At 41.2% G+C, this 115,343-nt stretch carries 89 protein-coding genes and 2 tRNA genes (2 of these 91 cut by a window edge); 43 read left to right on the top strand and 48 right to left on the bottom strand.

Annotated features, from left to right (window positions below):
- The 6 genes in view from H9Y05_RS10495 to H9Y05_RS10470 are tightly spaced (at most 40 nt apart) and all read left to right on the top strand, a layout consistent with a single transcriptional unit that may run on beyond the window.
- On the top strand, positions 1–879 hold the 3' portion of the coding sequence (locus tag H9Y05_RS10495; protein WP_216714255.1) for a hypothetical protein. It extends 198 nt beyond the left edge of the window; the window shows 879 of its 1,077 coding nt (coding positions 199–1,077); the start codon falls outside the window, past its left edge; the stop codon is at positions 877–879.
- Positions 876–1,376, top strand: coding sequence for a restriction endonuclease subunit S (locus H9Y05_RS10490; RefSeq protein ID WP_216714254.1), 501 nt, complete (start codon positions 876–878; stop codon positions 1,374–1,376). Before H9Y05_RS10495 ends, H9Y05_RS10490 begins: the two co-directional genes overlap by 4 nt.
- A 35-nt stretch (positions 1,377–1,411) precedes the next feature.
- Entirely contained in the window at positions 1,412–2,077 is a 666-nt protein-coding gene (locus H9Y05_RS10485) for a restriction endonuclease subunit S (protein ID WP_216714253.1), read from the top strand.
- 11 nt (positions 2,078–2,088) lie between these two features.
- Positions 2,089–2,832 (top strand): abortive infection family protein, encoded by a 744-nt coding sequence (locus H9Y05_RS10480; RefSeq protein WP_216714252.1) that lies wholly within the window; start codon positions 2,089–2,091, stop codon positions 2,830–2,832.
- 13 nt (positions 2,833–2,845) lie between these two features.
- Positions 2,846–3,475: a hypothetical protein gene (locus H9Y05_RS10475; protein WP_216714251.1), complete on the top strand. Its 630-nt coding sequence runs from the start codon at positions 2,846–2,848 to the stop codon at positions 3,473–3,475.
- A gap of 40 nt (positions 3,476–3,515) precedes the next feature.
- Complete coding sequence (locus tag H9Y05_RS10470; RefSeq protein WP_216714250.1) at positions 3,516–6,713, top strand: type I restriction endonuclease subunit R; 3,198 nt, start codon at positions 3,516–3,518, stop codon at positions 6,711–6,713.
- 37 nt (positions 6,714–6,750) lie between these two features.
- Here the strand turns inward: H9Y05_RS10470 and mnmE are convergent, their stop codons facing one another.
- From mnmE to H9Y05_RS10455, 3 genes are all read right to left on the bottom strand, one after another.
- Positions 6,751–8,112, bottom strand: coding sequence for a tRNA uridine-5-carboxymethylaminomethyl(34) synthesis GTPase MnmE (mnmE, locus tag H9Y05_RS10465; protein WP_216714249.1), 1,362 nt, complete (start codon positions 8,110–8,112; stop codon positions 6,751–6,753).
- A gap of 14 nt (positions 8,113–8,126) precedes the next feature.
- Positions 8,127–8,861, bottom strand: a complete 735-nt coding sequence (locus H9Y05_RS10460; RefSeq protein ID WP_216714248.1) for a TlyA family RNA methyltransferase — start codon at positions 8,859–8,861, stop codon at positions 8,127–8,129.
- Positions 8,862–8,968: 107 nt separating this feature from the next.
- A complete protein-coding gene (locus H9Y05_RS10455; RefSeq protein WP_216714247.1) occupies positions 8,969–9,601 on the bottom strand; it encodes a MarC family NAAT transporter in 633 nt (210 codons plus the stop codon).
- A gap of 370 nt (positions 9,602–9,971) precedes the next feature.
- Between H9Y05_RS10455 and hisS the strand changes: the two genes are divergently transcribed.
- The 3 genes from hisS to H9Y05_RS10440 are packed head-to-tail and all read left to right on the top strand — an operon-like array spanning position 9,972 to position 13,346.
- Positions 9,972–11,345 (top strand): histidine--tRNA ligase, encoded by a 1,374-nt coding sequence (gene hisS / locus H9Y05_RS10450; RefSeq protein WP_216714246.1) that lies wholly within the window; start codon positions 9,972–9,974, stop codon positions 11,343–11,345.
- Positions 11,342–12,832 carry a histidine ammonia-lyase gene (hutH, locus tag H9Y05_RS10445; RefSeq protein ID WP_216714245.1) on the top strand — a complete coding sequence of 497 codons (1,491 nt, stop codon included), beginning with the start codon at positions 11,342–11,344 and terminating at the stop codon, positions 12,830–12,832. Before hisS ends, hutH begins: the two co-directional genes overlap by 4 nt.
- A gap of 1 nt (position 12,833) precedes the next feature.
- Positions 12,834–13,346, top strand: a complete 513-nt coding sequence (locus tag H9Y05_RS10440; protein WP_163492467.1) for a hypothetical protein — start codon at positions 12,834–12,836, stop codon at positions 13,344–13,346.
- A 161-nt stretch (positions 13,347–13,507) separates the two neighbouring features.
- On the opposite strand, the gene H9Y05_RS10435 is transcribed toward H9Y05_RS10440, so the two are convergent.
- Positions 13,508–14,266, bottom strand: a complete 759-nt coding sequence (locus H9Y05_RS10435) for an META domain-containing protein (protein WP_163491631.1) — start codon at positions 14,264–14,266, stop codon at positions 13,508–13,510.
- An 18-nt stretch (positions 14,267–14,284) separates the two neighbouring features.
- The gene (gene ygiD / locus H9Y05_RS10430) at positions 14,285–15,112 is read right to left on the bottom strand and encodes a 4,5-DOPA-extradiol-dioxygenase (protein WP_449649465.1); all 828 of its coding nucleotides are present in this window, start codon (positions 15,110–15,112) and stop codon (positions 14,285–14,287) included.
- A 247-nt stretch (positions 15,113–15,359) separates the two neighbouring features.
- On the opposite strand from ygiD, the gene H9Y05_RS10425 reads away from it, so the two are divergent.
- The 9 genes from H9Y05_RS10425 to kynU all read left to right on the top strand — a co-directional run bounded on the left by H9Y05_RS10425 (position 15,360) and on the right by kynU (position 31,208).
- Complete coding sequence (locus H9Y05_RS10425) at positions 15,360–16,073, top strand: hypothetical protein (protein WP_163491633.1); 714 nt, start codon at positions 15,360–15,362, stop codon at positions 16,071–16,073.
- Positions 16,074–16,170: 97 nt separating this feature from the next.
- Positions 16,171–19,062, top strand: a complete 2,892-nt coding sequence (locus H9Y05_RS10420; protein WP_216714243.1) for a glycoside hydrolase family 3 N-terminal domain-containing protein — start codon at positions 16,171–16,173, stop codon at positions 19,060–19,062.
- 146 nt (positions 19,063–19,208) lie between these two features.
- Complete coding sequence (locus H9Y05_RS10415) at positions 19,209–20,873, top strand: PKD domain-containing protein (RefSeq protein ID WP_216714242.1); 1,665 nt, start codon at positions 19,209–19,211, stop codon at positions 20,871–20,873.
- Positions 20,815–22,929 (top strand): PKD domain-containing protein, encoded by a 2,115-nt coding sequence (locus H9Y05_RS10410; RefSeq protein ID WP_216714241.1) that lies wholly within the window; start codon positions 20,815–20,817, stop codon positions 22,927–22,929. Before H9Y05_RS10415 ends, H9Y05_RS10410 begins: the two co-directional genes overlap by 59 nt.
- Before the next feature lie 233 nt (positions 22,930–23,162).
- Positions 23,163–24,302, top strand: coding sequence for a cystathionine gamma-synthase (locus H9Y05_RS10405; RefSeq protein WP_216714240.1), 1,140 nt, complete (start codon positions 23,163–23,165; stop codon positions 24,300–24,302).
- Between the two features lie 85 nt (positions 24,303–24,387).
- On the top strand, positions 24,388–25,086 hold the full coding sequence (locus H9Y05_RS10400; RefSeq protein WP_163491637.1) for an SDR family NAD(P)-dependent oxidoreductase: 699 nt from the start codon (positions 24,388–24,390) through the stop codon (positions 25,084–25,086).
- 156 nt (positions 25,087–25,242) lie between these two features.
- Positions 25,243–27,393 (top strand): zinc-dependent metalloprotease, encoded by a 2,151-nt coding sequence (locus H9Y05_RS10395; protein WP_216714239.1) that lies wholly within the window; start codon positions 25,243–25,245, stop codon positions 27,391–27,393.
- Positions 27,394–27,690: 297 nt separating this feature from the next.
- Positions 27,691–29,838: a M43 family zinc metalloprotease gene (locus tag H9Y05_RS10390; RefSeq protein ID WP_163491639.1), complete on the top strand. Its 2,148-nt coding sequence runs from the start codon at positions 27,691–27,693 to the stop codon at positions 29,836–29,838.
- 98 nt (positions 29,839–29,936) lie between these two features.
- The gene (gene kynU / locus H9Y05_RS10385; RefSeq protein WP_216714238.1) at positions 29,937–31,208 is read left to right on the top strand and encodes a kynureninase; all 1,272 of its coding nucleotides are present in this window, start codon (positions 29,937–29,939) and stop codon (positions 31,206–31,208) included.
- Between the two features lie 4 nt (positions 31,209–31,212).
- Here the strand turns inward: kynU and H9Y05_RS10380 are convergent, their stop codons facing one another.
- The 3 genes from H9Y05_RS10380 to H9Y05_RS10370 are packed head-to-tail and all read right to left on the bottom strand — an operon-like array spanning position 31,213 to position 32,154.
- Complete coding sequence (locus tag H9Y05_RS10380) at positions 31,213–31,470, bottom strand: DUF6327 family protein (RefSeq protein ID WP_216714237.1); 258 nt, start codon at positions 31,468–31,470, stop codon at positions 31,213–31,215.
- A 2-nt stretch (positions 31,471–31,472) separates the two neighbouring features.
- Entirely contained in the window at positions 31,473–31,823 is a 351-nt protein-coding gene (locus tag H9Y05_RS10375) for a competence protein (protein WP_163491642.1), read from the bottom strand.
- A gap of 7 nt (positions 31,824–31,830) precedes the next feature.
- On the bottom strand, positions 31,831–32,154 hold the full coding sequence (locus tag H9Y05_RS10370) for a YtxH domain-containing protein (RefSeq protein WP_216714236.1): 324 nt from the start codon (positions 32,152–32,154) through the stop codon (positions 31,831–31,833).
- 184 nt (positions 32,155–32,338) lie between these two features.
- Between H9Y05_RS10370 and H9Y05_RS10365 the strand changes: the two genes are divergently transcribed.
- The 3 genes from H9Y05_RS10365 to H9Y05_RS10355 all read left to right on the top strand — a co-directional run bounded on the left by H9Y05_RS10365 (position 32,339) and on the right by H9Y05_RS10355 (position 37,086).
- Positions 32,339–33,523, top strand: coding sequence for an AI-2E family transporter (locus tag H9Y05_RS10365; protein ID WP_163491644.1), 1,185 nt, complete (start codon positions 32,339–32,341; stop codon positions 33,521–33,523).
- Positions 33,524–33,606: 83 nt separating this feature from the next.
- The gene (locus H9Y05_RS10360; RefSeq protein WP_163491645.1) at positions 33,607–36,117 is read left to right on the top strand and encodes an FtsK/SpoIIIE family DNA translocase; all 2,511 of its coding nucleotides are present in this window, start codon (positions 33,607–33,609) and stop codon (positions 36,115–36,117) included.
- A 9-nt stretch (positions 36,118–36,126) separates the two neighbouring features.
- Entirely contained in the window at positions 36,127–37,086 is a 960-nt protein-coding gene (locus H9Y05_RS10355) for a bile acid:sodium symporter family protein (protein WP_216714235.1), read from the top strand.
- Positions 37,087–37,203: 117 nt separating this feature from the next.
- Here H9Y05_RS10355 and H9Y05_RS10350 read toward each other — a convergent pair whose 3' ends face one another.
- The 10 genes from H9Y05_RS10350 to H9Y05_RS10305 form a co-directional block, all read right to left on the bottom strand.
- Complete coding sequence (locus tag H9Y05_RS10350) at positions 37,204–39,153, bottom strand: ABC-F family ATP-binding cassette domain-containing protein (RefSeq protein ID WP_216714234.1); 1,950 nt, start codon at positions 39,151–39,153, stop codon at positions 37,204–37,206.
- Positions 39,154–39,200: 47 nt separating this feature from the next.
- Entirely contained in the window at positions 39,201–39,869 is a 669-nt protein-coding gene (gene trmB, locus H9Y05_RS10345; RefSeq protein WP_163491648.1) for a tRNA (guanosine(46)-N7)-methyltransferase TrmB, read from the bottom strand.
- A gap of 226 nt (positions 39,870–40,095) precedes the next feature.
- Positions 40,096–40,413 carry a thioredoxin gene (trxA, locus tag H9Y05_RS10340; protein ID WP_163491649.1) on the bottom strand — a complete coding sequence of 106 codons (318 nt, stop codon included), beginning with the start codon at positions 40,411–40,413 and terminating at the stop codon, positions 40,096–40,098.
- Between the two features lie 116 nt (positions 40,414–40,529).
- A complete protein-coding gene (locus tag H9Y05_RS10335) occupies positions 40,530–40,922 on the bottom strand; it encodes a T9SS type A sorting domain-containing protein (RefSeq protein ID WP_163491650.1) in 393 nt (130 codons plus the stop codon).
- Complete coding sequence (locus H9Y05_RS10330; RefSeq protein ID WP_163491651.1) at positions 40,919–41,185, bottom strand: DUF493 family protein; 267 nt, start codon at positions 41,183–41,185, stop codon at positions 40,919–40,921. The genes H9Y05_RS10335 and H9Y05_RS10330 overlap by 4 nt, the downstream gene beginning before the upstream one ends.
- Positions 41,169–41,759 carry a hypothetical protein gene (locus tag H9Y05_RS10325; protein WP_216714233.1) on the bottom strand — a complete coding sequence of 197 codons (591 nt, stop codon included), beginning with the start codon at positions 41,757–41,759 and terminating at the stop codon, positions 41,169–41,171. Before H9Y05_RS10325 ends, H9Y05_RS10330 begins: the two co-directional genes overlap by 17 nt.
- A complete protein-coding gene (locus H9Y05_RS10320) occupies positions 41,756–42,520 on the bottom strand; it encodes a TerC family protein (RefSeq protein ID WP_163491653.1) in 765 nt (254 codons plus the stop codon). The genes H9Y05_RS10325 and H9Y05_RS10320 overlap by 4 nt, the downstream gene beginning before the upstream one ends.
- Positions 42,521–42,625: 105 nt before the next feature.
- A complete protein-coding gene (locus H9Y05_RS10315) occupies positions 42,626–44,914 on the bottom strand; it encodes a T9SS type B sorting domain-containing protein (RefSeq protein ID WP_216714232.1) in 2,289 nt (762 codons plus the stop codon).
- 138 nt (positions 44,915–45,052) lie between these two features.
- Positions 45,053–46,294, bottom strand: coding sequence for a tRNA lysidine(34) synthetase TilS (gene tilS / locus H9Y05_RS10310; protein ID WP_216714231.1), 1,242 nt, complete (start codon positions 46,292–46,294; stop codon positions 45,053–45,055).
- 3 nt (positions 46,295–46,297) lie between these two features.
- Positions 46,298–47,554, bottom strand: a complete 1,257-nt coding sequence (locus tag H9Y05_RS10305; protein WP_216714230.1) for an anthranilate synthase component I family protein — start codon at positions 47,552–47,554, stop codon at positions 46,298–46,300.
- A gap of 214 nt (positions 47,555–47,768) precedes the next feature.
- On the opposite strand from H9Y05_RS10305, the gene H9Y05_RS10300 reads away from it, so the two are divergent.
- Both H9Y05_RS10300 and H9Y05_RS10295 read left to right on the top strand, forming a co-directional pair.
- The gene (locus H9Y05_RS10300; RefSeq protein WP_216714229.1) at positions 47,769–48,233 is read left to right on the top strand and encodes a T9SS type A sorting domain-containing protein; all 465 of its coding nucleotides are present in this window, start codon (positions 47,769–47,771) and stop codon (positions 48,231–48,233) included.
- 15 nt (positions 48,234–48,248) lie between these two features.
- A complete protein-coding gene (locus tag H9Y05_RS10295) occupies positions 48,249–49,190 on the top strand; it encodes a collagen-like triple helix repeat-containing protein (RefSeq protein ID WP_216714228.1) in 942 nt (313 codons plus the stop codon).
- Positions 49,191–49,217: 27 nt separating this feature from the next.
- On the opposite strand, the gene H9Y05_RS10290 is transcribed toward H9Y05_RS10295, so the two are convergent.
- From H9Y05_RS10290 to H9Y05_RS10275, 4 genes are read right to left on the bottom strand one after another with little or no spacing between them, the layout of a single operon-like run.
- On the bottom strand, positions 49,218–49,985 hold the full coding sequence (locus tag H9Y05_RS10290; RefSeq protein WP_216714227.1) for a toxin-antitoxin system YwqK family antitoxin: 768 nt from the start codon (positions 49,983–49,985) through the stop codon (positions 49,218–49,220).
- Positions 49,982–50,533: a D-glycero-alpha-D-manno-heptose-1,7-bisphosphate 7-phosphatase gene (locus H9Y05_RS10285; protein WP_216714226.1), complete on the bottom strand. Its 552-nt coding sequence runs from the start codon at positions 50,531–50,533 to the stop codon at positions 49,982–49,984. Before H9Y05_RS10285 ends, H9Y05_RS10290 begins: the two co-directional genes overlap by 4 nt.
- A gap of 3 nt (positions 50,534–50,536) precedes the next feature.
- Entirely contained in the window at positions 50,537–51,487 is a 951-nt protein-coding gene (locus tag H9Y05_RS10280; RefSeq protein WP_163491661.1) for a glycosyltransferase family 2 protein, read from the bottom strand.
- Positions 51,488–51,538: 51 nt separating this feature from the next.
- Positions 51,539–53,869, bottom strand: a complete 2,331-nt coding sequence (locus H9Y05_RS10275; protein ID WP_216714225.1) for a choice-of-anchor B family protein — start codon at positions 53,867–53,869, stop codon at positions 51,539–51,541.
- Positions 53,870–54,027: 158 nt separating this feature from the next.
- Here H9Y05_RS10275 and H9Y05_RS10270 point away from each other — a divergent pair, with 158 nt between their 5' ends.
- From H9Y05_RS10270 to H9Y05_RS10255, 4 genes are all read left to right on the top strand, one after another.
- On the top strand, positions 54,028–58,029 hold the full coding sequence (locus H9Y05_RS10270) for a PKD domain-containing protein (protein ID WP_216714224.1): 4,002 nt from the start codon (positions 54,028–54,030) through the stop codon (positions 58,027–58,029).
- Between the two features lie 174 nt (positions 58,030–58,203).
- Positions 58,204–61,707: a cytochrome c biogenesis protein gene (gene ccsA / locus H9Y05_RS10265; protein WP_216714223.1), complete on the top strand. Its 3,504-nt coding sequence runs from the start codon at positions 58,204–58,206 to the stop codon at positions 61,705–61,707.
- 76 nt (positions 61,708–61,783) lie between these two features.
- The gene (gene rimK, locus H9Y05_RS10260) at positions 61,784–62,665 is read left to right on the top strand and encodes a 30S ribosomal protein S6--L-glutamate ligase (protein ID WP_163491665.1); all 882 of its coding nucleotides are present in this window, start codon (positions 61,784–61,786) and stop codon (positions 62,663–62,665) included.
- A complete protein-coding gene (locus tag H9Y05_RS10255; RefSeq protein WP_216714222.1) occupies positions 62,649–63,629 on the top strand; it encodes a succinylglutamate desuccinylase/aspartoacylase family protein in 981 nt (326 codons plus the stop codon). The genes rimK and H9Y05_RS10255 overlap by 17 nt, the downstream gene beginning before the upstream one ends.
- A 9-nt stretch (positions 63,630–63,638) precedes the next feature.
- On the opposite strand, the gene H9Y05_RS10250 is transcribed toward H9Y05_RS10255, so the two are convergent.
- The 5 genes from H9Y05_RS10250 to H9Y05_RS10230 all read right to left on the bottom strand — a co-directional run bounded on the left by H9Y05_RS10250 (position 63,639) and on the right by H9Y05_RS10230 (position 67,538).
- The gene (locus H9Y05_RS10250) at positions 63,639–64,220 is read right to left on the bottom strand and encodes a riboflavin synthase (RefSeq protein WP_216714221.1); all 582 of its coding nucleotides are present in this window, start codon (positions 64,218–64,220) and stop codon (positions 63,639–63,641) included.
- Between the two features lie 60 nt (positions 64,221–64,280).
- Positions 64,281–64,997, bottom strand: coding sequence for an energy transducer TonB (locus H9Y05_RS10245; RefSeq protein WP_216714220.1), 717 nt, complete (start codon positions 64,995–64,997; stop codon positions 64,281–64,283).
- A gap of 10 nt (positions 64,998–65,007) precedes the next feature.
- Entirely contained in the window at positions 65,008–65,817 is an 810-nt protein-coding gene (murQ, locus tag H9Y05_RS10240; protein WP_163491669.1) for an N-acetylmuramic acid 6-phosphate etherase, read from the bottom strand.
- A 100-nt stretch (positions 65,818–65,917) separates the two neighbouring features.
- Positions 65,918–66,415 (bottom strand): phosphoribosyltransferase family protein, encoded by a 498-nt coding sequence (locus H9Y05_RS10235; RefSeq protein WP_163491670.1) that lies wholly within the window; start codon positions 66,413–66,415, stop codon positions 65,918–65,920.
- Positions 66,416–66,539: 124 nt separating this feature from the next.
- Positions 66,540–67,538 carry a glycosyltransferase family 9 protein gene (locus H9Y05_RS10230; RefSeq protein ID WP_216714219.1) on the bottom strand — a complete coding sequence of 333 codons (999 nt, stop codon included), beginning with the start codon at positions 67,536–67,538 and terminating at the stop codon, positions 66,540–66,542.
- Between the two features lie 141 nt (positions 67,539–67,679).
- Here H9Y05_RS10230 and rimP point away from each other — a divergent pair, with 141 nt between their 5' ends.
- From rimP to infB, 3 genes are all read left to right on the top strand, one after another.
- Entirely contained in the window at positions 67,680–68,156 is a 477-nt protein-coding gene (gene rimP, locus H9Y05_RS10225) for a ribosome assembly cofactor RimP (protein WP_163491672.1), read from the top strand.
- Between the two features lie 6 nt (positions 68,157–68,162).
- Positions 68,163–69,398 (top strand): transcription termination factor NusA, encoded by a 1,236-nt coding sequence (gene nusA, locus H9Y05_RS10220; protein ID WP_163491673.1) that lies wholly within the window; start codon positions 68,163–68,165, stop codon positions 69,396–69,398.
- 63 nt (positions 69,399–69,461) lie between these two features.
- Positions 69,462–72,203: a translation initiation factor IF-2 gene (gene infB, locus H9Y05_RS10215; protein WP_163491674.1), complete on the top strand. Its 2,742-nt coding sequence runs from the start codon at positions 69,462–69,464 to the stop codon at positions 72,201–72,203.
- 266 nt (positions 72,204–72,469) lie between these two features.
- Here the strand turns inward: infB and H9Y05_RS10210 are convergent, their stop codons facing one another.
- The 9 genes from H9Y05_RS10210 to H9Y05_RS10170 form a co-directional block, all read right to left on the bottom strand.
- On the bottom strand, positions 72,470–76,099 hold the full coding sequence (locus tag H9Y05_RS10210) for a sensor histidine kinase (RefSeq protein ID WP_216714218.1): 3,630 nt from the start codon (positions 76,097–76,099) through the stop codon (positions 72,470–72,472).
- A 29-nt stretch (positions 76,100–76,128) separates the two neighbouring features.
- The gene (locus H9Y05_RS10205; RefSeq protein ID WP_216714217.1) at positions 76,129–77,025 is read right to left on the bottom strand and encodes a S66 peptidase family protein; all 897 of its coding nucleotides are present in this window, start codon (positions 77,023–77,025) and stop codon (positions 76,129–76,131) included.
- Between the two features lie 37 nt (positions 77,026–77,062).
- A complete protein-coding gene (locus H9Y05_RS10200; protein WP_163491677.1) occupies positions 77,063–77,422 on the bottom strand; it encodes a YraN family protein in 360 nt (119 codons plus the stop codon).
- Positions 77,423–77,514: 92 nt separating this feature from the next.
- On the bottom strand, positions 77,515–78,561 hold the full coding sequence (gene recA, locus H9Y05_RS10195; protein WP_163491678.1) for a recombinase RecA: 1,047 nt from the start codon (positions 78,559–78,561) through the stop codon (positions 77,515–77,517).
- Between the two features lie 66 nt (positions 78,562–78,627).
- Complete coding sequence (gene bcp, locus H9Y05_RS10190; protein ID WP_163491679.1) at positions 78,628–79,104, bottom strand: thioredoxin-dependent thiol peroxidase; 477 nt, start codon at positions 79,102–79,104, stop codon at positions 78,628–78,630.
- A 227-nt stretch (positions 79,105–79,331) separates the two neighbouring features.
- The gene (locus H9Y05_RS10185) at positions 79,332–80,879 is read right to left on the bottom strand and encodes a hypothetical protein (protein WP_216714216.1); all 1,548 of its coding nucleotides are present in this window, start codon (positions 80,877–80,879) and stop codon (positions 79,332–79,334) included.
- A gap of 180 nt (positions 80,880–81,059) precedes the next feature.
- Complete coding sequence (locus H9Y05_RS10180) at positions 81,060–81,323, bottom strand: hypothetical protein (RefSeq protein ID WP_216714215.1); 264 nt, start codon at positions 81,321–81,323, stop codon at positions 81,060–81,062.
- A 42-nt stretch (positions 81,324–81,365) separates the two neighbouring features.
- Positions 81,366–84,293: a sensor histidine kinase gene (locus H9Y05_RS10175; RefSeq protein ID WP_216714214.1), complete on the bottom strand. Its 2,928-nt coding sequence runs from the start codon at positions 84,291–84,293 to the stop codon at positions 81,366–81,368.
- Positions 84,293–85,066 (bottom strand): LytR/AlgR family response regulator transcription factor, encoded by a 774-nt coding sequence (locus tag H9Y05_RS10170; RefSeq protein ID WP_163491683.1) that lies wholly within the window; start codon positions 85,064–85,066, stop codon positions 84,293–84,295. The genes H9Y05_RS10175 and H9Y05_RS10170 overlap by 1 nt, the downstream gene beginning before the upstream one ends.
- A gap of 385 nt (positions 85,067–85,451) precedes the next feature.
- Between H9Y05_RS10170 and H9Y05_RS10165 the strand changes: the two genes are divergently transcribed.
- Positions 85,452–85,536, top strand: a tRNA-Ser gene (locus H9Y05_RS10165).
- A 385-nt stretch (positions 85,537–85,921) separates the two neighbouring features.
- Here H9Y05_RS10165 and H9Y05_RS10160 read toward each other — a convergent pair.
- Positions 85,922–85,995 (bottom strand) — tRNA-Asn (locus H9Y05_RS10160).
- Between the two features lie 93 nt (positions 85,996–86,088).
- Entirely contained in the window at positions 86,089–86,544 is a 456-nt protein-coding gene (locus H9Y05_RS10155; RefSeq protein ID WP_163491684.1) for a single-stranded DNA-binding protein, read from the bottom strand.
- A gap of 159 nt (positions 86,545–86,703) precedes the next feature.
- On the opposite strand from H9Y05_RS10155, the gene H9Y05_RS10150 reads away from it, so the two are divergent.
- A complete protein-coding gene (locus H9Y05_RS10150) occupies positions 86,704–87,609 on the top strand; it encodes a hypothetical protein (RefSeq protein ID WP_163491685.1) in 906 nt (301 codons plus the stop codon).
- Between the two features lie 134 nt (positions 87,610–87,743).
- Positions 87,744–88,892, top strand: a complete 1,149-nt coding sequence (locus H9Y05_RS10145; protein WP_216714213.1) for a beta-ketoacyl-ACP synthase III — start codon at positions 87,744–87,746, stop codon at positions 88,890–88,892.
- A gap of 39 nt (positions 88,893–88,931) precedes the next feature.
- On the opposite strand, the gene H9Y05_RS10140 is transcribed toward H9Y05_RS10145, so the two are convergent.
- The 4 genes from H9Y05_RS10140 to H9Y05_RS10125 form a co-directional block, all read right to left on the bottom strand.
- Positions 88,932–89,351 (bottom strand): ArsR/SmtB family transcription factor, encoded by a 420-nt coding sequence (locus tag H9Y05_RS10140; RefSeq protein WP_163491687.1) that lies wholly within the window; start codon positions 89,349–89,351, stop codon positions 88,932–88,934.
- Positions 89,352–89,566: 215 nt separating this feature from the next.
- Positions 89,567–90,691 carry an efflux RND transporter periplasmic adaptor subunit gene (locus tag H9Y05_RS10135; RefSeq protein ID WP_163491688.1) on the bottom strand — a complete coding sequence of 375 codons (1,125 nt, stop codon included), beginning with the start codon at positions 90,689–90,691 and terminating at the stop codon, positions 89,567–89,569.
- A 10-nt stretch (positions 90,692–90,701) separates the two neighbouring features.
- A complete protein-coding gene (locus H9Y05_RS10130) occupies positions 90,702–95,048 on the bottom strand; it encodes a CusA/CzcA family heavy metal efflux RND transporter (RefSeq protein ID WP_216714212.1) in 4,347 nt (1,448 codons plus the stop codon).
- A gap of 91 nt (positions 95,049–95,139) precedes the next feature.
- Positions 95,140–95,457: a hypothetical protein gene (locus H9Y05_RS10125; protein WP_216714211.1), complete on the bottom strand. Its 318-nt coding sequence runs from the start codon at positions 95,455–95,457 to the stop codon at positions 95,140–95,142.
- Positions 95,458–95,671: 214 nt separating this feature from the next.
- On the opposite strand from H9Y05_RS10125, the gene H9Y05_RS10120 reads away from it, so the two are divergent.
- From H9Y05_RS10120 to H9Y05_RS10105, 4 genes are all read left to right on the top strand, one after another.
- Positions 95,672–96,247: a YqgE/AlgH family protein gene (locus H9Y05_RS10120; RefSeq protein ID WP_163491691.1), complete on the top strand. Its 576-nt coding sequence runs from the start codon at positions 95,672–95,674 to the stop codon at positions 96,245–96,247.
- Between the two features lie 134 nt (positions 96,248–96,381).
- Positions 96,382–96,918, top strand: a complete 537-nt coding sequence (locus tag H9Y05_RS10115; RefSeq protein WP_163491692.1) for an SRPBCC family protein — start codon at positions 96,382–96,384, stop codon at positions 96,916–96,918.
- Positions 96,919–96,952: 34 nt separating this feature from the next.
- Entirely contained in the window at positions 96,953–98,566 is a 1,614-nt protein-coding gene (gene lnt / locus H9Y05_RS10110; RefSeq protein WP_216714210.1) for an apolipoprotein N-acyltransferase, read from the top strand.
- Between the two features lie 32 nt (positions 98,567–98,598).
- Positions 98,599–99,741 (top strand): imelysin family protein, encoded by a 1,143-nt coding sequence (locus H9Y05_RS10105; protein WP_216714209.1) that lies wholly within the window; start codon positions 98,599–98,601, stop codon positions 99,739–99,741.
- Between the two features lie 9 nt (positions 99,742–99,750).
- Here the strand turns inward: H9Y05_RS10105 and H9Y05_RS10100 are convergent, their stop codons facing one another.
- Both H9Y05_RS10100 and H9Y05_RS10095 read right to left on the bottom strand, forming a co-directional pair.
- Complete coding sequence (locus H9Y05_RS10100) at positions 99,751–100,569, bottom strand: hypothetical protein (RefSeq protein WP_163491695.1); 819 nt, start codon at positions 100,567–100,569, stop codon at positions 99,751–99,753.
- Complete coding sequence (locus tag H9Y05_RS10095) at positions 100,566–102,527, bottom strand: hypothetical protein (RefSeq protein ID WP_216714208.1); 1,962 nt, start codon at positions 102,525–102,527, stop codon at positions 100,566–100,568. The genes H9Y05_RS10100 and H9Y05_RS10095 overlap by 4 nt, the downstream gene beginning before the upstream one ends.
- Positions 102,528–102,684: 157 nt before the next feature.
- Between H9Y05_RS10095 and H9Y05_RS10090 the strand changes: the two genes are divergently transcribed.
- Positions 102,685–103,467 carry a DUF3108 domain-containing protein gene (locus H9Y05_RS10090; protein WP_163491697.1) on the top strand — a complete coding sequence of 261 codons (783 nt, stop codon included), beginning with the start codon at positions 102,685–102,687 and terminating at the stop codon, positions 103,465–103,467.
- 187 nt (positions 103,468–103,654) lie between these two features.
- Here the strand turns inward: H9Y05_RS10090 and H9Y05_RS10085 are convergent, their stop codons facing one another.
- Complete coding sequence (locus tag H9Y05_RS10085; RefSeq protein ID WP_216714207.1) at positions 103,655–104,752, bottom strand: OmpA family protein; 1,098 nt, start codon at positions 104,750–104,752, stop codon at positions 103,655–103,657.
- 201 nt (positions 104,753–104,953) lie between these two features.
- Positions 104,954–106,834 (bottom strand): RecQ family ATP-dependent DNA helicase, encoded by a 1,881-nt coding sequence (locus H9Y05_RS10080; RefSeq protein ID WP_216714206.1) that lies wholly within the window; start codon positions 106,832–106,834, stop codon positions 104,954–104,956.
- Positions 106,835–106,938: 104 nt separating this feature from the next.
- On the opposite strand from H9Y05_RS10080, the gene H9Y05_RS10075 reads away from it, so the two are divergent.
- The gene (locus tag H9Y05_RS10075) at positions 106,939–108,009 is read left to right on the top strand and encodes a branched-chain amino acid aminotransferase (protein WP_163491700.1); all 1,071 of its coding nucleotides are present in this window, start codon (positions 106,939–106,941) and stop codon (positions 108,007–108,009) included.
- Between the two features lie 94 nt (positions 108,010–108,103).
- Here H9Y05_RS10075 and H9Y05_RS10070 read toward each other — a convergent pair whose 3' ends face one another.
- Entirely contained in the window at positions 108,104–109,381 is a 1,278-nt protein-coding gene (locus H9Y05_RS10070) for a hemolysin family protein (protein ID WP_163491701.1), read from the bottom strand.
- A gap of 157 nt (positions 109,382–109,538) precedes the next feature.
- On the bottom strand, positions 109,539–110,363 hold the full coding sequence (locus H9Y05_RS10065; protein ID WP_216714205.1) for a T9SS type A sorting domain-containing protein: 825 nt from the start codon (positions 110,361–110,363) through the stop codon (positions 109,539–109,541).
- Positions 110,364–110,526: 163 nt separating this feature from the next.
- On the opposite strand from H9Y05_RS10065, the gene H9Y05_RS10060 reads away from it, so the two are divergent.
- The 4 genes from H9Y05_RS10060 to H9Y05_RS10045 form a co-directional block, all read left to right on the top strand.
- On the top strand, positions 110,527–111,288 hold the full coding sequence (locus tag H9Y05_RS10060; RefSeq protein WP_163491703.1) for an ABC transporter ATP-binding protein: 762 nt from the start codon (positions 110,527–110,529) through the stop codon (positions 111,286–111,288).
- Between the two features lie 23 nt (positions 111,289–111,311).
- Positions 111,312–112,508, top strand: a complete 1,197-nt coding sequence (locus H9Y05_RS10055) for an ABC transporter permease subunit (RefSeq protein WP_216714204.1) — start codon at positions 111,312–111,314, stop codon at positions 112,506–112,508.
- Between the two features lie 109 nt (positions 112,509–112,617).
- Positions 112,618–113,583, top strand: a complete 966-nt coding sequence (locus H9Y05_RS10050; RefSeq protein WP_216714203.1) for a D-alanine--D-alanine ligase family protein — start codon at positions 112,618–112,620, stop codon at positions 113,581–113,583.
- Between the two features lie 140 nt (positions 113,584–113,723).
- On the top strand, positions 113,724–115,343 hold the 5' portion of the coding sequence (locus tag H9Y05_RS10045; protein ID WP_216714202.1) for a M23 family metallopeptidase. Its footprint extends 60 nt past the window's final position; only the first 1,620 of its 1,680 coding nucleotides appear in the window; its start codon is at positions 113,724–113,726; its stop codon lies beyond the right edge, outside the window.

Below are 115,343 nucleotides of genomic sequence, written 5' to 3'. Positions count from 1 at the left end.
TTACGTTTAGACTGTGAATACAATAAAAATCATGGAGGAAAAAAAGTAACATTTAATTTCCCTAATGGAATCAAACCTGATATAATTCTTCATAAAAGAGATTGCAATGAAAAAAACAAATTGGTTGTAGAGTTTAAAGGATGGTGGAATAAAGACATTACAAAGGATATTCAAAAATTAAAAGATTTAACTAAACCAAATGGAGGATATGAATATCTAATTGGTGTTTGGGTAAAAGTAACTGCAAATAAAAACAGGATAGAATACAAGTACTTTATTAATGGGAAGGAGGTTGATATAAATGGAGAAAATACTCTAATAGATTCAATCGAAATAGGGATTAAAAACACCCTAGAATTTTCAGGAGCAATGTTGCTTCCGAGTTTTTCAATATACGTTTATGAAATCATTACTGAGGAGAAAGTCTATTTCTATATTGGCATGACGGGTGATCCTTTTTACCCTTCTGCTCGTTCGGCAATTCATCGTTTATCCGGACACTTTGAAAAACTGGATCGATCTACTCAAAATCAAGTGCACAAAGCGCTGACAGAATTAAACATTGATTTGAATAACACGACAATAAAATTGCACCATTTCCCAATAACCGGATACGAGGAATGGCAAGGAAGCAAACAACATCAATTTATAAATGATATTAGAAAAAGTAAAGAATATCAAGATTCTGATGAAAGAAAAAAATACGAAGCTTATAAGAGAAAACAGCAAGAGATAGCAGCTTTTGAAAGTTACCTGATTAAAAATAAACGAAATTTAGGAAATAGATTACTCAATAAGACTTCAGATTCTTCTAAAAACTTTGAGACTCCTGAATATTTAAAAGAAATCGAGAAAGCCATAAATGAAATTGTGATATGAGTGAATGGAAGGAGTATAGATTTTCAGATGTGATAGAATTAATTGGCGGAGGAACTCCAAAGACTTCTGTAAATGGTTATTGGAATGGTAATATCCCATGGTTATCCGTCGCTGATTTTAACACAGGTAAAAAATATGTAAGTAATACTGAAAAAACAATAACAGAAAAAGGGTTATCAGAAAGCAGTACAAAATTGCTTAACAAGAATGATATTATTATATCTGCCAGAGGTACTGTAGGTGCTTTAGCAGTTTTAAGTAGACCAATGACTTTCAATCAATCTTGCTATGGTATTAGAGCCAAAGAAGAATTTTCACTTAATGATTTTATCTATTATTTACTGAAAGATACTGTTTCTGGTTTTCAACAAATAGCTCATGGAGGTGTATTTGATACAATTACAAAGGGTACTTTTAACGAAATTGAAATTTCTCTCCCCCTCTCCCCGAACAAAAAGCCATTGCTTCTGTTCTCAGCAGTTTGGACGATAAAATAGATTTGCTCCACCGCCAAAATGAAACATTGGAAAAAATGGCAGAAACGCTGTTCCGACAATGGTTTGTAGAAGAAGCGAAGGAGGATTGGGAGGAAGTTGTTTTAGGTGAATATATTTCTGTAAAACATGGTTTTGCATTTAAAGGTGATTATATTTCAACAGGAGAAACACATTTAAAGTTAGTTACTCCAGGGAATTTCAAAATTGGAGGTGGTTTCAAATCTGACAAATTCAAATATTACACACGAGAAGATTTTCCGAAAGAATATATTTTTAAGGTTCATGACTTGGTTGTTACAATGACAGATTTAAGTGTAGATGGCGATACTTTAGGGTATTCCGCTTTGATTCCTGATAACTATAAGGATGAAATGTTTTTGCATAATCAACGAGTAGGGAAAGTTGAAATCAAAAAAGAAATTAGTAAGTTTTTTCTTTATTACCTTCTGAAAACAGAAGATTATCAATGGTTTATTTTAAGTGGGGCTTCTGGAACATCAATAAGGCATACTTCTCCAACATCAATTTGTTCATACAGTTTCAAATTACCGTCGAAAGATAAATTAGATGAATTTGAAAAAAAATGCTCAATCATACAAGATAAAATCAGAATCAATCAAAATCAAATCCAGACTCTGAATGCCTTGCGAAATACCTTGTTACCAAAACTCATGAGTGGTGAAGTGAAAGTAGAAAAATAAAGACAAATACTATGAATTTTGAAGTATCACCTAAATATCAGATGGCTTTAGCAGATTCGGTTATTTTAAAAATAATTGAGGAATACCCAACTGAACCAGAAAGAAAATTTTATCTAATTAATTGGAGGAAAATATATAGAAATAGTATAAATGCTTTTGATATTGAATATGAAAGTATTATTAAAAATGTAAATCTTAAAAATACTATTTACGCCTTAAATACTGAAGTTTTATTGAAAATTGCCATCGATTTAGGTTTACAAACTCCTTACTTCATACCTTCCGTTCCTGTTTTTAAGAATGAGCTAAAAATAAGTCACGTAAATGCGTTGGCAACATTTGAAAAAGCATCGAAGCAGATAGAAGAACACCCGGATATTGCGATTGGATTGGCAAATTCGGCATTGGAAAGCATCATCAAGGAAATCCTAAAAGATGAACGTATCAATGGCAAAATAAAAGGAAGTGAAACATTGTATGGATTAACTCAGGAAGTGCTGAAAGCCATTCAACTACTCCCAAATTCAGATATGCCACAGGAAATCAAAACCATTGGAAGTTCCTTGTTATCAGCTAGTCAGGGAATCGAAAAATTACGCAGTGAAAAAACAAATGCACACGGAAAAACAGATGATGATGAAGTTGTTGAGAGCAGCATTTATGCCTATTTTATTTTGAATAGTGTAACAACAATCGGTTTGTTTTTAAACTCCTATTACAAAAATAAATTTCCGAAAACGGAACCAACTCACTAACAACTAAAACGAGATGAACTTAACCGAAATTGACGATCAATTTACGAAACAATACAAAGAGTTATTAGACATTCAGTACAACATAAAAGCACAGCTGAATACCTACTCTTTTGACTTGAATAAAAACGAAATAACAGAAGCCGTTTTAAATCGAATGGGCGCTTTCTGGCACTTCAATGTAAACAACAACAAAGATATTTTAGATCGGAAGACGAATACAACCGCAGCAGATTTCTTTACCGAAACTTGTTTGCTGTTCATCAAATCGTATTTTGAAAATAAACACGGTTTACAGGTTACATCTGAAAAAAGTCTTGTTCGTAGCCGTAATTCCATTCGTCCGGATATTTCCATTTGGAGAGGAGAAGAAGTAGTTGCTGTCATCGAATTGAAAGTAAATGACGGTTGGAAGCGAAAGAACATGATGGAACATTTGGCAAATCGTGAACAACAGATAAAAAACTGCGCCCCCAATGCCTATTTTGGAGTTGTTTCATTCTGGAATTTCTTTGAAAAGAAAGCACCTGAATGGAATAAGAAATATGTAGGTCTTTTAGAATGGGATGAAAAATCTGAAAAAAAACATCCACCAACAGGAGGTTTAGTAGAAAACATACTGAAAGAAATAGAAAACATACTATAAATGACTATTTTAGTCAAATCATCAGCGAATAACTATAGAAATGAACGAAAGCACAATCGAACAATTTGCTATTGAACTACTAAAAAACCAAGGGTACGAATACTGTTATGCACCTGCCATTGCTCCAGATAGTGAAACACCTGAACGGGAAAGTTTTGAACAGGTATTGTTACTCGAAAGAATAACTCGTACCGTTCGAAAAATAAATCCAAGAATACCTGAAGAGGCAATAACAGAAGCAATCAGAGAGATACAGCGCATTGTTTCACCCGATTTACTCAGCAATAATGAATTGTTTCATCGTTTATTAACGGAGGGAATCCCTGTAACAGTCCGAATCGACAACGAAGATCGCGGAGAAAGAGTCTGGTTAATTGATTTCAATGATCCTGAAAACAATGAATTCCTTGTGGCCAATCAGTTTACCATTGTAGAAAATGGAAACAACAAACGACCTGATTTGATTGTGTTTGTAAATGGTATTCCATTAGTTGTTATTGAATTGAAGAATGCAATTGATGAAAACACGACCATCAATTCTGCCTTTAAGCAAGTCGAAACGTATAAATCTGTTATTCCCAATCTATTTACATACAATGGATTGGTGATTATTTCAGATGGATTGGAAGCCAAGGCGGGAACAATTTCAGCAGGATTCAGTCGTTTTATGGCTTGGAAAACCATTGACGGAAAAATGGAAGCTTCGCATCTGATCAGTCAGCTGGAAACATTGATGCTGGGAATGTTAAATAAAACGACCTTAATTGATCTGATCAGACATTTTATCGTTTTTGAAAAAACTAAAAAGGAAGACAATAACGGAGTCATTACCATTTCTACGGTCAAAAAAGTAGCAGCCTACCACCAATATTATGCTGTTAATCGCGCCGTAGAATCAACTTTAAGAGCGACAGGATTTACAAGCTCACCAATTATGGAAGAAGACCCGGAAGAATATGGTTTGCCGGATGTGAAAAGCCAACCTTTCGGCGATAGAAAAGGAGGTGTAGTCTGGCATACACAAGGAAGCGGAAAATCGCTTTCAATGGTGTTTTATGCCGGAAAAGTGGTGTTGGCTTTAAATAACCCTACAATTTTAGTTATTACAGACAGGAATGATCTGGATGATCAGTTGTTTGATACGTTTGCCGCTTCCAAACAGCTACTGCGACAAGATCCTGTACAAGCCGAAAGCAGTAACCAATTAAAGGATTTGCTAAAAGTGTCGTCCGGAGGAGTTATTTTCACTACCATACAAAAATTCCAACCTGAAGAAGGTAATGTTTACGAACAACTTTCTGACAGAAACAACATCATTGTCATAGCCGATGAAGCGCACCGGACACAATACGGATTCAAAGCAAAAACAGTTGATGACAAAGATGAAGAGGGAACTGTTATTGGTAAAAAGATTGTATACGGCTTTGCCAAATACATGCGGGATGCTTTACCAAACGCGACCTATCTTGGTTTTACAGGGACGCCAATTGAAAGTGCGGATGTCAATACACCTGCTGTTTTTGGAAATTATGTTGATATTTATGACATTGCACAAGCAGTAGAAGATGGTGCAACCGTACGTATATTTTATGAAAGCCGTTTGGCAAAAGTGAATCTGAGTGACGAAGGCAAGCAACTGATTGAAGATCTGGATGAAGAGCTTGAAGAAGAAGAGTTAACGAATACTCAGAAAGCAAAAGTCAAATGGACACAGCTGGAGGCGCTTATCGGAAGTGAAAACCGGATTAAAAACATTGCAAAGGACATTGTTGAACATTTTTCTCAGAGACAAGAAGTTTTTGAAGGAAAAGGGATGATTGTAACAATGAGTCGTCGCATTGCTGCGGCCTTATACGAAGCAATTATTGCAGAAAAACCGGAATGGCATTCAAATGATTTGAATAAAGGAAAAATAAAAGTTGTCATGACTTCCGCCTCATCAGATGGCCCTCAAATAGCTAAACATCATACGACAAAACAGCAAAGACGTCTATTGGCAGATCGGATGAAAAATACCGATGACGAATTACAGTTGGTCATTGTCAGAGATATGTGGCTCACAGGTTTTGATGCTCCAAGCATGCACACGTTGTATATTGACAAACCAATGAAAGGTCATAACCTGATGCAGGCTATAGCGCGTGTCAATCGGGTGTATAAGGACAAGCCCGGAGGGTTGGTTGTTGATTATCTTGGAATTGCTTCTGACCTGAAAAAAGCATTGGCATTTTATTCCGATGCAGGCGGAAAAGGAGATCCCACTAAAGCACAGGAGCAAGCTGTTCAATTGATGTTAGAGAAATTAGAGGTTGTATCACAACTCTATCACGGTTTTCCGTATGAAGAATACTTTGATGCCGATACATCAAAAAAACTTTCACTGATTTTAGCAGCTGAAGAGCATATATTGGGCTTGGAAGATGGAAAAAAGCGATACATCAATGAAGTAACGTCTCTTTCTAAAGCTTTTGCCATTGCAATACCGCACGAACAGGCAATGGATGTAAAAGATGAAATTTCATTTTTTCAAGCAGTAAAAGCCCGTTTAGCAAAATTTGATAATACAGGTTCAGGTAGAACAGATGACGAAATTGAAACGACTATCCGTCAGGTCATTGATAAGGCATTGGTTTCCGAACAGGTTATTGATGTATTTGATGCTGCAGGAATCAAAAAACCGGACATTTCCATTCTTTCTGAGGAATTTTTACTTGAATTAAAAGGAATGGAACACAAAAACATCGCCTTAGAAGTATTAAAAAAGTTACTGAACGACGAAATAAAATCCAGAGCAAAAAAGAACCTGATTCGAAGTAAAAGTTTAATGGAAATGTTGGAAGCATCCATTAAAAAATACCATAATAAGATATTAACTGCCGCTGAAGTTATTGATGAGTTAATAAAACTTAGTAAAGACATTGTTAAGATGGATAGTGAGGCGAGTTTACTGGGGTTGTCAGAATATGAGTATGCTTTCTATACAGCGGTTGCAAATAATGATAGCGCCAGAGAATTGATGGCACAGGATGCTTTACGTGAGCTGGCAGTTGTGCTAACAGACACCATCAGAAAAAATGCCTCCATTGACTGGACAATTAAAGAAAGTGTCAAAGCAAAATTGAAAGTGCTTGTTAAACGATTACTGAGAAAATATGGGTATCCACCAGATATGCAGTTGTTGGCTACAGAAACAGTACTGAAACAAGCGGAAATAATTGCAAATGACTTGATGAATTAATTGTTTGTATATTAGGTTCTTGTAAAAAAAATAGACCCTACTTCCCGATACAAAACTTACTAAAAATATTCGCCAGCAAATCATCCTCGGAAATATTCCCGGTAATTGTTCCTAAATGATACATTGCCTGGCGGATGTCCATTGCCACAAAATCTCCGGTGATGTTCGTTTCCAGACCGGTCTTTGCTTGTTGGAGAGCTTCACGGGTGCGGGAGAGCGCATCGCGGTGACGGATATTACTGATAATCGTTTCGTTTTGCAGGTCTGCCCCCTGAGTGATCTGGTTGACCATCCAGTTTTTTAATGCAGCGATGTTGAATCCTTCTTTGGCACTGATGCCGATTTCCGAATCGGAGAGTTCCTGTGTTTGCACATCCGATTTATTGGCAATCACAACCAGACGCTTGTTCGGGTAGGTTTGTTGTAGTTCATTTTTCCACGCGCGCACTTCATCTAGGCTATTTGAAATACTTGCATCTGCCATACAGAGAACGAGTTTCGCCTGTTCAATCTTTTGCCGGGAACGTTCAATTCCCAATGCTTCAATTTCCTCGGCATTTTCGCGAATTCCCGCAGTATCAATCAAACGGAATAAAATCCCGTCAATGTTGAGTGTTTCTTCAATCACATCACGGGTCGTTCCGGCGATGCTGCTCACAATGGCACGATCTTCTTGCAAAAGCTGGTTGAGCAAAGTTGATTTTCCAGTGTTGGGAGCACCAACAATGGCAACAGGGACCCCATTTTTGATGGCATTCCCCAGCTCAAACGATTCTTCGAGACGGGTAACAACAGCCAGAACAGTTGTAACGAGTTCCAACAATTCAGTACGGTCGGCAAATTCGACGTCCTCCTCAGAAAAATCGAGTTCCAGTTCCACAAGGCTTGCAAAGTGAATCAGACGTTCGCGCAATTCCTTCAGTTCCGAAGAGAAATTTCCGCGCAATTGATTCAGTGCGATTTCATGTGCTTTTTTTGATTCCGAAGCAATCAGATCGGCAACAGCTTCTGCTTGCGAAAGGTCCATTTTTCCGTTGAGAAACGAACGCATGGTAAATTCTCCCGGAGCTGCCATTCGACATCCCTGCGCCAATAGAACGTCCATTACCCGCTGCAAAATGTAAGCAGAGCCGTGGCAGGAAATTTCAGCACTTTCTTCTCCGGTGAAACTTTTTCCGTCGTGAAATACGGAAATCAACACTTCGTCAATCAGTTCACCTTCTTTGGAGCGAATAGTACCGAAATGCAGTGTATGTGATTGCTTTTCTTTCAGATTTTTACCAAAAACGGGAGAAATCAAATCCAAGCAGTTTTTCCCGGAAACACGGATCACTCCGATGGCACCGATTCCGTTAGGAGTAGCCAGTGCACAAATCACATCATTTTGCAGTGTTGTCATGGTGCAAAGTTAACTCAATTCTCCTTTTTCAGAAGCATCAAAAACTCTTTATTCCCGTCACCTCCGAGAATAGGAGATTCGATGTGTGCAACGTACTTTAAATGATTCGTTGTGCCGGTGAGTTTGATTCGTTCCAACACATCTTTATACAAGGTCTGATTTTTAACAATTCCACCTTTCCCGATGTTTTCCTTTCCTACCTCAAACTGAGGTTTTACCAAGGCGATTACAAATGCTCCGTCTGATAAAAAAGGATGGATGAACGGAAATATTTTTTCCAGGGAAATAAATGAAACATCAATCGCGCATCCGTCACAGGATTCCGGAATCAGTTTGTGTGTCAATTCCCGGACATGTGTGCGCTCGAGGTTGATCACCCGTGCATCTGATTTGATTGAAGCATGTAATTGATCTTTTCCGACATCCACACAGAATACTTTTTGTGCACCATTTTTCAGGAGTACTTCTGTAAATCCACCGGTTGAAGCACCTATGTCCATAATGGTTTTTCCGGAAATAAGAGGCTGCCACTGTTCAATTGCTTCTACCAACTTCAATGCTCCTCTGGAAACCCATGGAATTTCTTCTGCCATTAATTCGATGTGTGCATCAACAGGTACTTTTTTTCCTGTTTTAGTGATCAGTTTCCCGTTGACTTTTACACCGTACACACGAATGATTTCTTCCGCACGGACACGTGAACTAACTAGCTCCCGCTGCAACAGCAATTTGTCGAGTCTTTCCTCCATGATGCAAAGGTAGCACATTTGCGGACTTGTGGTGGTCAAAACGGCATATCGTAATATTGCAGTATTGAAATATGTACATATCGCAATATTACGATATAGCGATATGACTATCCGATGAGTTTTCCAAACAAATCCAACACCGCCGAAGAAATGTACTCAATCCCGATTGCGATGACAATAAAACCAATGATGCGTGAAATGGCATTGATTCCCGAAGCTCCCAATCCTTTCACGATAAAATGAGAAGAGCGTAAAATCAGGAAAACGGAAATTCCGACACACAAAATAGCACCCACGATAATTAAAATTTGATTCGTTTCCCGATGCAGTTGATTGAGTGTAATCAGTAGTGAAATTGATCCGGGACCTGCAAGCATCGGAATAGCAAGAGGAGTGAGGGAAATGTCGGATCGTTTTTCCAGATCCGCTTTGACACTGGAACGTTTCATCCCCTTGTGTTTTGTGAAGGATCCGGTCAATAGGGCAAATCCGGAAGATGCGATGATCAACCCGCCTGCAATGCGCAATGAATTGATGGAAATTCCGAAAAAGTTAAGAACATAACTTCCGGCGAAAAAAGAAATTATGAGAATCACACACACATTGATGGCCGTCAGAATACACGTTCGTTGTCTGTTAATCTTAGATTCATTGGTAGTTAATCCGACAAAAATGGGAACAGTTCCCAATGGATTAATAATAGAGAAAAGGCCGGCGAAGATCGTTATAAAAAGTTCCATTGTTTTTTGCCGCAAAATTCCTGTATTCCTACCGTTTCCGGGTTATGAAAATATAAAATGTACGTTAAGACTTTTTAATTGTGAATGATTAATGTCTCAATTATCAAGTGTTGGTTGTGAAATTTCTTGTTGCGAAGCCACGATCATTGACTTTATGACCTTTTGACATTATGATTGGTTGACTTTATGACGGATTGAGTTAAAACTACCTCATTCAAAATTCAGTATTCTATATTTTACGAAGCTTTGATAATTGAACATTGATAATTCTCTCCCAACTCTCCACTCATTCATCATTCAAAATTCAGTATTCACTTTCAACTAACCCACTTTCCACTACTTTTTGTAGTTTTGTCAAAATTTTCATTCAATGGCACAAAAACCATCCATACCAAAAGGAACACGCGATTTTTTACCGTTTGAAGTTGCGCAGCGTACTTACATTTTCGATACGATCAAAGAAGTATACAAAAAATTCGGATTTGCACCAATTGAAACACCCTCCTTTGAACTTTCCTCAACATTACTTGGGAAATACGGAGAAGAAGGCGACCGTTTGATCTTCCGCATTCTGAATTCCGGTGAAAAAATGAAAAAAGCAGATGTGCAGGCGTTGGAAGCAGACAACCTGGCGCGTTTTGCCAATTCACTTGCCGAAAAAGCATTGCGTTACGATTTGACAGTTCCCTTTGCCCGGTTTGTTGTGCAACACCAGAATGAACTTTCCTTCCCGTTCAAACGTTACCAGATTCAACCCGTTTGGCGTGCCGATCGCCCACAACATGGACGTTATCAGGAATTTTTTCAATGCGATGCCGATGTAGTTGGAAGCGATTCGCTGATCTATGAAGTCGATTTTGTACTGATGTTTGATGAAGTACTGACCAATCTCGGACTGCCGGATTTCTCCATCAAGATCAACAACCGGAAAATTCTTTCAGGAATTGCTGAAGTGTGTGGTGAAACAGAAAAAATCGTTGCGATCACAGTTGCAATTGATAAACTGGATAAAATAGGAACGGATGGAGTCGTGAAAGAATTGGAAGAGAAAAATATTTCTGCAGAAGCCATCGAAAAAATCAAACCTTTGTTTGCAATGCAAGGCTCCAATGAAGAAATCCTGCAGCAAATGAAAACCTATCTTGCTTCGAGTACAATCGGGCAGGAGGGGATCGCGGAACTGGAATTTGTGTTGGATCAGGTTGCTAAATTAGCGTTAAAACGTGCAAAAATAGAGTTTGATGTAACATTGGCACGTGGTCTGAATTATTACACAGGAGCTATTTTTGAAGTGAAAGCGAATGGTGTGCAAATGGGAAGCATTTGTGGTGGCGGACGCTACGACGACTTGACCGGGTTGTTTGGAATGAAAGGAATGTCCGGAGTAGGAATTTCATTTGGAGCAGATCGTATTTACGATGTAATGAACGAATTGAACTTATTCCCGGAATCACTAACGAAAGGAGTGAAGTTGCTCTTCATCAATTTCGGAGAAAAAGAACAGGCATTTTGCATGTATGTAGCTCGTCAGTTGAGAAATGAAGGCATTGCATGCGATATTTATCCTTCGGCGGCGAAATTGCAAAAACAAATGAAGTATGCCAATGATATCCGTGCGACATATACAGCGCTTGTCGGGGAAACCGAAATAGCAGAGAATAAAATCACCCTCAAAGACATGGACAGTGGAGAACAAACCCGATGTACCATTGAGGAATTAATTTTAAAGTTAAAAGAAGAATGAAACTAGTTACTATTGATCGAAAATGGTTGCGTCTTGAAGAAATTGAAGCAATTCTGGCTACCCCTTCCCAGCTTCAGTTGAATGACGAAACAAAATCAGAAATTCAAAAATGCCGTGATTTTCTGGATAAAAAAGTAGGAGACTCATCCGATCTGATTTATGGTGTCAACACCGGTTTCGGATCCTTGTGTAATACAGCAATCTCACCGGAAGACCTTTCAACCTTGCAATCAAACCTGGTGCGTTCACATGCATGTGGGATGGGAGAATTGGTGCCGTTGGAAATCGTGCGAAGAATGCTGTTGCTGAAAGTATTGGGACTTTCTCATGGGAAATCAGGAGTGCAGGTACAAACAGTGGAACGATTGATTTATTTCTTCAACAACAATATTTTCCCGGTAGTGTACCAGCAAGGTAGTTTGGGAGCTTCGGGAGATTTGGCTCCGTTGGCGCATCTTTGCCTTCCGTTATTGGGAGAAGGAGAGGTGTTTTACAACGATGCAATCCGACCAACGAGTGAAGTGTATGCTGAATTAAAACTGGAACCGATCGTATTGCAATCCAAAGAGGGATTGGCATTGCTGAACGGGACACAATTTATGAGTGCCTATGCCTCATATGCCGTTGCGAACAGTTTTAAGTTGTGGAATCAATTCAATTTGATCGGTGCGATGTCACTGGAGGCATATGATGGAAGAATCAACCCGTTTCAGGCAAATGTGAATGAAATTCGCAATCAGAAAGGACAGATGGAGACAGCGGAACAATTCCGAAAATTGTTGAAGGGAAGCGAGATTGTCAAAAAGCACAAAGAACATGTGCAGGACCCGTATTCATTCCGTTGTATTCCACAGGTACATGGTGCTTCGCTGGATACATTTAAGCATTGCTCAAAAATGGTAGAACGTGAAATCAATGCCGTAACAGACAATCCGACGATATTCCCGGAAGACGATGATGTGGTTTCTGCGGGTAATTTTCACGGACAGCCGTTGGCATTGGTCATGGATTTTATGGCAATTGCACTGGCAGAACTGGGAAGCATCTCGGAACGCAGAATCTATAAGCTGATTTCAGGAACGCGCGGATTACCGGCATTTTTGGTGGCTAACCCCGGGTTGAACTCCGGATTTATGATTCCGCAGTATACCTGTGCATCCATTGTGAGTCAGAATAAACAATTGTGTACACCTGCAAGTGTAGATACGATTGATTCATCCAACGGACAGGAGGATCATGTGTCGATGGGAGCGAATGCAGCAACGAAACTGTACCGGGTCATCGAAAACTGTTATTCGATTCAGGGAATAGAATTAATGAACGCAGCGCAGGCAATTGAATTCAGAAGACCGTTGAAAAGTTCTGAAATTATTGAACAATTGCATGCAGCTTACAGAAAAGTTGTACCTTTCGTGTCAACAGATGTGTATTTTCATCCGATGATGGAAATAAGTAAACAATTTGTCAAAAGATTAACACTACAATAAAATGAGCGAAGTTTTAGAACAAGAAGAAAGAAGACAAAAAAGGCCGGTTTTCCTGACGGTAATCGGAATCCTGAGTTTGATCAATATCGGATGGTCGTTACTGACTAACTTTTTCTCCCTCATTGGCGGACCAATGAATGAGGAAGAACTGGAAGAGGCGAAGATTGAAATGACCAAAAGTATTAATCAGGTCAGAGGAACAGAAGGAATGGAATGGTTTGAAGATTTCATGCGCAGCATCATTGATATGATGGAATCAACAAATACACACCATACCATGAATGTGCTGACCGGGATTTTAATTCTACTGATTGGGCTTGTCGGGGTTATTTTTATGTTGAAAGGACGTAAATTGGGATTCCACATCTACATTGTTTACAGTTTTCTGGCAGCTGTTCAGATATACTTGTTCATAGCACCGTCATTGTTGTCCAACATGATTGTGATTATCAGCCTGTTCTTGAGCGGAATTTTTGTCTTATTGTACGGACTGAATTTAAAATGGATGAAATAGATTCAACAGAAATCATTGATATAAAAAATCCCGTGGTTGTTTTTCAATCACGGGATTTTTTTATAGTCCAATACCTGGGAAATTTTAGCTGAACAGATGGATGCATAAATCCGTGCACCTGCGGTTAATAATATCTCTTCATTAAATAGAATCTGGTTGAATTAACGCAAGTAAACAACCTCAAATTTCAGCACATCTTTTTTCGATTGAATAACCAATGTCTCTTCTGTTGCCTGGTAGGTCAGATCACCCTGAAGGATTTTTGTGAATTGTTCAAATACAAACGAATCCGGACAAGCCATCATGGTCGAGATTAGTTTGTCAAAGGAAATCGTAGTTCCGTTCAGTTGATACATTCCACCGAAACCATTGCATCCGTCATTTCCATTGATACGACTGAATTCAGATTTAAAAATCAGATGCGGTTCCCGCGACATGAAATCATCTTTTGTAACGATCCGGTCATTGATGGAAACCAATTTCCAGTATTTTTCTACTAAATTGGAATCCGTTTGTACTTTATGGAATTGCTCCAATCCCGTCAATGAACGATTATCTGCCGATTCGCTTGTCAAAATGAACAAGGTATTTTCACCAACGACCAGACGATTTGTATTCAAATGAGGAATCTGGTTGTCCAGGTGGATTATTCTTCCTTGCTGGTCCCACTCAAAGGTTCCTTTCATATACGTGTTTTTTGACGCGTCTCCAGTTGCCGCAGCGACAAGTTTGTAGGTGCCGTCTGTATTCAATGTCAACTGGATATCCGGTAATTGATAGTTCTTGTCGGAATACAAATAAATGCCATTCCAGTCAACAGCTGTTTGACTATTGTCACTTACTGCTGCATTTTTCTTTGTTCCACAGCTGAACATGATTGCTGAAAGCACTAACATCGGGATCAAAATACTACTTTTCATCATTTTTTATTTATCGGTTTAACCTATTTTCACGGATGTCATTGTGAGTGAGCCACCAACAGCCTTGTCGTTAAAGATTTCAATTTTTTCATTTTTATCTTGCAACGCCAGGGTGTAAAGCAATGGTAAATAATGTTCGGGAGTCGGAATTGCTAATTCAAATCCTTTTCCCTGCGAACGAAAATCAATCAATGCCTTGTGATTTCCATCTAAAATGAACGCTTTCATTTTTGCATCCGTTTCCAACGCCCAATCGTACCCGTATTCCGGTTCACTCAGACGGTTCCAGGCAACCATACGCAAATTGTGTACCATGTTTCCGCTTCCGATGATCAAAATCCCTTTTTTGCGTAACGCCTGTAATTCTCGCGCCAGCTCATAGTGATAATTCGGTCCCTGATAATAGTCGAGGCTTAATTGTACAACAGGAATGGATGCGTCCGGGTATAAATGTTTGATCACACTCCATGCCCCATGATCCAGCCCCCAACTTTCGTCGAGGCCTACGGATGTGGTTGTAACCAGTTGTTGTGCTTCTTTTGCCAGTTCCGGACTTCCGGGAGCAGGGTATTGCACATCGAACAATGCCTGAGGAAATCCTCCGAAATCGTGAATGGTAGGTGGGTTTTGCATCGCGGTGACAAATGTTCCTTTCGTTTCCCAATGTGCAGAAACACACAGAATCGCATTGGGTTTGGGGATTGTTTTTCCGATTTTCCGGAATCCTTCCACGAATTCATTTTCTTCAATTGCGTTCATAGGACTTCCATGTCCCAGGAACAAAACAGGCATTTTTTCTGTCTCGTCAAATGCCGCTGCCATTTTAGTTAAACTGTTTAATTTCATTGCTGCTCCAATTAAAGGGATGACTGCCAGTGATTGTAAAAAACGTTTTCTCTCCATGTTATATGTGTACTTATTGTCAGATGGTATGTTGTCATTTATTCAAAACAAAAATCGGTCTTTTTCAACAACAATGAAATAACATAGGTTAAGAAATGGTTGTCCGTTTAGCTTACTTTAACGAATTATAACAGATTCGGTTCCGTTTGTTGGTATCTTTTTTGTTTATTTGTTGTACAGAAAAATAGGTATGAAGCTCGTTACCCTCACCCTCTTACTGTTCATTTCATTCAGTGCAGCATCACAGTGTGAAACCGTTTTGTTCAAAGGAAAAGTCTATGATACCCTTCGCTATCAGTCATTTTACAACATGATGATTGTCAACCGTACAACGGGAAAGGGTGTTTTCGGCCAACCGAACGGGCATTTCTCGGTGTATGTTAACGATGGTGATTCAATAACAATTTCTGTCAAAGGCTATGACCTGATTGATGTACGTATTAAAGCGGATGGAGATTGCCGGTTTGTACGAGATTTTCCAATTATCGGTAAACCTCACGAATTTGAGGAGGTAGTTGTACGTCCGATCAAATCACTGGAACAAATCCGGGAAGAACGTGAAGCACTGGTGATGGTAGAAACACGCACAGTTACAGGTTTGGAAGTGGTGCAAAGCCCGATTACGGCGCTATATCAGGCATTTTCCAAAACAGAGCGGAACAAACGCAAAATCGAAGAATGGAAATTCAAAGATTCGCAACGCGATATCCTCAAAGAGTTGTTGCGCACCTATGTTGCATACGATGTGGTCAATCTGACGGAAGAAGAATTCGACGATTTCATCAATTTTCTGAATGTAGATGCTGATTTTCTCAGGACAGCATCTGAATGGGAACTCATTGAATACATCAAAGGAAAATACGAGCATTTCATGTACCTGAAGTACAGTGACCGGGATCGGTAATTTCTTTTTAGGATAAGGTGTTAACAACTATCTGCTGTCAGTCGGTTTTTCGGCACAATCTATGCTTAATTTCGCAGTATCATTAGTTTAAATGAAAATGAATAAACGTTTTAAGATCTCCCTGTTTCTTTTAGTTGCGGCTGTTATCCCGTTATTGCTTTCTTTCTTTCATGTCAGAGGGAAGGTTAACCCCGCTGCTTCCTGGGCGGATGAGAAGCTGACAACATTGACCCTGGAGCAAAAAATAGGTCAGTTCTTTATGGTGGCAGCTTATCCTGCGAAAGGAGATGGACACATGAATGAGATTGAAAAAATCATCAAGGAAAATGGAGTCGGAAGCGTGATTTGGTTTCCTGTCAATAAAGAAAATTACCTGAAATATGCAGAAAAACTGCAAAAAACATCTTCCCTTCCTCTGTTATACGGATTAGATGCAGAGTGGGGAGTGAGCATGCGGATGGAAAATGAAGACCGTTTTCCGTATGCCTATTCTGTCGGTGCAGCGAATGATTTGAAATTATCCGAAGAATTGGCAGAAATGATGGCTTATGAATGTGCAGAATTGGGATTTCAATTCAATTTCAGCCCCGTTGCCGATGTGAACTCTAACCCGAATAACCCGGTGATCGGTTTTCGCTCCTTTGGAGATGATTCCGTGCAGGTAGGGAAGCAAGTGGCTGCCTTTGTCAGGGGATTTGAAAAAAGTGGTGTGTATTCCAGCATCAAACATTTTCCGGGACATGGAGATACAGACGTCGATTCCCATTACGGATTACCAACTATCAATAAATCACTATCCGAATTAATGAACAGTGACTGGATTCCTTTTGCAGAAGGAATAAAAGCAGGAGCTACCTCCGTCATGGTGGGACACCTGAACGTGCCTTCATTGGACCCGAGCGGAACACCAGGTAGTTTGTCGAAAATCATTATCCACGATTACCTCAAAGGAAAATTAGGTTTCAAAGGGTTGGTTATTTCCGATGCGTTGAACATGAAAGCCGTTTCTGAAAAATACGGGAAAGGAGAAGTCGCCGTAAAAGCGTTTGAAGCAGGGTGCGACATCCTGGTGTATTCGGAGAATGTAGGAGAAGCCATTCAGGCAATCAAGAAGAAAGTGGAAAGCGGTGCAATTACCGAGAAAGAAATCAATGAGCGGTGCCTGAAAATTTTAAAGCTGAAGGAAAAAAGTTTCATTAAACCGGTAAAAGGAAAGGCGTACACAAAAGGGGAACGTGATTGGGCATGTTACCGTACATTTGAGAAAAGCACGGCGTTGTTGAAAAATGAAAAAAATCAGCTTCCCTTGGGCGATTTGAGCAAAAAAATACTGCATATTTCAATTGGAAGCGTTCCGGAAGAATTCAATTCTCTTTCAGATGAATACGCTCCGATTACACACACCAATTATTCGTTCAAAGAAATTGAGTCAGGTGCATTCAAACCCAAAACGGAAGGATATGCCACGATTATTGTCACGGTACATGCAACAACCGTTCGGCCGAAAGATAACGTTGGAATGCCCGGAAACCTGAATGCCGTTTTTCAGCAATTACCCACTACAACGAATAATACAGTTGTTGTCTTTGGAAATCCCCTGGCATTGAGCAATAATTATGACTTTTCAAACATACACTCCCTTATTGTGGCGTATGAAAATAACCGGTATGTTCAGAACCGGGTCGCACAAATGATTTTTGGCGCGGTTCCATTCTCAGGAAGATTGACAACTGCTGCCGGAACTCATTTTGGGAAAGGTGCCGGGCTGGATACCAAAACAAACGGGCGGTTAAAGTTTTCGCAACCGGAAGAGGTGGGGGTTGATCCGAAAAAACTGGAAGAAATAGACCGGATTGTTGAGAAAGCCATTGCAGAAAAAGCATTTCCGGGGTGTCAGATTGTTGCGGCTGTTGACGGGAAGCTCTTTTTCAGAAAAAATTACGGTACACATCAGTACAATAACCGGAAAGTAAACAATGATGATGTTTACGACATCGCATCCATCACAAAAGTAGCTGCTTCCACAACCGCGTTGATGAAATTGCAGTCCGAAGGGAAATTCTCACTGGACAAAAAACTGAGTGAATACCTGCCTGATCTGACTGCTGGCTATCCGATGGGAAGTCTCAAATTGCGGGAAATGCTGGCACATCAAGCCGGTTTGAAAGCCTGGATACCGTTTTATAAATACACCTTACTGGACGGAAATCTGAATCCTGCCTGGTATGTAAAATCCGCTACCGGTTCGGACTTCAATAAAGTGGCTGATCATATTTATCTCAAATCGCAATATGCCGATACGATCAAGAAAACAATTCTTTTACAACCGTTGGGGACTAAAAAATACCTCTACAGCGATCTGGGATATTATTTTGTAAAAGACATCATCGAACAGGAATCAGGAAAAAAACTGAACATATTCCTGTACGACGAAGTATATGCGAAGATGGGGTTGCACCGAACCTTGTTCAATCCGAATGGAATTGTAGACGCAGATAAAATCGTTGCGACGGAAGATGACAAGATTTTCAGAAAACAATTGATCAAAGGATACGTACACGATCCGGGAGCGGCAATGATCGGAGGAGTAGGAGGGCATGCCGGCTTGTTTTCCAACGCGACGGAATTGGCTGCGCTTATGCAATTGTTTCTCAACAAAGGAAATTACGGAGGAGTGCAGATTTTAGATCCGAAAGTTGTGGCAGAATATACACGCGTTCAGTTTTCCGGAAATCGCCGGGGGGCCGGATTTGACAAACCTGTGTTGGGAACCGGGGGAGGAACCTGTGACGAATCCGCTTCACCTGAAAGCTTCGGGCACTCCGGTTTTACAGGGACACTTGCATGGGCGGATCCCAAAAATGGTCTCAATTATGTGTTTTTATCCAATCGCGTCTACCCGGATGCCGAAAACAAGAAACTGATTTCACTGGGGACGAGAACAGAAGTTCAAAAAGTGCTCAATGAAGCGTTGAAGACAAAGAAATAACGATCGTGATTACCTGTTAAAGACTGGTTTTCATTTTGTTGTTTGAAAAAAATCAAGCTTTTTTCAATTGCGGATGATTTTTTTACATATTTTTGCTGTGCAAGTTTATATACCTACACTTTTAGAAACCTCTTTATATACTTGGTATGAAGTTTATTAATACGCTACTTGTACTATTTTTTATTAGTATCTCGTTATTTATACAATTACACGCACAGTGTGACGGATCCCCGCAGGGAGAACAATTACAAGTTATTAATCCTTCTTTTGAAGGTCCTCCGGGTGCGCACATTACACCTGCTCCCTGGAGTACATGCAATATTACACCTGACACACAACCAGGTTCCTGGGGAGTTAATTTACCAGCTTCAGAAGGGAATACATACGTTGGATTCGTACAGGGAGGACCTGCATGGCTGGAAGGTGCTTCACAGGCATTGAGTGGTAACATGATTGCCGGCGTTGAATACACGTTTACGATTGATTTGGCAATTACCAACGCGAACCAGGGAGGAATTATACCTGCACCTGCCCAGTTGGTTATATATGGAGCAAATGCATTGTGTCAGAGAACAGAACTACTGTGGACCTCTCCTGTAATCAATAATTTGGGATGGGTTACATATACCGTTACATTTACACCAACCCAGAATTTCTCACATATTTACTTCTCTATCAGCGGTGATAGCCCGGCTATGTCTTATATCTTGTTGGACAACATTACGCCGATTGTTCCTAATTTACCTACGATAGACATTACCTCTCACATTGATGGGATGGCAGACGGATGTTCATTCATTATTTCAGGGGGACTTTCATTGCCGTTGGCAGATTCAATCGTTCTAACGGGTGCATTCATCGGGTCCCCTTCACATGCAAATATCAATGGCTCGAACTGGAATCAAACACTTAATTTTAATGTAACCGGACCCCAGACAATTTATGCCAGAGTTTATTACGTTGATCCTGCTACAGGTGCAAATGCCTGTTCATACGATTCTGTTACGGTAGAAGTTTCCTCTCCGATTATCGGATACGATATTCAAAACCATTGTCTCAACACAACTGCAAATTTTACCGATACCAGCTATGTGTTGGGAATAGGTTCCATTACCAGTTGGAACTGGGATTTGGGAGATGGTACGACTTCAACCACGGCCAGCCCGTCACATACGTATGCGACTCCCGGAACCTATGATGTAACACTGGAGATTGAAGATCAGAACGGCTGTGCAACCACATTGACAAAACAGGTTGTCGTGCATCCGTTGCCGGTGGCAGGTTTTACAATGACTAATGCGTGTAACGGACAAAGTGCAACGTTTAACTCTACTGCGACTGCAGGTTCCGGTACAATCGCGCAAACGCTTTGGGATGTCCAGAGTGATGGAACGATTGATTATACAACAACGAACGGAGTACATCTATATCCGAATGAAGGAACATTCAATGTCACGCAGATTGTTGTCACTGACCAGGGATGCCGTGATACGATTACACAGGCAATTACCGTTCACCCATTACCTGTAGCGAACTTTACATTTGTCAACAACTGCGACAATGAAGCGGTGACATTTACAGGTACGTCTACGGTCAGTTCAGGTACCGTTAACCAAACGTTGTGGGATGTTCAGAGCGACGGAACGGTTGATTATACGACAGCCAACGGTTCACACGTGTACCCAAATGACGGTACGTTCAATATCATACATATTGCAGTAACGGACCAGGGATGCCGTGATACGGTAACATATGCAATCACCGTTCATCCGTTACCAGTGGCGGACNTTTACATTTGTCAACAACTGTGATAACGAAGCGGTGACATTTACAGGTACGTCAACAGTCAGTTCCGGTACCGTTAACCAGACCTTGTGGGATGTTCAGAGCGACGGCACGGTTGATTATACGACAGCCAACGGTTCGCACGTGTATCCAAATGACGGCATGTTCAATGTGACGCATATTGCAGTGACCGATCAGGGATGCCGTGATACGATTACACAGGCGATTACCGTTTATCCGTTACCTGTTGCTGACTTCTCGTTTGTCAATAGCTGTGATAACGGAGCGATAACATTTACTTCTGAAGCAACAGTTAGTTCGGGAACGATTGATCAGACCTTGTGGGATGTTCAGAGTGACGGCACGATTGATTATACGGCAGCTAATGGTTCACATCTGTACCCGACTGACGGAACATTCAATATAATGCACATTGTAGTTACAAATCAAGGGTGCCGCGATACGGTGACACAGTCCGTTATTGTTTCACCTCTTCCTGTCGCAGATTTTTCTTTTGTTAATAATTGCGACAACGAAGCAGTAACATTTACGGCTACGTCAACAGTCAGTTCCGGTACTATTGCACAAATGCTCTGGGATGTTCAAAGTGACAACACAATTGATTACACAGGAGCCAACGGTTCACATGTATACCCGACTGACGGAATATTCAACGTAACACATATTGTTGTGACCGATCAGGGATGCCGGGATACGATAACACAATCAATTATGGTATATCCGCTGCCTGTAGCGAACTGGTCGGCGGCTTCCGTTTGTGAAGGGAATCAAACGTTGTTTAATGACCAGTCAACAGTTGCGCTATTAGATAACGACGCGATTGTACAATGGCAATGGTTGTTTGGTGACGGAGGTTCATCAACGGTTCAAAATCCGATTCATACCTATAATGAAGAAAACGTATACACGGGTCAGTTGATTGTGACAACTAACCACGGATGTAAAGATACATTCAGTACCACAGCAACTGTTTGGCCGTTGCCGCAAGTGAACTTTTCCCCGACAGATGTATGCCTTGAGTTTTTAACTGATTTCCAGGATTTGTCTACTATCTCAAACGATCATACTCCCAACTCAAATGTTCAATGGACCTGGAATTTTGGTGATCCGGCAGGTGGCATTTCTACGTTACAGAATCCGTCTTATGCATATCAGCAGGATGGTATTTTCAATGTACAATTACAAGTCACATCAGCAAATGGGTGTGTTAACTCAGCAACACTTCCTGTAACCGTTCATCCGAAACCACAGGCGGATTTTACCGGGGTTAACTTATCAGGATGTTCTCCGATTTGTGCCGTGTTGACATCAACTTCTGTAGTGAATAATCCATCTTCCATTACAGGGTATACATGGACGTTAAGTGACGGAACAGTATATACTTCCAATTCACCGACTGCCACATTTTGTCTGGATAATGAAACCGATGCCACTGTGTATTACGGTGTGCTGTTGACGGTTGAAACGAACCAGGGGTGTGTGGACAGTCACTCGGAACAAAATTATATCGCGGTATACCATAATCCGGTGGCAAGTTTTTATGCAAATCCGGGGCAAGTTTCTACTGTTGATGAAACAACGGAACTGGTTAACGAATCGCTGTATGCAGATAGTTACCTGTGGAATTTCGGAGATGGTTCACCAGCTTCAACAAGCGCCAATCCGACACATGCATTTCCGAATGAACAGGGAGGGAATTATACCATTACACTTGTAGCGTCAACGAATGAAGGGTGCCGAGATACAGCAGTTATTACCATTGAATTGCTGGATGAATTGATCTTTTACATTCCGAATACGTTTACACCGGATGGAGATATTTATAACCAAACCTTCCAGCCTGTATTTACTGCCGGTTACGATAAGTATGATTATATCCTGTATATTTTCAACCGTTGGGGAGAAATGATCTTTGAGTCGCATGATGCTTCGGTTGGTTGGGACGGAACGTACGGAGGAACGAAATGTCAGGAAGGAACGTATACGTGGAAGATCGAAGTTAAAACCCTACTCAGTGATGAGCGAAAATCATTTGTAGGACATATCAATTTGTTGCGGTAATATGTACATCAACAAATGACGAGGTTGTTGTGATGGAAATGCTTCGTATGTACATGAGATGATCCGAATTACCAGACTCTTTTTTAATTAAGACAGACCTTTCTCTGAAAGGAAACTGTGAGAAGATTTCTCATCCTCTCCTATACCTCTGTGGAGAAATAAATTATATCTTTGAAAACCCATTTTTTAGTAGGGAAAATGTGGTTTATTAATCGATTGAAAATTAGTTGGATATGAAATTCGGAACAAAAGCAATTCATGCAGGAGTAAAGCCAGATGAGGCTACAGGGGCAATTATGACACCTATTTACCAGACTTCAACATACGTTCAGGAAGGGGTTGGTAATCATAAAGGGTATGAGTACTCACGTACATTGAATCCAACGCGTCACGCATTGGAAAAAAGTCTTGCAGCACTGGAAAATGGAAGTTATGGGGCTTGTTTTGGTTCCGGACTCGCAGCGATTGATTGCATTATTAAAATGTTGAATCCCGGTGATGAGGTGATCTCTACGAATGACTTGTATGGTGGAACATACCGTTTGTTTCGAACCATTTTCGAAAAATATGGAATCATTTTTCATTTTGTCGATATGACAGATGTGAAAACGATCGAGGAAAAAGTGAATGCCAATACAAAGTTGATCTGGGTGGAAACACCAACCAACCCGATGTTGAATATCATTGATATCAAGGCCGTAGCGACAGTTGCGAAAAAAGCAGGCGCATTATTGGGAGTTGACAACACCTTTGCAACACCTTATTTACAAAGTCCGTTGGATTTAGGAGCGGATATTGTGATGCACTCCGTAACAAAGTACCTGGGAGGACACTCGGATGTGGTAATGGGGGCATTGATCTGTAAAGATGAGAAGTTAGCGACGGAAATGTACCGGATCCAAAATTCATCGGGTGCCGTAACTGCTCCGATGGATTCATTTTTGGTGTTAAGAGGTATTAAAACATTGCATTTACGTATGCAACGTCACTGTGAGAACGGAGAGAAAATAGCAAAATTTCTTGCAAACCACCCGAAGGTAGATAAAGTATATTGGCCAGGTTTTGAAACACACCCGAATCACCACATTGCAAAAGAGCAAATGCGCGGATTCGGTGGAATGGTTTCCTTTACATTGAAAGGAAATGTATTGGAAGAAGCGCTGAACATCGTGAAAAAAGTTGAAATTTTCGCATTGGCGGAATCACTGGGTGGAGTAGAATCATTGATCGGACACCCTGCAACAATGACACATGCTTCTATTCCGAAGGAAGAACGTGAGAAAACCGGAGTTGTTGATACATTGATTCGATTGAGTATTGGTGTAGAAGATGCAGACGATTTAATTGCTGATTTGGAACAAGCGTTCGCGTAAGAAATTTCCAACACTAATCAACTTAATAGTACTACGTACCTGTTCCGTATACCCCGGTGGGATGTAAAATAATATTTTAACAGGAATGACAATTATTATCACAGGTGTTTCTTCGGGGATTGGTCACGCGTTGACATCCCATTACCTCGCGCAGGGACATCAGGTGGTCGGAATCGGCCGTAGAAATACAATTTCACATCCGGATTTTACGTTTTTTGAAAAAGACCTGTCGGAAACCACCGATTTTTCATTCTTAACTGCAATTGTTTCTGCCTCAAATGAGCTGATTCTGATCAACAATGCAGGAGTGATCGGACGGATTGAACGAATCAGTGAGCAAGTGCAATCGGATATCATTCCCACAATACAGGTCAATAGCATCGCTCCGATGTTGCTGTGCCAATGTGTTTTACAGCATTTTCCCGATACCCGCCCGCTGACCATTGTAAACATCAGTTCAGGGGCAGGAAAAAGACCGATTCCGGGTTGGGCAAGTTATTGTGCATCGAAAGCGGCGCTTGATCTGTTTTCTCAAACAATTTACCTGGAAGAGAAAGAAAAAAAACGAACCCTCAGAGTGTACAGTGTTGCACCCGGTGTCGTTGATACGCCGATGCAGGAACAGATTCGCCGGGCTGATCCGGAAAGTTTCTCTGCACATGCATCTTTTTTAACACTCAAAGAGAAAAACGAATTAACAAGTGTTGAAAAGGTCGTAGAAAAGTTGGTGGCTTTGCTTTCAAAACCGTATGATGGCAACGTTATTTATTCATTAAAAGAATGATTCCCACAACTATTTTTTTAGTTAGGAATCCAATAATAAAACTCTTAAAGTTGAAATTATTTTCATTATTCTCAATCTGATTTACCATAATTTTCGTAAATTGTGTGCACTTTTCTGCCATAAATCAGGTGCAGCATACTCAAAATACACAATTGCATGGGAAAAATCTTTATCGGGCTATCATCTATTCTATTTACAATAACAGTGGGATTCGGACAGTACAAGTTCAACCCTCAAAATGCACGTGACGGAGAAACAGTTGAATACTGTCACGAAAACTACAGATTGGAACAGATGCGTCTGAGAGAACCGGAGATGTATCAACAATACATTGCAGGCAGGCAGCAATTGGAAGTAGAAACACAGAACTATGTCGCACCGAAGTCCGATATCGTTTACATCGTTCCGATTGTTTTCCATGTCATTCATAACGGTGGTCCGGAAAACATCTCCGACGAGCAAATCTATGATGCCGTTCAGATTCTAAACAGGGATTTCAGAAGGTTAAATGCCGATGCGGATAATGTACAACCTCTTTTTCAGGGAATGCCGAAAGATGCATCCATTGAATTCCGATTGGCGACAATTGCTCCTAACGGAGATTGCTTTAAGGGAATTACCAGGACATTGACTTCGTTGACAAATGACGGATCTGATGGTCAGGCTCAGTTGAATACCGCATTTTTCGGAAACGATGTATACCAGGGGACATGGTCACATACAAACTATTTAAACATTCTTGTTGCGCGAAACATCGGAGGCGCGGCAGGTTATACGTACAGGCCGTCTTCGTGGGGAGGAACTTCCGTTTATTACAATTCGATCTGGATGCTACAAAATTATACGGGCAGTATCGGAACATCTTCCGTGGGTACGAGCAGAACATTAACACATGAAGTTGGTCACTGGCTCAATCTGAAACATACATGGGGAGACGGGAACAGCCCCGGACTCGCTTCGAATTGTGATATGGATGACGATGTAGAAGATACACCGAATACAGTTGGTTCTACTTACTGTAATTTTAATGAAACAACCTGCGGACCGGTTGCAAACGTAGAGAATTACATGGATTATTCATACTGTTCTAAGATGTATACTCCCGGACAGGTGACACGTATGAGAGCGGCTTTGGTAAGTGCAACGGCAAGTAGAAGCAATCTGTGGACAGCGTCCAATCTGGCAACTGTCGGAGCAATTGATAATCCGCCACTTTGTAAGGCTGATTTTTTTGCTGACAGACGGGTCATCTGCGCAGGGGAATCTGTTCAGTTTTCGGACAACAGTTTTAATGCGGTGTCGGGGTGGACATGGGACTTTCAGGGAGGAACACCTGCATCGTCCATGACAGAGAATCCAAGTGTCATATATTCAACTCCCGGAACCTATCAGGTGTCATTAACGGCCTCAAACGGCGGAGATAGTGAAAGCGAAACAAAAGTTGCATACATTACTGTATTGGAGCCCGGGACAAGCTTACCGTTTTATGAAGGATTTGAAAGTTTTTCCACGCTGACAGACATGCAAAATTCCTGGTTCATCGATAATGGCGGATCCGCTAATGGATTTGAACTGACAACCTCCGCTGCTCATACCGGAGCAAAATCAATGAAGATTAATAATTTTTACCAGTCGGGAATTAATAAAAATGAATTGTCTTCTTCAAATGTGGATTTATCCGGTGAAGTGTTGAACGACGTAACCTTGTCGTTCCGTTATGCATACAGAAAAAAGGCAGCAACTAACCAGGAATACCTGAAAGTATATTTCTCCGCTGATTGTGGAGAGAGTTGGGGGACCCCTAAAAAGACATTCAACGCAACAATGATGTCGAATGAAGTAGCTACTTCTCCCTGGACACCGACAGCTGCGGATTGGAAGACGGTGCATGTCCCGTTCAGTAATAATTCATTTACACCGTTTTTGGTGGAAAATTTCAGGTATAAATTTGTTTTCGAAGCAAACGGAGGAAATAATTTCTACCTCGATGACATTAATATCTATAAAGGATCGGAATCGGATGATATTGTATTGGGAATTGAAGAAAAAGGAGCTGTGAACGAAATCACCTTGTTCCCGAACCCGAATAACGGGGAAATGAATGTTTCTTTTTCATTGAGCCAGGCGCAACTGGTGCATCTAACGGTGATGGATCTTTCAGGAAAAGAACTGAAGTCAACAGTTGTTAGCGGAGCAATAGGGGAGAACGTTATCATGATAGATAATACAGGTATTGCTTCGGGCATTTATTTTATACAATTGAATACAGAAGCGTCTCGTAAAATGCTTCAATTTGTAAAGAACTGATCTTCCAACCTTTCTACAACGAAAAACGTTATTTGAATGCGAAAACAATTGTTTTCGAGGTGATTGTCTAAGTTTTCAGACTTGTTTGAAATGCGCGTTTATGTGTGTTTATTTACTAAACGGTGTCTTTTGATGAATGAAGTGTGGTCTGTGTTTAGCTAATTGCTGCGGATAGTGTGGTTTGTATTAAATCGGGTTAATTTTTAATTAACATTAATTGTGATTTGGTGAAACTTTATTCGTAATTTGTGAGCACTTTTTAAATTAAAACTAGTAAATAACAAAAATTCTTGACTTATGAATAGAATAGTGGTAGGAATATCATCCTTTTTGCTGTCCACGACAATTGTTTCAGCACAACGGGTTTTTAATCCTCAAAATGCCCGTGATGGAGAAACAGTAGAATACTGCCATCAACACGCTCGTTTGAGTGAGCTGCAACAAACGAACCCTGCGGCTTATCAGCAGATCATGAACGATCAGGCTGCTCTGGAGCAATATACGAAGAATTATGTCGAAACTAAATCGGGAACTGTTTATACCATTCCTATTGTATTTCACGTTCTTCACAATGGAGGAGTTGAAAACATTTCAGATGAACAAATTTATGATGCTGTTGCCATCTTAAATCGTGACTATCGCTTGTTAAACAGTGATGCGAACAACGTACATGCTGATTTTCAGGGGATGCCAACCGATGCGGAAATTGAATTCAAATTGGCAACAATTGCTCCGAATGGCGCGTGTTTTAAAGGGATTACAAGAACACAAAGCGCACTGACAAGTAGCGGTGATGACGGTGGAGCTCAGTTACAGGCTGTATTTAACGGAAATGATGTGTACCAGGGAACATGGCCACACAACAAATACCTGAATGTTGTGATTGCGAAGGACATTGGCGGCGCCGCCGGATATACACAGTACCCGAACAATTGGGGAGGAGCTTCCTCAAATTCAATCTGGATCTTGCACAACTATGTGGGAAGTATCGGAACAGGAGGTGTCGGAACAAGCAGGGCATTGACGCATGAAGTAGGGCACTGGTTAAACCTGGCTCACACGTGGGGAAACAGTAATCAACCGGGACTGGCGTCTAACTGTAGCATTGATGACGGAGTGGCAGATACTCCCAATACAGTCGGAGTGACTTCTTGTAACCTGAATGAAAGCACATGTGGCCCAAGAGCGAATGTGGAGAACTACATGGATTATTCGTATTGCTCGAAGATGTATACACAGGGACAGGTCAATCGAATGAGAGCGGCAATTACAAGTTCTACGGGAGGAAGAAGCAATATCTGGACAACGGCGAATTTGAATGCGGTAGGTGCAATTGCGAATCCACCGCTTTGTAAAGCTGATTTTTCCGTGGATAAACGCGTTGTTTGTCAGGGAGATGCTGTTCAGTTTACAGATGCCAGCTACAATACCGTGAGTGGATGGTCCTGGTCATTCCAGGGAGGAACACCTGCAACTTCTTCAGTTGAAAATCCAAGCATTACCTATAATACTCCGGGAACATACCAGGTGTCATTGACAGCTTCAAACGGCGGGTCGACTCAAATGGAAACAAAAACAGCGTATATTACAGTATTAGCTGAAGGAGCGGGCCTTCCTTTTTATGAAGGATTTGAGAATTACACAAACATTGCTGGTTCACAAGGAAAATGGTTTGCAGATAATGGAGGAACCACTGGTGGCGGATTTGAAGTGACAAATACAGCCGGAAATACAGGTGTTAAATCAGTGAAAGTAAATAATTTCTCACAGTCAGGACCTTATATTACAGAGTTGATTTCATCCAGCGTTGATTTGTCCGGTGAAGCCATCAATGATGTGACGCTTTCATTCAGATATGCATACAGAAAAAAGACATCAACTAATCAGGAATACCTGAAAGTATACTTTACTTCAGATTGTGGTGAAACATGGGGTTCTCCAAGAAAAACATTGAACGCAACAATGATGTCCAGTATCGTTGAAGGAACAGCATGGACGCCGACAGCAGCAGATTGGAAAACAGTACACATTCCGTTCAGCGGCGGTTCATTCAGCCAGTACCTGGTAGACAATTTCAGATATAAATTTGCGTTCGAAGCAAACGGAGGGAATAATTTCTACCTGGACGATATCAATATTTACAACGGGCCTGAATCAGATGATATCGTTTTGGGGCTGGAAGACAAAGGAAGCTTGAGTGAAATTACACTCTTCCCGAATCCGAATGAAGGAGAAGTGAATATTTCATTCTCATTAGAGAACGCGCAAAAAGTAACATTGGTGGTGATGGATATTTCAGGAAAAGAATTGAAATCTACAATCATCAATGGTACTACCGGATCAAATGTTGTGCTGCTTGACAATTCTGATTTCGCTTCAGGGGTCTATTTTGTACAGCTGAAAACTGAATCTTCTAATAAAACACTTCAATTTGTTAAGAAATAATTGACAGAACACATTTCTTAAGAGTCCGTTTCGAAACCCGAGACGGACTCTTTTGATAATACTCTGCTATGTAACATTTAACTCACCAATTCAGGTTTATGAATAATACACTTGCGTTTGCACAAGAACAAGACAAAAAAGATGCGTTGGCTGCATTTAGAAACAAATTTCATTTTCCGACATTTCACGCGAATGATGTCATTTACTTTACAGGAAACTCCTTAGGCCTCCAGCCAAAGTCGACAATGTCCTATATTCAAACAGAATTAGATGCATGGGCGAAGTACGGAGTCGAGGGACATTTCATGGGAACAAATCCCTGGTTTTCCTACCATGAGTTATTGACGGAAAAAACGGCAAAAATAGTCGGGGCACTTCCTTCTGAAGTAGTCGTTACACATTCGTTGACAACAAACCTTCATCTATTGATGGTTTCCTTCTATCGTCCCGAAGGAAAACGAAGAAAAATCCTGTGTGAGGCAAAGGCATTTCCAAGCGATCGGTATGCGCTTGAATCCCAGGTGAAATTTCATGGTTTGAACATTGAACAGGACTTAATTGAGGTTGCGCCGAGGGAAGGAGAACACCTGATCAATGAGGAAGATATTCTTGCGAAAATAGCAGAAACAGGAGATGAACTTGCGCTTATTATGATTGGCGGAGTGAATTATTATACGGGACAGTTGTTTGATATGAAACAAATCACTGAAGCAGGACATAAAGTTGGTGCTGTTGTCGGTTTTGATTTGGCACATGCTGCAGGAAATATCAACCTGAAATTGCACGATTGGGGAGTGGACTTTGCTGCCTGGTGTGGTTACAAATACCTGAATTCTTCTCCCGGAGGAGTGTCGGGGATGTTTGTACATGAACGACATGAATACAAGCCTGAATTGCCGCGCTTTGCAGGTTGGTGGGGATATGACAAAGAAACCCGTTTTCTGATGGAACCGGGATTCAACCCGATTCGCGGAGCAGAAGGATGGCAGTTGAGCAATGCTCCTGTATTGGGAATGGCGGCACATTTGGCTTCCTTGGATGTGTTTGATGAAGCAGGAATGGAAGCGATTGGAAAGAAACGGGACACGTTAACCGCTTTTTTAGAGTTTGTTATCTACGATATTTCGGAAAGAAATAAAGATAAAGTAACGTTTGAAATCATTACACCAAAAGAAATCTCAAGAAGAGGTGCGCAACTTTCTATTTTGGTTCACGGGCAAGGGAAGTCCTTGTTTGATAAATTAGCAGCAGAAGGAGTGGTGGCAGATTGGAGAGAGCCGAATGTAATTCGTATCGCACCAGCTCCGTTATACAATTCATTCGAAGACTGCTACCGCTTTGGAGAATACCTTGAAAAAGCGATTCAGTAAACAGTTACTTTTTAAAAAAGTTGAAGACCGTTCGTACGGCAATCGGAAGAAGTGTGCGAATGGCAACTTTGCCCACTGAGAGCGGGTCATTTTTGGAAATTCCAAAGAACCCTTCCGCCAGGTTCGGAAGGGTTATATCATCTTTTAGTGCTTCAATGCTCTTTCGGACCTTGTGGTAATGCAATTTGCGTTCGAGGTTTAAAATTTCGAGGTCACGGTTGATCTCGTCATATGAGGAATATATTTTTTTTCGCATTTCCATGGTTAATCATTAAAAAAGATTTCGGAGAATTTCCGGAGGATTTTACCTTCCACAATCTGTGGTTTGATGAACGAAACCAGGATCGTGAGAAGCAGGTAGAATCCTGCTACGATCAGGAATCCGTAAACGTAATTGTCCATTGCTTTCCCGATCACAATTGCCAGTGCCAGTGATGCGAAAAGAACAAACAATGTCGCAAATACAACAATAAGGAAAAACTTCAATACCATCGTTGTGGATTGCATCGCGACTTTAAATCCCCACAGTTTGTAGTATGCAATATTGCTATTGATAAGTGCCTTGGATTCTTCCTGTATTTGTTCCAGGTCTTCTTTTATGTCCTCAAACGCCATGATACAATTACTTTTTGCTGACTTCCTTTTTTAATGCGGCCAATTTTGCTTCTAAAATCTCAATGATGTCTTCGGTTTTCTCCTTTCCGTCCTCTACCAGTTGATTGAGAGACTGATCGAATGAATGTTCAACCGCTGAAATTTTACCTTTCAGTGTGTCGACCAACTCATCCAGCTTGTCAGATAAGTTGTCTTTACTGTCGTTGAATTTTTGCTTGATCTTTTTTCGTGTTTCCGTTCCCTTGTCAGGGGCGAATAACAATCCTAATCCTGCTCCTACTGCGGCTCCTGCCAACAGTGCGATTACTGTGTTTGATGCATTACTTGCCATGTTCAGTTGTTTTAAAAAGTTTCTACTCTTCCTAAATGTAAGGAATAATCGTTTAAAAAACATGTTTGACCACACTAAAATAAGCAATTTTCATATAAATTAACATTCTGTAAATCAGAAAATGTTTTTTATTTGTGTAAAATTGGCGTACACAGTTTTTACAATTAAATGACGAATGCTATATATGGAAAAGTTAACGCTCCCCAATGTCTATAAAGTAAGTGCCGCTTTTTTTATAACGGCGTGTATCCTGTTGATTGCCTACCTTGCGAGCGATATTTTTGCACCTTTGATCATGGCGTTGCTGATTGCTATTCTGCTTCGTCCGATTGTACGGTTTCTTTCCGAAAAACTGAAGTTTCCACCTATTCTGGCAGTTTCTGTGACGGTAGTTCTGGCATTCCTCGTATTGATTGGATTGTTGAGTTTTTTGGCGTATCAGTTAACAACATTTATGGATGACGTGCCCCGGATTAAAGAACACCTGACCAGGCATTATCATTCGCTTCAGCAATGGATCGAAGTGCAGTTCGGAATTTCGGACTGGGAACAGAATCAATATGTAGAACAATCTGTTTCCGGGGCGGATATTTTCTCGTTATCTTCCATCAGTTCGCTTACCAATAGTCTGATGTACATGGTACTGATCCCGATTTATACCTTTTTGATCCTGATTTATCGTTCATTGTTGCTGAACTTCATTATTAAACTCGTTCCGGGCAAAAATGTCATGAACATCGAAGCCATTCTGAAAAATCTGAAATCGGTGGTTCGAAGTTACATCGTTGGGTTATTGATTCAGGTAGCTTGTATTTCCGTTATGACGGGAACGGGGTATTTTTTCATTGGAATGAAGTATTATATTTTCCTGGGAATTTTAACCGGATTGCTGAACCTGATTCCATATATCGGTATTATTATCGCAGGTGTAATCAGTTGTATGGTGGCATTGACCACTTCAGAAGAACTGTCGATTGTCTTTTGGGTGATCGGGGTAAATGTCGTGGTGCAGTTTATCGATAACAATTTCCTGGTACCGAAAATTGTGGGTTCAAAAGTATCCATTAATGCACTTGCTTCCATGATCGGTGTGATTGTCGGAGGTACGATTGCGGGAATCCCGGGAATGTTTCTGGCAATCCCTGTCCTTGCGATGTTAAAAGTGGTATTTGAAGCGACTAAAGGGCTGGAACCTTATGGTTACCTGATCGGAGATGAAATGCCGCATACGTTCAACTGGACAAAAATCCGGTTGATGTATACCCGAAAAATGCGCCAGGCAGCAGAAACGAAAAAAGAGCAGCAGGAAAAGATGACCGGAGAGGAAGATCCTTCAGGTGGTGTCGACTCCCCGGATCAGAATAACTAACAGGCAACTGTGCAAATGTCAGGTAGCAACGGCATCATTTGAGCCAAAGTTCTGGCTATTTTCGTAGAATAGTTATCCAACAAATGTCAGAAGAGAACGAAATTACAAAAAAGCAGGACGAAAGTAAAGGCAGGCAGAAAAGTGAAAAAGCTGCTAAAGCGAAGCAGAACCCCAAGGTTTCTACTGCTAAAATTGCTGGCAGAATCAATAAGAAAAAAGTGAAAACAACAGTAGGTGTTTTGCTGATCTTATTGTCATTTTACCTGTTCCTTTCCTTTTTTTCCTACCTGTTTAACTGGCAGGCTGACCAGGATCGCGTGATGAACAAAAGCCTGGTTGAATTCCTTTTTGAAGCAAACGATGAACCTGTTGCTAACTGGTTGGGGAAATTCGGGGCGTGGTCTTCACATTTGTTTATGTACCGGTGGTTTGGAATTTCGTCATTCGGATTTTGTTTACTTTTCCTGATTTCAGGGTTTAAAATTGCGTTAAATATTCGCTTGATGCCCATTTTAAAAACGTACGGAATTACCCTTGTTTTTATTATCTGGAGTGCTGTCTTTCTTGGTTTTTTTGCCAATTCTACCAATTATCTTGGAGGAGCATTCGGTTACCAGCTAAATCAATGGTTATCGCTGACGTTGGGAGGATTTGGAAGCTTTATACTCATCCTGGTGTTGTTTTATTTGTCTGTTATAGCTGTTTTGAATCCCGATTTTGCCAAATTGCGCGCTTTATTGAAAGGCAGCAAGCAGGAAGAGGTAGATACAGGTGAAGAAACGGAGCCGATAGGAAATCCGTTGGATATTAATATCCTCAACCCGATTAAAGACGAGCAGATCAAACAAGATCAAAAGTCGGAAGCGGTTCATTTTAACGAAGACGAGCCGGAAGACGAGGAGGCAACAGAAGAAGAAATGCCTTTTATGGTGGATACTCCTGAGCCGGAAGATGATTTTGAGATTTCCATTCCTGTTGATGCAGAAGCAGAGTTTGGTGAAGATGCTGATTTCTCCGTTGCAGTGGCAAAAGAAGAAGAACCTGTTAACGAAGATGATTTGGATAAACTCCGCCAGGAATTCGGAGAGTACGATCCGACATTGGATCTTGCGAGCTACATGCTTCCCCCGATTGAGTTGTTGAACGATTACGGAGGGAAAGGAATTTCGGTGAATAAAAGTGAGTTGGAAGAAAACAAAAATAAGATTGTTGAAACGCTGGCGCACTATAAAATTGAGATTGCCAAGATCAAAGCAACAGTCGGACCGACGGTGACATTGTACGAAATAGTACCTGCTCCGGGAGTCCGTATTTCGAAAATTAAAAACCTGGAGGATGACATTGCCCTGAGTTTATCAGCATTGGGTATCCGGATCATCGCTCCGATTCCCGGGAAAGGGACAATTGGGATTGAAGTACCGAACAGCAGCCCTGATATGGTGAGTATGCGTGCGTTGATTGCTTCTGAAAAATTCCAGAACTCCGATGCGGAACTACCGGTTGTGATTGGTAAAACAATTACGAATGAAACCTATACATTCGACTTGACCAAAATGCCCCACTTACTTGTTGCAGGTGCTACGGGACAAGGGAAATCGGTCGGGTTAAATGCCATTCTGGTATCATTGCTCTATAAAAAACACCCGGCACAGGTGAAATTTGTTTTGGTGGATCCAAAAAAGGTGGAATTGACGTTGTACAATAAAATTGAACGTCACTTTCTGGCAAAGCTTCCCGGCGAAGGAGATGCGATCATTACCGATACATCAAAAGTAGTGAATACATTGAATTCATTGTGTATTGAGATGGATGAACGGTATGAGTTACTGAAAGAAGCACAATGCCGTACGATTAAAGAATACAACGCGAAATTTATTCAACGCAGACTGAACCCGGAAAAAGGACACAGATACCTGCCGTACATTGTGGTATTGATCGATGAGTTTGCCGATCTGATCATGACGGCAGGGAAGGAGGTCGAGCACCCGATTGCCCGGATTGCTCAGTTGGCACGTGCCATCGGAATTCACCTGATTGTTGCAACACAACGTCCGTCGGTAAACGTCATCACAGGGATGATCAAAGCTAACTTCCCGGCGCGGATTGCATTCCGTGTATTGTCTAAAATCGATTCACGAACCATTCTGGATGCTTCCGGAGCAGATCAGTTGATTGGTCGGGGAGATATGCTGGTGTCCACCGGTTCTGACCTGGTGCGTTTACAGTGTGGATTTGTAGATACACCGGAAGTAGAAAAAATCTGCCAGTTTATCGGCGATCAACGTGCCTACCCGGAAGCGATGCTGTTGCCTGAGTACGTTGGAGAAGGAAGTGAAGGTGGCGGAGATTTTGAGTCGGATGAGCTGGATGTTATGTTTGCCGAAGCGGCACGCATTGTCGTTATCAATCAGCAGGGATCCGCGAGTTTACTGCAGCGAAAACTGAAATTGGGATACAACAGAGCCGGCCGCCTGGTCGACCAGCTCGAGGGGATGGGAATCATCGGCCCGTTCCAGGGAAGCAAAGCGAGAGAAGTGTTGTACAGTGACCCTGTGGCGCTGGAAGAATACCTGAAAAGTAAAGGATTGTCCTAAGTCCACGGAATGAAGCACATCAAAATTGATACGTTTGTTCTTGCTATTATCGCAACGGTTACATTTGCTTATTTTTTTCCGCAACTTCAGCGCCAACTTCCTCTTGATCTGATCGGGAGTATCGGAGTTTCATTGATTTTTTTCTTTTACGGGTTAAAACTGAGCCCTGAAAAGATCAAGTCGGGATTGAAAAACTGGAAATTGCACGCGTTGGTCCAATTGTCGACGTTTTTATTATTTCCCCTTGTTGTCTTGTTGTTTTACCCGGTCGCCCAAACAGAAGAAGCACAACAGTTATGGTTGTCATTCTTGTTTTTAGGAGCTTTACCTTCAACGGTTTCTTCATCGGTTGTTATGGTTTCCATGGCAAAAGGCAACATCCCCGCAGCTATTTTTAACGCGAGTATTTCCGGGTTGATCGGGATTGCCGTTACACCGTTGTGGATGGGGTTGTTTTTACAAAATGAGACCGCTGATTTTTCATTGGGAAGCATTTACTTGAAACTGATCACGGAAATAGTGATTCCGATTTATCTCGGATTTGTATTGCAACGTTTTTGGGGCACATACACCCAACGCTACAGCAAGCAACTTGTGTTATTTGACCGTGCAGTGATTTTATTGATCATTTACAAAAGCTTTGCGGAATCATTTGAAGAAGGTATTTTCTCGGCTGTTTCAATCACCGATTTGATTTTCATCCTGATTGCAATACTCGTTTTGTTTTTTGGTATTTACAACCTTATCGGGTGGATTTCCGGAAGGATGGGATTCAGTTACGAAGACCGGATCACAGCACAGTTTTGCGGAACAAAAAAATCAGTGGTTCACGGAGCGGTGTTTGCCAAAATATTATTTCCGGCTGCCTTTCCGATTGGTATTGTTTTGCTTCCGTTGATGCTGTTTCACGCCATCCAGATTTTCATCATCAGCATCATCGCGTCACGATTGGGAAGGGAAATTCAGTAGGATTTTTAGGGAATTATCAATGTATTAGTTATCAATTATCAAATGTAGCGATCTGAATTGTGAGGACAACTTACTCATTATTAACTTTCAACGATTAATTTCCCACTCTCCACGAACTCATTCCATTTCCATCAATTCTTCCGTCGCTTTTTCCCACAGCTCCATTTGCTCGTCCAGTTTGGATTTTACCATATTGTATTCATCCAGCGTTTTTTGAGCAGCAGCTTCATCTGAATAATCCAGTTCGGCAACTTTTGTTTGCAGCTCTGCTAATTTTGCTTCCAGTTTTTCAATTTCTTTTTCCGCCAGATTGATCTTGTTGCTCAATGAATTTTTAACCCGTTTTAGCTCTTTTTGATCTTCTCTGCTGAATTCCGTTGGTGTCGCTTCCTGCACAACAACTTTCGGCGTTTCTTTTTCCGGTTGCCTTTGTAGTTTAACCGAATCATTATTATTCATTAATGACATCTTACGTGCCAGGAACTCTTTTACACCAAAATGGTGAATCTTTAATGTTTTATCTTCAATGTCCCAGATTCTGTTGGTCAATCCGTCGAGGAACTCACGGTCGTGGGAAACGACGATAAATGTCCCTTCGTAATTTTTTAATGCTTCTTTCAGTACCTCTTTGCTCTGAATATCCAGGTGGTTCGTCGGCTCATCGAGAATCAGGAAGTTGGAAGGACTCAATAGCAATTGACACAAGGCAAGGCGTGTTCGTTCACCTCCTGACAAGACGCCGACTTGCTTATCAACATCTTCCCCGCTGAACAGGAAAGTTCCTAAAACCGTTCTGAGGCTTTTCCGGATTTCACCTTCTGCAATATCATCAACCGTTTCAAAAACAGTCTTTGTCTTGTCTAAGTTTTCAGCCTGATTCTGGGCGAAATAGGTAATTTGCACGTTGTGTCCGTAATTCACGATACCTTCGCCTTCCAGTTCCCCCATGATGCGTTTCAACAACGTTGATTTACCCACACCATTGGGTCCGAGCAGTGCAATTTTTTCTCCTCTTCCTACAGTAAGGTTGATATCTCTGAATAAGCGTTTATCGCCGAAGCTTTTTCCCATGTCATGCATCTCCAACACCCATTTTCCCGGTTGAAGACTCAATGGAAATGACACGTGCATTCTGGCAACACCATCTTTTTCGAGTTCGATACGCTCCGTTTTCTCCAGTTTTTTGATCAACGATTGAGCAAAAGCTGCTTTATTGGCTTTCGCACGGTATTTATCGATCAATTCCTGGGTGTGCTTGATATCCTTGTCTTGTTGCTTTTTTGCAGATTGCATACGCTCCAGTTCTTCGGCACGGACTTCTTTATATTTGGTATAAGCATATGGGAAATCCAACACTTTACCCATGGAAATTTCCAGCGTGCGTTTGGTTACATTGTCCAGGAACAAGCGATCGTGAGAGATCACGATGACAGCTCCATCGAATGTTTTTAAATAATTTTCCAGCCAGGCGATGGAAATAATATCGAGGTGGTTGGTGGGTTCATCCAGTAATAACACATCCGGATTGTTGACCAATATTTTAGCCAATTCCGCACGCATTTTCCATCCTCCGGAGAACGTATTGAGCGCACGGGAAAACTCTTCTTCTGCAAATCCTAATCCTTTGAGCGTGGATGCAATTTTTTCTTCCCAGGAATATCCGTCCAGAATGTTGAATTCATAGTTGCAATCATTCAACCGATCCAATAATCCCAGATAGCTCTCGGATTCGTAATCCGTACGGGTTACTAATTCATGATTGATTTGTTCCAGTTCATTGCGCAGCCTGGTCAGCTTCTCATTCGAATTATTGAGGTATTCAAACACCGATTGATTGGTGTCAATCACAATGTCCTGTGTCAAAAAACCAATCGTACAGTCTTTTGGTTTGTGAATTTTACCTTCGGATGGCAATACCATACCGGAAAGAATACGCAACATAGTCGATTTACCGGCTCCGTTTTTCCCCACTAAACCAACTTTATCTCCTTTGTTGATTTGCAGGTTGACATGTTGAAATAAAAACCCTTGCGGGAGGTGAAGACCTAAGTTTTCGAAATTAATCATTGCGTGTGTATCAAAATTTTGTACAAAAGTAGAGAATTTAAGGGGATTTAATGAATCCTGAACTTACAATATTTGATCACAGAACCTTTGGCTGTAAACAGTTTTTCGTAATGCGTCTTGATGTGAAAAATATCTTTCGTTGTCTGATCCAGGTTTTCCGGCAATTCGCCGTATAAATCCCATGTCAGTTCCAGACATTCATAATTGTGCTCTTTGATTTGTTCTTCCGTATATTCAAACAGGATGTCACTATCTGTTTTCAATTGTACAATTCCTCCTGGTTTCAGTAGTTTCCGGTAACGGTTAATAAACGGAGGAGCTGTTAAACGTTTGTTCGGCTTTTTACGTTGAGGATCGGAAAATGTCAACCAGATTTCATCTACTTCGTTTTCTGCAAAACAATCGTTGATAAAGTCGATTTTTGTACGGCAGAACGCGACATTTTTAAGTTGCATTTCCAATGCCTGAACAGCACCGATGTACATCCGGGAACCTTTGATGTCTACGCCAATGAAATTTTTATCCGGAAAGTGTTGCGCCAGTCCTACGGAATATTCTCCTTTTCCGCATCCCAGTTCCAGTACGATGGGATTGTCATTTTTAAAATAATCTGACCGCCATCTCCCTTTCATGTGGTATTCTTTCGGAATTTCAGGTTCAAAAAAGTTTGGAAATTCTTTTACCGCCGCAAATCTTCTTAGTTTATCTTTTCCCATTGTCGTTTTAAAGGTTGCAAAAATAGTAATTTGTGAATTATGTATGTTGAATTATCAATTGAGTAAGTATCAAAACTCATAAACAAAATCTTACTTCCATCATTTGATAATTGATAATTGATAATTGCTCCATTCATAATGAATCATTCAAGTCTCGGGCTTGAGAAAACAACACAAAAAAAGGGTAAAGTTTCCTTTACCCGATCTTTTGAAAATATCTTCCGGCTTAAATAAGCGCGTCTAATTTGGACGTCAATTGTTGTTTTGGAACCGCACCGACAGATTTGTCAGCAATTTCTCCGTTTTTAACAAACAATACCGTAGGAATGTTACGGATTCCGAACTGAGCGGAAACTCCCGGGTTGTGGTCTACATTTACCTTTCCGATAATTGCTTTTCCTTCGTATTCTCCCGCCATTTCTTCAATGATTGGTCCGATCATGCGGCATGGTCCACACCATTCTGCCCAAAAGTCAACAACTACAGGAACTGTAGATTTCAAAACTACTTCCTCGAAGTTTGCGTCTGTGATTTCTAATGCCATAATGCTAATTATATTTCGTTAAAAAAGTCTGCTCTTGCAGATGTAAAGTTAATTATTTTGAATGATTCAAGACAAGAAGCTTGCCAATAAGTTATTAACGACACAATGACAGGAAATTAATTCCGGATTGTCATCTTTTTCATTGTCTTCTGATTTTCTGTCACTAAACAATAAAAATAAATCCCGTTGGACAACTCTGTTGTGTTGAAGGGAATAATATTTCCGTCTGCTCTGCATTCCTTGTTGTAAATTTCTTTCAGGAAGTTATACTGTTCGTCCAGCAATTGCAGCTTTACTTCTTTCTTTTCTTCTGAGGTGAAGTAGAACTGGATTTCTCCTGCAGCCGGTTCCGTTTCCAGACTGTACAACACACAGTACTTTTCTTTGGGAAGACTTCCTTTACCCAGGTATGCAAGCAATTTTTTATAGGAAATTACAAGTACCAGGATTGCCAGTGTAAAAATGAGGATACCGACAACCACCTCCATTGTTGTGAATGCAAGAATCATAGCGCGATCAAACCTTTAATTTTAGAGGACTCTTCATAAATGGCAATGATGGAATCTACGTCCAGCATCATTTCTTTGACCGAAATACTTACAAAGTTTCCGTTTCTGGATGGCAGGGACTGGATTTCCGCTTCTGCCCCGAAAAAAGAGTTAACTCTGGCAATGTGTTCCGGGTCGTTGGGAACAATAAATTTGAATAGGTATACATTCGGCCATTCTTCCTGTTCCAGCTGTGCTTTCAGTTTGTCAAATACTCCTTCCATCGCCATAATTTTTAATCAACAAAGATAGGCGTTTCATTTCTTTTAGAAGGAACGAATTGGTGTTCATTTTCAGAATATCATCAAATTTTTTTCCTCCGGAAGCATCAAAGGCTTTAATCGCTTCTAAAACAACCATCGGGTCTTCGTCTTTTGACACTTGTGAGATCTCCACAGGGATTTCGTGTTCGGTATACCATTTTTTTCGATAAGCATCAACCAGAATAAGGTATTCCTGTACATTTCCTGATAAGGTGCCGGCATCAAATGAAGTGGCTATTTTCTGTTTGGCGATTCCCTTGCGTTGCTCCCATTGATTGAAAGCTTCCAGGATTACATCTGAAAAAATGATCGGTTCGGCCGGGAGTATTTCTACGCGGACAGCAGGTACTCCTGATAATATGGTATATGCTTTATCCAGTTGGTTCAGCTTTTCAAGCCTGGCTTCAAATACTTTCCGGATAGGTGTTTTTGAAAGAAAGAATTGTTTGTACTCAAAAAGGCGTTCATCGTACAAGTCGGAGAGAATGTCTTCTTCATTGTACGGGAAAAATAATTTTGCCTCTTCTTTCGTCATTCCGAAACTCCTTTGTTTTTGCGCATCCGGATGTTCAGGAATTCCACAATAAGCGCATAACACATTGCAAAGTAAATGTATCCCTTCGGTACGTGCTGGCCAAATGCCTCCGCAACGAGGATCACACCAATCGTAACCAGGAATGCCAGCGCGATCATTTTAATTGTAGGCCGGTTGTTGATGAAGTCGCTGATCGGCTTTGCAAACAACATCATGACAATCATCGATACAATGACTGCAGCATAAATAATGACCAACGGATCATGCCCTGTTTGTTTTTGCAGGTCATTGGTCATCCCGATAGCCGTGATAATGGAATCGAAACTAAACACGATGTCAATCAATACAATCTGAAGAATTACGGCACTGAGTTTGTTTTTTCCTTTCCCGGAAATCTCGTCGTGTTGTCCCTTGATAGAGCTGTGCATTTCAACAGTACTTTTGTAAATCAGGAACAATCCTCCCAAAAATAATACGAGGCTCTGCATGGAGAAATTCTTCAGCAACTCGATGGATGTGTTCGGAAACAGCGGGGTCACGGATTTCATGATCCATGCGACAAATACCAGGAGAATTAACCGGATGATCAATGCAAGTGAAAGACCCAGATTGCGTCCTCTGCGTTGCTCTTCTTTCGGAAGTTTATCTGTAACAATGGAAATAAAAATGATGTTGTCAATTCCCAATACGATTTCCAGCAACGCAAGAATGACAAAATACGTTAATCCCTCAATGGTAAGCAATGCATCAAAAAAATCCATTTTTTATGTAATAAAATGTTTATACCAGTGATTGCATCCAGCAATACACTACGAAATTAGCCGAAAAATATGAATTGACAATCTATGGAAGTAAAAAGTTCAGTCTTATCGGATGAGTGTTACAAAGCCGTGATATTTTTCTTTCACACCTCCCGCTTTTTCAACAACAACAACATAGGTGTACACCCCGTCAGGAGCAGCTTCTCCGGATTGTGTTCTTCCATCCCAGCTCAAATCTGTTTCAGAAAATTCTTTGACAACCTGCCCCCAACGATTCATAATAAACCCATTGTCCAGTAATCCGCCTGTAATGGAAATTGGGAATACGTCATTGACAAAATCACCGTTTGGTGTGAAGGTATTTGGAATAAATACATAGTATGGGGGAATCTGGCAATCGTACATACTGATGGTTGCTGTATTTTGAAGGATACAGCCGTTTCCGTCCACCGTTTCATAATTAACAAGGGTGGATTCATGATACCAGTTTCCGTTCACAAGTGCAGAGTCACCTAAACAAACTGATTTAAAATCATTCAACGGATTGGTAACAAAAAAACTGAACTGAACGGTATGGATACTATCGCAGCCGTTTGCTGTCAGGTAATTGAAGTCATAATTCCCCGCAACAGTGATTTCCTGACCGTCAAAAACGATGGATTCTCCCGGGCAGGCATTGATCGATTCGGAAGTTTGCTGTGTGCTGCATCCTTGTGTTACAATAATGGAAATACATGCCGTTTCAGCACATGCTCCGGAACCGACCGTGTAACAGACCTGGTGTGTTCCTACACCTGCTGTTTGCGGATTAAATACACCGCTGTTGTTAATACAACTGGTACAGCTTGCCGACCAGGTTCCTCCCGTGATGGATGCAACAACTTGGATCGGGGCATCTGATGTTGTTAACGGATTGATTGGGGAAACAACCGGAGTTTGCCCGGAAGCGCCCGGTGATACAGTCGCAGTTGCAGAAGACTGACAATTATTTTGGTCCGTAACAGTGATTGTGTACGTCCCGTCACACAGGTTTTGGATAGATGGTGTTGCCATCCCATTACTCCAAGTATATATATAAGGTGTTGTTCCCCCTGAAACAGCAATTGAAGCTGTTCCGTCACAGAGGTTCTCGCAACTTTCATTGGTTGCAGAGGGTGTCAGTGTCAATGGATTGGGATTGGTTCCGACTATTGCCTGACCATTTGCCGTACATCCGTTTGCATCTGTAACTATAACGGTATACGTTTGGGCGCATAGATTGCCGACACTTGCTGTTGATGTTCCGTTAGACCATGCATACGTATAAGGTATTGCTCCGCCGCTTACTGTTGCAGAAACAGAACCATTGCACGCGTTGTTACAACTAACATTTGTTGCGGTAGTATTGATTGTCATGGTATTGGTACCTGCGGAAACAGTTACTTGCTCAGTAGCCGTACATCCGTTGGCGTCAGTTACTTCAATCGTATAGGTTTGTGCACACAGGTTTGTGATCGCAGCGGTTGTTCCGCCATTCGACCAATCGTACGTATACGGTGTTGCCCCACCGGATGCTACAACAGAAGCAGTTCCTGTACAGTTGCTTCCGCATCCTGTATTGGTAGAAGAAACGTCCAGAGAGATTGTCCCACCTGATGTATTACTCATTGCCGCAATCCATGCCGCGTTTTGCGTTGAGTTGGCTACTCCCGGTGTTTGTCCTGCCGTTGCTTGTTCGGACACCCAGTTTGCTTGCAAAGAAGGGTTGTCGTCGGTCACATTTTTCATGCTGAATACAAGCCCTCCTGCATTTCCTGCAAAATAGATAATGGTATTTTGGTTGTTGGAGCCCCAGCTTACAGCGTGTGAAGGTGTTGTACTGGAAGTTGTCTGGCGAATTTGGTAGGAATCTTGTCCATTTGCCATTCCGACGGTATTCCATGCTCCTCCGGTTACCCATCCGGTTGCTGAATAATTGTTGTTGGCTGAAGATGGTAAGCTTGAGTGTTGTTCCAGTAAATTTGAACTTCCGGGAATGATCAAGCGTCCGTTTCCGTCCGCCATGCTGATATCGTCTGCAGGAATAGCAGTATTTCTGTTACTTTCGTTGTACACAACAATCAATGTTCCGATAGGAATACATTCCCAGAAAGTGATATTGGCAAAACGCAATGCGCCCTGAGCAATCCCTGAACCTGAACCGGATTCAAAATACCCGTTGTTGTCATCAATGATAATCCCCCGCATATCCAGGCACGGTGGAGGAGTTTGGCAGGATGGCGTCCCGACTACAATCAGTTCAACATATTCGAATGCACCGCTTGGTCCCTGTGAGACTTCATTGATGAATAATTGCTGTGCAAATAAGTTTAGCCCGGAAAGAAATAAAAAGGCAAGAATTGCCGGAAATTTCATATATTTTACTGTTGAACAACTCATTAGTACTGGTTTCGGCAATAGACAATAGTCGAGCTTCAAGGATGACAATACCAAATTCGACGCAAAGATAGGCTGTTATTTTCGATTGGTCAAAAAAACAAGGTTAAGAAAAAATTAATTCGTTGGATCTTGTAGTTCAATCTTTATAATCCGGGGGTCTCCTGGTTTTGAAATGGCTGCTTTTCCGATTTTCAGGTTTACGACCCAGTGGATGGTCTTTGCATCACAAACGACCAGGACTTTTTTACGTTCGGCAGACGGGATTTTTGCATCTTTGATCACTTGGGAGACCAGCTGACTGCCACTCACTCCGATCGGGGAAATCCGGTCTCCTTGCTCCCAATTCCTGAGTACCAAATCGCCGGATACTTTTTCCGGGTTGAGGTAAACTTCCGTTTTAGAAAAAACACGTGGAAGCTGCGCAACAGGGGTGATGATCAGTCGGGGGAGTAGGGTTTGCTGCTGTTCCGTAACAAATACGATGTATTTCCCTTCATGGATAATACGTGTAAACGGATAGTTAACTTCAATGTATTTTCCTTTGGTGTACTGTTTCAGTTCCAGGAATCGTGGAAATAAACCGGAAGGTTGCTTCAGTTGTCTCCACAATTCAAATGCTTCTTCATCCGAAAGGGATTGAAATGCTTCTTTCGTTAGCTTTCCCGTTGTAAAAACTTCCGCTGAAACAGGATGCATGTTTTGTTCTAATCTGCGTTGTGTTTGCTGAAACGCATGAACGAGTACTTCAACAGATACTTGCAGGTCCGGAACAGTTTTTTTCATCAACGGAATGTATTCCAGCCGCCATTTGTTGCGCAGGTATCGGGTTGACTGGTTAGAGAGATCTTCCCGCCAGACGAGTTGATTGTTTATGGCGTATTGATAAAGTTCTTCTTTTGAAAGGTGCAGAAACGGCCGGACGATGCGTTCTCTTTTTTCCGGCATACAAGCGAGTCCCGGAATCCCGGATTGCCGCATCAAATGCATGAAAAATGTTTCTGTCTGGTCATCAGCATGATGAGCTAAAGCGATTACACCATCAGTTTGCAGTGCCATTTCGTCAAAAAAAGCATACCGGAATACCCGCGCATTCTCCTGGAAATTTCCGTTTAATTGCCGGGTATAGTGTTTCACGGAGAAGGGGACAGAGTACTGTTGAGCAACGGTCTTTACCAGTTCCATATCGGCATCACTTTCGCTCCCCCGTTGATGGTAGTTGACATGTAACAGGTGAATACGAAATTGATGGGCATGTAAAAAATGAGCAAGTACTATTGAATCCACACCGCCACTGCAGCCGACATAGATGGTTTGATGACGGTATTGTTCCATAAAAATAAGTACTTGTTCCCACATGTCTCAACCCGTTACTGCATTTAACAATTTCCGGACCTTTGTCTCGCACTCTTCGTATTCTTTTTCCGGATCACTGTTGATGGTAATGGCACCACCGACTCCACATGACAAGTAATTCGTTTGTGAATTATACAGCAGTGAACGGATGACCACATTGAAATCGAAGTCGCCGTTGGGTAAGATGTAGCCAATACTTCCGGAATACAACCCCCTTTTAAAAGATTCATATTGCTCACTGAGTTTCATGGCGCTTACTTTTGGCGCTCCGGTCATGCTGCCCATGGGAAATGTCGCCTTGATCAGGTCTGTAAATGAAACAGCTTCCGATACCTGGCAGCTGATCGTGGAAACCAATTGGTGAACGGTTTGGTAGGTATAAACCCCGAATAGTTCGTCTACCGTCACCGTGCCTTTTTCTGCAATTTTTGATAAATCGTTTCGCACCAGATCCACAATCATCACATTTTCAGATCGTTCTTTCGGATTGTTGACCAATTCTGTTTTCAGGTACTCGTCTTCGTTTTCAGTTGCACCGCGCCGTGCTGTCCCTTTAATCGGTTGGGAGCGTACAGTTGCTCCCTTTTTTTGCAAAAAACGTTCCGGACTTCCGCAGAAAGCGTGAAACTGGTCGTGTTGCAAATAGACTGAAAATGGTGCTTGTGTGACAGTATTGATCGTCGCATAAACAGAAACCGGATCCGTCAGTTCAACCTGCTCTGAAAAGTACTCCTGGCAAAAATTGATTTCATAGATATCTCCGCGTTGGATGTGTTCTTTCAATTTATTAACGGCTTTCAGGTATTCTTCCTTTGAAATGCGCGCATGAAACGAACCGGTTCCGGAATCGCACGTCTTGGTTTTTAACCGCCGGAAAAATGATGCAATGAAATGCATTGCTTCAGGTGTTTCAACTCCCTGGATAATTACCTGGTTTCCCTGTTCCGTTTTTACGACAGTTTCCGGTACATGAAAGTATAAGACCGGGAAATGTAAGTGATCGGTATTGGAAGAGGTGAGTTGTTCGATGGAGTTTTTAACATCGTAACTCAAATAACCATAGATGAATTTTCCTTTGTGTGCAGTGATGAACGCTTGCAATGCGTTAAAATCAATTGATTGCTCAAATGAAATACTTGTCCCTTTTCCGAAGCAAAGGTACGATGTGTCCGCGTTGGAATTGAAAAACGCAATTGAATCAGTTGGTTCCATCGAAGACGAAGGTAGGGAATATTCTTTATTTTTTAATGTTTTTGCGGGCATAAGAACTGCTTTTGTCACTTCATTGAAGGATGAAAATGTGTATGGAAAATGAATAAAAACAGGATTCTCCGGTTTTTTATTTCCAGGTTAATCTTTCAATCGATTGATGATTATTTAGTTAGATTTTTTATCTCCTTTTTATGCATAACAAGCGGGTATTTTTGTTTGGAATATCGGAGGCAACCGCTATATTTACGACCATTAATATTACTTTATGAAACAATTAACTTTACTTGTAGTACCGCTGCTTTATTCGTATTCTTTTGGGCAGCAATCTGTTAATTCTTCGGGTGGTGATGTTATCTCTTCTGCTCAGGGAACTGTTTCTTTTTCTGTTGGACAAATTGCAACAAATTACATTGAAACAGGAGCATCGATCAATGAGGGGGTACAACAACCGTATGAATTTTTTACGGTTCTTTCCGTTGACCAGCCGGGGGAGAAAACTCTGTTAGGAGTTTACCCGAATCCTACGGAAGGAATTATCTATCTGAAAAGCGAAGACGCAATCAACGCAGCAATCGAAATTTATGATGAAAGCGGTCGCATGGTGTTCAGTGAGGAAAAACAGGCTGTTCAGAACGGTCAACTGGATCTGACTGCATTCGCACGAGGTGTATATACCATCAAGGTGAGCAGCGATGCGTCTGTTCAAGCAATTAAAATCATCAAAAATTAACATTTAAAGCACATTATGAAACTATCATCTTTTTTTGGAGCATTACTAATCAGTGGAATGTTGTCAGCTCAGGCACCGCAATCGTTCACCTACCAATCTGTAATCAGAAACAGTACGGATCAGTTGGTAACTAATTCACCTGTTGGAACGCGCATTTCCATTTTACAGGGAAGCGTTACGGGAGCGGTTGTTTATGCTGAAACACACAATGCATCTACGAATGCGAATGGATTACTGTCATTGGTGATCGGAGCAGGAACAGTTCAAAACGGCACATTCTCTTCGATTAACTGGGGAAGCGGACCTTATTTTATAAAAACAGAAACAGACCTTAACGGAGGTACCAATTATGTATTGACAGGAACACAACAATTGATGAGTGTTCCGTATGCATTGTATGCAGAGACTGCAGGTACAGCAACAAACGGGACACCTGGACCTCAAGGACCAGCAGGTCCACAAGGTCCCGCGGGACCAGCAGGCACGCCTGGAGCACCAGGTGCTGTGGGAGCAACCGGACCAGCCGGAACAACCGGACAATATGCCGCTACCGTTTTCTCTACCGGACAGTTGGCATTGACACAAACAGTGACCAGTTATACATTGATTCCCGGATTGACACAGACGATTACCGTTCCTGCGAATGCAAAAGTGTATGTTTCAACCAACGGAGGATTCCAGAATGCAGGAACAGGTACATCATATGCCGCAGCTGATTTTGCAATTTATATAGATGGGGCTGCAAGCTCTGTTCAGCGTCAGGTTGTTGCCGCTAACACATCCGGACTGGGACAAATCATGTCGCAATGGACCTTGTCAGGAGTGTTTAACCTGGCCGCAGGATCACATACCATTCAGGTACGTGCAAAAGACGCCGGAGGTACAGCTGATGGAAATGCCGGAGGTTCAAATGATTTGATCAAAGGAAACCTTACGGTGCTGATCATTAAAGAATAAAAAAACGAACAACCATTACGAAAGGGGTCAGTCTTTACCATTGGGATTGATCCCTTTTTCTTTCATCTGCTGGAGGAGACTTTTCAGTTCATCTCCTTCAACCAGCCTTCCGAAATGGTAATACCTTCTCTGGCCTTCTGTACCGTTTTTATTGTAACCGATGAACCAGCCGTGCATCTGACCGTTTTGGTAATGCTCTACCGACATTTTCTTTCCGTCCAACTCATATTCAACCCATTCTCCATGTCTCCGGTGGTTTTTGAACTGCCCTGTTTTACGAACGACTTTGGTCGGGTAATATTCTGTAAATTTTCCTTCAACTTGCCCGTTCAGGTAGTTGTACACAGAAATCACTGTTTCTTGCCGGTCTTGCGGATCTGAAGGTAAATAATAGAGTTTCTTTTCTCCGTTGAGCAGGTCATTTTTATAGGTTTCCGTCATGGTAATTCTTCCGTCTTCATTGAAACTTACCCAAACACTGTCTTTTTTCATGTTGCGGTAAATTCCGTGTGACATCAGTTTTCCGTTTTCAAAATAATAATAGGCTTCTGAGCGTGTGGAGTTATCATCGTGCTTGATGATTGCCTTAATTTTGTTGCTGGGATAATTGTAGGTAAATGTACCAACAGGTTTGTCGTTTTTGAATGTACCTTTGTACATAATTACAGAACTGTTCGGGTGTTTTTTGATCCATTCACCTTGCTTTCTTCCCTGGGCATCCTTTTGATTGATTTGCCCGAATACACTTGAACCCGTTAAAATGACACTTAGTGAGATTGCCAACAATCTGATCATAGTATTTCAGCTTTTATTCTGTTTTTTAATTCTTCCAGACTTTGAACAGTAAGATCTGCCGGAACGGCAAGTTCTTTACCGGTTGAAATCCGTACAGTTTTCATTCCAAGTTTTATACCAAATTCAATATCCGTATCACTGTCACCTACCATCACTGACCTGTGAAAATCAATGTCGGGATAGTGCCTTTTAGCCAGAAGTCCCATTCCCGTATTGGGTTTTCTCAATAAATTAGTGTCGTGATGCAAATCCGGTGCATGATAGCAGTGCGTTATTTTTCCTCCGGACATTTCCACTTGTTTTGCCATATAACGATGGATGTCCGAAAGGTTACCTTCTGTCATTAATCCCTTTCCGATTCCCTGTTGATTGGTGACAACAAATACGTACTTGAAGAGGTGTGACAATTCTGCAATTGCGGAGCAGGCGCCCGGTAAAAATTCAAATTCATCAACTGATTGGATATATCCTCCGATCTTTCGGGTGTTGATCACACCATCCCGGTCTAAGAATAAAGACCAGGTTGAATCAATGTTCCAATTCTTCATGGTTTAAATTTCTTTTTCGATCAGGTACACGTTTCTGGTCGAAGAGTTCCTGCCGATCAGTTCCGCAAGAAACCCTGCGAGGAAAAACTGAACTCCGATAACCATTGCGGCTAAACAGATGTAGAATTCCGTTCTATCAGAAATTTTCATGGCTCCCTGGTTGATAAATAACTTATCGATCGTCAGGTAAAGTGTGAGCCCGAACCCGATCAGGAACATCACAATACCGATGGCACCGAAGAAGTGCATAGGTTTTTTACCGAATTTCCCCATAAACACGACGGAAATCAAATCCAACGGACCATTGACAAAACGGTTTAACCCGAATTTTGTAACGCCGTATTTTCGTGCTTTATGCTGAACCACTTTCTCTCCGATTTTCGAAAAACCGGCGTTCTTTGCCAGTACAGGAATATACCGGTGCATATCCCCGTAAATTTCGATGCTTTTGACAACGGAATATTTATAGGCTTTTAATCCGCAGTTGAAATCGTGCAGGTAAATGCCGGACAAGCGTCTTGCTGTCCAGTTGTATAGTTTTGTCGGAATTGTCTTTGAAATGGGATCATACCGTTTTTTCTTCCATCCGGATACCACGTCCAGATCTTCTTCTGTGATCATCCGGTAAAGTTCAGGGATTTCATCCGGAGAATCTTGTAAATCTGCATCCATGGTGATGACAACGTCCCCCCGGACCGCCTCAAATCCTTTTTGCAATGCGGCAGATTTACCGTAGTTGCGTTGAAATTTGATTCCCCTTACTTCTGAATGTGATGCAACAAGTCCTTCAATCACTTGCCATGAACGGTCCTTGCTTCCGTCATCTACAAAAATCACTTCGTACGAAAAAGTGTGCTGATCCATTACCTGTTTGATCCACGCATGCAATTCCGGAAGTGATTCGTCCTCATTGTATAGCGGGATAACAACCGATATATTTAATTTTTCCTCCAATGTTCTCAATACTTGCAGACAAATATAATCAAGTTAGCGTACATAAAGGTGTCAATTTTTCACAATTCGGAAAGTCGTTGTTCCAATTGTAATCAAATACATTCCGGAATGTAACAGAGTCGTGTCGATCCCGGGAGATGAAGGAGCAAGTGTTCCCGTTAGCAACGTTCTGCCATTAATATCACAAATGGAATAACTTGCCTCGGCCTCTATGTTTCCAACTGTTATCTTGTTTTGAAAAGGATTTGGGTATACCGTCAGCTTTTCTTTCGATGAGGGTTCTTCTACAGACACGGTTGATTGATTGGTGACATATAAGTGATCAAATCCTGCTTCCACAACGTTCCAGTCAGGCGGATAATCGGACGTTTCAATCAGGAGCTGCATTGTCGCTGTCACAGGAAGGTAATCGAGTACCCGTATGGAGGCATGTTCCCAATTATTCATAACATCACGTACTTTCAAGACATCTACCCGGACAGTTTGAGAGCCGTTTAGGATGGATATCGTCAGTGAGTCAACGGGAGGTGTTTCTCCGTAACGGGTGTAAAACCATTTGAAATAATTGATGTGCGGATCAGAATACCCGGTTAAATCCATCATTGGAGAAAAAAGCTGAACATTGCCGCCATCCACTTCATCAATGGTAAAGTTATAGTTGTGCGTGTTTCCGGTTACGTAAGCATATTTACCGCAATCCCACGGTGCATCTCTGTCCGGATTGGCAGTTTCCTGCGTTTCAAACGGAATATCCCTTGTCCACAAACCACTCACAGCACTTCCGGTGGCATACCATCCGAAATCGAATGTGAAGTCATCGTAATATCCTTTTTTCAGCGAAACAGTGAAATCTTCGGAGAACTGATCCAGTACCAGATCGTAACAGGTTGAATAATATCCCCATTTCCCAACCGTTATAGTATACATTCCTTCGTAATAAAGTGTCATGTCCTCTTCACCGATTCCATTTGTAATGCCGTCATGGGAAATTAATTCGTTCTCAATCCGGATAGATGCACTTGGCAGCACGTCTCCGGTTGCTTCATCAACAACAGTAATGGTGAGGTCGTATGGAGGGATGGGAATCATTTGAACGTTATGGGTTGTAATAACTCCGTTTTGTATCACAACGTTATCGGTTTCCGTATAGTAACCTACTTTTGAATAGCTAACTGTAACCACGCCTCCGTGTGCCCTTCCGGTAGCGTAGAAACCATTGGTGTTAGTCGCATTATCATGATCCCAGTTCGCGATGCTGATTTCAACATTGTCAATCGGAAGTCCCGTAGAAATGTCAGTAACAGTTCCTTCCAGGTAAGCTGCTTGTTGATAGGTTGCTCCCAACACGAACAATCCATATTCCCGGTCCGTTGCCAGTACATTCCCCGAAGGAAGATACGGATAGGCGCCCCAGCAACCGTCAAAGCCGGGAGTCTGATACGGATAGGTGTCATAATGACCAACTTCGATCATATTGTACGGATAAGTGACATCATGAATGGTTATACCATCCGAGTAATAACTTGTAACAATAAAATTATTGATAAAGTGGGTATTGTGCGGAACAACATTTTTCCCGGGAGAACTCTGAATCCGGTCCAATTCAATCATATTGGAAGGATTGCTTATGTCATAGGCGGCGATGTATGCCCCAATTACTTCATCCGTTGTAAATGCATAGTTGCCGTCAGGTGTCGGCCAGATATTGTGAGTGAAATTAGAAGGAGTCGTTTTTGTTCCTAATAATACGGGATTGCTTTTGTCGGTAATGTCCACAACACTGAAAAATCCTTCATAAATGTGAGCGAGATACATGGTGTCATTTTGGACAACACCATCGTGGCAGTACCAGTTATCGAACTCACCAACAATGACAGGGTTCATCGGGTCGGTCTGAATGTCCAGAATCTGAGCACCTCCGTTTCCGATGTTAGAACCAAATAAATAACAATAACCGTCTGCTGCAAAAACCGTGTGTGCCCTTGCGTAGTTAACACCTCCGTCTCCATAGTAATAACTGACTGGTAAATCGGCCGATTGCGGCAGAGGGGACAGATCAATGATCAATAGTCCATTGGTAGCTTCCGTTGTGATATACGCGTAATCTCCCCAGGTAACCATGTCCCGCCAGACGGATTCCATTCCGGGTTCCCAGAAAACTTCCACCGGATTTTCGGGATCGGAAATATTAACAATAGAAGTACCTTTTGTTGTGCCGACAATTGCGTATTCATTGCCTTCCTCATCAACATATGCCCAGATGTCATTTAGCTGTGCTGTGTGCAGTGCCTGGTAATCAACCCGTGAAAGTAACTCCATATTCAGTTGTGAAAAGGAAGTAATAAGGTGCAGGGAAAAAAGTGTAATCAGAATATGTTTCATAAGATGGATTCGTCTATACTCGTGTAAAGATAGTGATTAAAGTAGTTCTTTTGAGGAAGATAAATAAAGATTTTAATGAGTTTTTATGTGAAAATTGGCAACTAATTAAAAAAAAATCCGTTCTTTAGTGAGGAAACTACAATTATTATACTAATCATATGCAACAAAAACCGTATCTACTTCTGCTTGCGCTATTTTGTGCTTCTTACTTATTCGGACAAGGAGAAGCGAATAATTGGTATTTTGGAAATTACGCCGGATTGAGTTTTAATTCAGATCCGCCGGTCGCTTTAACCAACGGAGCACTCACCACTTCAGAGGGATGTGCCACCATTTCTGATGCAGCAGGAAATTTATTGTTTTACTCCGATGGGTTGAATGTCTGGAACAGGAATCACGTGATCATGTCAAACGGAACGGGATTATTAGGGAATCCTTCTTCCGCACAATCGGCAATTATTATTCCTAAGCCCGGAAGTACCACGAATTATTACATTATCACCGTGCCTGAAGCGGGTGCTGTCGGGATGCGTTTCAGTGAAATTGATATGACACTGGCGGGAGGGCTTGGAGCCATACTTCCCGGGAATAAAAACACATTGATGTTCGCTCCTTCTTCTGAGAAAGTAACGGCTGTAAAACATGCTAACGGGATATATTACTGGGTAGTAGGACGTGAAAACGGTTCGAGTAAAAAATACGTTTCTTTTTTAATTGATTGCAATGGAGTGAATACCACACCTGTGGAATCGGTAGTCGGAATCACAAACGGAGAAAACTGGGGATACCTGGTCGCTTCGCCGAATGCAACAAAATTAGCATCTGCCAGTACTTCTACAGGAATTGAGGTGACTGATTTTGATAACTTAACAGGTGTTGTTTCCAATGCCGTTGCGTTGGGAGCGTTGAATTATTTTGGGTACAACAATGGAAGTTACGGAGTCGCATTCTCACCTAATAGTAATTTATTGTATGCGACAAATATTCATAACTGGGCATTGGCGCAATGGGATTTGACAGCAGCGAATATACCGGCTACTGAAACATTAATCGGGTATACCAGCGGAAGCTCCGGAACCCGTCCTTCATACAATGGTGGCGCACTACAGTTGGCGAGCGATGGAAAAATTTACGTTGCAGAAATAGGGCTGAGTAGTTTGGGGGTTATCAACAATCCGAATGTTCCGGGAGCAGGATGTAATTTCGTCGCATCACAGGTAGGACTGGCAGGGCGGATATGTGTCCTGGGACTTCCTCCCTTTGTAACATCTTTCTTAATCAGTGATTCGGATATTACCTATACGAATGATTGTGTAGAAAGTTCAACCTCATTTAGCATTACCGGTGCTGCGGTATTGGATTCTGTACGATGGAATTTCGGAGATCCGGTATCAGGAAGTAATAACGAAAGTACGGCGTTGGTTCCCGTTCATACATATAACACGCCTGGTACATATAATGTAACGCTGATCCGTTACATTGCCTGTGTGGAGGATACAATCAATACCCAGATAACCATACATGACTACAAGCGGTATACAAAAAACATTAGTTTATGTTTCGGAGAAAACTTTACCCTTCCGGGAGGAGCGGTTGTGAATCAATCGGGAACATATATTGATACATTGGCGACAACTTCTCTTCCTGCTTGTGATAGTATTGTTACAACAATTATTACGGCACCTTCCCTGTCTTTTACCCTGACGAATGATACCAGTATTTGTATTGGTAATTCCGTTCAATTGGACGCGCAGGGAGGAGTTGAATACGAATGGGATGCTGATCCTACACTGAGTTCAACAACAATTCCGGATCCGGTAGCAACACCTGTTGTGACGACAACCTACACGGTGCGTACAAAAATGCAGGTGGGAGACAACCTGGTGGTCAACGGTGATTTTGAAGCCGGAAACACAGGGTTTAGTTCCGGGTATATTTATAGTCCACCGAACCCGCTGGGACCTCCCGGACACTATACCGTTGCTCCGAACGTGACAAATGGCTGGTGGCCGACAGGATGCGGTGATCATACTTCAGGTTCCGGTAACGCGTTAATTATGGATGGTGCGGATGGTACCAGTGGTGTTGCTGCTGGAACCAGTTACTGGTGCCAGACCATTCCCGTGGAACCGAATACGGAATATGCATTTTCTTCCTGGCTGATCAATGTCAATGGAACCGGAAATACATCCACACTGGGGTTTGAGATTAACGGGGCCCAGATCGGAACTCCTCAAACAACTCCGTTGGCTTCTTGTCAGTGGAATGAGTTTTATGTGATTTGGAATTCAGGGAGTGCTACTTCGGCAACGATTTGCCTTTCTGAAACTTCAGGTGGACAACCGGGGAACGATTTCGCGATTGATGACATCTCATTTTATAAATTGTGCGAGGTAGTTGACAGTGTTGAAGTAGTAGTCAGTAATCCGCAACCTGCAATCAATCCCCCCGTCAATGTGACTTGTAACGGATTGAGTAATGGTTCGGCTAATGCCAGTGTAACGGGAGGAATCGCTCCATATGTTTACAGCTGGAACACAACGCCTGTTCAATCAACGGCAAATGCGGTGAATTTACCGGCGGGAACGTATGTTGTAACCATTACCGATGCGATCAATTGTGTAGTTGATTCTTCTGTTACGATCACAGAACCTGCTGTTCTGACACCGGTTATTTCAGCACAGACAAATGCTTCCTGTTACCAGTCAACAGACGGGACGGCAACTGTTTCAGTAACCGGAGGAACAGCTCCTTATTCATATAGTTGGAATACCATTCCTGTCCAGACAACAGCTGTCGCTACCGGATTGGCTGCAGGTGCATATAGAGTTGTCGTAACCGATTCGAATAACTGTGTAGATTCCGTCTCCGTACTAATAGGGCAACCAACAGCTCTAAGTATTGCAGTGATCGATCAAACGGATGTGTCCTGCTTTGGGCTAAGTGATGGAAGTGCCGAAGTTCAGGCAAGCGGGGGAACCGCTCCCTATCAATACAGCTGGAATACGGCTCCTGTTCAAACAGGAGCGGTGGGAACGAACCTTACTGCCGGAAATTACATCGTAACAGTGACCGATGATAATGCATGTACAACTACCTTATCTGTAGCCATTGATGAACCTGATGTGTTGCAGCTGTCAGTCGGAGCAAGTCACTTGCTGATTTGTCCCGGTGATTATACAACCATCACAGCAAATGCGACAGGAGGAACAACCCCGTATTCCATTACCTGGACTCAGGGATTGCCCGCGAATCAATGGAGTCATTCCGTGTCACCTACAGGTTCAACAACTTATTCCGCTACAGTTACCGATTCAAATGCATGTCAGCACACAGCACAGCTTGTTGTTGATGTGGTACAGCTACCAGTTGTGAGTTTTTACGGGACAAACCTCGTTGGGTGTGTACCATTGACAACAGCATTTCAGAATACATCTACGGGAAATTATGCGAGTTGTGAATGGACCATGGAAGATGGTACTTTGATCAACGGGTGTACAGATATTTCAAATACATTTGAGGTTCCCGGGTGTCAGGATGTAACCTTGACGCTGACAACAATTGAAGGATGTACGAATAGTCATACTATTACAGACTATGTATGTGCGGAACCGGCACCAGTTGCAGATTTTTTCATTACTCATCAGCAACTTTCCGGTTTCGGTACAAGTGTTGAATTTGAGAATATGTCACAGCATGCAACGAATTATTTCTGGGATTTCGGGGATGAGACGGGGTTTTCATATCTGGAAGATCCGACACATGAATATTCAAACGACATGAGTGCTGCTTATACGGTCATGCTGGTTGCATCCAATACCATCGGATGTTATGATACAACGTATTTGATTGTGCGGATTGATGAGGTGCAATTATTTTATGTTCCGAATACCTTTACACCGGATGGCGACCAATTTAATCAAACGTTTAAGCCGGTTATCAGTTCAGGAATTGATATCTATAATTATAGTCTCACGATATATAACAGATGGGGCGAATTGATTTTCGAGTCAAGGGACGTCGAAGTAGGGTGGGATGGTGTTTCTCACCGGACAGGGGTGCTGTGTCAGGATGGAACTTATGTCTGGAAAATTGAGCTCAAATCCAGAAGTGTAGATGAACGGAAAACGATTCACGGAACGGTCAATTTAATCCGGTAAAGAAGTGCCTTTTGTTGTTTATTGTTCTGCCTGCGCTTGAAAATCAACAGGTGTAAAAAGAATTGTTAGATCAGGAATGAATAAAAGATGGGAATATTGTTTTTTATTCCTTAAATCATGTCGCGTTATCCTTTTACAATGCTTATTTTTGCCCCGAAACTAAATGAGGTGAGCATGAATAAGTTTTTACGTGAGTTCTTCTCCATGAGAATGATGGCGCTGGGGTTGATTGTCTTTTTGTTTGCAATAGCTGTCGCTACTTTTTTAGAATCCATCTACAACATTCAAACAGCGAAATTGATCATCTACAATGCGATCTGGTTTGAAGTGTTGCTGGTCTATCTCGGAATCAGTTTGATCGTCAATATTTTCAGGTACCAAATGTGGAAACGTGAGAAAATTGCGATGCTGATGTTCCACCTCTCGTTTATCGTGATTTTGATCGGAGCCGGGATCACGCGGTATGTTAGTTTCGAAGGAATCATGAAACTTCCGGAGCCGGACCCGCAAACAGGAATTCTCAGACCAGTTGATTTTATTTATTCCGCAGATCCGCGACTGAAAATTTTTATTGAGAATAAATACGTGGAAGAAACGATGTATTTATCGGAACAAGTAAAGACAAATTTTAATGTTGATTTTGATTTTCCGGAAAAAAACAAAAAAATCAATGTGGAGTTGATCGATTTCCAGTCTAAACACATTGACAGTTTGGTTGTGAACGATACCATTTCTGACTATGTATTGAATATTGTGACGGGAGGAAATGTTTCCAACTACCTGGCTGAAGGCGACTTCATGATGATTGGTAATATTCCGTTGTCATTCGCGAAAAAAGACCTGATGCCCGGAGGCATTGAATTGTACCGCATCGAAGGGAAAATGATGCTCAGGACAGGTATTCCGATGAGGTACCTGCCAATGGCTCAGATGCAGAAGATTCGCCAGACCGGAATGGATGTTCCGGATTCCATGTATGTTCAGATTCCTGCAGATACACTTGTTCCGTTTAACACGACAACATTGTACTATATTGACGAACAATCATTCGTGTTCAAGGAAATCATCAACCATGCGAAAGTGATGCGGGTTCCTTCCGGTCGTAAAGACGTGGGAGAAGATTTTGTTACCTTGAAAATTACAGATGGAAAAGACGTTAAAATTGTTTCTGTTCCGGGTGGTATGGGAGTTATTGCAACAGAAGAGCGGTTTACATTCAACGGAATGTTGTACAGCATTCAATACGGCTCCGTTCCTGTGCGTTTGCCTTTCTCCGTAGCTTGTAACGAATTTACGTTGCACAAGTATCCGGGATCGGATGCCCCGTCTTCTTATGAAAGTATTGTAACCGTTACAGACCCGAGAAACGATGCGAAAAAAACACAGAAAATCTTTATGAACAATGTGATGGATTACGAAGGATACCGCTTTTTTCAGTCCTCCTACTTTCCGGATGAAACAGGAACGATTTTAAGTGTCAACCATGATTGGTGGGGGACAACAATTACTTACATTGGTTACCTGATGATGTCCATCGGAATGCTGTTGTCGCTGTTTGCTCCTGTTGGAAGATTCAAAGAACTTAATGAGAAATTGCGAAAAATAAAAGAAAAGCGTGCGAAAGCGGGAATGATGAGTCTGTTTCTGTTGATTAGTGTTTCAACGTTTGCACAGGAGCAAGATTACCATGTGCACGAGGACGGTTCTATTCACTACGGTTCACATGAAGAAGTACAGCCGGAGCAGGCAGCAGAAGAGCATGTACATGACCATACACATGAGCACAATCATCAACAGGCAGCTCCGCCGGTAAAAAGCAAGATGGCATTGTATGTGTCGGAAGCGCATTCGGATAAAATCGCTCGTTTAATGGTACAGGATTTTGACGGACGCATTGCTCCGTTTCATACCCTGTGTGATGAAATTCTTCGCAAACTGTACCGGGGAAATAAATTCGATGACGGAGACCATACCTATAATGCTGTCCAGACAGTGTTGAGTATGCACATGACTCCTGAAGCATGGTTGGATAAAAAGATTATCTATGTTTCCAAGGTATTGAGGGAGCCACTTGGTATTGAAGGGACGTATGCATCGTTCATGGATTTGATCGACGAACAGAAAGGTGATTTCAAACTGGCGGATGAATACCAGATTGCACATCAGAAATTAGATAAAGAAAAAGGAGAGTTTGACAAACAACTCATCAAGTTGGTAGAGCGTTTCCAGGTATTTTCCGAAATTCAGTTGTGGGCGTATATGCGTATCTTACCGATTCGTAACGACGGTAACAATACCTGGTTTCAGCCAATGTCCAATGAAGTGATGACGCAGGAACCGGAATTATTTGCCGCGACGATGGATTACTTCAAAGCTGTTTTTGAAGCGATGGGAACGAAAGATTACACCAAAGCAGATGCAGAATTGATGAAGGTAAAGAAATTGCAACGTGATGCTGCGGGTAAGGTTGCTCCTTCTGAGTCGAAGATCAATCTGGAAGTTACTTATAACAAAATGACGATCTTCAGGAATGCACAGTATTCTTATTTATTGTTTGGATTTGTTCTGCTAATTATCTTTTTGGTGAGAATTCTGTCAAATAAAGGTGGAAAAGAAGGAAAGGGAATCAAGGTTACGAAGAATATATTTAAATCACTGGTTGTTATTATTTTTCTCTATCACGGAACGGGATTGGGAATGCGTTGGTATATCTCAGGACATGCACCATGGAGTAACGGATATGAAGCAGTGGTATTCATTGCCTGGGTAACTGTACTGGCAGGATTCCTGTTCTCAAAGAAAAATCCGGTTATCCTTGCTGCGACGTGTATCCTGGCATTCTGTATGTTGTTTGTGACGGAAATGAACATCCTGGATCCTGAAATTACCCCGCTTGTTCCTGTGTTAAAATCCTATTGGTTGATGATTCACGTGGCTATCATAACCGGAAGTTATGGGTTCCTTGGATTGGGCGCTATTCTTGGATTGATCAACATGTTGTTATATGTTTTAAGGGATAAGCACAATGGAAAGATTTTGACCTGGAACATCAATGAATTAACTTACGTCTCTGAAATGACGACGACAATCGGGCTTTTCATGTTGACGATCGGAACCTTCCTTGGAGGTGTTTGGGCCAACGAATCGTGGGGTAGGTACTGGGGATGGGATCCGAAAGAAACATGGGCGCTGGTTTCCGTATTGGTATATGCTGTTCTATTACACTTGCGCTTTATCCCGGCGTTGAAAGGAAAGTTCTTGTTCAATGCAGTTAGCTTTTGGTCGTATGCGGCGATCTTGTTTACATTCTTCGGGGTAAACTTCTACCTGGTAGGACTCCATTCCTATGCACAGGGCGATGGGTTGGGTGAATTCCCGTTTGGAGTTGTTGTTGCAGTTGTAGCATTTTATGTGTTTACAGAAATCGCAGCATTACAAAGCAAACGTTATTCAACAGACAAGTCACAGTTGTCACTTGGATATTTCCTGAAGAAAGCGATTATTACAACTGTTGTTTTTGGTGTGATTTACTTCCTGTTCGTCGTGTTGCATGTCATTGAATTAAGTGTCTGTCTTGATATTTCGTGGAAAACAGCTGCGATTGTTGTGGTGACGAACCTCTTGTTATTTGCGTACCAGTCAATCCGACCGAATGAACCGGTGAAACTGATCGATTGATTTTGACAGAAACTTTTTGACAGAAGACTTGTTTGAATAATAAATTCAGTTACTTTCGTAGTTTATAATTCATCAAATGAAAATAGGAGTACTGTCCAGAAACGAAAATCTTTATTCGACCAGAAGATTGGTTGAAGCGGCGGAAGAAAGAGGTCACGAAGTGAAAGTGATTGATCACTTAAAGTGCAATATTGAAATTGAACAAAGTGGCCCTCGTTTGTACTACGACGGTTCCTACCTGGAAGAATTTGATGCTGTTATTCCCCGAATCGGTGCATCCGTTACATTTTACGGAACAGCTGTTGTACGTCAGTTCGAAATGATGAATGTCTTTACCGTTGCAGGTTCGCGTGGAATTATCCACTCACGGGATAAACTTCGTTGTTTACAAGTGTTGTCAAAAGAAGGAATCGGTTTGCCGAAAACCGTGTTTACCAACTATTCGAAAGATGTAAAACACGTTGTGAAATCTGCCGGAGGGGCGCCAGTTGTATTAAAATTACTGGAAGGCACACAAGGATTGGGAGTTGTATTGGCTGAAAACCAAAATGCGGCTCAGTCTGTACTGGAGGCTTTCAATGGATTGAAGGCACGTGTAATTGTGCAGGAATTCATTCATGAAGCAAAAGGAGCAGATATTCGTGCGTTTGTTGTCGATGGACAAGTGGTAGGAGCAATGAAGCGTCAAGGGAAAGAAGGGGAATTCCGTTCAAACCTGCACCGTGGAGGAAGTTCAGTTGTGATTGAACTGACTCCGGAAGAAAAAGCAACGGCAATTCTTGCTTCAAAAGCGGTTGGTCTGGCTGTTGCAGGTGTTGACATGTTGCAATCGGAGCGCGGCCCTCTCGTATTGGAAGTGAATTCATCACCCGGGCTGCAGGGGATTGAAAAAACAACAGGATTAGATATTGCAGGAAATATTATCGAGTACATTGAACGGAATGTCGTCACGAAATAAGGTAACGAATAAAAAACTGATTATTCTCGGGCAGGAAATTATTCCCGGGAAGAACTATGAGTTGAACCTCAGTGTGGCAAAACTCCATACAAGTACACCGGTTCAGATTCCGATTGTGGTAGAACGTGCAAAAGAAGACGGCCCGACAGTTGTACTGATGGCCGGCATGCACGGTGATGAAATCAATGGTATTGAAATCATCCGGCGAATCATCCGAAAGAAATTGCACAAACCAACGAAAGGTACAGTGATCTGTATTCCGATCTTTAATATTTTCGGATTTTTAAACTTAAAAAGAGAACTGCCAGACGGGCGCGACCTGAACCGGAGTTTTCCAGGAAGTTCAAATGGTTCGCTTGCATCACAGTTTGCTTTCCAGTTTATGAAAGAAATCGCTCCGGTTGCGGATGTGATCATTGATTTTCATACAGGTTCCGCCCAACGAAACAACTACGCGCAAATCCGATGTGATTTTGACGATGCACGCAGTGTGGAACTTGCAAAAGTATTCAATCCGCCGATCATTCTGGACTCCACATTGATTCCTAAAACAATTCGCGAAGCCATTCAGCGGATTGGAAAACAATACTTATTATTTGAGGGGGGAAAAACCAATTCGATCGAAGAGACAATTGTTGAAGAAGGAATTAACGGAGCTAAATTGATTCTTAACTACTTTGGAATGCGTTCGTTCAAGATTGATATTTCTTTTGGCAGGACACCTGTCTTTATGGAACAGTCTAAATGGTTGCGGGCCCCCAATTCCGGTTTGTTTTTAGCGCAGGTTAAAAATGGAAGCCCGGTAAAAAAAGGAGAACTGCTGGGAATCATTATGGATCCGTTTGGGAAAATCGAACGGAAAATAAAAGCAACAAAAGATGGATTTGTGCTGTGTGTGAATGAAGCACCTACCGTTTACAAAGGAGATGCTATTTTTCACATCGGGAAGGAAATCGTAATGTGACGATTTGATTTATTTTCTACCCAATAATTTTGCTACATACTTTCCGATAATGTCAAATTCCAGGTTGACACGGTCTCCGACTTTCAACTCATGAAAATTGGTGAATTCGTAGGTGTAAGGAATGATGCAAACAGAAAATGACCGCTCATTTGAGTCCACGACTGTTAAACTTGTTCCGTTGATGGTAATTGAACCTTTCTCTACTGTTACATCGTCAGAAGTGTAAGCGAACGTATATTTCCAGCTCCCGTTTTGTGCTTCTACTGCGGTACATTCAGCCGTTGTATCTACGTGTCCCTGAACAATATGCCCGTCCAAACGACCATCCATCACCATGCAACGCTCCAGGTTTACTTTGGTTCCAATATGCCAGCTTCCAAGATTTGTTTTGTCCAACGTTTCCCGGATTGCCGTAACCGTATAGCTGTCCTCCGTTAATGCGACAACTGTCAAACAACACCCATTGTGGGCTACGCTTTGATCAATTTTTAATTCATTCACGAAATCTGCGGTTACTTCAAAATGAATGTTGTCATTTTCCTTTGTAATGCTTCTGACAACTCCTGTTTGTTCAACAATTCCTGTAAACATAGCTTGAAAATTTGGAGTACAAAGATAAGGAAAATTTGTCCCAAGAAATTAGTTTGGATTTTACTTAAAAGTAATAGGTAAAGAAAAGAAAGATGTTCTTCTGTTTCCATTGATATCTATTGCCGGACTCCATGTAGGCATCGAACGTACAACTCGTTTTGCTTCGTCATCAAGAAGTTCAAAACCGGAACCTCTAGCAAGTCTTATATTTGAAACAGAGCCATCTTTTTCTACTACGAATTGAACAACAGCTCTTCCTGACATAGGGTGTTTATATACTTCTATTGGATAGATGATTGCTTGTGAAATGAAATCAAGCATTTTAATAGATCCACCAACAAACATAGCTTCTGTTTCCATTGTATCACTATAGGGCATTTTCTCATTCAGTGATACTTTATTCTTTTCTTGAGAAATTAATTTTTCATTTTTTTGTTGCTCAATAAAAGCCTTTTCAAATTCATTGGTTGGATAAAGGTAAATAGTTTGTTTTGTTCTATAATGGTTTTCTATCGTGAAATTTCTAGGCTTGTATTTCCCTGAATGATGTGAAATGATTATCTGATATTCTATATCAGTTTCAGGGAAGTTGAACAAATAAGTAGATTGATTCGATAGATATATACTGTCAACAGAAGTAGTTTTAGTATTTGTAATCAATAATAGAGAATTTTCTAATGACTGCCCCATTAATCCTTCTCGAATATCCAGAATGATTACTTGCCCCCATGTAATAAGTGATCGTTGTATTATGAAAAACAATAATAAAATTCGCATCTATAGCATTTTAATACTTATTATATAACTCCACAACCTTTCTCACAGATCCGTGTAATTTTAACAACTGTTCCGCTTCTTCGTATGTAATTCCGGTTTGCCGGATGATCATGTTCACGCCTCTGTCGACCAATTTATTGTTGCTGAGCTGCATGTCCACCATTTTATTGCCTTTTACATGCCCCAGTTTAATCATCAGCGAGGTGGAAATCATATTGAGTACCAGTTTCTGAGCGGTTCCTGATTTCATACGTGTACTTCCGGTTACGAACTCAGGTCCTACCTCGGGAGTGATGGCATGTTGTGCCAATTGCGAAAGCGGATTCCCGGGATTGCAGGAGATGGATGCAGTCAGCAATCCTTCTTCGTTTGCTTTTTTAATCGCTCCGATGACATAGGGCGTTGTTCCCGAAGCGGCAATGCCAACAAGTGTATCGTTTGAATTGATGTTGTGTTCCTGTAGATCGGCCCATCCTTGTTGCATATCATCTTCTGCGAATTCCACTGCTTTTCGAATCGCGGCATCTCCTCCGGCGATGATTCCTACGACTTTTCCGTGTGGAACACCAAAGGTTGGCGGACATTCGCTTGCGTCAACAATTCCCAGGCGTCCACTGGTTCCTGCACCAATGTAAAACAGGCGTCCTCCGTCTTTCATCCGTTCATAACACGCATTTACAAAGGATTCAATGTTAGGAATTTCCAGTTCAACGGCTTCGGCTACTTTTCTGTCCTCCCGATTAATGTTTGTCAACAGTTCCAGAGTAGAAAGATTTTCCAATCCGTCGTATAATGAGTCTGCTTCGGTTGTTTTTTTCATGCTTTTAACACGTTTGATGAAAATAGGTTGTTCTCCTTCCGCTACTGGTTTTAATGCTGTGAGGCATAAGTGGTGATTTGTTTAATTAATTACGGTTGTGTTAAAACAATTGTGCCGAATAATTTCCTTCAGCAAGTGAAACTTCAACGTGATCCATCAAAATAGTTGTTAAGCGCAATCCGAAAAAATTCGCCTTGATCGGGTATCTCCGGTGTTTCCTGTCAATCAGTACAACGGTGTATATTTTGTACACCGGTTGCTCCAGGATTTTCATCAGTCCGTACTGCATTGTTTTTCCCGAATTCAACACATCATCCACCAGTACGACTGTTTTATCATTGAGCTCTTGCGGATCAATGGTTAATTGAATCGGTTGGGAAAGCGGCTGTTCTTTGTCCAAAATTACTTCAAAAAGCACAATTTTCTGATCAGAATTATGTTCAATGATTTTTTTTAGTTTTTCAGCAAGCACAATACCGTTTCCTGTTATCCCTCCGATATAAATTGTATCCAATTCAAACGTATTCTCGATCAATTGAAAAGCCAGTCGGTTTATTTTCTGTTCAATTTGCGTATGTGTAAGAATGATTTGTTTCATCGGGTCAACGGATTTTTGACAAAGATAATGAAAACCTGTTTGGAGATTCATGAAGTCAACGAAAAATCGGCAGATCGCAATATGCCGATATCGCAATTATTTATTGTTGGGATAAAAAACGAAGTTAGGCATCCATCCGTTCACGTAAATCAGCTATGATCGCGCCGGTATCTTGTAGGGTCATGCAATTAAAATGTTTTTTCGGGCAACTTTTATAACCAATCTTTGAGCAGGGACGGCAATGGAGGTTCTTTACTTCGTGAATGCTGTACAATTCTTTGTTGTTCGGGTAATAAGGGTACATCCCCAGTTCCGGGACGGTATTTCCCCACACACTTACGATCGGAATACCAAATGCTGTTGCAATGTGCATCAACCCGGTGTCGTGCGTAAGAATTGTTTTTGCCTGTGCAACAATCGAAGCAGATTGCAACAATGAAAATTGGCTGATTGCATTGATCACCGGTTGAGAATGATTTTTTAGCTCCTGTTCCAATAGCGTTCCTCGTTCTACGTCTGTTGATCCTCCGAGGAGTACAATCGGGTGGTTGATTTTCGAAAGAATGGAAATCAACAGTTCTTCCGGCATTGTTTTCGTGGCAAATTGAGCGCCTACAGCAACTGCCAGGTACTTTTTCGGAGCAAGTCCGAGCGCTTCTTGTGTATTAATGACATGGGCGGTATTGAACGTGAGTTCACACGTCTTGTGGTCATTTTTAACTCCAATTGCTTTTACTGCGCCAAAATAGCGGTCCACAATGTGAATTTCAGGAAGTTTATTCAGCTTGAAATTCACAAGCAGCCATTTTTGGAAATTCAGTTTGTCAAAAGAGTAGCTTTTAACACCTAAACTTTGTTTCAGGCGCAATGTCCGGATATTCTTATGCAAGTCAATAATGCAGTCATATTTTTCCGCTTTCAGTTGATCAATGATTTCTGAAACAGATTTTTCAATGACGTACAATTTTGAAACGTGTGGATTTTCTGCCAGCAGCGCCGCAAATGATTTTTTAGTGATGTAATGCGTCTCAACATTCGGAAGTTGTTCGTGTATGGCACGAATAACAGGTGTTGTAAGCACAATGTCACCAATAGAGCTGAAACGGACAATCAAAATCTTCACGGTTCAAATTTAATGAAAAACTATTCATGGCAATTTTTCAACAAAATATTGTAGTTTTCAAAAAAATACGTATATTTGCACTGTATTTAAGAAAAATAGTGTGAATGAGGGGACGAAAGTCCCCTCTTTTTATACCAAAAGATGATAAGTAAAGCACGAGTAGAAGAATTGATAAATGAACGCATTGCCGAACTGAACAATGGTTTATTTGTTGTAGAGCTTTCCATTTCTTCATCTAATGTGATCAATGTTGAACTGGATAAGCACGAAGGGGGCGTTTCTGTAGAGGATTGCATGTCGGTATCCAGAAATATAGAGCACAACCTGGATCGTGAACAGCAGGATTTTGAGCTCAATGTGTCTTCCGCAGGATTGGATCGCCCATTAAGAGTTTTACCCCAGTACAGAAAAAACATCGGACGTACGGTCAAAGTTGTAAAGCTGGATGGGGTGAAACTGGAAGGAACGTTGGTTGATGTAAATGAAGAGCGAATTGTTCTGGAGAAATCCCGCAAGGAAAAACAGGAAGGAAAAAAGAAAAAAGAAATTATTGTCGAGCAGCACGAACTGCCATTCAGTAATATAAAGGAAACTAAAATTGTTATTTCATTTAAATAGGTAAATATGAATAGCCTTGAATTAGTAGAGTCGTTTTCGGAGTTTAAAGAGTTGAAAAGCATCGATAAACAGACGATGCAACACGTACTGGAAGACGTATTCCGAGCAATGTTGAAGAAAAAATTCAACACAGACGAACACATTGATATCGTTGTGAACATTGACAAAGGAGACGTTCAGATTTTCTTGAATAAAGAAATTGTTGACGATGGAGAAGTAGAAGATCCGAACACAGAAATAGCTTATTCTGACGCAATTAAAATCGAACCTGATTTTGAGATCGGGGAGGAGGTGACGGAAGAATTTAAGTTTGCAGATTTCGGACGCAGAAATATCTTGTCACTTCGCCAAAACCTGATTTCAAGAATCATGGAATTGGAAAAAGATAATTTATACAAAGTATATAAAGAGCGCATTGGTGAGATTATTACCGGTGAAGTGTATCAGGTGTGGAAAAAAGAAATCCTGGTATTGGACGATGAAGGGAATGAGTTGATCCTTCCGAAATCCGAGCAGATTCCTTCTGATTATTTCAAGAAAGGTGAAGCGATTCGAGCGGTAGTATCTAAAGTGGATATGAGAAACTCGCAACCGACGATTATTCTTTCAAGAACTGCTCCTGAATTCCTGGAGCGTTTATTCGAATTGGAGGTGCCGGAAGTATTCGACGGTTTGATTACAATCAAACGCATTGTTCGTGAACCGGGAGAAAGAGCGAAAGTAGCAGTTGAGTCATACGATGACCGAATTGATCCGGTTGGGGCATGTGTCGGAATGAAAGGATCGCGGATTCATGGAATTGTTCGTGAATTGAGAAATGAAAACATTGACGTGATCAACTTTACGACAAATTCTCAATTGTTTATTCAACGTGCATTGTCTCCTGCTAAAATTTCATCCATTGAAATTGAAGAGGAACAAAAAAGAGCACGTGTTTACCTTCGTCCTGATCAGGTATCTCTTGCAATTGGTAAAGGAGGGCATAACATTAAACTGGCAGGTCGCCTGACAGGTTATGAACTGGATGTGTACCGCGAAGGAGAGGTTGACGTAGATGATGTTGATTTGGATGAATTTGCAGATGAAATCGATGGATGGATCATCGATGAATTGAAGGCAATTGGCTGTGACTCAGCAAAATCTGTGTTGGAGATCGGGGTTCATGACCTTGTTCAACGTACGGATTTGGAAGAAGAGACAATTGAAGAAGTGTTTAAAATACTACGCGCTGAGTTCGAATAATTAAAATCAAACCGTATATTTAAACAGAATTTTAGAAACAGTTAAAAAAGGACGCACAATTTTATGGCGGGAAAACCAATAAGACTAGGAAAGGCGGCAGGGGAACTCAATGTAGGAATCTCCACGTTGGTCGACTTCCTGGATAAAAAAGGAGTTAAGATCGATGGCAATCCAAATTTTAAGTTGGAGGAGGAACATTATGTCCTCTTGCGACAGGAATTTGCAGCTGATCACGACTTAAAGGAGCAATCCAAACAGAATCCTGTAAAAAGAGAGAAGCGTGAAACCATTTCTCTCAAAGATACAAGAGAGCCTGAAGCGACACCAGCCCCTGAGAGTCCGAAAGAAACTCCAAAAGAGAAGGTCGCTGAGGAACCTGTAAAAGAGGAAACTCCGGAAGTAACCGAAGTAAAAGCTGATTCTGAAGCAAAAGTGGTTGGAGAAGGGGATGTAAAAGTGCAGGTAATCGGTAAAATCGATTTGGATGCACTCAACACAAGAACTCGTCCGGATAAGAAGAAGAAAGAAGAGACACCTGTAGAAAAAGAGGTCGAAAAGGCAGAACCTGTAAAGGAAAAAGAGCCGGTTGTTGAGAAAAAAGAAGAGCCAAAAGTTGTTGAACCGACAAAACCGGCTGTGGAAGATATCGAAACGATCCGTGTACAAAGCCAGACCCTTTCAGGACCGAAGGTTTTGGGTAAAATTGAGTTACCTGTTGAAAAACCGAAAACGTCGAATCAGCAATCTGCAAACAATGCCGACCGTAAAAAACGCAAGCGCATCAAGAAGATTGATGTGAATAAGCAAGCGCAACAACAGGCAGCAGGCCAGGGACAAAACAACAATAACAATAAAGGAAACTTTAAAAAAGGAGGAGGAGGACCACGTGTTGATAAACCGGAGATTTCCGAACAGGACATCCAGAAGGAGATCAAAGAAACATTGGCACGCCTTTCAAATAAAGGATCCAAGTCCAAAGGGTCGAAAAACCGTAAAGCAAAACGGGATATTTTTGCACAACGAAGACATGAGGAAGAATTAGCAGCGGAACTGGAAAGCAAAATCCTGAAACTGACAGAATTCGTTACAGTATCGGAGTTGGCCAACATGATGAATGTCCAGCCGACACAAGTTATCGCTGCGTGTATGTCATTGGGAATTTTTGCTTCGATCAACCAGCGTTTGGATGCTGAAACGATTCAGATTGTATCAGATGAATTCGGATTTGAAGCGGAATTTGTAAGTGCGGAAGTACAAGACGCAATTCCTGTTGTTGAAGATAAAGAAGAAGACCTGATTCCTCGCCCGCCGATCATTACGGTGATGGGACACGTTGACCACGGTAAGACATCTTTATTGGATAAAATTCGTAATGCAAATGTGACAGAGGGTGAAGCAGGAGGAATCACGCAGCACATCGGAGCGTATTCGGTGGTGAAAGATGGTAAAAAGCTGACATTCCTCGATACTCCCGGTCACGAAGCCTTTACGGCAATGCGTGCGCGTGGTGCACAGGTAACCGACGTTGCAATTATTATCGTTGCTGCAGATGATGATGTGATGCCACAAACAAAAGAAGCAATTTCACACGCTCAGGCAGCAGGTGTCCCAATGGTATTTGCCATTAACAAAATCGATAAGCCGGGAGCAAACCCTGATAAAATCAGAGAACAGCTTTCCCAAATGAATATTCTGGTAGAAGAATGGGGTGGTAAATACCAATCTCAGGAAATTTCTGCAAAACAAAACCTGAACATTGATTTGTTACTGGAAAAAGTATTGTTGGAAGCGGAAATCCTGAATTTGAGAGCAAATCCGAATAAAAATGCAGTCGGAGTTGTGATCGAGTCATCTCTGGATAAAGGGAAAGGATATGTGACCAACATGCTGGTGGAAGCAGGAACGTTGAAAGTGGGAGACGTAATCCTGGTTGGAAGAAACTACGGTAAGGTACGTGCTATGCACGACGAGAAAGGAAACGCATTGAAAGAGGCGGGACCGGCAACTCCGGTTTCGATCCTGGGAATCAACGGGGCTCCGAATGCAGGAGATAAATTTAACGTCATGGATGACGAGCGCGAAGCGAAATCAATTGCATCTAAACGTGAACAATTGTACAGAGAGCAAGGTCTCCGTGCAACAAAACACATTACGTTGGACGAAATTGGTCGCCGTTTGGCAATCGGAGATTTCAAGGAGTTGAACATTATCGTAAAAGGAGACGTGGATGGTTCAGTGGAAGCATTGTCCGATTCATTATTGAAGCTTTCTACGGAAGAGATCCAGGTAAATATTGTTCACAAAGGAGTCGGAGCTATTTCTGAGGCAGATGTAAACCTTGCTTCAGCATCTGATGCAATTATCATCGGATTCCAGGTAAGACCGGTTGTTTCTGCACGTAAACTGGCAGATAGTGAACAAATTGATATCCGATTGTATTCTGTTATCTACAAGGCGATTGAAGAGATCAAGTCGGCGATGGAAGGAATGTTATCCCCTGACATTGAAGAAAAAATTATCGGTTCAGCTGAAGTGCGTGAAACATTCAACATCTCTAAGGTTGGTACGATTGCAGGATGTTACGTGTTGGATGGAATCATCAAGCGTACATCTAAAATCCGCCTGATCCGTGATGGAATTGTGATCCATTCAGGAACATTAGGATCGTTGAAACGATTCAAAGATGATGTGAAAGAAGTGAAGAACAACTACGAATGTGGTTTGAATATCGATAAATTCAATGATATTCAGGTTGGAGATATCGTTGAAGCATTTGAAGAAGTAGAAGTAGCAAGAAAGCTATAATAACCATAAAACTCAAAAAACAACAGAGAAGGGGACATCGTCAGATGCCCCCTTTTTTACTTGATATACAACAGGTTTTCCGGTTTTTTGCCATATCGCCATATGGCGATATCGTAATATAGCAATATCACAATATGTCAATATAGCTTTTGCAGATTTGCACCAATCCGCCGGCTTAAAAATGTCTACTGCTACCTCTGTGAAAAACTCAGTTAGAAGGTAACACCATCGGCTGTTTCTTTTTTATGTATGATTTTGGTTAGCTGTTAGCTGTTGAGATCAATAGGAAATTCTATAATAAACTGTGTTCCGACATTTTCTTCTGATTCGAAATAGATCGTGCCGCCATGATTGACAATAATCTGTTTAACCATCGCAAGACCGATCCCGGAACCGGTTGATTTTGTTGTAAAATAAGGCGTGAAAATTCTTATTTTTTGTTCTTCGGGAATTCCTGTACCATTGTCCGAAATAATCACTTTAAGCAGGTTGTTCTCTTCTGTTGATACTTGTATCTGGATGATTCCTTTGTCATTGGAAGAAATTGCCTGAATACTGTTTTTAATCAGGTTGTTGAACACCCGGAGAAGTTGCTCCTTGTCACCTTTTATGAAACAGTGTTCGGGAACTTCTGTGATGATGAAAGTATCTGTACTTTGCCGGAATAATTCTACCACATTCTGAATAATTTGAATGATGTCAACATTTTCAAATTCCGGTTTGGGCATTTTTGCGAAATTGGAAAACTCGTTAGCAATCTTTGTCAATGCATCAATCTGTTCTATCAGAGACTGACTCACTTTATTGATTTTAGTGCGTGCCTCTGCATCTGTCGGGTCAAACGAACGCATTAAGTGCTGAACAGAGAGTTTCATCGGGGTCAGTGGATTTTTGATCTCATGAGCGACTTGTTTCGCCATATCTCTCCAGGCGGATTCCCGTTCGCTCTGTGCCAGTTGCTGTGCGGCAAACTCAAGTTCTTCTATCTTTTCGTTGTAACTTCTGACAAGTGAACCGATTTCATCGTTCCGATTGTATTGAATACGTTGATTGGACTTCCCCAGGTGAATTTTTGAGAACAACTCCTGAAGCATCTGTAGCGGGTTTGTAATCCAGTTTGCGGCAAAAATAGCCATCACGGTTGAAATGGCCAGTAACAGTACAAAAATGTTGATGATGGAAACAAGAAATTGTTGAATTTGATGTTCTGCTTCTTCCTGCTGTCCGAAGTATTGGAGATTAATATAGCCGATCAATTTTCCACTTCTGTTGTATACAGGAGAATAGGCAGAATCATAGTGAAGTGATCCGATGTTCTCAGAGTGAATGAATTCACTTTGTTCCAGTACCGCCAGTTCCTTTTTAGCTAATGGATTAATTTGTTCACTCAGCAACCCGCTGTTAAATACATTTTGTCGTGAAGTACTTACCAGGAATCCTTCTGTATCATACACGTTGATGTCGGTATTGAAAACTTTCGAAAGATTTGTGAGCTGATAATTCAAAAAGGCACCATTTTCCTGAATGCTGAGTTTTGTTAACCTGCTGATCAATGGTTTGAGTTCCTGTTCAACGGAATGTGTTTTTTCCCTTAGTCCGATTTCCGAATATTCTTTGTATTGTTTACGGATAAAAATACCGCTGCTGATCCCGCTGACAACCAATGAAATCAATACGATTCCGATCAGAGTTAGCTGAATTCGTGTTGATAAGGTCAGCGATTTTCGGGAAAAAGAATTGGCATAGAACCGGATGTAGAAGGGGAGAAGTAAGATTCCAAAGAAACAGAATAGATAGGAAAATGAAGTGGCATTATCGATCCATGTAGCATTGATACCTGACAACACAACAACATCTTGCTTTGATTTGTACTGAACAAAGTGGTTATACCCGTTGTAATCGAAGTTATTTAATTTATCCGGATTTGCTTTCCTCAGAGCACTATAGGAGACCGGATAATTGAATTGCCCGTATTTGGATACCAGTTTATTCCGATGGTATTTGGCAACAGAATAATTGTCCAGATGCTGTAATGCAGATGACCGGGAAGACAACAGAAGTCGGGGAAAACCGATCTCTTCAGGTATCTTTTTGGATTTCAACGTCACAAACAGTGTCGCCGGTTCTCCATTTTTACCCAGTATTGTCTGGCGGATGATATAACTGTATTGGTTTGTATAATCTTTTATGAAATAAATAGACGCATTAATTTCTGATTGTTGTCCATGATTGCTGATCAACTCATTGAGATTGGTATATAATTCCTCGGAATTTCCCTGAATCAGGAGGAGTGATTCGAATTGCTCCTTAAAAATATTGAAACTACACTCGTAGCGCTCCCAAAATCCATTAAAATGTCTGCGTTCCATTGCATCTTCAAAATCGCGGAGGTTAAATTGCGTATCCGCACTGATCATTCGCTGCAGGAATTTATCTTCGTGTAAGGTCGTTTCCAGTTTGCTGTATTCTATTTCTGTGATGACATCCCGTTCAATCATCAGTTGATTGGCGTACAATTCCCGCTCGCTTTTATCTTTTCTGGCATTGAATTCTCCAATGGTCAATGAGCAGACAAAAGAATACAAAGCAAGCATTCCCATACCCAGTATCAGGTGTTTTTGCTTGAATTCTTTGTGTTCAAGTACGATAATTATTCCCATGAACAGCAACGGAAATAATCCCGCATACCGGAGTTGGTTTAAATAAGTCATCTCCAAAATGGAGTAAAGCACACCGATTCCGAGCGTAATCAATAATGTTGATCTAAAGGAGAGTTGTTGGTTCTTAACCAGCTTGACAATTGTTTTTCCGATCATGAAATAACTAAAACCGATAATTGCGATGGTTAGAATTGCAATGACCGAATAAAAGTTGATCTTAAACAACGTTTCGATGTGCATCGGAATACTGGAGTTTTCTATAAGTCCTTTGAACAAATAAATGACACCCATCCATGTAAAATAAGGAACAGATAGGAGTAAAGACGATATGATCAGGGAGGATTTGAGGTAAACCGATCTCAGGCGGACATATGAGAAACAAACCAGGATAAAGATCAGAATGATGTTCAGTGTGTATTCGAAAAAATTAGGAAAGACGGCACTGGTACCATAGAGACTGGCCTTGTATAAATCGGTATCCTGCATGAATGAAAACCACGAAAACTGAAGGGAGAAATACCGCAGTAATAAAATCGCTGCGGGATATGTCCACACCCATTTCGAATGGACGGATTGTATCCTTACCGTTATCTTCCATAGGAACAAAAAGATGGAAGAAAGCAACAAGCTCATCAAAATCAGTGATTCGGTTTCGCTGGCCGGTTGATATTCATTCACTACGATTGAAAATAAATACTTCTGATCTTTCGAGTAGATAGAAAATCCGGAGGCTTCGTCCAATGAAATATACGCCTGAAAATCACCTTTGAAAGGAGATGTAAAGTCGTTTTTCAGGTAATCATTTTGGTAGGAGTATTCATTTTTGATAAGGAATGAAACGGCAATTGTATAGTCCTTGTACTCCTTTGATTTTACATAATACCATCCGTTTTGTCCCCGTTTAATTCCCGTTGTAGGAAAGTGCAGATCGGAAAATTTGGAAACAGGTAATTTATTTGTATTCCAGTATACCAGCGAGTCTTTTTTGTAGACGTGTAATAAATAAGGTGCTGCAATATCGGGTAAATCATTGACTGATTGACCGGTTTTTAATGCACGGGCAGTTTCGTTCAGGTAGGTGTTCACCTGACGTTCCATTCCCGAAAAATTTCTTTTTATCTTGCTGAGTTCCGGATAATAATTGGTTGAGAAAACATGCAGATAATATCCGATAAACAGCACAAGTGAACAGATAAAAGCTGTCCATAAGCCATATTTAGATAATTTGTTTCTCATTATATTACCGTACTCGTTGAATCCGCTTGTCAACGGAATGTTAGTTTAACGAAAGAATCAACTTCAAATTGTACACGGGCTCCCAGGACCAGTGCTCTGTTATCAGTAAGGTGCCCTGCCGGGAAACCGAAACAGATGGGAATCGTGCGATAATGGAAGTGTTGCAGAACAATTTCTTCCAGTGTCATTCCGATTGTTGTGGCTGTTGTATCTTTCAGATCTGTCATTCCTCCGACGATTAACCCGGAGATGGCATCTAAAACCCCGGCTTTTTTTAGTGAAAAAAACATTCGGTCAATGGCGTATAGTTGTTCACCTACATCTTCAAGGAACAAAATTTTTCCTTTGTAATCCGGTTGAATATCTGTTCCCAGCAAACTGTAAACAATACTTAGGTTCCCTCCGATGAGCTCTCCTGCTGCGATTCCTTTTTTATTGAAGGGGGGCCCGGCGAATTCAATCCCGGATAAATTCCCTTCCAACGCTTGGAGTAATGTTGTCAACGATTCGGGAGAATTTTCCCGAAAATTGAGTGGCATAGTAGCATGAATGCTTTTTTGCTCAAATTTTTGCAATTGCTGATGAAATACGGTAATGTCACTGAATCCGACAATCCATTTAGGATTTCTCAATTGGTTGGCCCATTGAATCCGATCAATGATTCGGACAACTCCATATCCTCCTCTTGCGCAGATAATCGCTTTTACATCCGGATTGTCGATGGCCTGTTGCATATCTTCTGTACGTTGCTCATCTGTTCCTGAGAAGTAATTGTACTGTCCTGTGCAGTGTTTCCCAAGTACGACCCGATAGCCCTGCTGTTCGAAAAACTCTTTTGCATATGCGACATGACTTTCTTCAATTGCTTTTGCCGGAGCTACAATTTGGATCAAATCACCAGGTTTTAGATACGTTAGTTCATTCATGCTGTTCACTTCGTTACTTCAAAGAAACAAATTTTCTTTAAAGCAATGGAGAAAAGGCATCCGGAATGTGTTCTATTTTAGTTCGCATCGAATTGTGAACAATGGAAATGACGTCAAATTGAACATCCGTGAACAGATTTTTCAGGCGAATGTACTGATTCGCTGTTGAAATAATCTGTCGTTGCTTGGTGCGTGTAACAGCTTTGTATGGTTCACCTATTTCCGCTGTTACACGTGTTTTGACTTCACAAATTGTCAGAACATTGTTTTTGAATGCGATGATATCAATTTCACTTTTTTTAAATCTGAAATTTCGATCCAGGATCTGATATCCTTGTTTCAGTAGATGTGTGGCAGCCAAATCTTCGCCGTAACGGCCCAGTTCAGTGTGTGTCATGTCTGTGTGGTTTTTGTTGAAGTAGTCGTATTTTCTGTAGGAAGATAAAAAAGCGAAACTCTGAAGTTTCGCTTCTTACCAACGATTTGCAACTATTCCTGGGCTGCAGTTGCAGGCTCAGCTACATTTGCAGCACCAAGAGCTTCTTTAATTTTCATTTCCAGTTCTTCCATCAATTCAGGATTGTCCTGTAATAATGTTTTTACGGCATCTCTTCCCTGGCCTAATTTCACTTCTCCGTATGAAAACCAGGAACCGCTTTTCTTGATAATGTTTAATTCAACTCCCAGGTCAATTACTTCACCTATTTTTGAAATTCCCTCACCGTACATGATGTCGAATTCTGCTTTTTTGAATGGTGGTGCAACTTTATTTTTAACGATTTTTACTTTTACCCGGTTTCCGATAACGTCTTCACCATCTTTAATTTGGCTTGTCTTCCGGATATCTATACGAACAGATGCATAGAATTTCAGTGCATTTCCTCCCGTTGTTGTTTCCGGATTTCCAAACATTACACCGATTTTATCGCGCAGCTGATTGATAAAAATACAGCAACATTTCGCTTTGTTGATGGAGCCTGTCAGTTTTCGTAGTGCTTTTGACATCAAACGGGCTTGCAATCCCATTTGTGAATCTCCCATTTCTCCTTCAATTTCCGCTTTTGGGGTAAGAGCTGCAACGGAGTCAATGACTAACAGGTCAATTGCTCCCGAGCGGATCAGGTTGTCTGCAATTTCCAGGGCTTGTTCTCCGTTGTCCGGTTGGGAAATTAATAAATTGTCGATGTCAACTCCCAGTTTAGCTGCATAAAACTGGTCAAACGCATGTTCCGCATCTATAATTGCTGCAATCCCTCCTTGTTTCTGTACTTCCGCAATCGCATGAATCGCCAGTGTGGTTTTTCCCGATGATTCCGGACCGTAAATTTCAATGATACGTCCTTTCGGTAACCCATTTACACCTAATGCGATATCTAATGTTAGTGAGCCGGTTGGAATGGCGTCTACTTTTTCGACTGCTTCATCTCCAAGTTTCATCACCGTACCTTTTCCGTAGGTTTTATCCAGCTTCTCCATTGTTAATTGGAGTGCCTTCATTTTTTCCATTTTTTCCTGGTTCAAATCTTTTGTTGCCATAATCGTTGGTTTTTTATTTTGTTTTAAATCGTGATACAAAGTTGCATTCAGAAGTACGTAAGTTTTTTACGTTGTTTGATTTTCTTCTAAAATTTTTAAAATTTCTTCTGCATGATTTTTAGTATCAGGTTTGTTGATAATTGCCATAATGTTTTGCTGTTCATCAATAATGAAGGTTGTCCGGTGGATTCCGTCAAATGTTCTTCCCATGAATTTTTTTTCCCCCCAGACACCGTATTGATTGAGAATAATTTTGTCGGTATCGGCCAGTAAAGGAAAATTTAAAGTGTATTTGTTGCTGAATTTTCCATGTGAGTTAACAGAGTCGGCACTTACTCCGACAACGGCAATGCCTTTTGATGCTAATAGCTCTTCATTGTCCCGAAGATTGCAGGCTTGCGCAGTGCATCCGGGGGTATTGTCTTTGGGATAAAAGTATAACACCAGCTTTTTCCCTTTGTAATCAGCCAGACTGACTTTCTTTCCGTTTTGGTCAAGCCCTGTGAATTCAGGTGCTCGTTCTCCTATTTTTAGTGTTTTCATTGGTTAATAAGATGGAGTGTTTCTGATTAAAATTTAGTCAAATATAAGGTTAAAAACTGAAAAGACAAATTTTTTATCAAAAAAATGATTACTAATTCGTCTTTTGAGTATTGAATATGTATCTAAATTACGTAAATCAGTTGAATCGTAGCTTCAAAAAGAAAGGGAAAAATGGTTTTTTTATAATGAACAGATGAAGCGGAGCAGAGTAGAAGGTTGTCAATTTTTCAATTGTTTCTCTCACGTATGAGTTCATCAAACCGTTTGTTGGTTAGCTTTGATTTTGCCCACGTTTCAAAATCAAAATAGGTTTTCATCTTTTGAAATTCAGGTTCGTTTGTACTACGAAGTTTGTGTAGTTCATCATGTAACTTTTCCCAGGCTTCCTGCTGGTCGAGTTGTTTATAGCTGTTAAACCCGGAAATAAACTGAAGGATGATCTGCTCAAAGGTATGAAGCCTGTTACGTGTTTTCAGGAACCGTTGTGTACTCTTCAGCGCATAAGGCAACAGTTGGTCATTTTTTAGTTCGAGGTGAACAATCAGGTTCAAAATGTGTGTATAGGCAACAATTTCTTCATTACTTTCCATGTTGGGAGTATTGAGAATGGTATTGATCCATTTTAATCCTCCGCTGAAATCGGTTAATCCGATATGAATCCCTGCAAATAGGTAGGCAAAGTAAAGTTGTTTTTGGATGGGAATCTTTCCTGCGTGTAATTTTAAGCCGCTTTCTATGACCGGGATGATTTCCCGCGCAGCGACAAATTCACCTCTTGAAGTCAGCATGCTCAGCTCAATACTGGAAGAACTTAAAAACATCTTTAAAGTGAGGTCATCACTGAGGTGCAGGTTGTAAGCCGTGGGAAACGTTTTAATCTTATCCAGTAATGCATCTGCCTGTTCCGGTTGGTGAAGTTGCTCAGCGATGTAGACGGCATTTGAAAGTGTTCCGAAATAATAGTTTGGAAATTCTTCCAGCAGAAAGAGATTGCTTTCCAGCAACCGGATATTGTTGGAGAGGTAAACCATACTTTTTTCAAAATCATTGATCGCAAAATAGTAAGCGGCTTCTATGTGATTGTACAAATAGGTATTGGAAACAGATAAAGCAGTTGTCGGACATTGTTCCTTAATCTGGTGATGATATTCTTCCAGTTTATTCCTGTGCCGGTCATCCCGGGTCAGTCCTTTTTGGTTTAACTCCATAAATAATTTACTTTTTGTGAACCACAATCCGGTTTGAATCTGAAGTTGATTGATTGCTGCGTTGCTTCTGTTTTGAAGTTCTTCTACCTCCTCTATCTTGATGGAGCTGTAATGTTTAGTTTCCTGCAACCGTTGCTGTTGTTGACTGATTTCAAGTATCACGGTATGCCGTTCGTATTTTTCGGCCAGCTTAGAAGCACTGTTCAGTAACTTCGTAGCCTGGGAATAAAGTGCTTTATTGTATAGAATCGTTGCGCCCTGTAACATTTTGTATAATTGAGCGTCGACAGAGTTTGTACTGTGATAGCCGTTTAGAGATGTTATAATCTGGTCGTAAAGTCTTCTTTTTGTAATTGAAAAATTATTCAGAAAGGGTTCGTTTTTGAAATGACTGATAATTTCCTGTTCATTGTACTGTCCGCTTCGATCAATGTAATCGAATAGAGTTGCATAGTTGCTGTTTCCGTTGGAAGAATGACGGGATATGTGTAATTTAAAATACCTTTTCTCTGATTTGGAAAGTGATTTAATCAGTTCAAATAATGGCTCCTGTGTTTCTTTAGACATGTTGACTTCTTAGTAGTAATTATTAATTACAGACTAAGTTAGGAATGTTCTTTTTGTGATTTTTTTGAAATGTTTGAAGTGCCGGTATTGTTGATTGAAAGGGGGATGATGCTGATTCATAAAAGAACGTAACAAAAAAGCCCTCAATTTTGAGGGCTTCGAATCTATGATTTAAAAGTATTAATTTTTTGTTTTTGCCGGTTTACGATTACTGTAGTCATCATCATTCGGATCCGTGATACCACCTGTAGCTCCTGTTTCTGAATTTCCCGGAGTTGTAATTGTTACACTGGTTGCACTTCCGGCTTTCTTCATTTTCGCATTCGTTCCGGATGGACAATCTGAAATTTCAGTGCGACTGTTTGGCTGAATAACCTCTTTTTTACAAGAAGAGAATAATCCTGTCAAAAGTGCGATACTACCAAAAACAATCAAACGCTTCATAACTCTAAATTGAATCTACATAACAAAACTAAGGCATTTATTTTAATTATCCAAATTATTTAACGAAATTTTTATTTCAACAATTGTTCCCAGTATATTTCCGTTTTCATCCTGAATTTGGTTGGGTCCGGATAAGTCCATTTCCCGGCCTGATATTTTTTGGATCAAATCGATTCGTTTCACCGTAATTTCCATGCCTTGCGAGCGGTGATCACCGTCATAATCGTATTTCTCAGAGATGCTTTTTTCAATACCGATTCCATTGTCAATAATTTTGATGGAAAGGTAATCGTCGATCTCTTTGATTTCGATTTTAATTTTTCCCTGAGAATCATTTTTAGGAAGAATACCGTGAATGATGCTGTTTTCAACAAATGGCTGGATCATCATCGCCGGGATCAAGAACGATTCCAGGTCTACATGGTTCGTTTCAATTTCATAGTCGAATTTATCTTTAAACCGCATTGATTCGAGCGCAAGATACAATTTGATCCGTTCCAGTTCCTCTGCAAGTGTTACCATACTGTTTTCCTCCGTTGAAGAATCCAGGTTTTTCCGGATCAGTTTGGCAAAACTGGTGAGGTACTTATTGGCAGATAATTTATCGGAAATATTGATAAAGTATTGGATGCTGTTCAACGAGTTAAAGATAAAATGCCTGTTCATACTGGCATTCAAGGATTGCTGTTCCAGGGTAACCAAACGGGCTTTGAATGCTGTCCGTTCGAGCTCATTCTTTTCTTGCTCCCGCTTAATTTTAACACGGAACCAGCTGTAGATGGCAATAGAGAGAATCAGGATAATCAATGTGAGAAACCACCAGGTTCTGAAAAAGGCTTCATTAACAATAAAGGAAATGGTGATCTGGTCAACGACACTGCCATCCTCCATCAATGCGCGTGCATGAAGGGTGTAGCTACCGGCCGGTAATCCGCTTAATGTGATATAGGCAGTTTTGGAAGCCGGCATCCAGGTATCGTCGAGCCCTTCCAATTTGAATTGAAAGGATAAATCCTCGTAATTATTCAACGCTACTCCGTCCAGGTAAAACTGAAGGTTATTTTTATTGTAGGGAAAGCGCATGTGTTGCGGGATTCCCCGTTTGATCTTCCCTCCGAAAGCGGTGTAATCAAATGCTTCATAGTTGAGCAGGATTTTCTCCAATCGCAGGTTGACATGTTCCCGTTTCCTGTTGAATTGTTCCAGATCCAATAAGACCAGTCCGGAAGCTGTTCCAAACCATAATTTACCGCTTTTGTCAATAAAACTGGAGTTCAGGTTCGTTTCAGGATCAATCAATCCGTCAGAAGGAGCAATCCGTTTGACATTTCGCTCTCCCTTTTTCGTATCGATGATGTACACCCCGTTATTCGTACCGACGAGGAGTTCCGCATCATCTGCTTTCAGGAAGTTGATGTAATTGGATGCCACGTCGCTTGAAAAACGAATACGGACAATCTGGTTGTTTTGTTGTAATTCGTAGAGTCCGTCCTCCGTTCCCATGAACAATCGGTTGGAACTTGTTTTTGCAAGGGAATATACGGTTCTGTTCAACTGTCCGATTAATTCAAAACGATTGCTTTTTGACAGTTGGAAAAGCCCCATGTCAGTACCGACGATCAATGTTCTGTTGTAATATTCGATGTTTCGGATGGTTCCGATGGATGCGCCGTTTGAACCTATCGGAATGAATTCCCCTTCTTTGTATTTGACAATTCCGTGGGAACCTCCAATGTACATGGATTTGGCATCTATTTTATAGAACGCGGTGATTTTAAATCCGGGTGCGCCATCTTCCAGGTTATAGACTTTGTACTGGTCGTTTTTATCGATTGCATACAAACCGTATTTGGTCCCAAACCAGTTTTTGCCGTCAATATCCGCTATAGCACACCAAACCGTAGGATTAATGGGAAGTACCTGGAAGGTTTTAAAATCCCGGGTTTTGATAACGCCTTTGTCCATTGTTCCGAAGTAATACTGTCCGTCCTTCGTTTGGAATCCGCTCAGAATGATGTCGGACGGTAACCCGGTTGATTGATCAAAATAGAAGATGTTGCCGTGCGCGGCTTTTACCAATCCTTTTCCCTGCGTACCCAGCCACATGTTTTGGTCCGAATCTTCAAAAGCCGTGCTGATCATGTTGAATGGCAATCCGACGGAATTGTCAATGAATGCGTATTCTTTTTCATTGAATTTGATCAATCCGTTTGACGTGCTGATCCAGACATAATTGCGCGAGTCGACCAAAATGTGGTTGAAGAGGTGCCCTTCGGTTTCAAATTTTGTATCGATGATTTTATTTAGCTCCTTATTGTAATAGTATAAGCCATTATAAAAAGTGGAAATCAGTAAATTGTTTTTTAAGACAGCCAATGAAGAGATACTGACTTCCTTGTTTTCTAAAAATACGGTTGTGGTTTTTAGATTATCCGTTCTGATCACTCCTCCTCGTGTAGCAATGTACAGATCTCCTTTCCATTCGAGCAGGTCGCGGACGAATAAATGATCATCGTGGAGCAGTGGGATTCTGACCAGTTTTTTATTTTTGAGCTGAAAGAGTCCTTCTCCGTTGGTTGCGATAACGATTGTGCCGTTGTAACAGACAACATCTGTAACATTGACCAGGTTGAATTCTTTATCGAGGGGAAATTGCTGGATTTTATTGTTTTCCATGATGGAAATTCCCCCCTGGTGTCCGATGTGCAATTTAGCATTGATCCACTTGATGACATTAACACGGTTGTTCAACAGTCCATTATCTGTTGAGTAGTTTGTGAATGTGTTGCCATTGTACCTGGAAATCCCCCCCAATGTTCCGATCCATAAATACCCGATACTATCCTGGCAAATAGATGTGACCTGTGATTGGGCCAATCCTTCAGAGGTAGAAAAAGCTTTAAAAAAGGAACGCTGGGAAAAGGTGAAAAAGCAATAAAAGAATGCAACGAGGAAAAGCAGGTATCTCATTATTGTTTCAGCATTTTTACAAATTCCGTCACACGATTTCTGGCTACAGGAATTTTCAACCCTGTTTTCAGCACGGCAAAATGCCCGTCTTCATTGAGGTATTCAGCCAATTCCTTTAAATTGATAATGTGCGATTTGTGAATACGGGCAAACTTGGACTCATCCAGGATGCTTTCATAGGTTTTCAACGTCCTGGTGTCCAGGTAGCGGGTACCGTCTTTGAAGTAAATCGTTGTACAATTTCCCGAAGCTTCCAGGTGTAAAATGGTATCATCTTCAATTATTTTTAAGCCCTTGGTGTGCGAAACGGCAATTCTGTTGTTGGGTTTATTGCGCAACAGGTTGTCGGATAAATTTCTCAATGACCGGAAATAAGTGGAATAATTTTCGGGGTTTTCAGAATAAATCGCACGTGTTTCAACCAGTTTTGCTACCGCACTTTGCAGTTCCTCAATGTCAATTGGTTTTAACAGATAATAGACAGCACTTGCATTGAATGCTTTGATTGCGTAGTCTTTAAAGGCAGTTACAAACACCACCTGGAAATTTTTCTCTTCAATCTCTTCCAACAGTTCAAATCCTTCAGCATTGGAGGGCATCCGGATGTCTAAGAATACGACATCGGGTTGTGATGCTTCAATGATTGCTTTTGCCTGTTCTTTCCGCTCCGCTTCACCGATTACTTCAATTTCAGGACAGTATTCTTCGAGCAGCATTACAAGGTTTTTTCTTGCGAATTCCTCATCATCTACGACCAAAGCTCTTAATTTCATAGTTTTCAAAATTATAGTTTACAATCTCCAATTTACAATATTAAGAAATATTCATCTCCTAAAAGTAGGTGAGATGAAATGAATTTACCTACGGTTAACAAATAATAAGAATCATCAGGCTAAATGAATGCGATAGTTCAGATGTTTTTACAGCAACTGATTTTCATTCGCTTTAAATTAGAGTTAAATAATCATTAAAAAACAAGACTTATGAAGAGAATTATACCCATAAACGCGATTCGAATTTGGATTTTTATTGACAATGGAAACTAACGAGAAAAAAGATTTTGGTAGTCGAATCTTAGTTTTCAGACAGATACAATAAAATGAAAAAAAAATAAAGATTTGGTGTTGTCAGTATAGAAAGTATTGCTACCTTTGCCCCGGAGAAATGGCAGAGTGGTCGATTGCACCGGTCTTGAAAACCGGCGTACCGCGAGGTACCGGGGGTTCGAATCCCTCTTTCTCCGCAGAGGATTTACAATAAAGTAGGTCCTTTTTTTATGTCCTGAATTTTTTTTGTTACCTCCTTTCTTTGGAGGGATGAGAACCCGGGGGGTCGTGCCGGAGCGATAGTGTAGACCAGCGAAGCTACTCCCTCTTTCTCCGCAGAGGATTTACAATAAAGTAGGTCCTTTTTTTATGCCCTGAATTTTTTGTTACCTCCTTTCTTTGGAGGGATGAGTACCCGGGGGTTCGTGCCGGAGCGATAGCGTAGACCAGCGAAGCTGCTCCCTCTTTCTCCGCAGAGGATTTACAATAAAGTAAGTCCTTTTTTATACGCTGAATTTTTAGGTGTGGATGCCGGTTAAAGACAAAAAATCCGGTAATCTGCTGACTACCGGATTTTTTTAGCTCCCCCTGCTGGACTTGAACCAGCGACCCTCTGATTAACAGTCAGATGCTCTAACCAACTGAGCTAAGGAGGAATCTTATTTTCTCAATGCGAGTGCAAATATAAAGCATTATTTCAATATAGAAGCAAGAAAAATAAAGTTTTTTTTACTCTTTTTTATAAGTTCCTAAAAATCATCTTCATCTAGAGAGAAGTCGGAAGCCGTTGAATCAAAATCGTCGTTATCGTCGTCTTCATTTACTTCCTCATCATCGTAATAATCCCCTCCCTGCGTGCTTGTAGGAGCTGCCCGAAGAATATTTGTCTTAAATACATTGAGGCGTATTTCTGTGCGAATAGATCCGTCCTCATTGTGAAATGCCTTGGCAAAAGGTGTTCCGGTAAGTTCTACCAGTGTTCCCCGTTTTAAATAATCTACAACCCGCATATTGGAACCTTCCCGTTTCCAGATTGTACAGTTAATCCATGTTGTGTTTGTACGCTGCTCGCCAGATCGTTTGTCTTTCCAATTTTTGTTATGTGCTACCGGGAAATTAATGGCGACAACCCCACTGTCCATCGTCTTGACGGTAGCGTCTTTTCCTATGTTCCCGATGAGCTTTGTCTCAAATACTGTGGCCATTTTGTTATTTTTAAAGAATGAAATTACAAAAATAAACGGACAAACAAGGAAAGTCATTATTTTTTGAAGAATATTTAAGTGACTTTGAAGTGATTCCGTTTCCTTAAAATTCCGGCAGTCAATTAAACTTTTCTTATTTTTGAACAGTAATAAAAAGACATGAAGAAGGTATTGACAATTCACTTTTCCCAATCGGGACAATTAACCGAAATCGTAACCAATTTTGCAGCGCAGTTTCAGGGCGTTGAGTTGGATCAACAAATCATTGCTCCGGCGAAAGCATTTCCTTTTCCCTGGACGACCCCCGTGTTTTTTGATACAATGCCGGAAACGGTACTTGAAAAAGGAGTAAAACTGGAAGAGAATACTTACCGGTATGAGCAGTACGACCTGATTATTTTCGGTTATCAACCCTGGTTTTTGTCCCCGTCGTTACCTGCTACTGCGTTATTGAAAAATGAACGATTCAAAGCGATATTAAAAGATACACCAGTGATTACATTGATCGGCTCCAGAAATATGTGGTTGAATTCCCAGGAAAGTGTAAAAAAACTAATTACTGAAGCGGGAGGTAAGTTAGTGGGAAATGTTGCGCTTTCGGATCGAAGCAATAACCTGGTTGGTGTCATTACGATTCTTCACTGGATGCTGAAAGGAGAAAAAACAAAAAAATGGGGAATCTTTCCGAAACCAGGAGTGTCGGATGCGGACATTGAAGGAGTAAAGCAATACGGAGTGCTTGCAAATGAGGCATTGCAGACGCATAATTTTGATTACCTGCAACAGGAAATTATACGAAAAGACGGGGTGCGGATCGATACCAATATTTTGTTCATCGAAGGGAGAGCGAAGCGCCTCTTCCTGATCTGGGCAAATCTGATTGTTCGAAAAGCGGAAAAGGGAAACAGAACATTTTGGGTGAATGCCTTTAAATATTACCTGATTTTTGCACTGTTTATTGTTTCTCCGATCTTATTGCTGATCTACAACATTCTGATAGTACCATTCACACAGAAAAGCATAAAAAAGAAAAAAGAGTATTTTCAACAGGTAAAATTGAAATAAGGACTAAGGAGAGAAGCAATTTCCCGTTTTCGTTTTTTTTAGAAAATGCCGTTTTTTAGAGATTATCCATTATTTTTGTCACTGAATTGAAGTGCGTATACCAGCTAACTGTCTACACACCTGAGATTAAAACTATGAGTTTAACAGACGTATATATAACAAGAACTGCAGCTTACTTTCCGAATGACCCTGTTTCAAATGATGAAATGGAGGAGTATTTAGGAGTCATCAATGAACAAGCGTCAAAATCACGGCGGATTGTATTGCGTAATAACGGAATTAAAAACCGGTTTTATGCATTGACGAAAGAAGGGAAAGCAACACATACCAACGCGCAGATGGCTTCGCTTGCAATTCGGAAACTGATGAACGAAAATGCGGGTGAACTTGCCTCATTGGAATTGATTAGTTGCGCGACTTCCTCACCTGAGCAATTAATGCCTTCTCATGCTGTAATGGTGCATGGCTGGTTGCCGGAAACCGGAAATGTAGAGGTTGTTTCACCTTCCGGAGTTTGTTGTGCGGGGATGCATGCGATGAAGTATGCATATATGTCGATCAAACTGGGACAGGTGGAAAAGGCTGTTTCCTCAGCGTCTGAGCGTCTTTCCCCTTCTTTACGTGCAGATAAATTTGAGCTGGAAGTTCAGAAATTGAGTGAATTACAAGAAAATCCTTACGTATCGTTTGACAAAGATTTTTTACGGTGGATGCTTTCTGACGGCGCCGGAGCATTCTTGTTGGAAAATAAACCAAATGCGCATGGAATTTCGCTCCGTATAGATTGGATCGAGGGATATTCCTTTGCCAATGAGATGGATCCGTGTATGTACATGGGAGCGGAAAAACTGGCAGATGGTACCTTGAAAAGTTACCTGGATTATGAACCGCAGCAAGTCATCGAACAATCCATCATGAGTATCAAGCAGGATGTGAAGTTGCTGGGTGCAAATATTGTAACGCTTGGGTTTAAAAAATTGAAATTAAGCCTGGATAAAAAAGGAATTGATGCTTCTGAAATAGATTATTTCCTGCCCCACATGTCCAGTTATTTCTTCGAAGATAAAATGTACGATGAAATGAAAAGCCTGGGAATGGAAATTCCAAAAGAAAAATGGTTTACCAATCTGGGAACGAAAGGAAATGTTGGAGCGGCGTCTATTTACCTGATGTTGGATGAACTGTTTAACAGCGGGAAACTGCAAAAAGGACAAAAAGTATTGCTGGGTGTTCCTGAAAGTTCCCGTTTTTCGTATGTGTTCAGCCTGCTGACAGTTTGTTAAATCAAAAAAATAAAATTCAAGGCTTCAGTTCGTGCGTTTTTAGCAACGAGTTACTTCAAAATATCGATTCCAATCATGTACGGATATTTGTTTGCTGTAAAAAGGATGGTTTGAAGACCTGTCATCGATTTTCAGTTCAATTTTACTGAGTACATATTCCAGCAGATGAACCAGATGTTCAGTAGCTGGTTTGTTACCCCTGAACACGTTCCGGCACTTTTTTTCTACGACGACAGCCGTTTTAATAAATCCGGAATCGTGAAGTTGCTTGAAATGAACTGAAAGAGTTGATTGTGATAACTTCACTTCTTTTGAAACATCCTCAATGGTTATGTCTTTTTCGATTTCATTGACAATCATTAATACTGCTTTTAATCTGGCGGGATGAGCAAGTGCTTTAATTAATTCTGCTGTTTTGATTAAGTCATCGGTGTAAAATTCGTATTTAGTCGCGCCCATAGTTGGTAGGTTTTAAAGGGTGGTTAATAACAAAGTTATATGAATATAGTAAATAATAGTGTTCTGTGCAAGAGTCAATTTAGATTTTTTGAAAATGGCTATATCGTAATATAGCGATATGTCAATCTGTTGATTTGTCGGAATTATCCTAAAAAAGCATAAAGAGATTGACCGAAAAGCAAGGCCAACCTCTTTTCCGACGCTATCAACTTTTGTTACTCCTCACTTACATTTTTCAATGCCATCAGCAAAGTATATGCTCCTTTGATGACCACCTTTTGCTGTCCCAGACTTGTTACAATTTCTGTAAACCCGTTTTCCGTATTTCCGATCTGTACCGTTTTCATTTCGTACTTTCGCGGACTTTTTTCAACGAATACATATTGTTTATTTCCATAGCGAACAATTGCTTCTTCCGGTAATGCAGAGACCTCACTTCCTGATAAGTCAATCTGTGCATTCATGAACATACCCGGTAACAGATCTGTCGTTGCTGATTCAGGTTTACAGATGACCTGTACCGCATTGTTATTGGATAAATTTCTGCTGATTAATTCAATCTTGCAGGTATATTTTTTATCCGGATTGGTATTGGTAGATGCTGTCAATCGTTGCCCGACGGCCAGTTTCTCGACATCTTTCTCAAAAACGGTTAATGCAATATGAATATCGTCCAGATTCACTAATTCAAACAAAATGTCGCTGGGATTAACATATTTTCCGTTGTTGACATTGACAGCTGAAACGTAACCATTAATCGGAGAAACAATGCGAATACTGCGCGAAATATTATCAGCAGTGACCTGTTGTGGGTTTAAACCGATCAGTTTCAGCTTTTCTTCCAGTGATTTTAACAAGATATACCGCGACTGGTAATTCGCCTTTGCCTGCTCAAATACTTTGTCACTGGTTGCCTTACTTTCGTTAAGTTGCTTTTGCCGTTTGTATTCTGCATCGTCCAATGCTAATTGTGCTTTGGCAGTCAGGTAGTCCTGTTGAATCTGGATGTATTGCTGATCTTCCATCGTTGCTAATAATGCTCCTTTTTGGAGTTGCATACCGGGCATTAATTTCGTGGACTTCAGAAATCCCCCCAGCGGTACACTCACGGATACCAGGTTTTGTGGTGGTACATCAACTTTTCCATTGGCCTTGATGGTGGAAGAAATGAACCTGGCAACAGGAGTTCCGGTCTCAATTGCTGCATTTTTATATTGTGCTTCTGTAAGTGTAATGATTTCCGGTAATGCCTTAATAGTCGTCTCTTTTTTTTCGACAGTATCGTTCCCGCATGAAGCGAGAATAACTGCGATTGTCGAAATAATCACTCTGTTTTTCATGATCGTCTGTTTATTGTGTGATATAAGAATTAATTTCCGTTATCGCCATATTGCGATTTCTCAATGCGTCAATATAGTCACTTTGAATACTGATTGACTGATTGATCAATAATACCCATTCCAGGTAATTAATATTTCCGTTCAGGTAATGTTGATCTGCCGTTTCAGTCATCAATCGGGCATTGTGCAATGCCGTTTCCTCAAAATAATTAATTGTTTCCTGGTATTTTTTATAGGATTCGACAGCCGATAAATACTTGTTTTCCATCAATTGTTTATTCATTGCGTATTCACTTTGAGCAATTGTTTCCTGGACCTTCGAAGCGGTGATTTTTGCTTTCTGTCCTCCAAAGAAAAGTGGAATTCCCAATCCGAAATATACCGACTGAAAACGTAAGTTGTTATCGTATGAAACATTATCAGCTCCTGTTCCGCGCATCCCCATCACGTTATACCCCACAGTTATATCCGGCAACAATTTAGCTTGTTCTGCCCGGGTTGTTGCAGCTGCAAGTTGCCCCTGTTGTTTCAGGTACTGAAGTGCCGGATGTGCTTCCAGTGAACTGGTGTCTGATACAGAGGGGATTCGGTTGAAAACAGCCTCATTTGATTCGGGAATGTACATGGTTTCCGTATTTAACAGTAGCTGAAATTGTAATTGCATCAGTTCAATGTCCTGTTTCAATTGTACCAATTGCAGACGGATTTGCCCCTGTTGATTTTCTGCGGTTGCCCGCTCCAGTACATTACTTTCCCCTGCGTCATATCGCATTAGTGCGATATCGCGAAAATGGGTGAACAAGCTGTCGTTTTGTTGCAACAATACTTGCTTTTCCCGCAAATAGGCCAGATTGAAATACACCTGTGCTACTTGCTTTTGAAGTTCTGTTTCCTTCATGCCGATATTCAGTACACTGCTTTTCCATTCTTCCCGTAATACTGCTTTCTGAGAAGTATACACAGTAGGAAAGTTCAGATTCTGAGAAACTCCCAGCCGCACATCGCTGTATATACTGTTGATCTGTCCGTATTCTCCTACAACAGAAGTTTGCGGAAGATTACTCCCGGAATGAATCATCTTTTGACGGTATTCGGATAACAAGCGTTCATTTTTAATCATCCTGTTCTGTTGAAGCGCAGTATCAATTGCTGCGTCTAATGAAATCGGAGTTTGGGCTGTTGCATACTGAACGGATGTAAATAAACCGATAAGCAATATGCCAATCGGAAGATTCGGTTTAACCTGCTTCTTCATAAATAAGGTGTATAAGATCGGTAAAACAAATAAGGTAAGGAACGTGGCAACCATTAATCCACCAATAACAACAGTGGCCAAAGGACGTTGAACCTCTGCTCCTTCACCGTTACTGAGTGCCATCGGTAGAAAACCAAGTGAGGCAACACATGCTGTCATCAATACCGGACGAAGACGGGTAGTGGTTCCCCGAATGACCAGCTGCCGGATGTCCGTTTCACCTTCTTTTTCCAGTCGTTTGAATTCTGCGATGAGGATAATTCCGTTCAGAACGGCCACACCGAACAAGGCAATGAAACCAACTCCGGCACTGATGCTGAATGGAATTCCGCGAATAGCAAGGGCTAAAATACCCCCGATTGCAGAAAGCGGAATAGCAGAATAGATCAGCAAACCGCGTTTTACAGAGCGAAAAGCGAAGTAAAGCAAGAGGAAAATGAGGAGCAACGAAACAGGGACGGCGATGTATAAACGAGCTTTTGCAGCTTCCAGGTTTTTGAACGCACCTCCATATGAAATATGATATCCCGGGGGTAATTTGACCTGTTGCCCGATTTTTGACTGCAATTCAGTTACCATACTTTGTACGTCTCTGCCGTCGACATTAAATCCGACAATAATTCTGCGTTGTGAATTTTCACGTTGAATTTGGTTCGGGCTGTCAACAATGGCGACATCTGCAACAGTATTCAGTGGAATTTGTGTTCCGTTCGGAACCGGAATCAGCAACTGTTGAACATCTTCCAGTTCTTTGCGTTTTTCTCCGGATAAACGAACAACAAGATCGAAACGCTTTTCTCCTTCAAAAACAGAACCGCTCGTTTCTCCTGCAAATGCACTGTTTACAATCCGGTTGATATCAGAAATGTTCAAGCCGTACTGAGCAACAGCCGCTCGTTTGTAGTTGATAACAATCTGGGGCATTCCGGAAACCGCTTCTACGTACAATCCTGTTACGCCGTCTATGGTGGTGCAGATTGAACCGATTTGTTTAGCATAGTGAGAAAGTGTATCCATGTCTTCTCCGAAAATTTTGCAAACGACATCCTGGCGGGCACCTGAAATCAATTCGTTGAAACGCATGGCGACAGGGAATTGAAACCCGAATGTGACCCCGGGAACAGATTCCAGTTCTTTTGCCATTTTTCGTTCCAACTCTTCATAGGTGGTAGCCGAAGTCCATTCTTTGCGGTCTTTGAGCACAATAATCATATCCGAAACATCTACAGGTAAAGGCTCTGTCGGGATTTCACTGCTTCCGGTTTTGGTAACGATCCGTTCAATTTCCGGGAATTTGTTCATCAGAATCTGTGAACTTTTTGAAACGGCCTCAATGGAAGTTGTCAGGCTGCTTCCTGTTAGTACGCGGGTTTCAACAGCAAAGTCTCCTTCCGGCAAATCCGGAATAAATTCTCCTCCGAGTCGTGTGAGTACAAACACAGAAATAACAAATAAACCGATAACAGCGAACAAAATAGCTTTTGAAAAATTGAGTGCTTTTGAGATGCCTTTTTGATACGCATTCTCAATGCGTTCCATCATTTTATCGGAAAACGTTTTCTTATGACTGATTTTCTTATTCAGAAAAACAGAGGCCATCATCGGAATGTATGTAAGGGAAAGGATGAAGGCACCGATCAGTGCGAAAGCAACGGTTTGTGCCATTGGCTGAAACATTTTTCCTTCAATTCCCTGCAGTGCGAAAATGGGCAGGTAAACGATCAGGATGATCACCTGACCGAAAACAGCGCTGTTCATCATCCGGGAAGCCGAATTTTTAACGGTGTGATCCATTTGTTGTTGCGTCAGGTTGGTCATTGAGGCGAATTGTTTGTTGTGGCTGAATGCATGGAGAACCGCCTCGACAATGATTACAGCTCCGTCAACGATCAATCCGAAATCCAGGGCTCCTAAACTCATCAGGTTACCGCTTACTCCGAACAAATTCATCATGATTATGGCAAATAACATCGACAGGGGAATGACCGAAGCAACTAAAAAACCGGCGCGGAAATTACCGAGAAATAATACCAGCACGAAGATCACAATCAATGCTCCTTCTACCAGGTTTGTAATAACCGTTGAAATGGAATTGTTGACCATTTTTGTTCTGTCAAGAAAAGGTTCTATGATCACTCCCTCCGGTAATGTCTCCTGAATTTTTGCGATCTTATCTTTGATGTCCTGTATTACCTCGTTGCTGTTGGCGCCTTTCAGCATCATAACAACAGCGCCCGATACCTGTTTTTCTCCGTTGTAAGTCAACGCGCCGTAACGGGTAGCGTGCCCGAAGCGAATCTCAGCAACGTCCCGGATCAGTAACGGCACACCGTCCGGTAAGGTTTTTACAACAATCTGCTCGATGTCGCCCATGGTTTTAACCAATCCTTCACTTCGAATAAACAGTGCTGTCGCTCCTTTTTCAATGTAAGCTCCTCCTGTATTTTGGTTGTTGGACTCTAAGGCGCTGAATACATCTTTAATCGTGATGTTGTTTGCCATCAGTTTCCCCGGGTCAACAGCCACTTCGTATTGTTTTTGAAGACCACCGAAACTACTGACTTCCGCGACACCTTTTACACCAATCAACTGACGCCGGACAATCCAATCCTGTATGGAGCGCAACTCCATAGCATCGTATTTATCTTCATACCCCTCCTTTGCGCGGATGGTGTACTGATAAACTTCACCAAGCCCTGTCGTAACAGGAGCCAGTGTCGGAGTTCCCAGCCCTGCGGGTAGTTGAGCCTGAACTTGCTGCAACCGTTCGGATACTTGTTGCCGGGCCCAGTAAATATCTGTTTTTTCATCAAATACGATGGTTACAATCGATAATCCGAACCGGGAAAAACTTCTCAATTCTTTTAGTCCGGGGATGTTGCTTGTTGACTGTTCGATCGGAAAGGTGATCAGTCGTTCAACATCAGGAGCCCCTAATGAAGGAGCAATTGTAATTACCTGTGTCTGATTATCCGTAATGTCGGGAACGGCATCAATAGGCAGGTGTCGGAGTTCATAAATACCATATCCCAATAAAAAAATGGTAAATAGCCCGACAATTAACTTGTTTTTTATTGAAAACGCAATGATTTTCGTAAGCATAATTGTGTCTGTTAATCATTTCACATGCGGTACATTGCAAAGCGTGTACACGAGAATTAACACAACAAATTTGTTGTGCAGCCAGGAATGATTAACCTAAACGTGGCGGTTGCCAGATAGTTTCTATATGAGCGAATGAGTGATGCTCTTCGGTCGGATAGACCTTCATCGTGTTGAACTCTATTGCTGTCGGTATGGAGAATCCGAATTCCGGCTGAGGTACAATGACGGGAATATGCGTAGAATGACAATCACTTGTTTTGAATGGCAATCGTTGGTGATCACCGTGCCGGTCGTCCGGGTGATTGATCTCTTTCTGATAATGTGTATTCAGAAAACTGAGAAACGATTCGTTTTGATTCAATTCAACATGTTCCAGGTAGTGATGGATCAGCACCGGGAACTTCATAATCTGTCCCAATTCTGTATAAGCACAAAGAAAAATACAAATGAATCCTATGGAAATATATGTTCTCAACAAAGGCAAAATTAAAAAGAAAAAATTATTTCTGGTTCATTTATGAATGAATAATTCCTTAATAAAAGGTTAAAAAAATGACGGTCAAACAGGTTTTTAGGGATAAAAAACTATATTTGACAACGATCGCGTTATCATGGACAAGATGGACTTTTCATTTAAAAACAGCAACACTCCTCACAAAGGAACCTTATTACTTTCTGATCCGTTCGAAATGGATGTGCATTTCACACGCTCCGTTATTTTGATTTGTAATCACGACGAGGAGGGGACATTCGGCTTTGTGTTAAATAATTACATTGACCTGAGCGCGAAAGAATTGAATGAAGACCTGGAAACATATACCGGAAGAGTTAGTATCGGAGGGCCGGTAGATAAAACAAATTTATACTACATTCATTCTTTTGGTTCGGAAATAGAAGGAAGCGAACAAATTACCGGAGAACTGTATTTCGGAGGAAATTTCGAAGCGATAATTGAACGGTTGAAATCGGATCCTGCGAACGCATCAAAGGTACGGTTTTTTATCGGCTATTCAGGATGGAGCGGGGAGCAATTAGCAGAAGAGTTGACACAGAATTCCTGGATTGTTGTTACCAATCACTCCATAGAACAGATTATGGATACACATACCGATGCCCTGTGGAAAGAACTCATGGCACAGCAGGGAACCAAATTCAGGTTATTGGCTGATTTTCCGCTCAATCCGGAGAATAATTAGTTCTACGGAAGAATGCCTGTAATGTTGAACTACATTTTTCGGGTGTTGATCTAAAAAATAAGAGGGACAATCGAAAAGATAGCGGGCAGAAAGGACGATCGTTTTACATTTGTTTTACTAAAACGAAAAATTACATGAAACTGCTCAAATCATCTCTGCTGTTATTGGCCTTGTCCGTAATGGTGATGTTGGTGGTTTTACTATTTGCAAAAAAAGAATATTCCTTTCAGAAAGAAATGCGCATAAGAAGTAGTTCCTCTGATGTTTACAACTGCCTGAAATTTCTCAAAAACCAGGAAAAATACAATGAATGGATCAACCAGGATGAAACAACTGAGAAACAGTATGTTGGAGAAGACGGGACGGAACAGGCGCAATTCAAGTGGAAAAGTAACAGCTCATACCTTCGTTCCGGGACGCAAACCTTGACAAATCTGGTATATCCGGAACGGATTGAAAGTGAATTTGTCGTTGATTCTCCATATAATATCGTATCCAATCAGTATTTTTTGATCAAAGAGGAAAAAGATGCTACGGTATTAACCTGGAAACTGAATATCCATTTTCCGTTTCCCTACAATATTGTGATTCTCTCGGATGATTTTGAAAGTGTGTTGATCAGCTCTATGGACAAGAGTTTGTTAAATGTCAGGAAAGCGTTAGAAAAATAGGATAATATAAATAGAACAATTACATTTGTTCACTATGAGATTAACACGTGTTCAACGCTATCTTTTCAGCATTCTGTCCGGAGTGTTGATGGTACTTTCTTTTCCTTATACAGGAAGCCTTACACCAGTCATTTTCCTTGCATGGATTCCACTTCTGCTGGTCGAAGATACGGTTAGCAGTCAGCGCTATAAATCCTGGAAAGTTTTCATTCAATCATACTTTACTTTTCTTATCTATAACATTGGGGCGACCTGGTGGATTTGGAATGCGGATCTGAACGGGGCAATCATGGCGTTTTTGCTTAACTCCTTGTTGATGGCGCTTGCCTTTCTGTTGTTCCACATCATCAAAAAGCGATTGGGAAGCAGGATTGGTTACGCTGCATTTCTTACTGTTTGGATCGGGTTTGAGTTTTTACACTATCACTGGGAACTTTCATGGCCGTGGCTGACGATGGGAAATGTTTTTTCCATCACACCATCATGGGTTCAGTGGTATGAATATACTGGTGTATTGGGAGGAAGTTTGTGGGTGTTGGGAGTCAATCTGTTGATTTTTAAATTGATCAGGAACTATCTCTCAGCATCACAAAACCGGAAATTAAACCCGAAAGCCATTGCTGTGCCGGTCATTGTATTTCTGTTCCCTTTGTCCATGTCTTTATGGATGTACAGCGTGGCAGAAGATGAAGGGATCGCGGCAGAAGTGGTTGTTACGCAACCCAATATTGATCCCTATCAAAAGTTTACGACAATCGGACCTGCTCAGCAGTTGTACAGAATTGCAGATATTGCAGACAATGCAATAACAGACCGTACAAAGCTGGTTATAGCTCCTGAAACAGCGATTCCTGTTTCATTTGATGAAGCGGTGATTAACTATGACCCGGGCTATGAAATCCTGAAAGAACGCATGGAAAACTGGGGAAATACACAATTGCTTATCGGTGCTTCAACAGAGCGAAGATTTGAAAAAAAGGTTTCCAGGGCAGCTAAAAAAGATCCATACGGAGGAACGGGGTTCGTGGAGTTTTATAATTCTTCTTTGTTGATGGGCAATGAAATTCAACCTAAAATTATCCATAAATCGAAATTGGTGCTGGGCGCAGAGAAAGTGCCTTTTTCACACTGGTTTCCTTTTCTGGAAGACATGTCAATTAATTTGGGAGGAACTTCCGGAACACTGGGAGTGGAGCCCCAACCTAAAAATATAACAAACGGTTTCTTTCCGTTTACGCCAAGTATTTGCTATGAATCCATTTACGGAGAGTTCACCGCACGACAAACCCGTTTGGGATCCAAAGCCATTTTTATCATTACGAATGACGGATGGTGGGGAGATACACCGGGATACAAACAACATTTCAGTTTCGCCCGACTGCGTGCAATTGAAAACCGAAAATCTGTAGCCCGTTCTGCAAATACAGGAACAAGCGGATTCATCAACCAACGCGGAGATGTTGTCCAATCCTCTAAATGGTGGACAATTACCGCATTAAAAGGAAATGTATTTTTAAATGAAAAGAAGACATTGTACATGCGAACAGGAGATATTCTGGGGCGTGTCGCATTTGTTTCCTCTGTTGTCATCCTGTTATTTGCTATTTTTGGAAATACGATGCGCCAGAAAAAATTAAAATCAGTTTAAACGGATGAGCGTCCTATAAACCATACTATTAAATGAAAAAGAGACAAATTATATCATTTGTTTTAATTGCTACTGCCAGCTTTTTTATGAGTTCTTCCTGTAAGAAGAAGCAAGATGAACAAACAGCGTATACGTACCAGGTTTCACGTCTGAAACCGGCGTACTATAAAACCCAAAGAATGTTACTGCAAAACTTCCAGGCGGCGGTCGGTGAGTTGAAGATTCATACAAATGCGTTTTATAGTCTGTCGGGTCAAAGTTATCTGGAAGCCTGCAGAGAAAGATGGAAAACGGCATATGAACAGTTCGTTCTGCTTGGGCCTTATACACGTGGTTATGCAACAGTTGACATCGGTTATGATGCGACGAAACAGTTGATACAAGTATATCCGATCAACTACCGGTATGTTGATTATGCGGAAGATAGCCCTAATGGTGGGATTATTAATGATGTGGATAATTACCCGACGATTCAATTCCTGAATACATTGCATCAGGTTGGAGGAGAACAAAATTGTACGATTGGTTTTCATGTTCTTGAGTTCTTGCTGTGGGGAGAAGACCTTTCTCTTACTGGTCCCGGGAATACCAGAGATTATAAAGACTATGTGACCGGCGGAGGCGGAATAAACGTCAACAGAAGGAGATCATTTCTGGATGAGTCCATGAACCGGTTCTCAATCACTGTTCAGGAGTTAAACGTGGATGAAAATTACGAAAGAAGTGTAAAAAACATGGACAGTAAATCGTTCATGTTTTTGATGGTTGGCTCTTTGCAACAGTTTATTAAAGACGAACTTGTAGAAAAAGACATCCGGCTGCCGTTGACAACGCAAAATCATCATCTTGAAATATGTGATTACTCAGATCACACGTTAACAATTTTAAAAAAGAAGATACAGGCTATTCGCTATGCATTAGACGGAGGAACATTGTTTAATGGAAATGGGGGCACGGATTACTTCTTACTGGACTTCATTTCTGAAGTGATACCGGATGAAGCTACTAAAATTAAAAATCAGTTAGACGCCATTGATGCCGATTTCAGTGGAATTACCATGACTTTTGAAAATGCGGTTATAGACCCTGCGGCGGCTGCGAAATTGCAGGCGATCGCAGATAAATTAATGATCATCCATGGAAGCCTGGATGTGTTGCTGGCAAAGTTTAAGTAAGGATTGCAACTAAAAATGACAGGTTATACCAAGATTCAGAGAGATTGCAACTAAGTTTTTTCGCCTGATTGTATAGTAATAATCTTCGTTGTCCAGTAATTCCATCCGATCCGATATGGTGTAGTTACTCCCTTTCAGCATGAATGTCCCGGAGTACCGCAACCCGGAATAAAATGAAAAGTGCTCTGAAAGCGGAATACGGAATTTGAAACCTGTTTGCAGGGAGATCCCATACATTGGTTTCCAGTTATATTGTGTGTCAAAATAGTCGATTTGACTGTCGTTGGATGCGGAAACTTCTTCCCCGTAAGCGTATAGTTCGTTAATGGAGTAATGGTACCGGTCGTTTATCAGTGTGGAAATTGTTACCCCCAATCCCAGGTCGTATGAAAATCCGATCCCAAGGATTCCTTGTTTTGTTGAAAACTCAAACTGAGGGCCAATTGTATAATTCCGAAACTTTAACGCCTCCATTTTTAATTGGATTGAATCAACGGACTTGTCAGCCTGATTGACCGGGTAAATGTTTGTATAAAAAGAGGGCGTGGTGGTGAGGTAATCTTTTGTGGAGAATGCCACTCCCAGTCCGAATTGTTTTGTCAGAATTCGATTGTATGCAACTGCAACCCCGTAATTGATATAATCTTTTCCCGCGATCATCTGGTCACCTTTCCGTTTATAATAGGCGTCATTGAACGTTCCGGACAAGAGTGGGATATTTCCGTGAACCGTCAGGTCAACCATGTTTTTAGAAGATAAGAATCCCTTTTGATTAAAACAAATAGCCGGTGTCAGCATGAACAGAAGTATAAAAAGTGAGTATTTCATGGATGAACTAAATTTAGCGTCGTATTTAAAATGTCATTATGCAGATTGTACTTCGAAAATGAATCATTGTATTTTCTGTTGATGTGATTAACCATTTCCCCCGTCTCTGCGTTGAATAAGAAAACGATCGTCTGTGTTTTGTGTCCCCTGAAAAAAAGTTCCGGCAATACATAGGGAAGGGTTACCCCGACCAACCCGATTAAATGAAATCCCCTCAATTTCGGTCGGTATGCGTGATTGTAAAATCCGAATCCGAGCAGGGCGTTTTGATCAGAAAGTGCCTGACGGACAATGTCTGTTGATTTGATTGGCAGCACAGGTGAGTTGAAACGCGTGTGGTAATATTGTTGGAAAAAGGTATAATTGATCTGGTATTTCTGCTGATAGTCATCGAGCGTATAGATTTGCTTAGAATGAGCAATGCGAATATTGTGTTTCGTTAACGAACTGTTTAACTGATCAATCGAAATTTTAGCCTGTTGCTTCTGATTCTGTGCCCTTCCTTTTTTGTACGTATTGGTAGAAAAGAGTTTGTATGCCACCGGTTTGTTTGCATAATTTGTAGTGGAACCGGCCAATGAATCAGAGAACAGTCGTTTTATTGCCGGATCTGATACAACGTCAGGAAGCATAAACAGGTGGTAGTTTTTCAATGTATCGGTTGCATTGACAGATGAACCGGCGTTATTGTTTCTGACGGATTGATAGGTTACGGTATAAAATTGATTCAAAGAAAACTCATTGTGTTTACGGGACAAGCGGATGAGGTCTTTCAGAACGTTTGTATACAGCACCGATTCCGGCGATTTCTTCAACTGGTCGTAGGTGTGCCTGAATCCAAATGCAAGTATGGCAGAAGGACGTTGTCGTTTGATATACCTTGAAAAATAAGCGCCATCATTATCCGATACCTGGTATTCTGTAAAATCGACTTTTTCAATTTCATTACTGCGATCTTTCGCCACTCCCCACCAGGCTAATACCTTCATCGTGTGGAGGTATTCATTTGAAAATCCGGACGATTCCAACACGTAAATTTCGTACAATGCAGAAATGAATTCAGCGTTCATGATCCGCAGGTTTACAGACTCCATGCGCCCGCATTCAACGATTTTATTAAAAAGTGAACCATTTACCAGGTACATGGATGACACCTGGTCGGAGGAAGAGGAGGTACCTGTTTCCCACTTGTTTTTTCGCGCGGTAATTTCAGGGAACTGTTTTTCAGGAGCGTACAACCGTGGTTTGGGATTCACAACGGCCGTGTATTCGACCTGGGGAACAAATACATTTCCTTGATTGAAGTAATTCCAGTCAAACGGTTTTTCCAGAAACGGTGCGTCTTTATACAGGAGTATATCGTACGAAGACAACAAGTTGTGCTGAGCGTATCCTTTGGAAGTCAATTGGTCAATGACTTTTTTTTCGACGGACTCCAATTGTTCATTGGAGTAAGTTCCGACAAGTGAGATCAACTTTTCAAGCGTGAGGATTCCTGCATTTTTATAGTGTTGATCTGAATGGTCGAATGGGCTGAGTTCCAGCTCCCGCAATAAGAAAAATGCCAGTTGAGATTCGTCGGATAGCCGGCTGATCAGTCCGGTGGTGATAAATAAATCGCCGTGCTCATTGGAAAATGTTCCGATCGAATTGCTTCTGACAGTATATACATTTATTGCGTTCCCGCTTATTGTACGGATTAATTGCGTACAGTAATCCGAAACTGGATCCCCAAACACAATCATGTTGGAGGTGTAGATTAATTCCAAAGCAGATTGCTTGTCTAACTTGTTGAGGTATTGCCAGGAAGTAATATCAGGAATCAGGTATGCTTCATGTGTTTGTTTGCTTAAAAAACCGGGAATCTCACCGGACGCTTCAAGGAGGGTTGTTTTTTCCTGACTGATTGAAAATGAAGTACAATAGAGTAGAATAGTAATAGAAATAAAAATTTTCATGTGTGTGTTTTACATTTAGCTTCAGTGGACTCAAATATACGAATCTTTATTCAGATACGTATTAATAGAAGGCAAAGGGGGATTTGTGAGTTGTTTTTTGTCTGTACAATTAGTTTGGCACACGCTTTGATTCACCTTTTTTGTAAAATTTTGAACCATGAGAAAGTTAACTTTATTTATTGGATTAGTGGGAGTTGCTTTAGGAATGACGAGTTCGGGAATTAAATACCCCACCATCAAAAACTCTGCTTTTCAGGCAGGAGAGGTATTGCGTTACAGAGTGACCTATGGTTTTGTAGATGCCGGAGAGGCGATTATGGAAGTGAAGAGCACTTCCCGGAAAGGAGCAAACAGACCGCTGTACCATGTTGTCGGAACCGGCCGTACATTGGGAGGATTCAATGCTGTGTATAAAGTTCGCGATGTATATGAGTCCTATATTGATCAAAAGTCAATCATGCCCTGGTTTTTTGAACGGGATGTGAACGAAGGAGGATATAAAATCAATCAATCGTATACCTTCTCACAAGATAAGTCGACGGTGCACAACGGGGAAAAATCCTTCAGCACGCCAATGGGAGTGCAGGATATGATCTCTTCTTTTTATAAAGCAAGAACGCTTGATTTTAACAACATGAAGAAGGGACAGGTGTTTGAATTCAAATGCTTCATGGATGACGAAATTTATAACCTGAAAATCAAATACGTCGGAGATGAAGAGGTGAAAATCCGGAAAGGAAAATTTAAAACACACAAATTTGTTCCCGTAGTTCAGACAGGGCGTTACTTCAAAAATGAAGAAGATGTTCAATTCTGGGTAACAGCCGATGAAAATAAAATTCCCCTGCTGGTAAAAGCAAAAATTCCTGTGGGAGTTGTAAAACTACACTTGGTAGAGTGGAGTGGTTTGAAAAACGAATTGACAAGTAAAGTCAAGTAATTCCCGAGAATATAAAACATAAGTAACCGGAATCTGAAAGGATTCCGGTTTTTTTATACATGTAGGGAAGTTACAAAATCAGTTGATCGCTATATGTTTTGTTGCACAGCACATCATTTCCCGGCATTGAAAATATACAAAAGGGAGAATGAATCACATTCTCCCTTTTGTATATTTTCAATGTGAATTATTTCGATTCTTTGTAAATTGAAGTTTTAATTACAACACGTCTGTTTTTCGCTCTTCCGGAATCTGTGCTGTTGTCAGCAATTGGTCGTGTAGGGCCGTATCCTTCAGATTTCAAACGATTTGCATCAACACCTTTGGAAATCAGGTAATCTTTCACCGCTTTAGCTCTGTCTTTTGACAGCTTCATGTTGAGTTCATCGCTACCGGTGTTGTCTGTATGTCCTTCAACCAAGGCTTCTACTTGCGTGTGTTTTTTCAGAATCTCAGCAACTTTGTCCAATTCCGCATGTGATTCGTTTTTGATGACCGCACTTCCGGTATTGAAGAACACCATTTCAGTCGCTCTTCTCAACGTTTCTATCTCGTCTTTTGAAAGCGGGAATTTCATCAGTGACGTTCCGTTTACATAATAATAAGCGCGTTTGTTGTCGTTCTCTTTCTTTGGTTCTACAACAGATTTTGCTTCATATGTTCCGTCAAATGCTCCCAATACGAAGAAACGCTCTCCTCCCTGAGCAACAAAACTTCCGGTAACTTTTACCCAATTTGCTTTGTCTTCAATAAACTCTTCAAAAACAACCTGTGGTTTCAGAGATAACGCTTTGTTGTTCTTGTTTTCAACTTTATCTTTTGAGAAATAAACACCGAGCCCTTTTACCGCTCTTCCTGATTTGTCAGCAAGGTTGATTTCCAAAGAGAAAATGTACGTTTGACCGGCAATCAATGCGTCTGTCAATTCTCCTTGTAGGTATTCACTGTATAAGCTGTAACTGCTCACATCGGTGATTTCTCTGTTTTCAATTGTTTGGAATAAAGACAGGCGTTGATCGTCATAAAAAGCAGTAAAACCGGCATAGTTTGCCTCGGAAGCTTGTTCCCCCATAAAGTTGTGAGGAATTCCTACACTCGTTTTACAAGCGTCTTTCTGGAACAGGTCTACAGAACCACCGTTTGCATTTGACCAGCCATCCGCTTTGTTAATTTGAGCGCGGTAAGTTGTTTTTTCGGCTCCGTTAAATTCATGATTTTTAATCAAATTTTGAGCCGATACTGATACAGAAGTACCAATAGCCAGGATAAGAATAGATTTTTTCATTTGTCTTTACAGTTTTTTGCAAAGGTATGATAAATAGTGTCTTATTGTGTTTTTTTGAGAGATGAATACCGTATTTTTTTTACTGAATGGTAGTGGTTTTGGTCATATTTTGCCTGTACTAAACGTTTTAGTTAAAATGTTAAAATGTGCTTATTTACCAAGGTTTTTTGTTGAAAAATACCTATGTATGCATATAAAAAATCACCTTAGGAAGTACTTTTCACCGTCAAAATTGATCTGTTCATTCAGCATTAAGGTACGGATTACTTCTTTGAATAATTCAGGATCGGAAAGGAGGTTTCTGATCTCAAACGTTGCTTTGGGGGCATCTTCCAGAAAATCGAGTACTTGTCTTTGGTAATCAGGAAGTGTTAATGTATTCATTTCTGACCTGCAATTATCACACTTCCCGCACGGATCGGAGTCAATTCCGAAGTAACTGATCAATTCCACAGAGCGGCATTGTTTTCCTTCCAGGTAGCGCGCAACCGAAGTCAATTTAGCCGTTGCTATTTCTTTGCGTTCAAAATAAACTTCAGGGCGTATTTCCAGGTAATCATAGGGCATTCGTTCTCTTAAAAACGTGATTGTAGGAGCATCTGATTTCCAGTCAATATCAATGATTCCGGACTTTTCCATGTATTTTAATTGTTTTTCCAGTTCCGACTCATGTATGTTGAGCCGTTTACAAATTTCCCGCTCGTGAATTTCCATGAAGTTATTGAAAATCCCCGGATAGGAGCGGGTTAAGAGAGCCGTTACCGGATAATATGTTTCATGCTGGATCTGGAAATTATACAAGGCGGTATTCCCAACAGCAAATTTAACTTTGGTCGGATGAAAAATGCCTTCAGAAAAGGTGAGCTCACCCAATGCTTCCAAAATTTTCAGAGAATTGTAGCATACCACCGGTGCGATGTCAAATGCTTTTGCGAAAACAGCTAAATTGAATGCATACGTTTCTCCGGCGCCGGAACCGATGGCAACTTTTAAATGATTGCAGATCGCTCTGTACACACGTTTAATCTCATCGATCGGAGGATATTTTTGATTCAACTGCTCCTCCATTTGCTGTAAATCTTCCTGTTGCCAGTAATTGATTGCATGGGCATCCTGACCATCCCGCCCACCTCTTCCTGCCTCCTGGAAATAGGCTTCCAGCGAAGCGGGAAATTCATAATGCAGTACAAAACGAACATCCGGTTTGTCAATTCCCATCCCGAAGGCGTTCGTGGCAACCATCACTTTTAATTCACCTTTCAGCCAGGCGACGAGCATTTTTTGCCGTTCTTCTTTGTTCATTCCTCCGTGATATATGCCGGCAGAAATTCCATTTCGATGCAGGGTTGTTGCTACAAATTTGACTGATTTCCGGGTTTGACAATACACAATTCCCGTTTCATCGCTGCGTGATTTGCAGGTGTCAATAACCGATTGAAGTTTGTTGTGCGACAGGTAGCTACTGTAAATAAGGTTGGGGCGTTCAAACCGTGATTGATGTATTCGCGGATGCTTTAGTTCCAGTCGCTCAATGATTTCCTGTTTGGTGGTTGGTGTTGCTGTTGCGGTTAACGCAATAATCGGGACATGCGGGTGAATTTCACGAAGTTTTTTAATTTCCATAAAACTGGGACGGAAATCATGTCCCCATTCTGAAATACAATGTGCCTCATCCACGACAATCAACCCGACGTTCATTTGCTTGAAACGTTCAATAAACAATTTACTTTGAATCCGTTCGGGTGAAGTATAGAGAAATTTATAGCCATTGAACTTCGCGTTGTCCAGAGTGATGTCCAGTTCCCGGTAACTCATTCCGCTCATGATGGCCTTTGCCATGATCCCTTTAGATTGAAGCGTATTTACCTGGTCTTGCATCAAGGCAATCAACGGTGAAATCACCACCGTAATTCCTTCCCGGATGATTCCCGGCACCTGGAAGCAAATGGATTTACCTCCTCCTGTGGGTAAAAGAGCCAGTACATCGTGCCCATTGATTACATCCTCTATAATGGACTCCTGTCCGGGTCGGAAGGAACGATATCCCCAGTATTTATGCAATGTTTCAAGACGTGTGTTCATGCTTCAATTCTCTTCCAAAATTAAGTTTTTTTATTACTTCCCTTATTGGATGACGTCTTTTTAAGGTTTATTTTTACTATTTTTGTTGCATATCGAAAATAATTATGAAACAAGATTTAATCGAAATAAACATTTCTCACCCTACAACTTCAAAAATCAGTCAGGTGGATTGGGATAACCTGCCGTTTGGAAAAGTTTTTACAGATCACATGTTGGTCATGGATTATAAAAACGGGAAATGGCAATCTCCTGAGATCGTGCCTTTCGGACCAATTCCGATGCATCCGGCAATGTCTGCGATTCATTACGGACAATCTATTTTTGAAGGGATGAAAGCGTATAGCCGGGAGAATGGAGATGTGGTTTTATTTCGCCCGGAAATGAATGCAAAACGGTTTATGGAATCCTGCGAACGGTTATGTATGCCTGCTTTTGATGAGGAACTGTTTGTTGAATTGGTTCGAAAACTCGTTGAAGTAGATAAAAACTGGGTTCCGAAGAAAGAAGGAGCTGCCTTGTACATCCGACCGTTTATTTTCGGGACGGATGAAGCCATCGGAATAAAACCTTCTGACACCTACAAGTTTGTTATTTTCTTGTGTCCGGTAGGTGCGTATTATTCGCAGCCCGTTAATGTTAAAATTGAAGAGTACTATACACGTGCGGCGGCAGGTGGGGTAGGACGTGCAAAAACTGCCGGAAACTACGCAGCAGCATTATATCCTGCAAAAAAAGGGCAGGAAAACGGCTACCATCAGTTGTTGTGGACAGATGCGAAGGAACACAAGTTTATCGAAGAGTCCGGAACAATGAACATTTGTTTTATGATCAACGGGACATTGGTAACACCTTCCGAAGATGAAGACACAATTCTGCGGGGAACAACGAAGAGAACACTTGTCGATGTGGCTGATAAGTGGGGGATCCCTGTAGAAGAACGAAAAGTTTCTGTGGAAGAAATCGTAAAAGCGATTGAGGACGGCACATTGAATGAAGCATTTGGGGCTGGGACGGCAGCAACGATTGCAACAATTGTAAAAATAGGTTACAGAGATGGAGATTTTATCCTTTCAGAACCAACCGAAGATGACTTTTCAATGAAAGCTAAGAAATACCTGGATGACCTGAAAGCAGGAAAGACAGAAGATCCGGACGGATGGTGCCTGGTCGTTTAAATGATTGTACGAATTAAATGAATAAAAGCAAAAAAGGAACCGATATGGTTCCTTTTTTGTTTCGGATGTATCAAATCCGCAATCCGTTCGTTTCTTATGATTCTTTAGTGATCATTATTTTATCAATTCGCTGTCCGTCTTTGTCTACGACTTCCAGTTTTAAATCTTCGTATTCGATAAAATCACCGACATGGAGTAAATCACCTTTCAGGTGGATCATTAATCCTGCGACAGTAGAATATTCGGACTGTACATTTTCATCAACAGCAATGTCGAAGTACTTACAGAAATCAAAAATAGAATACTGACCATCGACGAGCCATGACTGCTCATCCCGTTGAAAGATCTGATACTCATTTTGATCCAGTTCCGTTGCTTCACCCACCAGGGCATCCATCACGTCATCCATGGTCACGATTCCTTGCGTGGAACCATATTCATCTACCACAATTCCGTAGTGCATTTTTTCTTGTTTAAACATTTCCAGTACACGGTAGGCGGACGTTTTTTCATTCAGGTAAAGCGGGTCGCGTAAAATCGATTTCAAATCAAGTTCTCCGGATACGATTGGTGCAAATAAGTCCTTTAGTAAAACAATCCCGAGGATGTTGTCAATATTGTGATTGTCAACCACCGGATAAGCAGAATGTTTGTCGGAATTAATTTTTTCTTTAACGCTGTCCCACGAATCATCAATGTTGAAAAATGTAATATCACTTCGATAGGTCAGTAGAGAATTTACCCGTCTGTCTCCCAACTCAAATACACGTTCTACGATATCTTGTTCAATGTCCTGAATTTCTCCTCCTTCGGCACTTTCGCGAATAATTGACTTGATTTCTTCTTCCGTTACCCTGCTTTCAGCTGTTTTTTTGATCCCCAGAAGACGCAGAATTAAATCGTTGGAAGCAGTGAGTAACCACACAAAAGGAGACGTGAGTATGGAGAGCAGGTACATGGGCTTTGCAAGAAATATCGCGATCGATTCAGGAAAGGTCATTCCCAATCGTTTCGGTAATAATTCACCAAGTACAATGGATAAAAACGTTACCAGGAGTACCACTAATCCTGTTCCCAGTTGATTGGAGAATGGTTTTAATGCCGGAAATTGAGCGAAAAATTCAGCTACGTAATCGGTTAAGTTGTCACCACTGTATACCCCTAATAAAATACCAATGAGTGTGATTCCTATTTGAACAGTAGAAAGGAACCGTGTCGGATTTTCTGATAAATCCAAGGCTGTTTTAGCGCCGCCCTTACCTTGTCTCTTCGCATTTTCAAGCTTGAACTTACGGGAAGATACCATGGCCATTTCTGACATTGAAAAAATCCCGTTTAATAAGATAAGAGCGATAATTATGACTATTTCCATTGAAATATAACTATCGTTTTATTGTGTTAGTAAAGGCAAATATACTGTAAAAACAAATTGGTGGGGCAATAAAATGCAGGAATAAAAAGAAAAGGTTGATTTGTAAAATAAAAAAGGGGCTGAACAGCCCCTTTTCTCTTTTAATTGTATAAAAGAATTATTTCTTAACAAATTTGTTAATTGCTTTTTGACCACTAACAGTTGTTGCTTCGTAAATATATACTCCTGAAGTTAAAGAGGACACATCAATAGTTCCACCTTGTGTAGTAGAAATCAATTTGCCATCTAACGACAATACATTTGTTGTCGCGATTGCTTCAGAACCTTTGATGTTTAAAACGTCAATTGCAGGGTTCGGAGAAGCTGTAACTGCAGACATATCCAATGTCTCAATACCAACAGTTTGAGTTCCTTCCACTTTGATGTCATCAACAAATAAAATGAACTGGTCTGTACAGTTGTAATGACGGAACGCGATGTATACATTCGCTGTATTGTCAAAAGCAGAAAGGTCAACAGTTCTTGTCACCCAAGCATCAGAAGCCAATGTTTCTGTATAAACCCCTGTTCCTGTTGAAGCGGAAGCCAATGCCGTTGCCAACGCAGTTTGATCAGCGGCAGTAACTACATAAACAGCATAGTTTTCAGCAAAATCAGTAGCATCAGCTGCCCCACGTCCCCAAGATAAAGAAACATTTGTATAGCCTGTCAGGTCAATTGGAGTTGTAAGAACCCAGTTGTCAGGAGTTAATGCTACTGTATCCCATGAGTTAGACCCAAGAACAGTTCCCTGAGATTCAAATGATAAGCCAGATCCTGTAAGGTTAAATGCTCCCCAGTTTTTACCGTCCTGATCAAGATCATAAACAGCAGAGATTTTTGTTTGGAAGTCTGTTAATTCAGATGCTGAATAAACAGTAGTTTGAGCATAAGAAGCAGCTCCGGCAAGTGCAGCAACTGCGAATAAGTAAATTTTCTTCATACTATAGCTTTTTTAAAGTTTAACGGGTAAATTTAGAATTAAATAATAACACAACAAATATTTTAACAAAAAAAATAAATTGGCTTCACACCCTGTGTGGATTTACTGCTTATATTTTACTTTGGACGTGTACTTTTTTCTGTATTTTATTAATTTTAGCACCATGATAAAAGTACATGACCTATACAAAGAATTTTCTTTGAATGCAAAGCAGAGAAAAGAACTTGCTACAAAAGAAAAAATAGCTGTTGCTGTAAAAAACATCAGCTTTGAATGTCAACCCGGTAGAATTTATTCCTTACTGGGGCCGAACGGGGCGGGTAAAACGACAACCTTACGCATGATCTCGACCATCTTTCAGCCAACATCCGGTTCCATCGAAATCGGTGGTGTGGACGCTGTCAGGTATCCGCAGGAAGCCCGGAAAAAAATCGGATTTCTGACGGGATCCGCAGGATTGTATGCACGTTTGACTCCCAACGAACTGGTAAAGTACTTTGCCGATTTATATGGGGTAGATAAAGCAACGTTCGAGGCACGTAAGAAACGGTTGTATGACCTGCTCGATATGCATGAATTTGCGAACAAGCGAATTGCAAAGCTGAGTACCGGTATGAAACAGAAAGTTTCCATCACACGAACCATGATTCACGATCCGGAAGTTGTTGTGTTTGATGAACCAACCAGTGGATTGGATGTGATTACGGCGGAGAACATCATTACACTTATCCGGAATTGTAAGAACGAAGGAAAAACAGTAATTTTTTCCAGTCACATCATGTCGGAAGTCGATTTGCTGAGTGATGACATCGGAATCATTCACAAAGGAAAAATGCTGTTTAACGGAACAAAAGAAACGTTTATTCAGAATAAACAGGAAGACTCGCTGACAGGGGAATTCATCCGGATTGTGAAACAAGGATAAACGAACGCGATAAAAGAAGTACTATGATAGTTACAATATTTAAAAAAGAATTAATCGAAACCTTAAGGGATAAACGAACACTGATTGTGATGATTGTCATTCCGGCATTGTTGTTCCCTTTGATTTTTAAAATAACCTCTTCTTTCTCCCGTGATATGAGCGAGAAAGCAGCAACCAAAACACTGATTGTCGGATATGTCGGCGAAGAAGGGAGAGTATTAGAAGAGCTCAAAGCCTCTGATGCAGCGGAGAAGGGGAAGTATAAATGGAAAAAATTTGCGGATACCACAGCAGTAAAAGAAGCAATTCAGGCAGATAGTATTCAACTGGGATTGTACCTGGGAGAAGGAGTGGAAGGAATGATTTATGGCAACAAAACGGCAAAAATTAAAATCTTCCACGATGCTACAAATTTAGGCTACAGAGAACGTTTTGAACAGAAAGTTCAGCAGTTTAATGAGAAAATGACCCAGGAGCGATTGGATTCCCTGAAAATTGACAAACAATTATTCAATGTGCTCGATGTTCAGGAGGTGAATGTCGCTTCAACACAGGAAATGATCGGGAAGATGGCAGGAGGAATGTTGCCGTATATTTTTATCATTTTCGGATTCATCGGGTGTATGTACCCTGCCATTGACCTGTTTACAGGAGAAAAAGAGCGGGGGACTGTTGAAACGCTATTGACAACACCGGTTCCACGTTGGAAAATTCTGACAGGTAAAATGGGAGTCGTTGTTGTGAGTGGTCTGATCGCGGCATCCTTTGCAATTGGAGGATTGTACTTTTCGGCGCAAAGCATTACATCCGGGAAATCGATGGAAGGATTATCTGCCGTGCTGGATTCGTTGTTCAGTCCGGGGACACTGATCACAATGTTTGCACTGGTGATTCCGTTGGTTATTTTTTTCGCGGGGATTATGGTGCCCGTCACCGTATATGCAAAATCATTCAAAGAAGCACAAAGCATTATTACACCTTTAAACATTGCTGTTCTGGTTCCTGCAATGATCGGAATGTTCCCGGGAATCGAGTATTCGGTTGAGACTGCATTTATACCGGTGATTAATGTGGTACTGGCTACAAAGGAAATCATAGCAGGAACAATTGATTACACGCTCTATGCCTGTACATTGTTTTCATTGATTGTATTAGCGTTTGTTGCGGTATTCCTCTCTCATAAACATTTTGGAAAAGAGACGAATATTTCATCCAATTAATTACATGTTTTATTCATCCGACTTGTGAACATTAATTGGCGTATAAGTTTTTTTTCACTTGAACATTCACACGGATTTCCTGTCTACTTTTGATATTAAATCAAGGTTTATGAAGCGTATTGGTGTAATTGTAGGAGGATTTTCATCCGAATTTGAGATATCCAGAAAAAGCGGGGCAACGATTATTGCTAATTTTCCGGATGCATACGTACCTGTAGAGATTATTTTGTCAAAAGAAAATTGTCAGGCAAAATGGGAAGGTATGTTGTTTGACATTGAACTGAAAGATAAGGGATTCAAAGCAGGAAGTGAATGGATCTCAATAGATGTTTATCTGATCTATACACACGGTGACCCGGGAGAAAACGGACGTCTTCAGGCACTGTTTGATATGTACGATATCCCGTATATAAATTCCGGGACCCTTGCTTCTGAACTGTCATTTGATAAATGGTTTTGTAATCAATTCTTCAAGGGATTTGATGTGCGTGTTGCCGACTCAAGGTTGCTGTTGAAAGGCGATGTTGTCGATGAACAGGAGATTACAGGAACGTTGGGATTACCTCTTTTTGTAAAACCGTGTGATTCCGGTTCCAGCTATGGTATTTCCAGGGTCAACCGAAAGGAAGATTTAAAGGATGCGGTTGAGAAAGCATTCCGGGAAGGAGATAGTGTTGTCGTGGAATCTTTCCTGGATGGAACAGAAGTTACATGTGGTGTTTATCGAAATGAAAAGGGAATTCATGCATTGCCGTTGGCTGAAATTGTGAGTGAGAATGAATTTTTTGATTACGAGGCAAAATACCTGGGTAAATCTCAGGAGATTGTTCCGGCTAGAATCTCAGACGAACATAGAGAAAGTGTACAGGAGGTAGCGCGAAGAATCTACGGAATTCTGCGGCTGCGTTCCATTGCCCGCATCGATTTTATGCTGGTCAACGGGGTTCCTCATTTGATTGAAGTAAATACAACCCCCGGTTTTACGGAAGAGAGTCTGGTGCCGCGAATGTTGAAGCATCAGGGAATATCATTAAAAGAATTCTGGACAGAAATAATTACATACGAGTTGAGGTAACTTTTCCCGTCAAATTACAAAAGCGGCAGATCGGTTCGGACGGATCTGCCGCTTTTTTATGGACTCATTCACATTTGCTTGTGAAAACTAACAATTGTGGTCTGCGAATTGCAGTTGATTTCCATGTTATTTTTGAGGATATGCAAAAAATCACTCTCTATACCGCTATTTTTTTGGTGTGTTCCATCCGGCTTTTTTCACAAAACGAATTTCCTTCGTACCATCCGCCGCTCAAAATCCCATTGATTCTGGCAGGTAATTTCGGAGAGTTGAGGCCGAATCACTTTCACATGGGACTTGATTTTAAAACACAGGGAAAAGAAGGATTTGAGTTGCATGCGGTAGAAGACGGGTATGTGTCACGGGTGAAAGTCGCCACATACGGGTATGGAAAAGTTGTGTATGTTGATCATCCGAATGGAAAAACAAGTGTGTATGCCCATTGTAGCAGGTTCACGGGGAAGTTGGACAGCGTTGTTCGGAATGAACAGTACCGGGCACAGAAATTTGAAATTGAACTGTTTCCTGCAGCAGGAGAAATTCCATTGAAAAAAGGGGAAGTGTTTGCCCTTTCCGGCAATACAGGAGGTTCAACCGCGCCTCATTTACATTTTGAAATACGGGATACAAAAACGGAACATGCCCAAAATCCATTGGTGTATGCATTTGACCTTCCGGATAAAAGAGCTCCTGAATTGCGAAAAGTAAAGGTGTTCGCCGTCAATGAACAAGGGTACCTGGTTCCGGGGAAGTCCCAGGAAAGTGTTATTGTGAATACAAAAACCGGGTATATGATTGCAGGAGATACACTGAAGATTCCTGCATCGTTTTGCTCTTCATTTGGCGGTGTCGGGTTGGCGTTTGATATCATCGACCGGTTGGACGCGGCTGAGAACCCGTGCGGGTTGTACGGAACATACCTGGTAGTAGATCGCGATACGGTTTTCGGGCAACGGACGGATGAAATTTCATTTGAACATTCCCGATATGTTAATTCCCACCGGGATTTGTCTGCGATGGGAAATCAGTATCATAAGTCCTTCAGGAATATAAGCAATCCGCTGGAGATTTACCTGGGAGATCAGCTGGGGGTAATTCATCTTCTGCCGGGAGAATCGAAGCAGGTACAATTAACGGCATATGATCCGAGAGGAAATACCTCGAATCTGGTATTTGTCTTACAGGCATTGCCCGGAGAGCCGGCGCCCAATTACAATCCTTCCAGTGAGCAATACTGGTATCCCGAAGAGCCGTTTTTACGTACGTATAAAAACTGGGAGGTGAAAGCGGATTCATTTTCTATTTATGAACCCTTTGCGGTCTCTGAACATACAATACCACATATTTGTGATGTCAGTACTCCTTTGCAAAAACGCATAACAGTGAGAATGAAACTGGAGCATCCGAAAACAGATGTGCAGAAATATTACATTGCGGTGACAACTAAAAAAGGAGGTAAAAAAGCATTGACTACAAATTACAGGGACGGATGGTTGGAGGCGAAAACAAACAACGCAGGAAACTTTTCCATTCAGATGGATGAAACTCCCCCTGTCATCAAGCCGGTGTCGGCCACCGTGAATGTTACCGGGCGACAAGTACGTTTTAGTGTGACCGATGCGCATTCGGGGATTGAAACATATAATCTGTACATCAACGGGGTGTGGCAGTTGCTGGAGTACGAGTACAAAGGAAATTATGTATTCTTTGATGTGCCGGAAGGGCTAACCGGTGAAAATGAGGTGAAGCTGGTTATCGGT

Source organism: Taishania pollutisoli (assembly GCF_014518315.1).
GTDB classification, from domain to species: domain Bacteria; phylum Bacteroidota; class Bacteroidia; order Flavobacteriales_D; family Crocinitomicaceae; genus Taishania; species Taishania pollutisoli.
Note: the sequence above shows the minus strand (reverse complement) of the source record. Positions and strands in the feature narration are given on the sequence as shown.

Coding starts and splice junctions, on each gene's coding strand:
- H9Y05_RS10065 (WP_216714205.1), bottom strand. CDS start 110,363: ATGAAGAAAATTTACTTATTCGCAGTTGCTGCACTTGCCGGAGCTGCT.
- hisS (WP_216714246.1), top strand. CDS start 9,972: ATGGCACAAAAACCATCCATACCAAAAGGAACACGCGATTTTTTACCG.
- lnt (WP_216714210.1), top strand. CDS start 96,953: ATGAGATTAACACGTGTTCAACGCTATCTTTTCAGCATTCTGTCCGGA.
- tilS (WP_216714231.1), bottom strand. CDS start 46,294: ATGTGGGAACAAGTACTTATTTTTATGGAACAATACCGTCATCAAACC.
- H9Y05_RS10130 (WP_216714212.1), bottom strand. CDS start 95,048: ATGCTTACGAAAATCATTGCGTTTTCAATAAAAAACAAGTTAATTGTC.
- H9Y05_RS10350 (WP_216714234.1), bottom strand. CDS start 39,153: ATGATTAATTTCGAAAACTTAGGTCTTCACCTCCCGCAAGGGTTTTTA.
- H9Y05_RS10250 (WP_216714221.1), bottom strand. CDS start 64,220: ATGTTTACAGGAATTGTTGAACAAACAGGAGTTGTCAGAAGCATTACA.
- infB (WP_163491674.1), top strand. CDS start 69,462: ATGGCGGGAAAACCAATAAGACTAGGAAAGGCGGCAGGGGAACTCAAT.
- H9Y05_RS10405 (WP_216714240.1), top strand. CDS start 23,163: ATGAAATTCGGAACAAAAGCAATTCATGCAGGAGTAAAGCCAGATGAG.
- H9Y05_RS10275 (WP_216714225.1), bottom strand. CDS start 53,869: ATGAAACATATTCTGATTACACTTTTTTCCCTGCACCTTATTACTTCC.
- recA (WP_163491678.1), bottom strand. CDS start 78,561: ATGGCAACAAAAGATTTGAACCAGGAAAAAATGGAAAAAATGAAGGCA.
- H9Y05_RS10055 (WP_216714204.1), top strand. CDS start 111,312: ATGATAGTTACAATATTTAAAAAAGAATTAATCGAAACCTTAAGGGAT.
- ygiD (WP_449649465.1), bottom strand. CDS start 15,112: ATGAAATTAAACAGTTTAACTAAAATGGCAGCGGCATTTGACGAGACA.
- H9Y05_RS10255 (WP_216714222.1), top strand. CDS start 62,649: ATGTCGTCACGAAATAAGGTAACGAATAAAAAACTGATTATTCTCGGG.
- mnmE (WP_216714249.1), bottom strand. CDS start 8,112: ATGACAACACTGCAAAATGATGTGATTTGTGCACTGGCTACTCCTAAC.
- H9Y05_RS10175 (WP_216714214.1), bottom strand. CDS start 84,293: ATGAGATACCTGCTTTTCCTCGTTGCATTCTTTTATTGCTTTTTCACC.
- H9Y05_RS10205 (WP_216714217.1), bottom strand. CDS start 77,025: ATGAATGAACTAACGTATCTAAAACCTGGTGATTTGATCCAAATTGTA.
- ccsA (WP_216714223.1), top strand. CDS start 58,204: ATGAATAAGTTTTTACGTGAGTTCTTCTCCATGAGAATGATGGCGCTG.
- H9Y05_RS10425 (WP_163491633.1), top strand. CDS start 15,360: ATGAAGCTCGTTACCCTCACCCTCTTACTGTTCATTTCATTCAGTGCA.
- H9Y05_RS10455 (WP_216714247.1), bottom strand. CDS start 9,601: ATGGAACTTTTTATAACGATCTTCGCCGGCCTTTTCTCTATTATTAAT.
- H9Y05_RS10440 (WP_163492467.1), top strand. CDS start 12,834: ATGAGCGAAGTTTTAGAACAAGAAGAAAGAAGACAAAAAAGGCCGGTT.
- H9Y05_RS10470 (WP_216714250.1), top strand. CDS start 3,516: ATGAACGAAAGCACAATCGAACAATTTGCTATTGAACTACTAAAAAAC.
- H9Y05_RS10100 (WP_163491695.1), bottom strand. CDS start 100,569: ATGAAATACTCACTTTTTATACTTCTGTTCATGCTGACACCGGCTATT.
- H9Y05_RS10060 (WP_163491703.1), top strand. CDS start 110,527: ATGATAAAAGTACATGACCTATACAAAGAATTTTCTTTGAATGCAAAG.
- rimP (WP_163491672.1), top strand. CDS start 67,680: ATGATAAGTAAAGCACGAGTAGAAGAATTGATAAATGAACGCATTGCC.
- H9Y05_RS10210 (WP_216714218.1), bottom strand. CDS start 76,099: ATGAGAAACAAATTATCTAAATATGGCTTATGGACAGCTTTTATCTGT.
- H9Y05_RS10070 (WP_163491701.1), bottom strand. CDS start 109,381: ATGGAAATAGTCATAATTATCGCTCTTATCTTATTAAACGGGATTTTT.
- bcp (WP_163491679.1), bottom strand. CDS start 79,104: ATGAAAACACTAAAAATAGGAGAACGAGCACCTGAATTCACAGGGCTT.
- H9Y05_RS10200 (WP_163491677.1), bottom strand. CDS start 77,422: ATGACACACACTGAACTGGGCCGTTACGGCGAAGATTTGGCTGCCACA.
- H9Y05_RS10245 (WP_216714220.1), bottom strand. CDS start 64,997: ATGCGAATTTTATTATTGTTTTTCATAATACAACGATCACTTATTACA.
- H9Y05_RS10150 (WP_163491685.1), top strand. CDS start 86,704: ATGAAGAAGGTATTGACAATTCACTTTTCCCAATCGGGACAATTAACC.
- H9Y05_RS10375 (WP_163491642.1), bottom strand. CDS start 31,823: ATGGCGTTTGAGGACATAAAAGAAGACCTGGAACAAATACAGGAAGAA.
- H9Y05_RS10400 (WP_163491637.1), top strand. CDS start 24,388: ATGACAATTATTATCACAGGTGTTTCTTCGGGGATTGGTCACGCGTTG.
- H9Y05_RS10365 (WP_163491644.1), top strand. CDS start 32,339: ATGGAAAAGTTAACGCTCCCCAATGTCTATAAAGTAAGTGCCGCTTTT.
- H9Y05_RS10285 (WP_216714226.1), bottom strand. CDS start 50,533: ATGAAGAATTGGAACATTGATTCAACCTGGTCTTTATTCTTAGACCGG.
- H9Y05_RS10290 (WP_216714227.1), bottom strand. CDS start 49,985: ATGATCAGATTGTTGGCAATCTCACTAAGTGTCATTTTAACGGGTTCA.
- H9Y05_RS10335 (WP_163491650.1), bottom strand. CDS start 40,922: ATGATTCTTGCATTCACAACAATGGAGGTGGTTGTCGGTATCCTCATT.
- H9Y05_RS10155 (WP_163491684.1), bottom strand. CDS start 86,544: ATGGCCACAGTATTTGAGACAAAGCTCATCGGGAACATAGGAAAAGAC.
- H9Y05_RS10320 (WP_163491653.1), bottom strand. CDS start 42,520: ATGGATTTTTTTGATGCATTGCTTACCATTGAGGGATTAACGTATTTT.
- nusA (WP_163491673.1), top strand. CDS start 68,163: ATGAATAGCCTTGAATTAGTAGAGTCGTTTTCGGAGTTTAAAGAGTTG.
- H9Y05_RS10460 (WP_216714248.1), bottom strand. CDS start 8,861: ATGGAGGAAAGACTCGACAAATTGCTGTTGCAGCGGGAGCTAGTTAGT.
- H9Y05_RS10480 (WP_216714252.1), top strand. CDS start 2,089: ATGAATTTTGAAGTATCACCTAAATATCAGATGGCTTTAGCAGATTCG.
- H9Y05_RS10105 (WP_216714209.1), top strand. CDS start 98,599: ATGAAAAAGAGACAAATTATATCATTTGTTTTAATTGCTACTGCCAGC.
- H9Y05_RS10305 (WP_216714230.1), bottom strand. CDS start 47,554: ATGCCCGCAAAAACATTAAAAAATAAAGAATATTCCCTACCTTCGTCT.
- H9Y05_RS10485 (WP_216714253.1), top strand. CDS start 1,412: ATGGCAGAAACGCTGTTCCGACAATGGTTTGTAGAAGAAGCGAAGGAG.
- H9Y05_RS10475 (WP_216714251.1), top strand. CDS start 2,846: ATGAACTTAACCGAAATTGACGATCAATTTACGAAACAATACAAAGAG.
- H9Y05_RS10075 (WP_163491700.1), top strand. CDS start 106,939: ATGAAACAAGATTTAATCGAAATAAACATTTCTCACCCTACAACTTCA.
- H9Y05_RS10330 (WP_163491651.1), bottom strand. CDS start 41,185: ATGGAAGGAGTATTTGACAAACTGAAAGCACAGCTGGAACAGGAAGAA.
- H9Y05_RS10490 (WP_216714254.1), top strand. CDS start 876: ATGAGTGAATGGAAGGAGTATAGATTTTCAGATGTGATAGAATTAATT.
- H9Y05_RS10435 (WP_163491631.1), bottom strand. CDS start 14,266: ATGAAAAGTAGTATTTTGATCCCGATGTTAGTGCTTTCAGCAATCATG.
- H9Y05_RS10090 (WP_163491697.1), top strand. CDS start 102,685: ATGAGAAAGTTAACTTTATTTATTGGATTAGTGGGAGTTGCTTTAGGA.
- H9Y05_RS10085 (WP_216714207.1), bottom strand. CDS start 104,752: ATGAAAAAATCTATTCTTATCCTGGCTATTGGTACTTCTGTATCAGTA.
- H9Y05_RS10390 (WP_163491639.1), top strand. CDS start 27,691: ATGAATAGAATAGTGGTAGGAATATCATCCTTTTTGCTGTCCACGACA.
- kynU (WP_216714238.1), top strand. CDS start 29,937: ATGAATAATACACTTGCGTTTGCACAAGAACAAGACAAAAAAGATGCG.
- rimK (WP_163491665.1), top strand. CDS start 61,784: ATGAAAATAGGAGTACTGTCCAGAAACGAAAATCTTTATTCGACCAGA.
- H9Y05_RS10145 (WP_216714213.1), top strand. CDS start 87,744: ATGAGTTTAACAGACGTATATATAACAAGAACTGCAGCTTACTTTCCG.
- H9Y05_RS10270 (WP_216714224.1), top strand. CDS start 54,028: ATGCAACAAAAACCGTATCTACTTCTGCTTGCGCTATTTTGTGCTTCT.
- H9Y05_RS10125 (WP_216714211.1), bottom strand. CDS start 95,457: ATGAAGTTCCCGGTGCTGATCCATCACTACCTGGAACATGTTGAATTG.
- H9Y05_RS10185 (WP_216714216.1), bottom strand. CDS start 80,879: ATGTCTAAAGAAACACAGGAGCCATTATTTGAACTGATTAAATCACTT.
- H9Y05_RS10325 (WP_216714233.1), bottom strand. CDS start 41,759: ATGACGAAAGAAGAGGCAAAATTATTTTTCCCGTACAATGAAGAAGAC.
- H9Y05_RS10095 (WP_216714208.1), bottom strand. CDS start 102,527: ATGAAAATTTTTATTTCTATTACTATTCTACTCTATTGTACTTCATTT.
- trxA (WP_163491649.1), bottom strand. CDS start 40,413: ATGGCATTAGAAATCACAGACGCAAACTTCGAGGAAGTAGTTTTGAAA.
- H9Y05_RS10300 (WP_216714229.1), top strand. CDS start 47,769: ATGAAACAATTAACTTTACTTGTAGTACCGCTGCTTTATTCGTATTCT.
- H9Y05_RS10180 (WP_216714215.1), bottom strand. CDS start 81,323: ATGAAGCGTTTGATTGTTTTTGGTAGTATCGCACTTTTGACAGGATTA.
- H9Y05_RS10140 (WP_163491687.1), bottom strand. CDS start 89,351: ATGGGCGCGACTAAATACGAATTTTACACCGATGACTTAATCAAAACA.
- H9Y05_RS10360 (WP_163491645.1), top strand. CDS start 33,607: ATGTCAGAAGAGAACGAAATTACAAAAAAGCAGGACGAAAGTAAAGGC.
- H9Y05_RS10420 (WP_216714243.1), top strand. CDS start 16,171: ATGAATAAACGTTTTAAGATCTCCCTGTTTCTTTTAGTTGCGGCTGTT.
- H9Y05_RS10395 (WP_216714239.1), top strand. CDS start 25,243: ATGGGAAAAATCTTTATCGGGCTATCATCTATTCTATTTACAATAACA.
- H9Y05_RS10295 (WP_216714228.1), top strand. CDS start 48,249: ATGAAACTATCATCTTTTTTTGGAGCATTACTAATCAGTGGAATGTTG.
- H9Y05_RS10120 (WP_163491691.1), top strand. CDS start 95,672: ATGGACTTTTCATTTAAAAACAGCAACACTCCTCACAAAGGAACCTTA.
- H9Y05_RS10080 (WP_216714206.1), bottom strand. CDS start 106,834: ATGAACACACGTCTTGAAACATTGCATAAATACTGGGGATATCGTTCC.
- H9Y05_RS10355 (WP_216714235.1), top strand. CDS start 36,127: ATGAAGCACATCAAAATTGATACGTTTGTTCTTGCTATTATCGCAACG.
- H9Y05_RS10370 (WP_216714236.1), bottom strand. CDS start 32,154: ATGGCAAGTAATGCATCAAACACAGTAATCGCACTGTTGGCAGGAGCC.
- trmB (WP_163491648.1), bottom strand. CDS start 39,869: ATGGGAAAAGATAAACTAAGAAGATTTGCGGCGGTAAAAGAATTTCCA.
- hutH (WP_216714245.1), top strand. CDS start 11,342: ATGAAACTAGTTACTATTGATCGAAAATGGTTGCGTCTTGAAGAAATT.
- H9Y05_RS10315 (WP_216714232.1), bottom strand. CDS start 44,914: ATGAAATTTCCGGCAATTCTTGCCTTTTTATTTCTTTCCGGGCTAAAC.
- H9Y05_RS10170 (WP_163491683.1), bottom strand. CDS start 85,066: ATGAAATTAAGAGCTTTGGTCGTAGATGATGAGGAATTCGCAAGAAAA.
- murQ (WP_163491669.1), bottom strand. CDS start 65,817: ATGAAAAAAACAACCGAAGCAGACTCATTATACGACGGATTGGAAAAT.
- H9Y05_RS10135 (WP_163491688.1), bottom strand. CDS start 90,691: ATGAAAAACAGAGTGATTATTTCGACAATCGCAGTTATTCTCGCTTCA.
- H9Y05_RS10235 (WP_163491670.1), bottom strand. CDS start 66,415: ATGAAACAAATCATTCTTACACATACGCAAATTGAACAGAAAATAAAC.
- H9Y05_RS10050 (WP_216714203.1), top strand. CDS start 112,618: ATGAAGCGTATTGGTGTAATTGTAGGAGGATTTTCATCCGAATTTGAG.
- H9Y05_RS10115 (WP_163491692.1), top strand. CDS start 96,382: ATGAAACTGCTCAAATCATCTCTGCTGTTATTGGCCTTGTCCGTAATG.
- H9Y05_RS10380 (WP_216714237.1), bottom strand. CDS start 31,470: ATGGAAATGCGAAAAAAAATATATTCCTCATATGACGAGATCAACCGT.